121 protein-coding genes, 1 other RNA gene and 1 pseudogene are annotated in these 112,741 nt (G+C 52.7%); 99 read left to right on the top strand and 24 right to left on the bottom strand.

Annotation, left to right across the window (positions count from 1 at the left end; genetic code table 11):
• The first annotated feature begins 278 nt into the window (after nt 1–278).
• The 3 genes from NST37_RS15785 (at nt 279) to ssrS (ending at nt 2,530) form a co-directional block, all read left to right on the top strand.
• Nucleotides 279–1,217 carry a CoA transferase gene (locus NST37_RS15785; RefSeq protein ID WP_339185555.1) on the top strand — a complete coding sequence of 313 codons (939 nt, stop codon included), beginning with the start codon at nt 279–281 and terminating at the stop codon, nt 1,215–1,217.
• Nucleotides 1,218–1,473: 256 nt separating this feature from the next.
• Nucleotides 1,474–2,244, top strand: a complete 771-nt coding sequence (locus NST37_RS15780; RefSeq protein ID WP_311068362.1) for an enoyl-CoA hydratase-related protein — start codon at nt 1,474–1,476, stop codon at nt 2,242–2,244.
• A gap of 92 nt (nt 2,245–2,336) precedes the next feature.
• Nucleotides 2,337–2,530: non-coding RNA, 6S RNA (ssrS, locus tag NST37_RS15775), on the top strand.
• Nucleotides 2,531–2,639: 109 nt separating this feature from the next.
• Here the strand turns inward: ssrS and NST37_RS15770 are convergent.
• Genes NST37_RS15770 through NST37_RS15760 form a run of 3 tightly spaced genes read right to left on the bottom strand, consistent with a single transcriptional unit; the run spans nt 2,640 to nt 5,264 of the window.
• Nucleotides 2,640–3,113 (bottom strand): hypothetical protein, encoded by a 474-nt coding sequence (locus NST37_RS15770; protein ID WP_339185554.1) that lies wholly within the window; start codon nt 3,111–3,113, stop codon nt 2,640–2,642.
• A gap of 31 nt (nt 3,114–3,144) precedes the next feature.
• Entirely contained in the window at nt 3,145–3,489 is a 345-nt protein-coding gene (locus tag NST37_RS15765; RefSeq protein ID WP_003386149.1) for a DUF2512 family protein, read from the bottom strand.
• A 35-nt stretch (nt 3,490–3,524) separates the two neighbouring features.
• Nucleotides 3,525–5,264, bottom strand: coding sequence for an NFACT RNA binding domain-containing protein (locus tag NST37_RS15760; protein WP_279041955.1), 1,740 nt, complete (start codon nt 5,262–5,264; stop codon nt 3,525–3,527).
• Between the two features lie 214 nt (nt 5,265–5,478).
• Here NST37_RS15760 and NST37_RS15755 point away from each other — a divergent pair, with 214 nt between their 5' ends.
• From NST37_RS15755 to rpe, 14 genes are all read left to right on the top strand, one after another.
• Nucleotides 5,479–6,366, top strand: coding sequence for a YicC/YloC family endoribonuclease (locus NST37_RS15755; RefSeq protein ID WP_003386148.1), 888 nt, complete (start codon nt 5,479–5,481; stop codon nt 6,364–6,366).
• A gap of 25 nt (nt 6,367–6,391) precedes the next feature.
• A complete protein-coding gene (locus NST37_RS15750) occupies nt 6,392–6,652 on the top strand; it encodes a DUF370 domain-containing protein (protein ID WP_003386147.1) in 261 nt (86 codons plus the stop codon).
• A 20-nt stretch (nt 6,653–6,672) separates the two neighbouring features.
• Complete coding sequence (gmk, locus tag NST37_RS15745) at nt 6,673–7,287, top strand: guanylate kinase (RefSeq protein WP_003386146.1); 615 nt, start codon at nt 6,673–6,675, stop codon at nt 7,285–7,287.
• A 3-nt stretch (nt 7,288–7,290) separates the two neighbouring features.
• Nucleotides 7,291–7,497 carry a DNA-directed RNA polymerase subunit omega gene (gene rpoZ, locus NST37_RS15740; protein WP_003386145.1) on the top strand — a complete coding sequence of 69 codons (207 nt, stop codon included), beginning with the start codon at nt 7,291–7,293 and terminating at the stop codon, nt 7,495–7,497.
• A 94-nt stretch (nt 7,498–7,591) separates the two neighbouring features.
• A complete protein-coding gene (coaBC, locus tag NST37_RS15735; protein ID WP_003386144.1) occupies nt 7,592–8,827 on the top strand; it encodes a bifunctional phosphopantothenoylcysteine decarboxylase/phosphopantothenate--cysteine ligase CoaBC in 1,236 nt (411 codons plus the stop codon).
• Nucleotides 8,824–11,256 (top strand): primosomal protein N', encoded by a 2,433-nt coding sequence (priA, locus tag NST37_RS15730; protein ID WP_031932953.1) that lies wholly within the window; start codon nt 8,824–8,826, stop codon nt 11,254–11,256. Before coaBC ends, priA begins: the two co-directional genes overlap by 4 nt.
• Before the next feature lie 16 nt (nt 11,257–11,272).
• Nucleotides 11,273–11,749 (top strand): peptide deformylase, encoded by a 477-nt coding sequence (gene def, locus NST37_RS15725; protein WP_003386140.1) that lies wholly within the window; start codon nt 11,273–11,275, stop codon nt 11,747–11,749.
• Nucleotides 11,750–11,779: 30 nt separating this feature from the next.
• A complete protein-coding gene (gene fmt, locus NST37_RS15720) occupies nt 11,780–12,706 on the top strand; it encodes a methionyl-tRNA formyltransferase (protein WP_172921162.1) in 927 nt (308 codons plus the stop codon).
• Between the two features lie 3 nt (nt 12,707–12,709).
• Entirely contained in the window at nt 12,710–14,056 is a 1,347-nt protein-coding gene (rsmB, locus tag NST37_RS15715; protein WP_031932952.1) for a 16S rRNA (cytosine(967)-C(5))-methyltransferase RsmB, read from the top strand.
• Between the two features lie 200 nt (nt 14,057–14,256).
• Complete coding sequence (gene rlmN, locus NST37_RS15710; RefSeq protein WP_024982916.1) at nt 14,257–15,327, top strand: 23S rRNA (adenine(2503)-C(2))-methyltransferase RlmN; 1,071 nt, start codon at nt 14,257–14,259, stop codon at nt 15,325–15,327.
• Nucleotides 15,328–15,331: 4 nt separating this feature from the next.
• Complete coding sequence (locus tag NST37_RS15705) at nt 15,332–16,093, top strand: Stp1/IreP family PP2C-type Ser/Thr phosphatase (RefSeq protein ID WP_024982915.1); 762 nt, start codon at nt 15,332–15,334, stop codon at nt 16,091–16,093.
• Between the two features lie 5 nt (nt 16,094–16,098).
• Entirely contained in the window at nt 16,099–18,051 is a 1,953-nt protein-coding gene (gene pknB, locus NST37_RS15700) for a Stk1 family PASTA domain-containing Ser/Thr kinase (RefSeq protein WP_122958689.1), read from the top strand.
• An 18-nt stretch (nt 18,052–18,069) separates the two neighbouring features.
• Complete coding sequence (gene rsgA, locus NST37_RS15695; protein ID WP_003386133.1) at nt 18,070–18,960, top strand: ribosome small subunit-dependent GTPase A; 891 nt, start codon at nt 18,070–18,072, stop codon at nt 18,958–18,960.
• Entirely contained in the window at nt 18,954–19,601 is a 648-nt protein-coding gene (gene rpe / locus NST37_RS15690) for a ribulose-phosphate 3-epimerase (protein ID WP_003386132.1), read from the top strand. The genes rsgA and rpe overlap by 7 nt, the downstream gene beginning before the upstream one ends.
• 65 nt (nt 19,602–19,666) lie before the next feature.
• On the opposite strand, the gene NST37_RS15685 is transcribed toward rpe, so the two are convergent.
• Both NST37_RS15685 and NST37_RS15680 read right to left on the bottom strand, forming a co-directional pair.
• Nucleotides 19,667–20,092: an RDD family protein gene (locus tag NST37_RS15685; RefSeq protein WP_003386131.1), complete on the bottom strand. Its 426-nt coding sequence runs from the start codon at nt 20,090–20,092 to the stop codon at nt 19,667–19,669.
• Nucleotides 20,093–20,142: 50 nt separating this feature from the next.
• The gene (locus NST37_RS15680; protein ID WP_339185553.1) at nt 20,143–21,273 is read right to left on the bottom strand and encodes a M20 family metallopeptidase; all 1,131 of its coding nucleotides are present in this window, start codon (nt 21,271–21,273) and stop codon (nt 20,143–20,145) included.
• Nucleotides 21,274–21,665: 392 nt separating this feature from the next.
• On the opposite strand from NST37_RS15680, the gene NST37_RS15675 reads away from it, so the two are divergent.
• The 6 genes from NST37_RS15675 to spoVM all read left to right on the top strand — a co-directional run bounded on the left by NST37_RS15675 (nt 21,666) and on the right by spoVM (nt 25,121).
• Nucleotides 21,666–22,487, top strand: a complete 822-nt coding sequence (locus tag NST37_RS15675; protein WP_003386129.1) for a transporter substrate-binding domain-containing protein — start codon at nt 21,666–21,668, stop codon at nt 22,485–22,487.
• A 69-nt stretch (nt 22,488–22,556) separates the two neighbouring features.
• Nucleotides 22,557–23,216, top strand: a complete 660-nt coding sequence (locus NST37_RS15670) for an amino acid ABC transporter permease (protein ID WP_003386128.1) — start codon at nt 22,557–22,559, stop codon at nt 23,214–23,216.
• Complete coding sequence (locus NST37_RS15665; protein ID WP_003386127.1) at nt 23,209–23,931, top strand: amino acid ABC transporter ATP-binding protein; 723 nt, start codon at nt 23,209–23,211, stop codon at nt 23,929–23,931. Before NST37_RS15670 ends, NST37_RS15665 begins: the two co-directional genes overlap by 8 nt.
• Nucleotides 23,932–24,099: 168 nt before the next feature.
• On the top strand, nt 24,100–24,660 hold the full coding sequence (thiT, locus tag NST37_RS15660) for an energy-coupled thiamine transporter ThiT (protein WP_339185552.1): 561 nt from the start codon (nt 24,100–24,102) through the stop codon (nt 24,658–24,660).
• A 218-nt stretch (nt 24,661–24,878) separates the two neighbouring features.
• Nucleotides 24,879–25,016: a hypothetical protein gene (locus NST37_RS15655; RefSeq protein WP_171505973.1), complete on the top strand. Its 138-nt coding sequence runs from the start codon at nt 24,879–24,881 to the stop codon at nt 25,014–25,016.
• Nucleotides 25,017–25,037: 21 nt separating this feature from the next.
• Nucleotides 25,038–25,121, top strand: coding sequence for a stage V sporulation protein SpoVM (gene spoVM, locus NST37_RS15650; protein ID WP_003386125.1), 84 nt, complete (start codon nt 25,038–25,040; stop codon nt 25,119–25,121).
• Nucleotides 25,122–25,220: 99 nt separating this feature from the next.
• On the opposite strand, the gene rpmB is transcribed toward spoVM, so the two are convergent.
• Nucleotides 25,221–25,409 (bottom strand): 50S ribosomal protein L28, encoded by a 189-nt coding sequence (gene rpmB / locus NST37_RS15645; RefSeq protein ID WP_003386124.1) that lies wholly within the window; start codon nt 25,407–25,409, stop codon nt 25,221–25,223.
• A 401-nt stretch (nt 25,410–25,810) separates the two neighbouring features.
• Between rpmB and NST37_RS15640 the strand changes: the two genes are divergently transcribed.
• The 4 genes from NST37_RS15640 to NST37_RS15625 all read left to right on the top strand — a co-directional run bounded on the left by NST37_RS15640 (nt 25,811) and on the right by NST37_RS15625 (nt 29,487).
• Nucleotides 25,811–26,176: an Asp23/Gls24 family envelope stress response protein gene (locus NST37_RS15640; protein WP_003386122.1), complete on the top strand. Its 366-nt coding sequence runs from the start codon at nt 25,811–25,813 to the stop codon at nt 26,174–26,176.
• A gap of 13 nt (nt 26,177–26,189) precedes the next feature.
• Nucleotides 26,190–27,893: a DAK2 domain-containing protein gene (locus tag NST37_RS15635; protein WP_339166228.1), complete on the top strand. Its 1,704-nt coding sequence runs from the start codon at nt 26,190–26,192 to the stop codon at nt 27,891–27,893.
• Between the two features lie 50 nt (nt 27,894–27,943).
• Entirely contained in the window at nt 27,944–28,798 is an 855-nt protein-coding gene (locus NST37_RS15630; RefSeq protein ID WP_003386119.1) for a DegV family protein, read from the top strand.
• A 179-nt stretch (nt 28,799–28,977) separates the two neighbouring features.
• Nucleotides 28,978–29,487: a GNAT family N-acetyltransferase gene (locus NST37_RS15625; protein ID WP_339166225.1), complete on the top strand. Its 510-nt coding sequence runs from the start codon at nt 28,978–28,980 to the stop codon at nt 29,485–29,487.
• Between the two features lie 25 nt (nt 29,488–29,512).
• Here the strand turns inward: NST37_RS15625 and NST37_RS15620 are convergent, their stop codons facing one another.
• The 3 genes from NST37_RS15620 to NST37_RS15610 form a co-directional block, all read right to left on the bottom strand.
• Nucleotides 29,513–29,641: a hypothetical protein gene (locus NST37_RS15620; RefSeq protein ID WP_255320315.1), complete on the bottom strand. Its 129-nt coding sequence runs from the start codon at nt 29,639–29,641 to the stop codon at nt 29,513–29,515.
• A 76-nt stretch (nt 29,642–29,717) separates the two neighbouring features.
• On the bottom strand, nt 29,718–30,953 hold the full coding sequence (locus tag NST37_RS15615) for an amidohydrolase family protein (RefSeq protein ID WP_339166223.1): 1,236 nt from the start codon (nt 30,951–30,953) through the stop codon (nt 29,718–29,720).
• A 2-nt stretch (nt 30,954–30,955) separates the two neighbouring features.
• Nucleotides 30,956–32,032 carry a hypothetical protein gene (locus tag NST37_RS15610; protein WP_024982906.1) on the bottom strand — a complete coding sequence of 359 codons (1,077 nt, stop codon included), beginning with the start codon at nt 32,030–32,032 and terminating at the stop codon, nt 30,956–30,958.
• A 193-nt stretch (nt 32,033–32,225) separates the two neighbouring features.
• On the opposite strand from NST37_RS15610, the gene sdaAB reads away from it, so the two are divergent.
• The 4 genes from sdaAB to NST37_RS15590 all read left to right on the top strand — a co-directional run bounded on the left by sdaAB (nt 32,226) and on the right by NST37_RS15590 (nt 37,740).
• Nucleotides 32,226–32,891, top strand: a complete 666-nt coding sequence (gene sdaAB / locus NST37_RS15605; protein WP_003386115.1) for an L-serine ammonia-lyase, iron-sulfur-dependent subunit beta — start codon at nt 32,226–32,228, stop codon at nt 32,889–32,891.
• Between the two features lie 26 nt (nt 32,892–32,917).
• Entirely contained in the window at nt 32,918–33,805 is an 888-nt protein-coding gene (gene sdaAA, locus NST37_RS15600) for an L-serine ammonia-lyase, iron-sulfur-dependent, subunit alpha (RefSeq protein WP_122958697.1), read from the top strand.
• Complete coding sequence (recG, locus tag NST37_RS15595; protein ID WP_031932946.1) at nt 33,806–35,860, top strand: ATP-dependent DNA helicase RecG; 2,055 nt, start codon at nt 33,806–33,808, stop codon at nt 35,858–35,860. It abuts the gene before it with no gap.
• A 284-nt stretch (nt 35,861–36,144) separates the two neighbouring features.
• Nucleotides 36,145–37,740 (top strand): hypothetical protein, encoded by a 1,596-nt coding sequence (locus NST37_RS15590; protein ID WP_031932945.1) that lies wholly within the window; start codon nt 36,145–36,147, stop codon nt 37,738–37,740.
• Between the two features lie 258 nt (nt 37,741–37,998).
• Here NST37_RS15590 and NST37_RS15585 read toward each other — a convergent pair whose 3' ends face one another.
• Nucleotides 37,999–38,496, bottom strand: a complete 498-nt coding sequence (locus NST37_RS15585) for a GNAT family protein (RefSeq protein ID WP_024982903.1) — start codon at nt 38,494–38,496, stop codon at nt 37,999–38,001.
• A gap of 241 nt (nt 38,497–38,737) precedes the next feature.
• On the opposite strand from NST37_RS15585, the gene NST37_RS15580 reads away from it, so the two are divergent.
• From NST37_RS15580 to NST37_RS15515, 14 genes are all read left to right on the top strand, one after another.
• Nucleotides 38,738–39,979 carry a DNA polymerase IV gene (locus NST37_RS15580; protein WP_024982902.1) on the top strand — a complete coding sequence of 414 codons (1,242 nt, stop codon included), beginning with the start codon at nt 38,738–38,740 and terminating at the stop codon, nt 39,977–39,979.
• A complete protein-coding gene (locus NST37_RS15575) occupies nt 39,976–40,416 on the top strand; it encodes a hypothetical protein (RefSeq protein ID WP_003386107.1) in 441 nt (146 codons plus the stop codon). The genes NST37_RS15580 and NST37_RS15575 overlap by 4 nt, the downstream gene beginning before the upstream one ends.
• The gene (locus NST37_RS15570; protein WP_003386106.1) at nt 40,413–40,763 is read left to right on the top strand and encodes a YolD-like family protein; all 351 of its coding nucleotides are present in this window, start codon (nt 40,413–40,415) and stop codon (nt 40,761–40,763) included. The genes NST37_RS15575 and NST37_RS15570 overlap by 4 nt, the downstream gene beginning before the upstream one ends.
• 67 nt (nt 40,764–40,830) lie before the next feature.
• Entirely contained in the window at nt 40,831–41,616 is a 786-nt protein-coding gene (locus NST37_RS15565; protein ID WP_339185551.1) for a C39 family peptidase, read from the top strand.
• Between the two features lie 217 nt (nt 41,617–41,833).
• Nucleotides 41,834–42,118, top strand: a complete 285-nt coding sequence (locus NST37_RS15560; RefSeq protein ID WP_003386104.1) for a hypothetical protein — start codon at nt 41,834–41,836, stop codon at nt 42,116–42,118.
• A gap of 346 nt (nt 42,119–42,464) precedes the next feature.
• Nucleotides 42,465–43,193, top strand: coding sequence for an EAL domain-containing protein (locus tag NST37_RS15555; protein ID WP_003386103.1), 729 nt, complete (start codon nt 42,465–42,467; stop codon nt 43,191–43,193).
• 28 nt (nt 43,194–43,221) lie between these two features.
• On the top strand, nt 43,222–43,575 hold the full coding sequence (locus tag NST37_RS15550; RefSeq protein WP_003386102.1) for a hypothetical protein: 354 nt from the start codon (nt 43,222–43,224) through the stop codon (nt 43,573–43,575).
• Nucleotides 43,572–44,390, top strand: coding sequence for a GGDEF domain-containing protein (locus NST37_RS15545; RefSeq protein WP_003386101.1), 819 nt, complete (start codon nt 43,572–43,574; stop codon nt 44,388–44,390). The genes NST37_RS15550 and NST37_RS15545 overlap by 4 nt, the downstream gene beginning before the upstream one ends.
• Before the next feature lie 311 nt (nt 44,391–44,701).
• Nucleotides 44,702–45,778, top strand: coding sequence for a hypothetical protein (locus NST37_RS15540; protein WP_031932941.1), 1,077 nt, complete (start codon nt 44,702–44,704; stop codon nt 45,776–45,778).
• Between the two features lie 171 nt (nt 45,779–45,949).
• Complete coding sequence (locus NST37_RS15535) at nt 45,950–46,942, top strand: hypothetical protein (RefSeq protein WP_003386097.1); 993 nt, start codon at nt 45,950–45,952, stop codon at nt 46,940–46,942.
• The gene (locus NST37_RS15530; protein WP_003386095.1) at nt 46,939–47,574 is read left to right on the top strand and encodes a DUF4129 domain-containing protein; all 636 of its coding nucleotides are present in this window, start codon (nt 46,939–46,941) and stop codon (nt 47,572–47,574) included. The genes NST37_RS15535 and NST37_RS15530 overlap by 4 nt, the downstream gene beginning before the upstream one ends.
• Nucleotides 47,558–48,685 (top strand): DUF4350 domain-containing protein, encoded by a 1,128-nt coding sequence (locus NST37_RS15525; RefSeq protein WP_171505991.1) that lies wholly within the window; start codon nt 47,558–47,560, stop codon nt 48,683–48,685. Before NST37_RS15530 ends, NST37_RS15525 begins: the two co-directional genes overlap by 17 nt.
• Before the next feature lie 8 nt (nt 48,686–48,693).
• On the top strand, nt 48,694–49,614 hold the full coding sequence (locus NST37_RS15520; RefSeq protein WP_003386093.1) for a MoxR family ATPase: 921 nt from the start codon (nt 48,694–48,696) through the stop codon (nt 49,612–49,614).
• Complete coding sequence (locus tag NST37_RS15515; RefSeq protein ID WP_024982964.1) at nt 49,565–50,935, top strand: DUF58 domain-containing protein; 1,371 nt, start codon at nt 49,565–49,567, stop codon at nt 50,933–50,935. Before NST37_RS15520 ends, NST37_RS15515 begins: the two co-directional genes overlap by 50 nt.
• Here the strand turns inward: NST37_RS15515 and NST37_RS15510 are convergent.
• A complete protein-coding gene (locus tag NST37_RS15510) occupies nt 50,902–51,894 on the bottom strand; it encodes a stage II sporulation protein M (protein ID WP_031932938.1) in 993 nt (330 codons plus the stop codon). The two genes, NST37_RS15515 and NST37_RS15510, sit on opposite strands and share 34 nt — an antisense overlap.
• 64 nt (nt 51,895–51,958) lie before the next feature.
• On the opposite strand from NST37_RS15510, the gene NST37_RS15505 reads away from it, so the two are divergent.
• The 8 genes from NST37_RS15505 to NST37_RS15470 all read left to right on the top strand — a co-directional run bounded on the left by NST37_RS15505 (nt 51,959) and on the right by NST37_RS15470 (nt 60,177).
• Nucleotides 51,959–52,783, top strand: a complete 825-nt coding sequence (locus NST37_RS15505) for an RDD family protein (protein WP_003386090.1) — start codon at nt 51,959–51,961, stop codon at nt 52,781–52,783.
• Between the two features lie 103 nt (nt 52,784–52,886).
• Complete coding sequence (locus NST37_RS15500) at nt 52,887–53,399, top strand: hypothetical protein (RefSeq protein WP_003386089.1); 513 nt, start codon at nt 52,887–52,889, stop codon at nt 53,397–53,399.
• A complete protein-coding gene (locus tag NST37_RS15495; protein ID WP_122958701.1) occupies nt 53,380–54,456 on the top strand; it encodes a phosphodiester glycosidase family protein in 1,077 nt (358 codons plus the stop codon). Before NST37_RS15500 ends, NST37_RS15495 begins: the two co-directional genes overlap by 20 nt.
• 281 nt (nt 54,457–54,737) lie before the next feature.
• Entirely contained in the window at nt 54,738–56,705 is a 1,968-nt protein-coding gene (gene ggt, locus NST37_RS15490) for a gamma-glutamyltransferase (RefSeq protein WP_228006904.1), read from the top strand.
• A 132-nt stretch (nt 56,706–56,837) separates the two neighbouring features.
• A complete protein-coding gene (locus NST37_RS15485; protein ID WP_024985204.1) occupies nt 56,838–57,164 on the top strand; it encodes a helix-turn-helix domain-containing protein in 327 nt (108 codons plus the stop codon).
• Nucleotides 57,104–57,988, top strand: a complete 885-nt coding sequence (locus tag NST37_RS15480) for an IS3 family transposase (RefSeq protein WP_155808033.1) — start codon at nt 57,104–57,106, stop codon at nt 57,986–57,988. The genes NST37_RS15485 and NST37_RS15480 overlap by 61 nt, the downstream gene beginning before the upstream one ends.
• 149 nt (nt 57,989–58,137) lie before the next feature.
• On the top strand, nt 58,138–59,013 hold the full coding sequence (locus NST37_RS15475; RefSeq protein WP_024982967.1) for an NAD-dependent epimerase/dehydratase family protein: 876 nt from the start codon (nt 58,138–58,140) through the stop codon (nt 59,011–59,013).
• A 123-nt stretch (nt 59,014–59,136) separates the two neighbouring features.
• On the top strand, nt 59,137–60,177 hold the full coding sequence (locus tag NST37_RS15470; protein ID WP_024982968.1) for a M15 family metallopeptidase: 1,041 nt from the start codon (nt 59,137–59,139) through the stop codon (nt 60,175–60,177).
• A gap of 201 nt (nt 60,178–60,378) precedes the next feature.
• On the opposite strand, the gene NST37_RS15465 is transcribed toward NST37_RS15470, so the two are convergent.
• Both NST37_RS15465 and lepB (NST37_RS15460) read right to left on the bottom strand, forming a co-directional pair.
• Complete coding sequence (locus NST37_RS15465) at nt 60,379–60,714, bottom strand: hypothetical protein (RefSeq protein WP_003386081.1); 336 nt, start codon at nt 60,712–60,714, stop codon at nt 60,379–60,381.
• A gap of 79 nt (nt 60,715–60,793) precedes the next feature.
• Nucleotides 60,794–61,354, bottom strand: a complete 561-nt coding sequence (gene lepB / locus NST37_RS15460) for a signal peptidase I (RefSeq protein WP_003386080.1) — start codon at nt 61,352–61,354, stop codon at nt 60,794–60,796.
• A 411-nt stretch (nt 61,355–61,765) separates the two neighbouring features.
• Here lepB (NST37_RS15460) and NST37_RS15455 point away from each other — a divergent pair, with 411 nt between their 5' ends.
• The 3 genes from NST37_RS15455 to NST37_RS15445 all read left to right on the top strand — a co-directional run bounded on the left by NST37_RS15455 (nt 61,766) and on the right by NST37_RS15445 (nt 64,131).
• Nucleotides 61,766–62,194, top strand: coding sequence for a MarR family transcriptional regulator (locus NST37_RS15455; RefSeq protein ID WP_003386079.1), 429 nt, complete (start codon nt 61,766–61,768; stop codon nt 62,192–62,194).
• 92 nt (nt 62,195–62,286) lie between these two features.
• A complete protein-coding gene (locus NST37_RS15450; protein WP_024982970.1) occupies nt 62,287–62,832 on the top strand; it encodes a hypothetical protein in 546 nt (181 codons plus the stop codon).
• A 183-nt stretch (nt 62,833–63,015) separates the two neighbouring features.
• Nucleotides 63,016–64,131 (top strand): aminopeptidase, encoded by a 1,116-nt coding sequence (locus NST37_RS15445; protein ID WP_171506389.1) that lies wholly within the window; start codon nt 63,016–63,018, stop codon nt 64,129–64,131.
• 10 nt (nt 64,132–64,141) lie between these two features.
• Here NST37_RS15445 and NST37_RS15440 read toward each other — a convergent pair whose 3' ends face one another.
• From NST37_RS15440 to NST37_RS15425, 4 genes are all read right to left on the bottom strand, one after another.
• Nucleotides 64,142–64,462: a hypothetical protein gene (locus NST37_RS15440; RefSeq protein WP_003386074.1), complete on the bottom strand. Its 321-nt coding sequence runs from the start codon at nt 64,460–64,462 to the stop codon at nt 64,142–64,144.
• A 125-nt stretch (nt 64,463–64,587) separates the two neighbouring features.
• On the bottom strand, nt 64,588–65,097 hold the full coding sequence (locus tag NST37_RS15435; RefSeq protein ID WP_024982972.1) for an isoprenylcysteine carboxylmethyltransferase family protein: 510 nt from the start codon (nt 65,095–65,097) through the stop codon (nt 64,588–64,590).
• 4 nt (nt 65,098–65,101) lie between these two features.
• The gene (locus tag NST37_RS15430) at nt 65,102–66,196 is read right to left on the bottom strand and encodes a 3-oxoacyl-[acyl-carrier-protein] synthase III C-terminal domain-containing protein (protein WP_172921139.1); all 1,095 of its coding nucleotides are present in this window, start codon (nt 66,194–66,196) and stop codon (nt 65,102–65,104) included.
• 158 nt (nt 66,197–66,354) lie between these two features.
• Nucleotides 66,355–67,614: an MFS transporter gene (locus NST37_RS15425; RefSeq protein WP_003386071.1), complete on the bottom strand. Its 1,260-nt coding sequence runs from the start codon at nt 67,612–67,614 to the stop codon at nt 66,355–66,357.
• A gap of 223 nt (nt 67,615–67,837) precedes the next feature.
• Here NST37_RS15425 and NST37_RS15420 point away from each other — a divergent pair, with 223 nt between their 5' ends.
• The 4 genes from NST37_RS15420 to NST37_RS15405 all read left to right on the top strand — a co-directional run bounded on the left by NST37_RS15420 (nt 67,838) and on the right by NST37_RS15405 (nt 70,853).
• Nucleotides 67,838–68,269 (top strand): MarR family transcriptional regulator, encoded by a 432-nt coding sequence (locus tag NST37_RS15420; RefSeq protein ID WP_172921138.1) that lies wholly within the window; start codon nt 67,838–67,840, stop codon nt 68,267–68,269.
• A 67-nt stretch (nt 68,270–68,336) separates the two neighbouring features.
• On the top strand, nt 68,337–68,903 hold the full coding sequence (locus NST37_RS15415) for a DUF167 family protein (protein WP_024982974.1): 567 nt from the start codon (nt 68,337–68,339) through the stop codon (nt 68,901–68,903).
• Nucleotides 68,904–69,223: 320 nt separating this feature from the next.
• Nucleotides 69,224–69,841, top strand: coding sequence for a DUF47 domain-containing protein (locus NST37_RS15410; RefSeq protein WP_003386068.1), 618 nt, complete (start codon nt 69,224–69,226; stop codon nt 69,839–69,841).
• Complete coding sequence (locus tag NST37_RS15405) at nt 69,834–70,853, top strand: inorganic phosphate transporter (RefSeq protein ID WP_003386067.1); 1,020 nt, start codon at nt 69,834–69,836, stop codon at nt 70,851–70,853. The genes NST37_RS15410 and NST37_RS15405 overlap by 8 nt, the downstream gene beginning before the upstream one ends.
• 86 nt (nt 70,854–70,939) lie before the next feature.
• Here the strand turns inward: NST37_RS15405 and NST37_RS15400 are convergent, their stop codons facing one another.
• The 3 genes from NST37_RS15400 to ligD all read right to left on the bottom strand — a co-directional run bounded on the left by NST37_RS15400 (nt 70,940) and on the right by ligD (nt 73,104).
• Complete coding sequence (locus NST37_RS15400) at nt 70,940–71,179, bottom strand: hypothetical protein (protein WP_003386066.1); 240 nt, start codon at nt 71,177–71,179, stop codon at nt 70,940–70,942.
• A gap of 116 nt (nt 71,180–71,295) precedes the next feature.
• On the bottom strand, nt 71,296–72,093 hold the full coding sequence (gene lgt / locus NST37_RS15395; RefSeq protein ID WP_172921137.1) for a prolipoprotein diacylglyceryl transferase: 798 nt from the start codon (nt 72,091–72,093) through the stop codon (nt 71,296–71,298).
• Nucleotides 72,094–72,201: 108 nt separating this feature from the next.
• The gene (gene ligD, locus NST37_RS15390; RefSeq protein WP_172921136.1) at nt 72,202–73,104 is read right to left on the bottom strand and encodes a non-homologous end-joining DNA ligase; all 903 of its coding nucleotides are present in this window, start codon (nt 73,102–73,104) and stop codon (nt 72,202–72,204) included.
• A gap of 136 nt (nt 73,105–73,240) precedes the next feature.
• Between ligD and NST37_RS15385 the strand changes: the two genes are divergently transcribed.
• The 8 genes and pseudogenes from NST37_RS15385 to NST37_RS15350 all read left to right on the top strand — a co-directional run bounded on the left by NST37_RS15385 (nt 73,241) and on the right by NST37_RS15350 (nt 81,925).
• The gene (locus NST37_RS15385; protein ID WP_311068376.1) at nt 73,241–74,797 is read left to right on the top strand and encodes a spore germination protein; all 1,557 of its coding nucleotides are present in this window, start codon (nt 73,241–73,243) and stop codon (nt 74,795–74,797) included.
• Between the two features lie 40 nt (nt 74,798–74,837).
• A complete protein-coding gene (locus NST37_RS15380) occupies nt 74,838–76,010 on the top strand; it encodes a Ger(x)C family spore germination protein (protein WP_339185549.1) in 1,173 nt (390 codons plus the stop codon).
• A 1-nt stretch (nt 76,011) separates the two neighbouring features.
• Nucleotides 76,012–76,248, top strand: coding sequence for a hypothetical protein (locus NST37_RS15375; RefSeq protein ID WP_003386058.1), 237 nt, complete (start codon nt 76,012–76,014; stop codon nt 76,246–76,248).
• A 14-nt stretch (nt 76,249–76,262) separates the two neighbouring features.
• Nucleotides 76,263–77,606: an endospore germination permease gene (locus NST37_RS15370; RefSeq protein ID WP_172921134.1), complete on the top strand. Its 1,344-nt coding sequence runs from the start codon at nt 76,263–76,265 to the stop codon at nt 77,604–77,606.
• Between the two features lie 372 nt (nt 77,607–77,978).
• On the top strand, nt 77,979–79,226 hold the full coding sequence (locus NST37_RS15365) for an MFS transporter (protein WP_194247226.1): 1,248 nt from the start codon (nt 77,979–77,981) through the stop codon (nt 79,224–79,226).
• 260 nt (nt 79,227–79,486) lie between these two features.
• Nucleotides 79,487–79,759, top strand: a pseudogene (locus tag NST37_RS15360) (phenylacetate degradation protein); the annotation flags it as partial.
• A 213-nt stretch (nt 79,760–79,972) separates the two neighbouring features.
• Nucleotides 79,973–80,911 carry an RNA ligase family protein gene (locus tag NST37_RS15355; RefSeq protein ID WP_003386055.1) on the top strand — a complete coding sequence of 313 codons (939 nt, stop codon included), beginning with the start codon at nt 79,973–79,975 and terminating at the stop codon, nt 80,909–80,911.
• 135 nt (nt 80,912–81,046) lie between these two features.
• Nucleotides 81,047–81,925 (top strand): cation diffusion facilitator family transporter, encoded by an 879-nt coding sequence (locus tag NST37_RS15350; protein WP_024982980.1) that lies wholly within the window; start codon nt 81,047–81,049, stop codon nt 81,923–81,925.
• 17 nt (nt 81,926–81,942) lie between these two features.
• Here NST37_RS15350 and NST37_RS15345 read toward each other — a convergent pair whose 3' ends face one another.
• Together NST37_RS15345 and NST37_RS15340 are read right to left on the bottom strand one after the other, a co-directional pair.
• Nucleotides 81,943–82,875, bottom strand: coding sequence for a Ku protein (locus tag NST37_RS15345; RefSeq protein WP_003386053.1), 933 nt, complete (start codon nt 82,873–82,875; stop codon nt 81,943–81,945).
• A gap of 149 nt (nt 82,876–83,024) precedes the next feature.
• Nucleotides 83,025–83,168, bottom strand: coding sequence for a hypothetical protein (locus tag NST37_RS15340; protein WP_170208356.1), 144 nt, complete (start codon nt 83,166–83,168; stop codon nt 83,025–83,027).
• 401 nt (nt 83,169–83,569) lie between these two features.
• Here NST37_RS15340 and rsmD point away from each other — a divergent pair, with 401 nt between their 5' ends.
• Together rsmD and coaD are read left to right on the top strand one after the other, a co-directional pair.
• On the top strand, nt 83,570–84,211 hold the full coding sequence (gene rsmD, locus NST37_RS15335; RefSeq protein WP_031932929.1) for a 16S rRNA (guanine(966)-N(2))-methyltransferase RsmD: 642 nt from the start codon (nt 83,570–83,572) through the stop codon (nt 84,209–84,211).
• Between the two features lie 31 nt (nt 84,212–84,242).
• The gene (coaD, locus tag NST37_RS15330) at nt 84,243–84,725 is read left to right on the top strand and encodes a pantetheine-phosphate adenylyltransferase (RefSeq protein WP_003386050.1); all 483 of its coding nucleotides are present in this window, start codon (nt 84,243–84,245) and stop codon (nt 84,723–84,725) included.
• Nucleotides 84,726–84,755: 30 nt separating this feature from the next.
• Here coaD and ylbJ read toward each other — a convergent pair whose 3' ends face one another.
• The gene (gene ylbJ / locus NST37_RS15325) at nt 84,756–85,988 is read right to left on the bottom strand and encodes a sporulation integral membrane protein YlbJ (RefSeq protein WP_003386048.1); all 1,233 of its coding nucleotides are present in this window, start codon (nt 85,986–85,988) and stop codon (nt 84,756–84,758) included.
• A 126-nt stretch (nt 85,989–86,114) separates the two neighbouring features.
• Here ylbJ and NST37_RS15320 point away from each other — a divergent pair, with 126 nt between their 5' ends.
• From NST37_RS15320 to NST37_RS15180, 29 genes are all read left to right on the top strand, one after another.
• Nucleotides 86,115–86,912: a patatin-like phospholipase family protein gene (locus tag NST37_RS15320; RefSeq protein WP_003386047.1), complete on the top strand. Its 798-nt coding sequence runs from the start codon at nt 86,115–86,117 to the stop codon at nt 86,910–86,912.
• Nucleotides 86,905–87,972, top strand: a complete 1,068-nt coding sequence (locus NST37_RS15315) for a SepM family pheromone-processing serine protease (RefSeq protein ID WP_003386045.1) — start codon at nt 86,905–86,907, stop codon at nt 87,970–87,972. The genes NST37_RS15320 and NST37_RS15315 overlap by 8 nt, the downstream gene beginning before the upstream one ends.
• Before the next feature lie 84 nt (nt 87,973–88,056).
• Nucleotides 88,057–88,572, top strand: coding sequence for a YceD family protein (locus tag NST37_RS15310; protein ID WP_003386043.1), 516 nt, complete (start codon nt 88,057–88,059; stop codon nt 88,570–88,572).
• 138 nt (nt 88,573–88,710) lie between these two features.
• On the top strand, nt 88,711–88,881 hold the full coding sequence (gene rpmF, locus NST37_RS15305; protein WP_003386041.1) for a 50S ribosomal protein L32: 171 nt from the start codon (nt 88,711–88,713) through the stop codon (nt 88,879–88,881).
• Between the two features lie 218 nt (nt 88,882–89,099).
• Nucleotides 89,100–89,888, top strand: coding sequence for a DeoR/GlpR family DNA-binding transcription regulator (locus NST37_RS15300; protein ID WP_031932925.1), 789 nt, complete (start codon nt 89,100–89,102; stop codon nt 89,886–89,888).
• Nucleotides 89,889–90,230: 342 nt separating this feature from the next.
• A complete protein-coding gene (gene fapR / locus NST37_RS15295) occupies nt 90,231–90,815 on the top strand; it encodes a transcription factor FapR (RefSeq protein ID WP_024982983.1) in 585 nt (194 codons plus the stop codon).
• Nucleotides 90,716–91,843, top strand: coding sequence for a phosphate acyltransferase PlsX (gene plsX, locus NST37_RS15290; RefSeq protein ID WP_322630262.1), 1,128 nt, complete (start codon nt 90,716–90,718; stop codon nt 91,841–91,843). The genes fapR and plsX overlap by 100 nt, the downstream gene beginning before the upstream one ends.
• 6 nt (nt 91,844–91,849) lie before the next feature.
• On the top strand, nt 91,850–92,869 hold the full coding sequence (locus tag NST37_RS15285; protein ID WP_003386037.1) for a beta-ketoacyl-ACP synthase III: 1,020 nt from the start codon (nt 91,850–91,852) through the stop codon (nt 92,867–92,869).
• Nucleotides 92,869–93,816 (top strand): ACP S-malonyltransferase, encoded by a 948-nt coding sequence (fabD, locus tag NST37_RS15280; protein ID WP_003386036.1) that lies wholly within the window; start codon nt 92,869–92,871, stop codon nt 93,814–93,816. Before NST37_RS15285 ends, fabD begins: the two co-directional genes overlap by 1 nt.
• A complete protein-coding gene (fabG, locus tag NST37_RS15275) occupies nt 93,813–94,553 on the top strand; it encodes a 3-oxoacyl-[acyl-carrier-protein] reductase (RefSeq protein ID WP_003386035.1) in 741 nt (246 codons plus the stop codon). The genes fabD and fabG overlap by 4 nt, the downstream gene beginning before the upstream one ends.
• 65 nt (nt 94,554–94,618) lie before the next feature.
• Nucleotides 94,619–94,852 carry an acyl carrier protein gene (gene acpP, locus NST37_RS15270; RefSeq protein WP_003386034.1) on the top strand — a complete coding sequence of 78 codons (234 nt, stop codon included), beginning with the start codon at nt 94,619–94,621 and terminating at the stop codon, nt 94,850–94,852.
• Nucleotides 94,853–94,978: 126 nt separating this feature from the next.
• Complete coding sequence (gene fabF / locus NST37_RS15265) at nt 94,979–96,220, top strand: beta-ketoacyl-ACP synthase II (protein WP_003386033.1); 1,242 nt, start codon at nt 94,979–94,981, stop codon at nt 96,218–96,220.
• Nucleotides 96,221–96,961, top strand: coding sequence for a ribonuclease III (gene rnc, locus NST37_RS15260; RefSeq protein WP_031932924.1), 741 nt, complete (start codon nt 96,221–96,223; stop codon nt 96,959–96,961).
• A 279-nt stretch (nt 96,962–97,240) separates the two neighbouring features.
• The gene (gene smc / locus NST37_RS15255) at nt 97,241–100,810 is read left to right on the top strand and encodes a chromosome segregation protein SMC (protein WP_031932923.1); all 3,570 of its coding nucleotides are present in this window, start codon (nt 97,241–97,243) and stop codon (nt 100,808–100,810) included.
• 66 nt (nt 100,811–100,876) lie between these two features.
• Nucleotides 100,877–101,887 carry a signal recognition particle-docking protein FtsY gene (gene ftsY, locus NST37_RS15250; RefSeq protein ID WP_003386029.1) on the top strand — a complete coding sequence of 337 codons (1,011 nt, stop codon included), beginning with the start codon at nt 100,877–100,879 and terminating at the stop codon, nt 101,885–101,887.
• Nucleotides 101,888–102,042: 155 nt separating this feature from the next.
• A complete protein-coding gene (locus tag NST37_RS15245) occupies nt 102,043–102,381 on the top strand; it encodes a putative DNA-binding protein (protein WP_003386028.1) in 339 nt (112 codons plus the stop codon).
• 10 nt (nt 102,382–102,391) lie between these two features.
• Entirely contained in the window at nt 102,392–103,798 is a 1,407-nt protein-coding gene (ffh, locus tag NST37_RS15240) for a signal recognition particle protein (protein WP_003386027.1), read from the top strand.
• A gap of 108 nt (nt 103,799–103,906) precedes the next feature.
• Nucleotides 103,907–104,179 (top strand): 30S ribosomal protein S16, encoded by a 273-nt coding sequence (gene rpsP / locus NST37_RS15235; protein WP_003386026.1) that lies wholly within the window; start codon nt 103,907–103,909, stop codon nt 104,177–104,179.
• A gap of 23 nt (nt 104,180–104,202) precedes the next feature.
• Nucleotides 104,203–104,430: a KH domain-containing protein gene (locus NST37_RS15230; RefSeq protein ID WP_003386025.1), complete on the top strand. Its 228-nt coding sequence runs from the start codon at nt 104,203–104,205 to the stop codon at nt 104,428–104,430.
• Between the two features lie 68 nt (nt 104,431–104,498).
• Nucleotides 104,499–104,930, top strand: a complete 432-nt coding sequence (locus NST37_RS15225) for a YlqD family protein (protein ID WP_003386024.1) — start codon at nt 104,499–104,501, stop codon at nt 104,928–104,930.
• A 66-nt stretch (nt 104,931–104,996) separates the two neighbouring features.
• Nucleotides 104,997–105,515 carry a ribosome maturation factor RimM gene (gene rimM / locus NST37_RS15220; RefSeq protein ID WP_024982988.1) on the top strand — a complete coding sequence of 173 codons (519 nt, stop codon included), beginning with the start codon at nt 104,997–104,999 and terminating at the stop codon, nt 105,513–105,515.
• Between the two features lie 13 nt (nt 105,516–105,528).
• On the top strand, nt 105,529–106,281 hold the full coding sequence (trmD, locus tag NST37_RS15215) for a tRNA (guanosine(37)-N1)-methyltransferase TrmD (RefSeq protein ID WP_003386022.1): 753 nt from the start codon (nt 105,529–105,531) through the stop codon (nt 106,279–106,281).
• Between the two features lie 147 nt (nt 106,282–106,428).
• A complete protein-coding gene (gene rplS, locus NST37_RS15210) occupies nt 106,429–106,776 on the top strand; it encodes a 50S ribosomal protein L19 (RefSeq protein ID WP_003386021.1) in 348 nt (115 codons plus the stop codon).
• Between the two features lie 118 nt (nt 106,777–106,894).
• Nucleotides 106,895–107,452 (top strand): signal peptidase I, encoded by a 558-nt coding sequence (gene lepB / locus NST37_RS15205; protein WP_003386020.1) that lies wholly within the window; start codon nt 106,895–106,897, stop codon nt 107,450–107,452.
• A gap of 39 nt (nt 107,453–107,491) precedes the next feature.
• Entirely contained in the window at nt 107,492–108,382 is an 891-nt protein-coding gene (gene ylqF / locus NST37_RS15200; protein ID WP_339185548.1) for a ribosome biogenesis GTPase YlqF, read from the top strand.
• A gap of 80 nt (nt 108,383–108,462) precedes the next feature.
• The gene (locus NST37_RS15195; RefSeq protein ID WP_031932922.1) at nt 108,463–109,239 is read left to right on the top strand and encodes a ribonuclease HII; all 777 of its coding nucleotides are present in this window, start codon (nt 108,463–108,465) and stop codon (nt 109,237–109,239) included.
• Nucleotides 109,240–109,276: 37 nt separating this feature from the next.
• Nucleotides 109,277–110,941 (top strand): hypothetical protein, encoded by a 1,665-nt coding sequence (locus NST37_RS15190; protein WP_339185547.1) that lies wholly within the window; start codon nt 109,277–109,279, stop codon nt 110,939–110,941.
• Entirely contained in the window at nt 110,938–111,231 is a 294-nt protein-coding gene (locus tag NST37_RS15185) for an EscU/YscU/HrcU family type III secretion system export apparatus switch protein (protein WP_003386016.1), read from the top strand. Before NST37_RS15190 ends, NST37_RS15185 begins: the two co-directional genes overlap by 4 nt.
• On the top strand, nt 111,228–111,623 hold the full coding sequence (locus NST37_RS15180; protein WP_003386015.1) for a YraN family protein: 396 nt from the start codon (nt 111,228–111,230) through the stop codon (nt 111,621–111,623). Before NST37_RS15185 ends, NST37_RS15180 begins: the two co-directional genes overlap by 4 nt.
• A 285-nt stretch (nt 111,624–111,908) precedes the next feature.
• Here the strand turns inward: NST37_RS15180 and NST37_RS15175 are convergent, their stop codons facing one another.
• Nucleotides 111,909–112,724, bottom strand: a complete 816-nt coding sequence (locus NST37_RS15175; protein ID WP_339185545.1) for a hypothetical protein — start codon at nt 112,722–112,724, stop codon at nt 111,909–111,911.
• Nucleotides 112,725–112,741: the final 17 nt, after the last annotated feature.

Below are 112,741 nucleotides of genomic sequence, written 5' to 3'. Positions count from 1 at the left end.
TCTTCCTCCAGCGGTGGTTACGACAGCCGCTATTAACAGAAATAACATGCTTCCCATTTAAGCGGGAGCATGTGCTGACCGCCAGCGGTCATACCTCCAAATGTGAAAGAATGCGATCCGTCTTTCACCAAAAGCGCCGACAGAAGCTGTGTGTACACAGGTCTTCTGTCGGGCGCTTTTTTTTGTTGTCAGACTGTTTTATTTTTTGGAAAAAAGAGGATTGAAGGCATTCAAAACGAAATGAACATGGAAAGGGTTGGAAAGGAGCGGTCAAAGCCATGTTGACAGGGATTACGGTAGTCGATTTTTCGCGCCATCTTCCCGGACCGTTTTGCACCATGAGACTGGCTGACCTGGGAGCAGAAGTGATCAAGGTGGAGACGCATCCGTCCGGAGACCCTGGACGGGCAATGGGACCGAGAATCGGGGAGGCAAGAGCAATATTTCTTTCTACCAACCGAAATAAACAAAGCGTGGCACTCAATCTTCGTACGGGGAAAGGCAAAGAGCTGGCGTATGAGTTGGCCAGGCAGGCCGATGTAGTTGTCGAAAGCTTTCGGCCCGGAGTAATGAAGCTCTTGGGCCTTGACTACGAAAGACTTTCCAAAAGCCATCCCTCCATCATTTACTGCTCCCTTACCGGGTATGGACAGAGCGGCCCGATGCATCAGCTAGGCGGGCATGATCTCAACTTCCAGGCCGCAAGCGGACTCCTTGCTGCGATCCGCGGCGAGGACGGAAAACCGGTGGCTGCAGAGGTCCCGATTGCCGATTATGCGGGCGGCATGTACGCATCCGAGCAAATCTGCGCGGCATTGATCAGGCGGTACCAAACAGGCCAGGGAGCGTATCTGGACATTTCGTTGGTTGACGCATTGTCCTCCTGGATGGGCATGCACGTCCTTTGCGCCCAACATGCACGGGAAGAAGAGATGGCCCGGTTTTTTAAAGGTCGCCTTGCCTACCAGATCTTTGAAACAGCGGAAGGAAAGTACGTCGTTCTCGCGGCCCTCGAGGAAAAGTTCTGGCTCAATTTCTGCAGGGCAGTCGGCCGCGAGGATTGGGAAGACCTGTACGGGGCGGGGCTCGACGAACACCCGCATGTGTACGAAGAAATGAAAAAGCTTTTTCTATCAAGGACACAGCCCGAGTGGGGGGAACTGGGAAGCGAGGTGGACTGCTGCCTGACTCCCGTAGAGGAGATGGATACTGGATAGCGCTTTTATAAAAAACAGACAACTGACGTTTACGCTTGAAGCAGGAGAATACGGGGAGAGACTGCAGGTTCGCACCCGAGCCAGTCTTTCTGACAGGGACGAGCCGGTCCGGGACCTATCGCCTCCGCCAGGTTATGGAGCGAATACCCGCCAGGTACTGACGCAGAAGCTGGGGCTGTCGCTTGAAGAGTTGGCCCAATTGGGAAGGGACGGAGTCATTTTCGTTTGAATACTAGCATAAACGGAGGTTTTGTGAATGAATGACCAACAGACACTTCCTCTCTATACCGAGCTTCATGAGGGGGTTCTGACTATTGTGCTGAATCGTCCGCGCGTATTGAACGCGATGACGATCGAGATGTTTTCTCTCCTGAAAGATGCGATTTCCTTTGCGGCTACCAAGGAAGAAGTAAGAGTGGTGATCTTTCGGGGAGCAGGCGGAAATTTTTGTTCCGGCGCCGATTTAAGCGTGCTCAGCATGCTGAGTGAATCGGATCAAGCCCATCAGGCGCTGACCATCATCAACGACTTTCTGCTGCAATTGCATCACATGCCCAAACCTGTGATTGCTGTTGTGGAAGGCGCGGCGGTAGGAGCAGGACTAAACCTTGCTCTCCATGCGGATTTTGTCCTGGCTGCAAAGGAGGCCGTGCTTCAGGAACCGTTTGTCCATATCGGATTGACTACCGACTTTGGCGGCACGTATTTGTTGCCAAGGCTGGTCGGTATGGCCCAGGCAAAACGACTGGCTTTGCTGGGAGAAAAAATCAGCGGAAGCGAAGCCGAGAAGATAGGGTTGATCTACAAGGCAGTCGATGCAGCGGCTCTTGAACAAGAAGCAAACCAGCTTGCGAAAGTCCTGCTGCGGATGCCGAGGCTGGCGTGGGAGACCACCAAAATGGGATTGACAGCATGTCTGGAGCTCAACATGGAGGAGGCTCTAGCCTGGGAAAAACAGCAGCAGCCCAAACTGATCGCCCATCCAGAGTTTCAGACGGTCATCCGCCAGCGGCTGAAAAAAGAGTAAAGCGCCAAGAGAGTTTTTCATCAAAGAACGGGCCTTTCAGGGGAAATTATCCATTGAGAACAGGGCTAACCTATGGTAAAGTAAATAACAACAAGATCCTGCGATGTTCGTTAGGCTGTATATGTTTCTAACCTTATACGTATTTTCTGGGAGACAGAACTTCACGCGGATGTCAGGCCCACCTCCCTGTATGGGACGCATGGGAAGGCAAAAACGTGGACGGGTCGCCCACCTGTGTGAGCACAGGTTACAGAAACATTAGGTCGGACGGCAGAGCGGGGGATTTTTTTGTCCAAGCCTGGAAAGCAATTTCCATTCCTATGTGGCAAAAATTGTACATAAAAAACCTGAGGCCTTGTCGCTTCAGGTTTTTTTGTTATTCGTGATGTGGGACGCTATTGGTTTTTGGAGGAATTGGAGCCTCCTGAAAAGCTGCTGCCGCCGCCTCCGTTATTCCCGCCGGCCATGTTATGGCCTGCGCCTTGATTTTGCTGATCGCCATTGTTCACGATGGTCAGCGTCTGCTCCAGGTCCTTGCTGTCCTTTGCATCCTGGATGATTTGGTACATTTGCAGGAAGTTTGCTTTCTGGCCCTCGGGAATGCCTTTGATCCGAACAGTCAGCTCTTGGGGACCATTCTGCTGCTGATTGCCGCTGTTTCCCCCTTGGTCTTGACCGCCGCTGCTGTCGCCGGTTTGGTCCTCCAAAAAGCTGAGGAACATGGAGTCGTCCTGATCTCCGCTACCCTGCTGCTGTGATTGCTGTCCTTGTCCCTGCCCCTGTCCGCCTTGCTGCTGTCCACCTTGCTCAGGCTCGAACAGGACGCTAAATTCATTCAAGTCCGTCTGGATGATCCCGATGACGTTCATCCCGATCCTCCTTAGCTGTCAAAGTCGTGTATCAACCCGGGTGTCTGGAATGGTGGACACCGCGGTGCTGCAAGTAATTATGGTAGAAATACTCCACGATGGAGATGGCAAAAGCGGTTAAAAATATTCCCGAAAGACGGTAGGGCACTGCAAATAGGGCACAGCTCAGCCAGAGAAGGGCAAAGGCGAGCCCAAAATCGGCCGTACTGGCGAATGTGTTGTTTGTACGCGGAAGGATAAACAGATCCCCGGCCACATAAGAGATAAGACTGATGACTACGCTGGTGACGAGCGCAAATGAGAGTGACGTTCCCGACCACATTAGCCCCGGAACGGCAATAATCCCGTTTGAGAGGAGCTTTATCAAGATGCTCAAGAACGAACACCTCCTTTCATGCTCTTAGTATGATCCTAGGTAGTCTTGCTATTCGTATCGCGGAAATTCGATTTCAACCGACGCACGCTGTTCTCGTCAGGTGTGACATAAAGAGTGCGCTGCTGCTCGTAGATGACGAATCCGGGCTTGGCTCCGCTAGGTTTTTTCACATGCTTCACCAGTGTGTAATCGACCGGAACCTGACTGCCGTTTTGGGCTTTGCTGTAATAGGCGGCGAGCAGCGCTGCTTCTTTCAGTGTTTGTTCCGAGAAATCTCGCCCGCGGATCACGACGTGGGACCCGGGGATATCCTTGGTATGAAGCCATGTATCACCCGAGGACGCCAGCTTGTTGGTCAAGTATTCATTTTGCTTGTTGTTTTTGCCTACCAGGATTTCCACACCCTCTGAGGACGTATACGTATCCAGCTCGGGGCGGTGGTCTTTTTTCTTTTTGGCCTGACGCTTTTGCCTGTTGCGGATGTAGCCCTGCTCGGCCAGCTCTTCTCTGATCTCTTCCGTATCCTGTACAGTCGCATGCTCCAACTGAACGAGCAGGCCGTCGAGATAAACAATTTCTTCTTCAGCCTGCGCGATCTGTTCCGCTACAATGCCAAGACTGTTTTTGGCCTTGTTGTATCGTTTATAGTACGCCTGCAAGTTTTCCGAAGGTGTTTTTAGGGGATCGAGCGGGATGCGGACGACACCGCCATCCTCGTCGTACCAATTGACTGTTTCCAGCACGGTATCTCCGCGTTTCAGCAGATGCATATTGGCCGTGATCAATTCGCCGTAAAGGCGGTATTGCTCCGCTTCCTGGGCATCCACCAGGGTTTGCTCCAGCTTCTCGATTTTTTTGACGTTTTTGTTCCGTTCATTGGTTACGAAGCGGATCAGATCGTGAACCTTTTGCTTGACCGTATCCCGCTGTGCCTTTCCTTCAAAATAACCCTGCAGGCATTGGCTGACGGTGGGAAAGGAAGTGATGGCAGCATCTTGAAGATGTGTCAGGGAAACGACGTGAAAGTATGTTTTGTCTTTGGCCACGGCCAAATGAGGGACGTAGTCGTGTCGGGCAATGTCTTGCATCACTTGCGAAAACGCTTGCCACAATGCTTCGCGGGTCGGCAGGCCGGAGCGGTGAACGATTTCTTTTGCGAGCAGGGGACTCATCCCCGTAAATGTATCGACCAATTGCTTGTCGAAACGGCCGCCGTTCCAGTTAAACAGCGAGATAAACTCCTGCTGGGATACAAGCAGGGGATTTTTTTTGTCCTGACCGGGCGGAGCGACATACGTTTTGCCTGGAAGCACCTGCCGATACTGGCTGATGGCAAGAGTCACATGCAGCGCACTGTCCAGGATTACACCGGTCGCCGGGTCGAGCAGGATGATGTTGCTGTGTTTTCCCATGATCTCCATTACGATCCGCCTGCGCGTCGTATCGCCCAGCTCGTCGCGGGTACGGATATCCATATGGACGATCCGTTCCATATCGACCTGCTCAATCGATTCGATCAATCCGCCTTCGCAATGCTTTCGAAGGAGCATGCAAAACATCGGGGCCTCCATCGGATTGGTAAAATCCTCGGTAGTCAGATGGAGGCGGGGGTAGGTCGGGTTGGCAGAGAGCAGCAGCTTGCCCGTTTCCCCCTGCATTCGCAATTGCATGACAATATCGCTGTAATGGGGCTGGTGGATTTTGGCAATCCGCGCGCCCTCCCATCGCTTTAGTTCTTGTACAACGGCACGAGTCACAACACCGTCAAAAGCCATTTTCTTCACCTCTAGCTCTTAAAAAATACAAAATACGCTGTGAACGGTTCATGACCTCTTCTCATAAATAAGGATGATTGTCGCCTAGCGTCAGACACAGTGTAACATATTACCCCCTTTGACGGTATTGGAAGCATGGGCGGCTTTGGTTGACACTGCAAAGAGTTGTCTCCTATAATGAATTAACGATTTTACGACAGTGGAAGTGATATCCATGGTCCGAAGCATGACTGGTTATGGCCGAAAGGAAACCATGTACGGGGCTTTCAGGTTGTCCGTGGAGATGCGGGCTGTCAATCATCGTTATGCGGAAATCATCGTTCGACTGCCGAAAGCCTACGGTGTACTGGAAGATCCGGTTCGCAAGCTGGTGGCCGAATACGTCCGCCGCGGGCGAGTAGAAGTGATGATTTCGATCGATGAGGCGGCATCCAGCGAGGCAGAGTTTCAAGTAAACTGGGACGCCGCAGAAAAGTACGTCAGGGCGTTGCGTGAAATGAACGATCGGTTTTCTCTCAGCGAACCGTTGGCAGCGAAAGACTTGCTGCAGCTGCCGATGGTGATTTCCGAGAAGGAGACAGTAGCGGTAGAGCCCCAGTCGTTCTGTGAGCCGCTTCTGGAAGTGACGAGAGAAGCCGCGAAAGACCTTCTTTCGATGAAGAAAAAAGAAGGACAAAAGCTGGCGGAAGATATCAGCAGTCGGCTTGCCGACATTGTCTCCTGGACCAGAGAAATCGCCCAGAGCGCTCCTGTCGTAGTGGAGGAGTACCGAGCCCGGTTGCAGCAGCGTATCAGTGAATGGATGCAAGGCGCACCGTTTGAGCTTGACATGCAGCGGCTGGCGCAGGAGGTTGCCTTTTTCGCAGATCGAAGCGATATCAGCGAAGAGATTACCCGTCTGGAAAGTCACTGCACACAGTTTTCAGAGCTGCTGAAACAGCCGGAAGCAGTTGGACGGAAGCTCGACTTTTTGCTGCAGGAGATGAATCGGGAAGCCAATACCATAGCTTCCAAGGCCAACAACCTTTCCATTCAACGGTTGGCCATCGAGATCAAGACAGAATTGGAAAAGATGAGAGAGCAGGTTCAAAACATCGAGTAGCGATGAAGGGGTGGACGGTGCCGTCATGGCCATTAAGCTTATTAATATCGGATTTGGCAATATCGTCAACGCCAACCGTATTATTTCCATTGTCAGTCCGGAGTCCGCGCCGATCAAGCGGATCATCCAGGAAGCGCGAGACCGCAACATGCTGGTGGATGCTACATACGGCAGAAGAACAAGGGCAGTGATCATCACCGACAGTGACCATGTCATCCTGTCCGCGGTTCAGCCGGAAACGGTCGCGCAGCGGCTGACGAACAAAGACGATGAATCGGACGAATAAAGCAGGAGTTGAATGCATTCATGAGCGATAGGGGTCTCCTTCTGGTTCTCTCTGGACCGTCAGGCGTAGGGAAAGGAACGGTTTGCAAAGCCCTTCGGGAGCGCATGCCGGACCTGGTCTACTCTGTTTCTGCCACGACGCGTTCGCCGCGTGCGGGTGAAGTAGAGGGAGTGAACTACTTTTTTACGAGCAAGGAAGAATTTCGCCGGATGATCGAGCAGGACCAGCTGCTCGAATGGGCAGAGTACGTAGGAAACTACTATGGAACGCCGCGCAGGTTCGTGGAAGAGACCTTGGACAGCGGGCGTGACGTGATCCTGGAAATTGAAGTGCAGGGAGCTTTGCAGGTTAAGCAAAAGTTCCCGCAGGGGACGTTTTTGTTCCTGGCTCCGCCGGATTTGGCCGAACTGGAAAATCGGATCGTGGGCAGGGGCACGGAGTCAGAGGAAACCATCCGTCACCGCATGGAAATGGCTCGCACGGAGATCGAACTGATGGATCAGTACGACTACGTAGTAGTAAATGATCAGATTGAATGTGCCTGCGAACGTATTCAATCGATCATTACAGCCGAACATTTAAAGAAAGAACGTCAAATCCACAAGTTTCGCAAATGGTTGAAGGAGGCTGAATGAATCATGTTGTACCCCTCGATTGACAAGCTGACCGCAAAGGCTGAAAGCAAATATACGCTGGTGACGATCGCTTCCAAGCGCGCCCGCCAAATCCGCGAGAACAGCGCTGTGCAGGTGGATAAGCCAAAGTCCAAGAAGTTTGTTGGCCAAGCGCTGGAAGAGCTGATCGAAGACAAGCTGATCCACGATACGATTGATTCTCGGAAATAAGCGGACCGTTAACCGCGTACCTCGTTACGAAACAACCTCGCGCAGGTTGTTTTTTTTCGGACTGGAGATACCCACCTAGAGAGGAGAGATATGGATGCTTCCTTTGACAGGCAAACAAATCGTATTGGGTGTTTCAGGGGGAATAGCCGCTTACAAAGCTGCGGCGCTAACCAGCAAGCTGACCCAGGCTGGGGCTTTGGTGCGTGTCATCATGACCCAGAACGCCGCAAAATTTGTACAGCCGCTCACCTTTCAAGCGCTGTCCCATGGGCCGGTGTATACAGATATATTTGAGGAGCCGGAACCAAGCGTGATCAGTCATATCGATCTGGCGGACAAGGCGGATTTGGTGCTGATCGCCCCGGCTACAGCCAATGTGATCGGAAAAATGGCCAACGGGATCGCCGACGACATGCTGACAACCACTGTGCTCGCCACGAAAGCGCCGGTCATGCTGGCACCTGCGATGAATGTAAATATGTATCATCATCCGGCAGTTGCACAAAACCTGCAAAAACTGACCGATTTCGGCTATCGCTTCATCGAACCGGGCGAAGGGCTGCTTGCCTGTGGTTGGGTCGGGAAGGGCAGGCTGGCCGAGCCGGAGGAGATCGTAGAAGCGGTTATTCGCTTTTTTGCTGAGCAAACACGGGAAAAGCAGGATTTGAAAGGGAAAAGGGTGCTCGTAACCGCCGGCCCGACGCGAGAAAAGATCGATCCGGTCCGTTACATCACCAATCATGCTTCGGGCAAAATGGGCTATGCGATCGCCGAAGCCGCTCAGGCACGGGGAGCAGATGTCGTTTTGGTCAGCGGTCCGACACATTTGCCTCCGCCCGCCAGAGTAAAGCTCGTACCGGTAGAATCGGTGCAGGAAATGTACGATGCGGTCATGGCTGAACTGCCGATCAGCGACATTGTCATCAAATCAGCCGCAGTCTCCGACTATCGGCCAAAAGTGGTGCACGAGCATAAAATGAAAAAAGGAGAGGGGCCACTCGTCCTGGAGCTGGACAAGGCACCCGATATCCTCAAAGAGGTAGGGCAGAGAAAGGAAAAGCAGTTTGTCGTCGGTTTTGCCGCAGAGACGCAGGATGTGCTGCAGCATGCAAAGGGGAAACTGGACAGAAAAAATTTGGATATGATTGTAGCAAACGATGTCTCGCTGGAAGGCGCCGGAATGGGCAGCGACACCAATATCGTCACCCTGTTGACAAGGGAGGGAGAGCAGGTGGCGCTGGACAAATTGAGCAAGCGGGAAGTAGCGGATAAATTGCTTGATGCGATCTTGCTCAAGCTGGACCATCAGCCTCTGCCCGAAAAGCTATGATCGCCCGTGTCATTGTAGATGTTCCCGTAAACCGGACGAACCGGCCGTTCGATTACCGCGTTCCTGAGTGGCTCGTGCCGCTGATGAAAACGGGCAGCAGAGTCATCGTTCCATTTGGCCCCCGCAAGCTGCAGGGATATGTCATCGGCTTGGAGGAAGCGGCCGAACAGGGAGCAGCTGACAAGCTGCGGGACGTCGAACAGGTTCTCGATGATCAGCCGCCGCTCTCAGACGAGCTGATCAGACTGGGGGAATGGATGTCGAAGCAGTACCTTTGTCCATGGGTAACTGCTTTGCAGGCGATGATTCCGGCGGTATTGAAGGGGAAGTCGGAGAAATGGCTGCTCGCCTCAGACCAGTTGGAGGAAGAGATGTGCGGCCGCTCTCCGCTGCTGTGGGAGCTGTTCAGACGAAAGCAGCTGCCGCTTGCCGAGGTGGAAAAGCACTTTCCCGAAGAAGCCATGCTCGTGCCGGGGTGGATTTCGAGCGGACTTCTCTCCACAGGCTATCAAGTAACCGATCGGGTGACCCGCAAACAGCAATCGTTTGTCCGCAGTTTGCTGACTCGCGAGGAGCTTGCGGCAGCGGCCGAGAGCCTGCCGGCCCGGGCGGAGCAGATGCGGCGGGTTCTTCAGCTGTTGATCGAGCAGGAAGGCCAGTCCTTCTCCGTAAAAATGCTGCAGGAAGAGCTCGGGATTACCCGCTCTCCATTGAAAAGCCTGGAGAGCCGAGGCTGGATCGCGATCGAACAACTGGAGGTATACAGAGACCCGTATGCGCACAGGCGTTTTGCGGCAGCCCAAAAGCCCGTCTTTACCGACCAACAGGAGCATGTCCTGCAAGCCGTGCAGCTGTCGATCAAAAAAAACGAGTACGGCGCCTTTCTTTTGCATGGAGTGACCGGAAGCGGCAAAACAGAAGTGTATCTCGAAGCGATCGAAGAGACGTTGGCCAGAGGGCGGGAAGCGATTTTTCTGGTGCCGGAAATCTCGCTGACTCCGCAAATGGTGGAGAAGTTCAAGGCCCGATTCGGCAATGAAGTAGCGGTTCTGCACAGCGCCCTGTCCCAGGGAGAGCGGTATGACGAGTGGCGCAAGATCATCCGCAAAGAGGTAAGCGTCGTCGTGGGGGCCCGCTCCGCTGTTTTTGCCCCGTTCCAAAACGTCGGGCTGATCGTCATCGACGAAGAGCATGAAAGCTCGTACAAGCAGGAGGAGACACCGCGCTATCATGCGAGGGAGGTCGCTATCTGGCGGGCCAAGGAAAACAACGCCGTTCTTCTCATGGGCAGCGCGACACCTGCCCTGGAGACCTATGCGCTGGCCGAACGGGGCCGCTATACGCTGCTTTCGATGCCTGACCGCGTCGGAAACCGCCCGCTTCCCCGCGTTCACGTCGTCGATATGAGAGAAGAGCTGCGTTCCGAAAACCGCTCGATGTTCAGCCGTCAGCTGCATGAGATGATCGGAGAGCGGCTTGCGCGTCAGGAGCAGATGGTGCTGTTTTTGAACCGCAGGGGTTTTTCCACATTCGTCATGTGCCGCTCCTGCGGCTATACGCTTCGTTGTGTCCACTGCGATATTTCGCTTACCTACCATCGGACCAATCACACGGCTCGCTGCCACTACTGCGGGTATACGATCAAGCAGCCGAGCCACTGCCCGGAGTGCCAGAGCGAGCATATCCGCTTTTTTGGAACGGGAACGCAAAAGGTCGAGGAGGAGCTGGCTCGCCTGTTTCCCGGGATCCGGGTGATCCGCATGGACGTGGATACCACCTCGCGAAAAGGGGCGCATGAAGAGCTGCTCCGCAAGTTTCGCACCGGTCAGGGAGATGTGCTGCTCGGTACGCAAATGATTGCCAAAGGGCTTGATTTTCCACGCGTCACACTGGTCGGCGTCATTGCCGCTGATACGTCGCTCTTTTTACCCGATTTTCGCGCCGCCGAGAAGACCTTTCAGCTGCTTACCCAGGTAGGCGGACGCGCCGGACGCCACGAATTGGAAGGGGATGTGGTGATTCAGACCTATACCCCGGAGCATTACAGCATCATGCACGCGACAAGGCATGACTACCCTTCTTTTTATCGGGAAGAGATGCTGCAGCGCAGGCGCACTGGCTATCCGCCGTATTTCCGGCTCGTGCTGATCACGTTTTCCCATGAGGAAGTACCGGTCGTCATCAAAGCAGCACATCTGGTCGCCGATTATCTACGTCCCCGGTTGGCGGAGACGACGATTTTGCTGGGCCCTGTCGCTTCGCCCATTGCACGCGTGAAAGATAGATTTCGGTTCCAAATCATGTTAAAATATCGTGATGAATCGCGGCTGCCGGACCTTTTGGCCCAGGCGACATCCGCATTTGAAGAATGGAACAAACAGCAGAAGGTACTGATGACGATTGACGTCGATCCGTACGTACTGCTTTAGGGAGGATAAACAACAAATGGCTATTCGCACAATTGTCAAACACCCAGATCCAATCCTGCGGGAAAAAGCAATCCAGGTAAGAAATTTTAACGCCAACCTGCACAAGCTGCTCGATGATATGGCGGAAACGATGTACGATGCTGACGGAGTAGGCCTGGCGGCGCCGCAGGTAGGCATTTCCAAACGCGTCATCGTCATGGACTGCGGCGACGGTCTGATCGAAGTGGTCAATCCGGAAATTATTGACCACAAAGGAGAGCAGTTTGACTATCCGGAAGGCTGCCTCAGCATCCCGGGACTGCGCGGGGATGTCCGCCGCCACAAATGGATCAAGCTGCGCGGACAAGACCGCAACGGCAATGTCTTTGAAATGGAAGCGGACGACCTTCTGTCCCGTTGTGCCCAGCACGAGATTGACCATCTGAACGGCGTTCTGTTTATTGACGTGGCAGACCGGGTTTATACGGTAAATCCCGACGAGGAAGGGGAATAAATCGAATTGAAAGACGTGCGCATACTCTTTATGGGAACGCCCGACTTTGCCGTTCCCTGCCTGGAGGCACTGATCGCAGACGGGTATACGGTTGTTGCGGCCGTCACCCAGCCTGATCGGCCTGTCGGACGCAAACAAGTGATGACGCCGCCTCCGGTGAAGGAGGCGGCTTTGCGGCATGGCATTCCCGTGCTGCAGCCGGAGAAGATCAAAGCGCCGGAAGCGCTGGAGGAAGTGCTTTCGCTTCGCCCTGATCTGATCGTCACGGCTGCATACGGGCAAATCCTGCCCAAGCAATTGCTCGAAGCACCGGGATTTGGCTGCATAAATGTCCATGCGTCGCTGCTCCCGAAATACCGGGGCGGCGCTCCCATCCACAAGGCGATCATCGCCGGGGAAAAGGAATCGGGCGTAACGATCATGTACATGGTGGAAGCTTTGGACGCAGGCGACATGCTCTCCAAAGTCACCGTCCCCATCGAAGAGCGGGATACAGCAGGCACACTGTTTGACAAGCTGTCGGCAGAAGGCGCCAAGCTGCTGGTGAAAACACTTCCGGGACTTCTGGCCGGAGAAATCGTGCCTGAGCCGCAGGATCACGAGCAAGCGACGTTTGCTCCGACGATCAAGCGGTCCGAGGAGAAGGTCGACTGGACCAAAACAGCGGAGGAAGTGTACAACCAGGTCAGAGGATTAAACCCATGGCCAGTTGCTTTTACAACGTATCAAGGAAAAAACTGGAAAATATGGTGGGTAGAAAAGCATTCTGCGACCAGCCAAGGCGCCGAGCCGGGCACGATCATCGCCCTCGAGCAGGACGGCTTGGTAATCGCTTGCGGCAGCGGGGCGGTCAAGCTCACCGAATTGCAGCCGGAAGGGAAAAAACGGATGAGCGCTCTCGACTTTTTGCGGGGAGCGGGCGGCAGCTTGGAAATCGGCACAAAGGTAGGAGAATGACAAGTGGCAAAAAAAGGTGCGCGTGACATTGCCCTCGATGTCTTGAACCGGGTGGAAGAACATCAGTCTTACAGCAATTTGGAGCTTAAACACGTCCTGGACCGAGAGGAGTTGCGCGCTCCCGATGCCGGGCTGGTGACGGAGCTGGTGTATGGCACGATCCAGCGCCGACTGACGCTGGATACGGCGCTGGATCGTTTCATACGGGGCAAGAAGGTGCAGACATGGGTGAAGAATTTGCTTCGCCTCAGTCTATACCAGATTCGCTTTCTCGACCGGATTCCCGATCGGGCGGTCGTCCATGAAGCGGTAGAAATCGCCAAGCGGAGAGGACATCAGGGCATCGCCTCAATGGTAAACGGCGTTTTGCGCAACGCTCTTCGCAGTCCCGATCTGTGGGACAAGCTGGGCAGCGGTGATGACGCTGCACGGCTTTCGATTGAACAATCCCATCCGGAATGGCTTGTGCGCAGATGGGCGGGGCAATACGGAATAGAAGAGACGAGGCGGATTCTCGAAAGCAACAACCGCCCGCCGCGCACTTCCATTCGGGTCAATACACTGAAGTCCACGAGAGATGAGCTGCTGGGCAAGCTGAGGGAGCAGTTTTCAGCAGTCGAGCCTTCCGTCGTCAGTCCAGACGGCCTTGTCATGGAAGGCGGCCATGCAGCCGGGACAGAATGGTTCCGCCAGGGATTGTTCACTGTTCAGGACGAAAGCTCTATGCTTGTGGCCCCTGCGCTCGCTGCCGATCCGGGCATGCGGGTGCTTGACGCCTGTGCGGCGCCGGGAGGGAAAACGACCCATATCGCCGCGCTGATGCAGAACCGCGGAGAAATCATCGCAAGTGATGTGCATCCCCACAAGCGCGATCTGATTGCCCAAAATGCAAAGAGACTGGGGATCACCATTATCGAACCGATTGTTTCAGACGCCTTGCATCTAGGCGAGAAAAAACTGGGTACATTTGATCGAATCCTGCTGGATGCCCCTTGTACAGGCTTTGGCGTGATTCGGAGAAAGCCGGATCTCAAGTGGAACAAGACGCCGGATGACGTCAAAGCAATCGCGGAGCTTCAGTACAAGCTGCTGGAAAGCGTAGCTGCGCTGCTGGCTCCGGGAGGTTTGCTCGTATACAGCACGTGTACGATTGAACCGGAGGAAAATCAGCTAATCGTTCAGCGATTTGTGAAAAATCACCCGGCTTTTGAGCTTGATCGAACGCTTGCAGACGACCTGCCAGCGTCGGTTCGCGATAAAATCGACACTACTGAGGGCTTTGTTCAAGTATTGCCGCACCACTTTGAAAGTGACGGCTTTTTCATCGCCCGATTGAAACGAAAAGCGTAGCAAACAAGGGGGTGGCATGCCGTTTTCCGGATAAGCCGCTCCCTTGCCGTTTGTACTCGGATGGAATGGTTTACACTAGGAGAAGCGATGCATTTTGCGTTGTGCCACCGATTTCTTGTTTGATGCGACAGACAATGCAGGGTACAATGATAAGATGACGATTTGCACCAAGCTAATGACTTGAGGATGTGAAAAGAAGAATGCCACTGACTTCCTATACGAGCGAAAAGCCGCTCATTTACAGTTTGACACCGGACGAGATGAAAGAATGGCTCGTCGAAATCGGAGACAAGGCGTTTCGTGCCCAGCAAATTTTTGACTGGCTGTACGTCAAGCGCGTCCGTTCCTTTGAAGAGATGACCAACCTCTCCAAAGACCTTCGCCAAAAGCTGTCCGAGACTTTCCGGATCGAAGCGATGGAAGAGATCACCCACCAGACCTCTCAGGACGGAACCGTCAAGTTTTTGTTCAAGCTTGTCGACGGTCACGCCATCGAGACCGTAATCATGCGTCACAGCTACGGCAACAGTATCTGCGTGACGACCCAGGTGGGCTGCCGGATCGGCTGCACGTTCTGCGCATCCACGCTGGGCGGATTGAAGCGCAACCTGGACGCCGGCGAGATCGTCGCCCAGGTGCTGATGGCGCAGCGAAAGCTCGATGAGGAGGGCGCACGCGTCAGCCACGTCGTCGTTATGGGGATTGGCGAGCCGTTCGAAAACTTCGAGAACCTGATCGCCTTTCTGCGAATCATTAACGACAATCGCGGCCTGAACATCGGGGCCCGCCATATTACGGTATCCACAAGCGGAATCGTACCGAAAATTTACGAGTTTGCCGATCGCGGCGGACAGGTCAATCTGGCAATCTCGCTGCACGCCCCGAATACGGAGCTGCGGACCAAGCTGATGCCGATCAACCGCGGCTTCCCGTTGGAGAAGCTGCTGGAGGCATGCCGTTACTATATCGCCAAGACCGGACGACGCATCAGCTTTGAGTACGGCCTGTTCGGCGGGACAAACGATCAGCCCGAACACGCCGAGGAGTTGGCCGATCTGATCGGTGACATGCTGTGCCACGTCAATCTGATTCCGGTAAACTATGTGCCGGAGCGGGATTACGTACGGACTCCGCGAAATGAAATCTTCCAGTTCAAAAACATCCTGGAGGACAGGGGCATCAACGTCACGATCCGGCGCGAGCAGGGAAGCGATATTGCTGCTGCCTGCGGACAGTTAAGAGCCCAATATGCGAAAGAAACCGTGGGGTGATTCCATGGAAATGGCAATGAAATCTCATGTCGGCTGCGTGCGCCAGGTCAATGAGGATTTTTATGCGTGCATAGCCGATGTGAGCGGACGTGTGTTAGCAGTCGTAGCAGATGGAATGGGCGGGCATCAGGCTGGCGATGTAGCCAGCCGCCTTGCCGTTGAGCGAATAGTAAAAGAACTGCGTCATCTGGATACAGGACTGGATCGGGAGGACGAACGGGAGAAGCTGATGAACGCTCTTCTGCTCGCCAACGACGAAGTCTATCGATACGCGCAGGAGCACCCGGAATGCAATGGCATGGGCACGACCGTTGTGGCCGCTTTGCTCGGGCCGACAGGGGTCGTAACCGCCCATATCGGGGACAGCCGTCTGTACCATTTTCAAAATGAAGAGCTGGTGCAGAAGACAGAGGATCACACGCTTGTTCACGAGCTGTTGAAAAGCGGTCAGATCACTGCACAGGAAGCATCTGTTCACCCGCAGCGCAACGTGATTATGCGAGCGCTTGGTACGGAGCCTGATGTCCGCATCGACCTTGGCCAGTTTGAGTGGTCGGAGGGCGATGTCGTTCTGCTGTGCTCAGATGGTTTGACAAATAAGGTGCAGTCCGCATCTTTGATTGATTGGCTGAAAAAGCCGGTGTCCCTGCAGGATCAGGTGGACGGTTTGGTTCATCAGGCCCTGGAGGCAGGCGGCGAGGATAATATCACGTTGGTGGCCGTTCGCAATCAGGCAAAGGTTGACACCGTTCAGAAAGAGGGGTGAGCGAGATGGAAGGTCAACGACTGGGGGGACGCTACCAGCTTGAAGCCCGCGTCGGTGGAGGCGGGATGGCGATCGTGTACAGGGCCAAAGACTTGGTTTTGAATCGACCGGTAGCTGTGAAAGTGCTCCGTTCGCAATTTGGGACGGACGAAGATTTCGTCACCCGTTTCCGCAGGGAAGCTCAGGCGGTGGCAAGCCTGTCTCATCCCAATGTAGTCGGTGTCTACGATGTGGGACAGGATGGCGATACCCATTACATGGTCATGGAATACGTGGAAGGGTATACGCTGAAAGAATTGATAAATCGCAACGGGGCTATTCCGGTTGAGGATGCCGTGGAGATCGCAGCGGAAATCTGTGATGCATTGGATCATGCGCACGCCAACCAGATTATTCACCGCGACATTAAGCCGCACAACATTTTGATCGGGAAAAACGGCCGTATCAAGGTAACGGACTTCGGCATTGCGAGAGCCGTTACTTCAACGACAATCACCCATACAAATTCGGTGCTCGGTTCCGTTCATTACTTTTCGCCTGAACAAGCGCGTGGCGGTATTACGGCTGAAAAATCGGACATCTACTCGCTCGGTATTGTGCTGTATGAAATGGTGACCGGCAAGCTGCCTTTTTCCGGTGAGTCGCCGATCTCTGTCGCTCTGAAGCACCTGCAGGAGCCTCTGCCGGAGCCGCGTCAGGTTAATCCAGCCATCCCGCAAAGCGTGGAGAACGTCATTTTGAAGGCATTGGTCAAGGACCCGACCTTGCGTTACGGATCGGCTCGCGAAATGCTGGATGATTTGGAAACGTGCCTGTTGCCGGAGCGGCTGAATGAAGAAAAAATCCAGTTCCCTGTTGACGATGAAGCGACCAAAGCCTATCCCGTCATTACGCAGGAAATGCTGGAAGGACAAGGGCGGACAGGAACGCCATCGCGCCAGGAGACCGAAGAGGAGAAAGCCAAACGCCCATGGTGGATGAAAACGGCCCTGTGGACGGGAGCGGTCGGATTGTTCTTCGTTCTCGCCTTTCTGGGCTTCAATCTGGTCATGGAGCTGTTTCCTTCTGTGCCGGAAGTAGACGTGCCGCTCGTCCAGGGGAGCGAACGGACGGTTGCGGAACAGGCGATCCGGGCGGCCAAGCTCGTCCCCCACGTCGTGGAGGAAGCCAGTGATACGGTGGAGAAAGGGATGGTCATCAGCCAGGACCCGTCACCACCGATGAAGCTGAAGGAAAATGCCGTCGTTACGCTGTATGTCAGCACTGGACAAGAGGCGATCAAAATGCCGAATCTGGTCGGGACGGTTCGGACAGTCGCAGAAAATGAACTGAAGTCAAAAGGATTCAAAATAACCGACAAGACGTTCACGGAAAAAGAATCGGATGACGTCCCAGCAGGTGAGGTCATTAATCAATTCCCGCCGGCTGATCAGGAGGTCGTGCCCGGCAAGACGGAAGTCCTCGTGGAAGTGAGCAAAGGAAAGGCACAGGTAACCATGCCCGATGTTCGCGGGGAAACGCTGGAGCAAGCGCGGATAGAGCTATTCAAGCAAGGTCTTTTGATCGATGAAACAGCGATCAAAGCAGAGCCGTCATACCTGTATGGCGAGCCCAACAGAGTGATTCACACCCTGCCGTACGATCCGGGGATGAAGGTCGAGAAGGGCACAGCCATCCCGGTTACAGTCAGCAACGGGCAATACCCGGCAGACGCCAAGATCACCAGCACCCCGGTTTACGTAGAAGTGTATCCGGGTGAGGGAGAAATCCCGGTGAAAATCACTGTCAGTGACGCCAGGGGAGACAATCAGGTTGTCGTAGACGAGAAAATCACGGAAAGCAGGACCTTCGATATTCCCATTGTCCTGTCTCCGAAGAAAAAGGCAACGATCAAGGTTATCCGCGCCGGTGTGGAATTATCTAACGAAGAAATCAGTTACGACAGTATTATGTACTAAGCAGTTGGGGGGACATGAATGCCAGAAGGACGGATCGTCAAAGCGTTAAGCGGGTTCTACTATGTGGACGACGGCAACCGGGTTTACCAATGCCGGGCGCGAGGGTTGTTCAAGAAAAAAGGAGCCAAAGTAAATCCGCTGGTCGGGGATTGGGTCGTGTACGATCCGACCAGTGAGACGGAAGGATATGTCATGGAAGTGGGGGAACGGACTAGTGAGCTGGTTCGTCCTCCCATCTCCAACGTGGATCAGGCAGTCCTTGTTTTTTCCATGGTCGAGCCTGCTTTCACCTCCTTTTTGCTGGACAAGTTTCTCGTGCATACGGAGAATGCAGGCATCGATTCCGTAATCGTACTTTCCAAGGCAGACAAGGCTTCGGAAAGCGATGTGGAGGCGATCGTTCGCAAGTACGAAGCGATCGGCTACCGCGTCATCCCTACCTCGACGAAGCAGGAGCGCGGGATTGATTCGGTGCGGGAGGTGCTTCGTGATCGTATCTCTGTTTTTGCCGGTCAGTCCGGTGTGGGGAAATCGTCCCTGATCAATGCCTTGTTCCCTGGCACGAGTCTGCAGACAGGCGATATCAGCCAAAAGCTGGGGAGGGGACGCCACACAACCCGCCACGTAGAACTGATTCCGCTGGAGGGCGGCGGTTATGTAGCGGATACGCCGGGATTCAGCTCGCTTGAATTCATCGGAATCGACGAGCTCGATCTGGCTGAGGCCTTCCGTGATTTTGCCGCTCTCAGCAGCGAGTGCAAGTTCCGCGGCTGCCTTCATGTCAGCGAACCCTCCTGTGCCGTCCAAAGCGCTTTGGAGGAAGGCAAAATCGACCTGGAGCGTTACGAGCACTACAAGCAATTTCGGGAAGAACTGAAAGAATACCAACGGAGGAACAAACCATGGTAAAAATCGCCCCCTCAATCTTGTCCGCAGACTTTGCCCGTCTGGGCGAGGAAATCCGCGATGTTGAACGCGGAGGCGCGGATTGGATTCACGTAGATGTAATGGATGGACACTTTGTTCCCAACATTACGATTGGACCTTTGATTGTCGATGCGATTCGTCCGGTGACGACGCTGCCTCTGGACGTCCACTTGATGATCGAAGAGCCAGACCGCTACATCCCGCAATTCGCCAAGAGCGGAGCAGACTGGATCACTGTCCATCAGGAGGCTTGCCGTCACCTGCATCGAACGATCCATCTGATCAAGGAGCAGGGAGTAAAAGCAGGCGTTGTCCTGAATCCGGCTACACCGGTCTCGACCATTGAACCGATGCTTGGCGACCTGGACATCGTTCTGCTCATGACGGTCAACCCGGGGTTCGGCGGACAAAAGTTCATCCACAGCGTCGTGCCGAAAATCAGAGAGCTGCGCAGGATGCTGGACGAGCGCGGTTTGGGGCACGTCGAGATCGAAATTGACGGCGGGGTAAACCCCGAGACAGCCAGGCTGTGCGAAGAAGCGGGGGCGACAGTCCTCGTGGCTGGCAGCGCGGTGTTCAATCAGGCGGATCGGGCAGCGGCCATTGCTGCGATTCGCGGGTAAAAAAGTGCATGAAAAGACCGGGACATCAGCTCCCGGTCTTTTTGCATACTTGATGATAATGAGTATTATGGCTGGTTCGAAGTCACATACGTACCTGCAATCAAATCGTGAATGGCGCGTTTGTCTTCGCGAACGCCCACCATGATGGCGCTGACGATGGCCGCAATGCCAAAAGTAAGACCGTATACGAGTCCCATGCCGACAATCAGGCGAAGCAGCATCGTGCCGATGCCGACCGGGCTGCCGTCTACTTTCACAATGCGAACCCCGACGATTTTCTTCCCAACCGTATAGCCATACCAAAATACTGGCAGCAGCAGGGAGTAAAGGGTAGAGATCAGATTAGAGACGAGATTGTCCTCCAAGCCTCCTGTGATCAACCAGGTGAGAAGGATCAATGGAACACCAATAATAATTCCATCAAGCAAGTTTGCACCTAGGCGTCGCCAAAAACCGACAGGGTTAATTGGCAATGGTTTTGCTGTTTCCATGTTGTCACACTCCTATATTTTTATCCTATTATATGCACAAAAAGGAAAAATTACAAGGTTGTGAACAATCTTGCCAGGAGAGCGATTTTTTGTGGAATGCTGTCGATTTCGACGTGCTCATGGGATGCGTGGGCACCATCGCCATTCGGTCCCAGACCATCGAGTGTGGGCGTCCCGACTGAAGCGGCAAAATTTCCGTCGCTGGTGCCCCCTACGCCTGTTTCCGTCAAATCGAAGCCTTCCAAACGCGCTTGTTCGCGGGCATGGAAAAACAAATGTTCCGTCCCGGCTGTCCGCTCCATCGGCGGTTTCGGGATGCCTCCTTCGACGATCAGCTCGGCACCAGGCAGGACAGGCTGCAGCTGGTGCATCAAGCGGGTAATCCGTACCGCTTCCTCTGCTGTAGACACCCTTACATCAATGACCGCTTCTGCATAATCCGGCACGACGTTGCTCACGCTGCCCCCTTGGATGGTTCCGACGGAAAGGGTGGTACCAGCCTCGTAATTCGTCCAGGATTGAATCGTCAGCACGTGATGGGCCAATTCTTCAATCGCATTGATTCCTTTGGCATGGTCATTCCCAGCATGTGCGGCCCGGCCCTTGACCTTCAGCAAAAATTCTCCGCCGCCTTTTCGGCTTGTCTTGAGGGAACCGTCACCGGCTGCCGGTTCGATTACTAGCGCGCACCGGCTCCGTTTGGCCTCTTCCTTGATCAGCTCCTCTGAAGACAGGCTGCCTGTCTCTTCGTCCGTATTCCAGAAGAAAACGAGCTTGCGGGAGAGGGGCAGCTTTTGCTCGATGATGGCCCGCAATGCGTAGTAGCAAAAGACAATTCCCGCTTTCATATCGTATGTTCCCGGCCCGTAAACCTTGCCGTCCTCGATCCGCCACGGCTCGCGGCTCAAGCTGCCAATCTCTTTGACCGTATCGAAGTGACCGAGAACAAGAATTTGCTCCTCGCCCTCACCGTATTCCACGCGCAGCTGGTCTCCGTACTCATGTTGCGGATATGTATCCACCCGGCAGCCGAGGGCCCGGAAACGGTCGGCAATGAATGCGCCTACCCGATCTACGGCCTCCTTGTTGTGTGTAGGCGACTCCATTTCCACATAACGGCGAAGCTCCTCCAGGATGTCTGGCAGCTGATCGCGGAAGTATGCTGTCCAGTTCACAGTCATATTCCATCCTCCTGTGATTGTATGTTTGTTTTTGATCCTATTCATTATGCCAGAAAGCGCTGACGAATGATTCTTTTTTTCTGTAAATTTGTTCATTATCTATCATCTTTTTCATTTCGCTTTAAAGTGAAAGGGAGAAAAAGAGACAAGCTCGTACCGAAACAACAAGAACCAGCTGTCATGAATCGCGGATCAGAAATGATGTCCATATTTCTATGTGAATTTTATAAATATTCAGCGAAATAATTTTAGTATTGATTAAAATACTCATTTCATTGTATAAATATTAGTTGTTGGGCAAAGTTCTTTTTATTCCTTGTTACAAACAGTTTTGCACTTATGTTTTTTGTAAAACGATTCAACAGATACAAGATGACGAAGGGGGATTCATCATGAAAAAATCTGCACTCGCTTCACTTGCACTTTCTTCTCTTTTGGCTGTAGCCGTACTGGCTGGCTGCGGCACAGGAAATCAGCCGGGCACTGCACAGCAGCCTGCAGGCCAGGATTCTGCCGGACAAGCCGCAGGAGGCGGAAAGAAGCTGGTCATGGCTACATCTGCTGACTACAAACCGTATGAATTTCACGATTTGTCCAGCGGGAAGGACGAGATCGTCGGATTTGACATCGACATTGCCAAGTACATTGGAAAAGAGCTCGGCTATGAAATCGAAGTGGTCGACATGAACTTTGACGGACTGGTACCGGCGCTTCAGACCAAGCGCGCCGATTTCGTCATGGCAGGCATGACCCCAACGCCTGAGCGTCTGCAGAACGCCGACTTCTCGACGATCTACTATGATGCGAAAAATACGATTGTCGCCAAAAAGGAGAGCAATCTGACCAAGCCGGAGCAGCTTGCGGGCAAAAAGATCACCGTACAAACCGGCTCCATTCAGGAAGGTGCGGCCAAGGAACTGCAAAAGACCATCCAAGGTCTGGAGATCGTTTCGCTGAACAAAACCGGTGAGATCGTGGAAGAAGTCAAAACAGGCCGTGTGGATGCAGCGATCCTGGAGGATACTGTAGCCAAGGGTTATGTGGAAGCGAATCCGGAACTGCAGTTCACCACCATCCAAAGCGATGAGGTTAACGGCTCCGCTATCGCATTCCCGAAGGGTTCTCCGCATGTGGAAGAGTTCAACAAGGTGATCAAGACCATGCAGGAAAACGGCGAGATGGACAAGCTGATCAACAAATGGTTCGGCCAATAATCAGCTGACAGAAGGGCCTTGTTCCCGGTCTAGACAGCGCAGTTTTATTCGAAAAGGAGTCGAAAGGGCATGAGTTTGGATTTTGCACAAATTGTGCCCTATATCCCCTTTATAGTAAACGGGATAAAGGTCACATTACAGGTAACACTTCTGTCGGTCGTGTTCGGTTTTATCTGGGGCTCCTTGCTGGCACTCATCAAAATTTCCAACATTCGTCTGCTGAAAGGATTTGCGGTCGCATATACGTCTGTCTTTCGCGGCACGCCGCTCATCCTGCAGCTGACGTTCGTCTACTTTGCCACGCCGCAGATTACAGGCTACAACATTTCAGCGTTTGAAGCCGCCGTTTTGACTTTTACGCTCAACTCCGGGGCGTACATCTCCGAGACGATCCGCGGCGGAATTATGGCCGTAGACAAGGGGCAATGGGAAGCGGCCAAAGCTCTCGGCGTTCCGTACCGCAAAATGATGACGGATATCATTTTGCCGCAAGCAGTGAAAAACATCCTGCCTGCATTGGTAAACGAAACGATCGCGCTCTTGAAGGAATCGGCACTTGTATCTACGATCGGCCTTGCGGACATCATGCAGAACGCCAATATCGTCAAAGGGACGATCTTCCGCTACTTTGAGCCGTACCTTCTGGCGGGCTTGCTCTATTACGTCATGGTCATGCTGCTCACTTGGGTGGCGCGTGTGCTGGAGAGGAGGATGAGACGCAGTGATTAAGATTCAGAATGTGAGCAAGTCTTTCGGCTCGCTCGATGTTTTGCACGACATCTCCACTGAGATCGGCCGCGGTGACGTGGTGGCGATCATCGGTCCATCCGGCTCCGGCAAATCGACGCTCTTGCGCTGCATGAACCTGCTGGAGACCCCGACAAAGGGAACGATCGTCATCGACGGGCAAGCCATTACGGATCCGAAAGCGGATGTGATGCGCATTCGCCAAAAGATCGGCATGGTGTTTCAGCATTTTCACCTGTTTCCGCACATGAGCGTGCTGGACAATCTCACGTACGCTCCTGTCAAGGTCAAGGGACTCTCCAAAGCGGCGGCGGAAGCCAAGGCAAGGGAGCTGCTCGCTCGTGTCGGGCTGTCCAACAAGGCGGATGTCTTCCCGAATCGTCTTTCCGGCGGACAGAAGCAGCGGGTTGCGATCGCCCGTTCCTTGGCGATGGAACCGCAAATCATGCTGTTTGACGAGCCGACATCGGCGCTCGACCCGGAAATGGTCAAAGAGGTATTGGATGTCATGAAGGGACTTGCCGATACGGGGATGACAATGGCGATCGTGACGCACGAGATGAATTTTGCCCGCGAGGTCGCCGACCGCATCTGTTTTCTTGACGGAGGAAGATTGGTGGAGGATGCGCCGCCGAGCGAGTTCTTTTCGAATCCCAAAAGCGAGCGGGCCAAGCAGTTTTTGGAAAAAATGCTGTAACAACGAGTGGTTTTTACGCTTCGGAGCCTTGGGGCTGCGAAGCGTTTTCTTTTTTGACAGACATTCGGCCTTGGGCTAGAATCAGGTTGAGCCGAGTAATTATTGGTGTATTCTGCTATTTATATTCGGTATTGCCTTTTTACAAATGAAAAGGGAGTGTAGAAACAAATGTCTAGGCAACGATTGCTTATCTTGCTGGAAATGGCGATGATGACAGCGCTCGCTCTTGTATTCAGCGAGATCAAGGTATTTCAAATGCCGCAAGGGGGATCTGTGTCCCTCGTGATGGTGCCGATCGCGCTGCTCGCGGTGCGTCGCGGCCTTTTGCCGGGAGTGACATGCGGTATCCTGGTTGGTGTACTGCAAACCTTCTTTGGCAGCGGTTACGTTCATCCGGTCCAGCTGCTGCTCGATTATCCGGTCGCATTCGGCGCTCTGGGACTGGCAGGGCTTGTCCGCCTGTCTGCGATCGAGAAGCGTACGAACAAGGTTATGGCTCTGTGGAGCGTCCTGTTCGTCGGCGTGATCGGACGGTTTGTCTGTCACTTTCTCTCCGGGGTGATCTGGTTCGGCAAATATGCGCCAGAGGGCATGCCGGCTGCGCTGTACTCCTTCGTCTACAACATCACCTATCTGCTTCCGGAAATGATCATCACAGGGATTGTTTTGACCGTCGTCATGTCGAGTGCGCCTCAGCTTTTGTTCCCGGTGCGAAACAGACTGGCGTAACGAAGCTTTTACCAAAGAAACACGCATATTGGCGGCTGGTGCCGCATAGAGTATTCAGGCAGCGAAATGTTGCCTGAATTTTTTTTGTTTCGACAAGGTGAGACACATGTTTATCCCAGAGCGGAATAAGATGTAATATGCACGTTTCGAAAGAACGCCCGAAGGAGGTGCGGCATGAAATGGGATTGCGCTCCTTTCGCCTGCGACAGGGGGGCGCCTTGCGACGTGTTCTCGGGGTGGCATTGGCTGTCGGAGGTATTACCATTCTATTGTACTCGGCACCTCCATGGGTTTGGTATAGCCTGTTGGCGGTAGGACTCATCGGGGCCGGCTGGTATTTGTATCACAAGAAGTAATTTCGGTAAGGAGGGGTAGTCATGCGGTTTTACACCATCAAGTTGCCGAAGTTTATAGGTGGCATGATTCGCGCTGTCATCGAGGCATTTAATAAGAAGAAATGAAGGCAGCGGTCTCCTTCAGTCGAAGCAGGGGAAGCAGCAGAAAAGCAAAAAAGCACCTCGTGGGTGCTTTTTTTACTGATGTTCGGTTGAAACGCGAAACTATACGCGAGTTACCAGACCGGATTTCAGCGCTCGAGTGCTTACATAAACGCGCTTCGGTTTACCATCTACGAGAATGCGCACTTTTTGTACGTTAACACCCCATTTGCGGCGATTTGCGCGCATGGAGTGGGAGCGAGCGTTACCAGTTTTGCCAGAACGGCCAGTTACAAAGCAGCGACGTGCCATTACGATCCACCTCCCTCAGATGCATATAAACGGGATACTTTGTTTTGTTTAGATAATACAAACACTTGCTTATCTTAGCATACGCCCCTGTCAATTGCAATACTTGACATGAGGAAAAGCCATTCTCCTTCTGTTTTGGGGGTCATTCGACAAAACGCTTCATTTCTACCTATTGATAGTGTAAAATTGGGAGAAGCATGGAAATGCATTGGGTTGCTGCTTCTTCAATCGAAGAAGTTCTTTTGACAAGCGGCATTTTTTGTACACGCACTTTGCAATAGGTGAGTGGATATCGGAGCAGATCTATGCGGTATGGATGGTGGCAATGTCGTACATGCTTACTGGTACGGTTACTGTTACAATAGACGGCGATGCCGTTTGAAAAAAGGAGGAGTCCTTGCATGACAGTGGAAATGAGCACACCTCTTGGTAAAATCGATGTGACAGAAGATGTGATCGCGCGGATCGCTGGAGGCGCCGCCATGGAAGTGTTCGGCCTGGTCGGCATGGCTTCACGCAAAGCGCTCAAAGACGGAATTGCCGAGATGCTGGGCAGAGACAACCTCAGCAAAGGGGTAGTCGTCCATAACCAGAACGGTGAAGTCATTCTGGACATGCATATTATCGTCACTTACGGCGTGAAAATTTCTGAGGTTGCCGGCAATGTTCAAAGACGCGTTCGCTACACCTTGGAGCAGATGGTAGGCATTGATGTGACAGCAGTTAATATTTTTGTACAGGGAGTCCGTACAGACAGGGATACGTAAGGAGGAACATCAGTTGGTACATACGCGTCTTGACGGCGTGCTGTTTAGCCGGATGGTTTATCTGGGGGCGAGGCTCCTGTCCAGCAACGCCAAAGTGGTGGATGGATTAAACGTCTTTCCCGTTCCAGATGGTGACACGGGGACAAACATGAATTTGACGCTCACATCGGGAGCAGAGGAACTTGCACGAAAGGAATCTCCCAAGATCGGAGAGTCTGCGGCCGCTCTTGCCAGAGGTCTGCTGATGGGAGCGAGGGGGAATTCCGGCGTGATTCTCTCCCAGTTGTTTCGCGGATTCAGCAAAGCGGTAAACGGAAAAGACGAGATTAACGCCCGCCAGTTTGCCGAAGCGTTAAAGGCCGGAGTAGATTCCGCCTACCAGGCAGTGATGAAGCCGGTTGAGGGCACGATTCTCACTGTAGCCCGAGAAGCGGCCGAAACAGCTGTACGGACGGCACGCACGACAGACGATGTTCTCTTCGTCATGGAAAGAACCTATGAGCAGGCCCAGGAGACGCTGCTGCGCACACCCGACATGCTGCCCGTCCTAAAGGAAGTAGGCGTGGTGGATTCGGGCGGACAGGGACTACTCTTTGTATACGAGGGCTTCATCCGTGCGCTTCGCGGTGAAACGGCGGATCAGGTCAAGGAAGCGAAGCCATCGATTGCTTCGCTCGATATGGAAGAACTGGTTCACGAGCACCACAATGCACAAGTCCATATGAAAACAGAGGACATTCATTTTGGCTACTGTACAGAGTTTATGGTTTGGCTGACGCATAGCACGGAAGCCAACAAAAAGCCGTTTTCAGAAGCGGCATTCCGTACCCAGCTCGATCAGATGGGGGATTCTCTGTTAGTCATCTCTGACGATGATATGGTCAAAGTACATATACATGCCGAGCACCCCGGCAGCGTGCTCCAATACGCACAGCAGTTTGGCAGCCTGCATCGGATCAAGATCGAAAACATGCGGGAACAGCACGGCAACATCCTTCGCGAGGAGGAGCGGAAAGCGGCCGCACAGGTGCCTGCTGAAACTGCTCCGGCAGCAGCCGCTCAGCCCTATGGATTGATTGCTGTTGCGGCTGGTCCTGGACTGGCCGATATTTTCCGCAGCATGGGTGTTCACGTAGTCGTGGAAGGCGGCCAAACGATGAATCCGAGTACGGAAGACTTCCTTTCCGCGATTGACGGGCTGCATGCAGACGAGATTATTATTTTGCCGAACAACAGCAATATTGTGATGGCGGCGAAGCAGGCGGCCGAGCTGACGGACAAGTCCGTTACGGTTGTTCCGTCCAAGAGCATTCCGCAGGGGATGGCTGCGCTGATTGCTTTTAACGCAGGCGCGTCTCCGGAGGCCAATCAGCAGGCAATGACTGCTTCTATCGAACAAGTGAAAACAGGCATGGTAACCCATGCGGTTCGCGATACGAAAATGGGCGATGTCGAGATCAAGCAGGGAGACTTTATCGGCATTGCTGAAAAAGAGATCGTCTCATCCGGCCCGGATATGATGGCGATCGCAAAGGAACTGCTGTTCCAGCTTGTCGATGACGAGACTGGCATCGTGACGATTTTTATCGGGGAAGGCGCTGAAGAGAATCAAGCGGACGAACTCGCACAGGCGTTGGATGAAGCTTTCCCGGACGTGGACGTGGAAATCCACGAGGGCGGACAGCCGCTTTATCCGTTTATTTTCGCTGTAGAGTAGTCATAGAGGGCTGCGCTTTTGACTCGCTTCCCTGGAGAGGAGTTGTGTAGATGTCCATTGTGATCGTAACGGACAGTGCGGCTGACATCGATTCCGAGCTGCGGGAGTCGCTCGGAATCGTAGCAGTTCCGCTGAAGGTGATGTTTGGAGAAGAAACGTATTTGGACGGGGTCTCCATTACATCTGCCATGTTTTTTGAAAAATTGAAGCATACGGATGTGATGCCGACCACATCTCAACCATCCCCGCTCGACTTCGCTGAAACGTACAAACAAATTCGGGAGCAGCACGGCAAAGATGTCCAAATCATCGCCATCATGCTCTCCGGTTCGCTCTCAGGTACGTATCAGTCTGCCGTCATCGCACAATCGATGATGGAAGAACAGCTTGATATCACCGTCATTGATTCGCGTAAAGCTTCATTTGTTTACGGCATGCTCTGTGTCGAAGCGGCCAAAGCAGCGCGCGAAGGGAAGAGCAAGCAGCAGATACTCGACATGATCGATCGTTTTCTCGATGAAGTGCAGGTCTATTTCATCGTTGACACGCTGGAGTTTCTGCAAAAGGGTGGCCGCATTGGCAAGGCTTCTGCGGTCATCGGCTCCTTGCTTAACATTAAACCGATTCTGACCTTGGACCCTGCGGGGTACGTAGCTGCTTTTGACAAAGTAAGAGGGACCAAAAAAGCGATCGCCCGTGTGAAGGAAGCATTGAAGGAATACGCCTCAGACCAGCCGGTGAAGGTAGCGATGCTGCACAGCGCCGTACCTGATCAAGCGGCGGAGCATTTGGCGGCGATCAAGCAGGAGTTTCAGGTGACCGAGTCTTTCTTGCTGGAGATCGGCCCGGTAATCGGTACCCATGTAGGCCCGGGATTGCTCGGATTTGTGATGGTAAAAGAATAGACGTCCTTTTCGAAAGAAAAACCTCCTCGTGTGCTTCGAGGAGGTTTTTATACGGTCCTGTGCTCTCCCGGTACATGTTGCGGCGCTGCATGGCAGTTGCGGACCATATGCTCTGGAAAACAGGGGGACTGTCATTTACACGATGAGCATGTTTGAAAAAACAAGGAGGGTGTATTTGCATGCTGGCGACAGAGCGTCTTGTATTTCGTCCGTATACAGCAGAGGACCTGGATTTTTTGATGTCGATGACAGGTGATCCGGAGGTGATGCGGTATATCGGTCAAGGGAATGTCTGGACCAGAGAACAGACCGCCGAACGGCTGCGCATGTGGATGAACCGCTATGAAGAGGAGCAGGGGCTTGGACTGATGGTCGTGGCAAGGAAGTCTGATGGTGAACTGATTGGGTACGCAGGACTTGTTCCCCAGCTCGTCGATGAGCGCAAAGAGACAGAGGTTGGGTATTGGATCTCGAGAAGGCATTGGGGACAAGGCTATGCGTCCGAAGCTGCCCTGGCCTTGCGGAATTTCGGCCTGTCTCATCTGGGAAAAAAGCGGCTGATCTCGCTCATCCAATTTGACAATCATAGCTCAGTGAAGGTAGCGCGGAAAATAGGCATGAACTTTGAACGTGAAATCGTGTTCAACGGGAAAAGCATTGCGCTGTATTCTCTAACGCGGCAAGGCTGAAAGTGCCTAGCCTCCCCATCAGTTTCTATACCAAGTGATTCGCTTTATAAATGTCTGCCCGACGGCTCTCCATGTAGATAAACGGGTACTGCTCTTTAATCCGCTTGACTTCTGACAGATCCAGCGTGACGATTCCCAATTCTGGGTGTCTCAAGCAGACGCCACCCGAACTGTCTCTTCTGCCTGTTTCCCTTCCCATACCGGGATGAGGTTCTGCGCTACCAGCTCAATCAGCCTTCTCCGATACGATCAATTACCTTCACCCCGCGATAGTACACCTGCCTGATGTCCTCTTCGGAGGTTATCTCCAGTCCAGGCACACCTGCTGTCACCAGAAAATTCGCTTCCAGTCCCTTTCCCAAACTGCCGTAACGCTTTTCCTTCCCAAGGACCATTGCTGGATTGCGGGTGATGAGCGAGAGGATCTCGTTTTCCCCATACCCTTGCTTTTGCAAAAGCTTCATCGCAGGCTGGGCGATGGCCATCAGCGTCTCCGGCCCCTTTAATTCCCGATCCGGAAAAGAAAGCCAGGAGGCCTGCTCGTGTGGAGGCAAGTAGGCATCGGTAGAAATGGCGGTGGTCACCCCGGCCTGAACCAAGCGGCTGATTTGCTCCGGGGAATTCGGCAGTTCATGTGTGCCGCCCAGCGGAGTCGCGACTATTTTTATGTTCTTTTGGGCAGCTTCGATAATTTGCTGCTCGGTAATCCCGTGAGCGTGATGAAGCACATCCACTCCTGCAGCAAGGGCCATACGGATCGCTTCTTCGCCGCCGACATGAACGCCAATCGATTTGCCCGATCGGTGGAAAGCATCGACGACCCGGGTCAATTCGCTCTGTTCATAAATGATCTCGCCCGCCCGAGGGACCTCCTCCGGCTTGAAATTGGCCGGTGTGGCGTTGAGAAACAGATTCTCTCCCGGGTATTCGCTCTCGCCCGCCAGCACTTGTACGATCTCAGGGGCAGCTAAGCGCTCCCTCTCGACCGGATGGGGGCCGGTAGCCGCGGTAAAATGAGCAAGCTGCGAAAATCCAATCGAGATACTGGACAGAGAAAAGCAGACATCGATGGGCACAAAGGAAGCGAGACGACGATAAAAAGCGAGGTCGAAGCCGCACTTTGGATGCCCGCAAATTTGTTCCCCAAGGGCCGTAATCCCGCAGGACAGTGCCTTGAGCAGAAGCGACATGCCGGCGGCTCCATGTGTTTCTTCCGTTACCGGAAACAGTGATCCGGGAGCGAACTCCAAAAGGTGGGTATGGCAGTCCGCCAGCGAAGGGGCAATGACCCAGTCCCGGCAGTCGAGCAAAGCCACTCCATTCGCCCGATGCTCTACCCAAAGCTTCTCCCAGGGGCCAATGTCAGCGATCAGCCCGTTTTTCACAAGCATGGCTCCGTCGTTGATACTGCCTTTTTCGGTTACGGTCACCAGCTTCTTGGCCCTGATCATATACGTTCCGCTCATGTTTACACCACCCAAGGCGTCACAAAGTATCCGATCACAAAAGCAGTGACGAGCCGCATGAGCATGCCGATGACAGCGGCTGCCATCGCTTCACGCTCCGTCAAGTCGGAATGGGCCGCCCATGTCGCAGGAACCTGTCCGAAGATCACTGACAAGGGCAGTCCCGAGGAGGCGAGGACAAAGGAACCGACAGCAAGGCGCGGGTCGATGCTCGCGGCGATTTTTTGCAGCTCAGCCATCGCCAGCGTGGGACTGGCCAAAAGGGACAGCATGCCTGTCGCAGGCTCGATGCTCAAAGCGGAGAGCAGCAGGGTAAAAGCGTTCTCGATCGGTTGCCAAACGCCAATGTATTCCAACAGGCCGATGACCCCAAATACGACAGCAACCGCGGGGATAATGACCAGCAAGAGCAGTTCCGTTCCCTCTTTGGCAGCGTCAAAGACCGTTTTGAGGTAAGCGGTGCCGGGAGTAAAACGCGGAAGCTCCTCCAGCTCTACTGTCCGGGTATCCCGGTAGATTGTCTTCGACAGAAGCCAGGGAACGAGGATCAGCGGGACAAAGATCGAGAGCAGTACGACCGGAAAAACAGCGGCTCCGGTGGCGGCGAGAGCGATCAGTCCGATCATGAACGTGGCGAATGATTGCTGGGACTGAATCATCGTGGCGACAGCGATTTTCTGTTCCGCTTTTGTCGCTTTTGCCCGCATCAGGATCGGACCGGCGATCCGCCCGGCGGCATTGATATCACCGAGAATATTGTAGACACTCGGGATAATGACGGCAGGATTTATGGACAGCCATTTCATGACAGGAGCAAATACGCGGAACAGCGCATCTGTAAACCCGAGCCGTTCCAGCATCCTTCCGACGATGACGCTGACAATGACGGCAATTCCCACTTCCCCCGTGAGGAAAATGTCGACAACAATCGGAAATACTTTTTTGATAATGGCATCGAACAGGCCGGCCAGCGCATGCGGCCAGAACAACAGGGAAGCCAGAGACGACAAAACAAGGAAAATGCCGAGATATTCCACGCCTGTCCATTTTCTTCTTCCGGGGTCCTTCCGTTCGCTCATCTTGCTCGCTCCTTTCCTGGTCAAATCGCGCTTGCACAATCATGCTCCGTGCTGCAGTATATGAGCTGCCGCAGGAATGGGTGATGGCCCAGTTTCAATGAGAGGAACCTGTAGCGCTTTCAGAGGCGGTAAGATAAAATGAGAGTAAACCTTTCAAGGTGGAGAACCCCTTTGCATTCAGGAGGAGAACCGGGTGAAATATAAAAGTGTATTTGACATTATCGGTCCAGTCATGGTCGGACCTTCAAGCTCCCATACAGCCGGTGCTGCCCGGATCGGGCGGATAGCCCGCAAGCTCTTTGGCAGACAGCCGAAAAAAGCGGAGATCACGTTTTACGGTTCCTTTGCCAAAACGTATAAAGGGCATGGCTCCGATGTCGCGACAGTCGCGGGCATTCTTGATTTTGATACGTTTGATCTGCGGCTGAAGGACTCCCTGCAGATTGCCAAAGACCTGGGTATCGATATTGTGATCAACACTTCCGAAGAATTGACCGGTCACCCGAACACTTCGCGGATTCGCTTGAGCGACGATGAGAAGGATGTGGAGGTAGTCGGTGTTTCCATCGGGGGCGGCAAGATCGAGGTAACGGAGCTCAACGGCTTTGCCTTCCAGCTTGGCTTCGATACGCCGACACTGATGGTTTTGCACGAAGACCGCTTCGGAATGATCGCCGGCGTAGCCAAGGTGCTCACGCAGCATAAAATCAACGTGGGACTGATGGAAGTCTCCCGGCACGACCGCGGGTCACGCGCGCTGATGGCGATCGAGACGGATTCTGTCGTCCTGCCAGAGGTGCTGGAGGAAATCGGGAACATCCCGTATATTTTTGATGTCTCACTGCTTTCTTTACAGTAAAGCGGGAGGAGAGGAGTGAACAGGACATGTTTCGCAACGTAGCAGAATTGGTAGAACTGGCTGAGTCCCAAGGGAAAAAAATTTCGCAGGTGATGATTGAGGCGGAGATGGAGGTTTCCCAGCGGACTCGCGAGACCATTTTAACGGATATGTACACGAATCTGGACGTGATGGAAAAAGCCGTCCGGCGCGGACTGACGGAAGACATCCGTTCGCACAGCGGACTGACTGGCGGCGATGCGAAAAAACTGCAGGAGTACATGCGCACAAAGCCGTTTCTGTCTGGCCCCACCCTGCTCAATGCCGTCTCCATGTCGGTCGCTGTGAACGAAGTAAACGCGGCGATGGGCACGATTGTGGCTACGCCGACGGCAGGTGCTTGCGGAATTGTGCCAGGTACCTTGTTTGCCGTATCAGACAAGCTGAAGCCGACGCGCGAGGAGATGGTCAACTACCTCTTTACTGCCGGAGCGATTGGCTACTGCATTGCCAATAACGCGTTTATTTCCGGTGCTGCCGGCGGCTGCCAGGCGGAAGTGGGCTCGGCGACCTCGATGGCTGCCGCTGCGATTGTCGAGATGGCAGGCGGTACGCCGGAACAGTCGGCTCAGGCTGTCGCCATCGCCCTGAAGAACATGCTCGGTCTCGTTTGCGACCCCGTGGCCGGACTTGTAGAGGTTCCCTGTGTCAAACGGAACGCGATGGGGGCCGCGATCGCAACCGTAGCTGCCGATATGGCGCTTGCAGGGATCAAGAGTGTGGTGCCGACTGACGAAGTGATTGAAGCGATGTACCGGATTGGCTGCTCCATGCCGACTACCCTCAAGGAAACAGCACAGGGAGGTTTGGCCGCGACGCAGACCGGACGCCAGATCGAGGCCAAAATCTTCGGTGTGCAGCTGGAGAAAAAGTAAATGAACGAATGGTACGACGCGCCCGTCTCGCTCTTGCATGGGGTAGGCGAGGAGAGGGCCAAAGCTTTCGCAGGTTTGGGCATTGAGACTGTGGGGGAGCTGCTGGAGTATTTCCCGAGCCGCTATGAGGACTACCGCGTCCGCGATTTGACAGAGGTGAAGGACGGAGAGAGGGTAACGCTGGCAGGCACGGTCTACGGCGAACCCTCTGTTCGCTTTTACGGCAAGCGAAAATCGCGTATCTCCGTCAAGCTGGTCATGGACAGAGTGGTGGTGACGGCGGTCTGGTTCAACCAGACATTCGTGAAAAGCAGGCTCTCTCCGGGAAAAGAAATTCTCGTGACCGGAAAGTGGGACAAGCACAAGCTGCAAATCACCGTCAGTGAAATGACCGAAACCGACTCCGACCGGGCACAAAAGAGAGGGGAACTGGCACCCATTTATCCGCTCGGCGGAGATGTGACCCATACGCTTTTGCGAAAAACGATCCAGCAGGCGCTTCGCCAGTACGGCGAGCAAATCCCGGAGATTCTGCCGACCGATATCGTCAGTCGCTACCGGCTCATGCCCCGGCCTGACGCGATTCGGTCGATCCATTTTCCGCAGGATGCCGAGAACGGACGCCAGGCGCGGCGGCGGATCATGTTTGAAGAGCTTTTTTTATTCCAATTGAAAATGCAGGCGCTCCGCCGGATTGCCCGGGAGCAGACCGAAGGGACGGCTCTGCAAATTCCGATGGAGGAATTGCGCACCTTTGTGAAGTCGTTGCCGTTCCCGCTGACGGATGCACAAAAGCGGGTAATCAAGGAGATTCTCACCGATATGCGTTCGCCGTACGCAATGAACAGGCTGCTTCAAGGGGACGTCGGCTCGGGAAAAACCGTAGTCGCGGCCATCGCTTTGTTTGCGGCAGTCAAAGCGGGTTTTCAGGGCGCTTTGATGGTGCCGACAGAGATTTTGGCTGAGCAGCACGTCCAGTCGCTGACAGGGCTTCTTTCCCCGCACGGCATCCAGGTGGCGCTGCTGTCCGGCTCGCTTACAGCCAAACGGCGTCGCGAGGTGATCGGAGCCTTGCAGATGGGCTTGATTGACGTCGTTGTCGGGACTCATGCCCTGATTCAGGAGGATGTGTTTTTCTCAAAGCTCGGCCTGGTAATCACGGACGAGCAGCATCGCTTCGGGGTGGAGCAGCGGCGCATTTTGAGAAACAAAGGCCTTACTCCCGACGTGTTGTTCATGACGGCCACACCGATCCCGCGCACGCTGGCGATTTCCGCCTTCGGTGACATGGATGTCTCCACGATCGACCAGATGCCGGCGGGGCGCAAGCCGATCGAGACTACGTGGAAAAAGCATGAGCAGTTTCACCAGGTGCTGGAGCAAATGCGAGAGGAACTCGTGAAAGGCAGGCAGGCGTATGTCATCTGCCCGTTGATCGAGGAGTCGGAAAAGCTGGACGTGCAAAATGCGATTGACGTTCATGCTCAGCTCTCGCAGGTATTTCCTGAGTACGGGGTCGGTCTTATGCACGGGCGCCTGCCAGCAAAGGAAAAGGATGCGGTGATGCAGGCCTTTCTTTCCGGGGAGTATGCGGTGCTGGTTTCGACGACCGTGGTAGAGGTAGGGGTAAACGTCCCAAACGCGACATTCATGATCATTTATGATGCGGAGCGGTTTGGGCTTGCCCAACTGCATCAGCTCAGAGGCCGTGTTGGCCGCGGCTCGGAGCAATCGTACTGCGTGCTGATCGCCGATCCCAAATCGGAGATCGGAAAAGAGCGGATGCGCGTTATGTGCGAAACGACAGACGGTTTCGAACTGTCGCGCCGCGATTTGGAACTGCGCGGTCCCGGCGACTTTTTCGGGACAAAGCAAAGCGGCTTGCCTGAATTTAAGGTGGCCGATCTGATGAGCGATTTCAAGGCATTGGAAGTGGCTCGCCAGGAGACGGCTGCTTTGGTAGAGAAGGAAGAGTTTTGGAAAAACAAGGAATACGTCTGGCTTCGCAGTTATCTGAAGCGGGAAGGTGTTTTGGACGGGATCGTCTTTGATTGATCGTCGTCAGCCAAAACGTCCCGGATAGAAGGCAGCTAGACGACTGCGCCTTTTCGAGTGAATGGACTCGGAAGGGCGTTTTTTGTTGGAATGAACTTTGTTTATCGAAGGATCAAACAAGCGGGACAGCATAAGATGAGTTGTGATGCTAGATGAGTTGTGATGCTGCCAACTCAAGCCAATTCCGCTGTAATTCCCACCAGTCCCGGCCGTATGGCTGAAACGAAACACGCTTTCCTACGTCTTACAGGGAAATATTGTTAAGAAGTCAAAGGAGCGAAATCATGGTTCAGATGAAACGCTTACAGGCATTCGCGCTGCTTCTCGCAGGCACATTGCTTTTAACCGGATGTGTTCCTGCCGCAAGCACAGGCACACCGCCATCCGGCAGCGGCGGAAATCAACAGCCGGAATCACAAGCGCCACCTGGGAGTACAACTCCGGGGACAACCCCGAATTCCTCCTCCGGGCATCCGCCAACGCCTTCCTCCGCCGAGTGGAATCCAGCAGAGATTCCGTTTGACTATGCATCGATGAAAGCAGATGTTGTGATCCGACTGGATGAGGAGCCGGTACTGCAATCTCCGATCAGGACTCCGGTTGGTAGTGGACCGCAGACATTTACGTTGTTCTTTCGTCAGGCGATGGACCGAAGCAGTGTGGTAGAAGCGATTGAATCGCGGATAAAAGAGAAGGCGTCTGCCGAGGAATGGTTTATCGAGCCCGACCTGGAGTTCCGTTGGGTCCATGATAAACAGCTTCACCTCCGGGCGACACCCAGGACGAGAGTACAGCCGGAAGACGGAATAAAGGAGTATGTATTGGATGTAAAAGGCGCACGCACCGCCAGCGGCCATGTTCTGTCGGAACCCCCTGGCTTCCTGGCTGTTGTTCTTGCTCCCAACCAATTGTGGAAGGTGAGCCTGGATGGAAAGGTGCGGGAGCAGATCAGCGGGTATCCCGGCTCGTATCATAGCGACTCTTTTCTCGACCCTGAGCAGCGGTATCTGCTCTTGAGGCGGTATACGGAATATTGCGAATGCGACGCGCGGCATCCCCTCCTGTACGGGATCTATGACAGGCAGACGAACGAGCTGACTCGCTATCCAGTGGAGCTGACCACCAGTTACCGGGGGGAAGGCGCATTTGTTGCCGACCGGCGCGGCTTTTTTTATGCGGCACCGCAAGAGGGGCAAAACATGCCTGTCAGTGAAACTGCGGTTCCCGTCGAGATAGGGGAATTCGTTCACGGAGCCGACTTTAGCCATGACCGAAAAAAGCTGATCATGGCTGTTGGGCCCAAAGACCAGGAGCAAAATCTGGACCTGCTGCTGCTGAACCTGGAAACCGGAGAAAAGCAGCGGTTGACCGGTGCGCTGAAAGGCTTTGTGCCTATCGATGAAATGTACGGAGATGTCATCCCCATTTCCTTTGATGATGACGGGCGGCAGTTCACTTTTGCGATGCGGCAGAGCCGTAGTTCCTTCGACCAATTGCGTTACCGCTATGACTGGAAGACGGAAAAGGTCAGCGCGTGGAACCCGCCTGTTCCGAGAGATGCTTGGGCTGGCTATACGCAAACCGATGACGGGATGTATCAGATGTATTGGAATGCGGGGCTGTTTAAAGGAAAGGAGCACCTGATGGATTTCCAGGGAGAAGGGTTGTGGCTCCCAAACAGTCACCGGTATTTGTTTGCGAGACATAAAGAGAACGAGGAAGGGCACGCGGTCGCGATGGACATTATGGCTTTTGACGCTGACCAGCGAAAGACGGACACGTTGATCACAGACCTCTCCTTCGGAATCAGCTTTATCGGTGCAAGCGCTGACGGTCAGTGGCTGTACTTGCTGAGCAGCGGCGACCTTCAGCCGCACTGAGCAGGAAAGCCTTTCCCAGATGGAGACAGTTTGGTAGACAGCGCACCTCTTATGTGAAGACCAGCTTGAATTCTGCAAGACGAGAAAAACGGTCGGCAAGTGGAATTAGCGGATGGTGCTATATTCGCTAATTCCACCACCCGGCAAGCATTTTGCAAGCACGAGAGTCTCCACTTTCCTTTTCTTCCCGGCTTGCGTTTCCTTGCACCTTCATCTTTTGCACCATTATCTTTGCTTTTGGCGTATAACTCCGTTCAGTCAAGTTTGCGTCCAGCTTTTGTACTCGCGTGCCAGCATGGAGAGGACAATCAGCGATTCGTACCGATCGTTCGTTTTGAGACACTCCCGCAATTTTCCCTCCATGATAAAGCCTTCCGACAGGTAGAGCTGAAGCGCTCGTCGATTTTCCTCCTTGACGTCCAGCCAGAGGCGGTTGGCCCCCCACTCGTCAAAAGCCAGCCTTTTGATCTCCTGCAGCACCTTGCGCCCGTATCCTTTTCTTTTTTCGGAGATGGTAATCCGCATGAATTCGATACTCGCGTGCGGATTGGCCAGTCCGGCCAGGATCACGTATCCCACGCTGTTCCCCTTCTTCGCATCTTCTACAATCAAATGGCGGATATCCGGGTTTGCGAGAGACTGCTCATGCCGCGTGCTCTCCCACGGCAGGATGTAAGCGCGGTTTTCCTCCATCTGTTCGGTTTCGTATACATACGGTATATCTGCCAATGCAGTGGGACGCAGACGAATGTCCATCCTTTTCTCCTTTCTGCTCGTGAAGCTCCTGATCCGGCTTGCTGCTCGTTACGGGATGTCCATCCGGGCGCTCCACCGGTTCCTTCGCTTTTGATGCTTACTAATTTCTCTCCTGTCAGGCGACTTCCTTCAATTTCCAGCCCTTTTTTAAAAGTACATGGTATAAAAGCGAACATCTGTTTGCTATAATAAGAACAGAAATGAAACGGGAACATTTGTTCCTATTCAGGGGATGGTTGTAATGGCTCATGACAACAAACGGATTATTTTTCTCGCTGACATGCAGAGCTTTTATGCCAGTATCGAAAAAGCGGCTCAGCCGAAGCTGCGCGACAAACCGATCGTCGTAGCAGGCGATCCCGAACGAAGAAGCGGGGTGGTCCTCGCTGCTTGCCCGATTGCCAAGTCGTACGGCGTCACCACGGCAGAAGCCTTGTGGCAGGCTCAGCAAAAGTGCCGCCATCTGGTCGTGGTTCGCCCGAGGATGGAGACCTATATCCGTGTGGCTGTACAAATTACTCGCATATTCGAGTCGTTTACCGATCTGGTGGAGCCGTATTCCATCGACGAGCAGTTTTTGGATGTGACGGGAAGTGTCCGGCTGTTTGGAGGTCCGTGGAAAATCGCAGAGGAGATCCAGCGGCGCATCCGCTTGGAAACAGGAGTACATTCACGGGTCGGTATTGGAGAAAACAAGGTGCTGGCCAAAATGGCGTGCGACAATTTCGCCAAGAAGCGGGAGGAAGGCATTTTCTGGCTGAAGCGGGAGGAGCTTGCAGAGACGCTCTGGAAGCTGCCGATTGAAAAATTGTTTGGAGTAGGCTCGCGGATGAAACGGCATTTTCATCGCATGGGCGTATACCAGATCGGGCAGCTGGCGCAGCTCTCGCCCGCTGTGTTGACCCGGCGCTGGGGCGTCAATGGGGAGGTGCTGTGGCGTACGGCGCACGGCATGGATGACTCGCCCGTTTCGCCTCGTACGCATGATACCCAGAAGGGGATCGGTCACCACATGACGCTGCCGCGCGACTACCATACAGCTACTGACATCAAGGTGGTGCTGCTTGAGCTGTGTGAAGAGGTATGCCGCAGGGCCCGCAGCAAAGAGCTGATGGGCTGGGTGGTATCGGTTGGATGCCGGGGAGCCGACTTTGACGTGCCGACAGGATTTGGACGTCAGCTCAAGCTGCCGGAGCCGACCAATGACGCGATGACGCTTTACGAAGCTGTCTGCCGCCTGTTTGACCGGCACTGGCAGGAAACCCCTGTTCGCAGCGTCGGCGTCAGTCTGGAGCAGCTGGTGCCTGACAACGTGGTTCAGCTCAACCTCTTTACCGATACTCAGAAGCAGCGTTCACTTGCCCGAGCTGTAGACGATATCCGCAATCGCTACGGAGCGGATGCGATTTTGCGTGCCGCTTCCATGTCGGGAGCCGGGCAGGCTCGTGAGCGTGCTCGCAAGATCGGGGGGCACTATAAATGACGGAGAGGCAGGACGCCGAGGAAGAGCAAGAACTGGTCCGCTTGTACGTGTTGTTTGGCCTGTTGTTTCGGGTTGCGATGGTCGATATGGGAAAGGGGCGGACCGTTCCCTTCAAAATTTCGTACGACTGGTTTTTTCAGGAGCTGTCCCGCTGGGCAGAGCGGGAGCATCATCAGTTGCGGCGCCGGCTTCGGCAGATGGGCTGCATTTTGCTGACGGCGACCCGGCAGGATGGCACCTATGTGGTACAGTACCGACATCGCGGATATGTCAGGGAAGCGGTCTATTCCATCGAAGTGCTTCGCTCCGAGTGTCAGGAATTGGCCCGCTCCTGGATGACGGCAAGGCCGAAATCCTTTGCGGATGAACCGCGAGCAATGTTTCAGAGGCGAGAGGAAGAACAAGGCGCAGTCAGCAAAGAGGAGAGAAGGACATGAGGGAAAAGCGCGTTTCCAAACGGGATAATTTGTTTGTGGCAAGCCGTTTTGTGCTGCCGGAGCACCGTGAGATGTACATCAGGATCAAAGCGGAAGAGCTTCGTTATGTGCCGCCTGGGCTCGACGAGGAGCAGATGGCTGAAATAAGCGGGCGTATCTGGGAGGCACTGCAAACAGGTCAGGGTGTCGTGCTGACGTATTACGATGGAAAAAGTGCTTGCGGTTTGGCGGGGAAAATCGCCCACGTCGATCAGGCATTAAAAAAGATAAAGCTGCACACGGATAAGAAGACCGTCTGGATTCCCTTTTCCAGCCTGCTTGCGGTAGAGCTGGAAGCGATCTCCTGAGAGAGTCTGTACATGGACTGCACGACTCCAGGGCATCCTGTGGATAAAATCGAAGGGGATCAATTCCGTGAGACAAACGGCCATTGCCACTCTGACGGCATGGGGAGTTTTGCTGACGGGATGCGGTGCAGCAGCGCCGCAAACCGAACAATCCCAGCCTGCTCCAAGCAGCGAGCGACTAAGCAGCAAGCACCCAAGCAGCGAACAATCAGCGATTCCGGCACCGCGGCTGGCCTTGCATACAAATACAGCCAGACCCGCTCAAGCGATGCTGGATATTCCCGTTATCGCGCAAAATCCGGAATTAAAGAACGGCTGCGAGGTGACGAGCTTGGCGATGCTGCTGCAGCATGCCGGTCATTCCGTAGATAAAATGACGCTGGCCCGGCAAGTTAAAAAGGACCCGGAACGGATCGTTCAGCAAAATGGCGATATCAAAAAATGGGGGGATCCGGCTGAAGGCTTTGTCGGGGATATGACAGGCAAGAAAAAAGGCTTTGCCGTCTACAATAAACCGCTGGAGGAACTGCTTCGGCATTATATGGGGGAGCGGACGGTCAATCTGACTGGAGAAAGCTACGAGACGCTGCTGGACAGTGTAGCCGCAGGGTATCCCGTAGTCATATGGGCGACCGGAGACTTTACGCCGCCGACTGAGTGGGAGTACTGGGACAGCGACGGCAAACAGATCGTGGTTCCTTTTGACGAGCATGCCGTACTGCTGGTCGGATACGATGAGACTTACGCCTATGTCAACGATCCGCTGACAGTAAAAAAACAGCGGAGAGTAGCTCACCAGGCGCTGAAGAACAGTTGGGAAGCATTGGGAAAACAAGCGGTCACCTATCGGTAAAAATAGGGAGGACAAGGACAAACAGCGAAAAACAGCGGCCCGCGGTGAAAAGTTGTGTGCGGTGACGAGGGAAGGGTCTTAAAAACGATAAGCGGGGAAAAACCGGATTTTTTCGCAGATTATTGTTCAAAACGCATTTTGCCAGAAGGGAATGTTTCCTTGTATCGTTAGAATGTCTTAACTGATCAAACTTGATGGGAACCAAAGGGGATTGTACATGTTAGCACAAGAAATGGGTGTCATTTTCACGAAGCACGTGGGGCACATGACCGCCAAGCGCTGGACTGACTTTATCCAGCAGTTGGAGAGCAAGGGGCTGTACGTCGTGATCGAGACAGACACAAACGGGCGAGTGATGAGCCCTCTCGGCGGCCTGATGCCAATGCCATGCAAAAGTGAGACGCTCCAAATTTTCACGTCCGACGAGCTGCAGCAGCGGGGGTTGCCCGTCGGCCATCACATCGTCACAAAGAGCAAGGCAAGCGGAAACCTGACGACGTAAGACCGCAAGCCAAACAAAATCGACAAGAACGAACCTTTCTTCACCGAGAGTCGGCTGGGGAAAGGTTTTTTTGCGCTCAAAAGAAAGCGTTTACTCCATAAAAATATCCTTGCCAACAGAAAAAAATAATCAGGTAGTTCAAATTACATAAAAAAGAAAAGGAATTAGGTAAAAATTAGCGAATAATTAGGGATAATGGAGCTATTTGTCAAAAGGACTCTTTGTGAATAGTGAGTCTATTTACCTAAATAGATGATCGGGCTGGTTGTACAACCAGCTGGCGTGTCCGTTTGAAGAGGGTGCAGGGTACGATCATTTTAATCAAACATGTAAGGAAGGTAAGACGATGGAGAGCATAGCAGAATTTATTGAAAATCGACGATTCTACCACGTATTCCAGCCGATTTGTCACCTTCCGGAAAAAAAGGTTATAGGATATGAAGCGCTGATTCGCAGCGTATCCCCTATCGGCCCTGAAGCATTGTTCCAAAAGGCGACTGAACAGAATAAGTTATTTGAATTGGATACCCTGTCTATTTCACAGGCATTGACTGTTTTTTTCATGCCCCAGCAGAGGCAGGAAAAAAGAGAGTTTCTCTTTGTCAACATTTATCCGTCTACGATCGTGGAGGATCAGTTTCCGGCATTTATTGATGGCATCATGAGCAGGTTTCGTCCCAATCTGAGCAAAATTGTTCTGGAAATCAACGAATCTATCGTAGAGCGAAAAATATGGCTGAACCCGCTGTTTACGAGAAGAATCGCCATGCTTAGAAAGATCGGCTTCAAGATCGCGCTGGATGACGTCGGAGAAGGAGCGACAACCTTTCGCAAGATTGTCGAGATCTCCCCTGATTTTATTAAAATGGACAAGTTCTTTTCAGATGGCTTGGCCCATTCAGGAAAGAAACAAAAAATCGTACAGCTTTTGGTTGAGTACTGCCGGGATGAAGCTGAGCTTATTTTGGAAGGGATTGAGCGCGAGGAGGATTTTTGCTGCGCCGCGAGCCTCGGCGTAAAAACCGGTCAGGGCTACTACCTCGGGAAACCGGGACGACTGAATCGATATTCATGAAAAGTGTACATACTGGAGGAAATATGTGATGAGTGACAGAAACGTGTATTCCCGGAAAGCGACGCTTTCTCTACGAATCTCGGAATTCGAGGTTCCGCCGATGCAGGATCTCTTAATCGTAGGAAGAAAAGCCCCCATTGGGCCAGAGGCCGTCAGGCGGATGGCAGAGGCGCTTTCGCCGGAGCAATTTACTTTGGTGAAGATAGATCATCCGAGAATTGAGGCTGTCCTCATCCGAAATTCGCTGATGCAGATGCTGGATAGAGATGTGTTGATGAACATTATTCTGGAGGAAGCAGAAAACATGATCAGCGATTCGATGGTTCTTCGCTCTGAGTTGAAAATCGCTGTTTCTGTTCAGCGCGAGGTGGATCTGTCATGAAGGTCTCCGAAATCATGACTACTTCCGTTCACACCATTACGTCGGGAAGAAGTGTTTCCTATGCGGCGGAGCAAATGAATGAATGGAAGATCGGGTCGCTGATTGTAGTCGATCACGACCAGGTACAGGGAATCATCACTTCCCGGGATGTCCGATCATCCCATCCCAATCGGATCGTAGCAGATGCCATGACTCCCAATCCCGTCACGATCAGTCCCGATCACGACATTTGGGACGCCTATCGCATGCTCACGGAGAATCAGATTGAACGGATTCTCGTCATGGACAAGACAGAGATGAAGGGGCTGGTGACTCGCGAAGAAGTGATGCGAAAGCTGGCTGAGTTCATGGATTCGCATACAGGCTTGTACCGGGCTCCCTATATACAGTACATTGGAGAGGAGTTCCTCAAACAGCGTCAGCCGTTCCACCTGATTTTTGTGGACATAAACGATTTTGGTCGAATCAATAAAGAATACGGCCATCCATTTGGCGATGACGTGATTCGGACTTTATCTCAACGGCTTTCCGCGCTCGCCAAGGAGAAATACGACTATTTGTGCCGGTATGCTGGCGATGAATTTGTGCTGATATCGTTAGCGGATCAAGAGCAAGTAGAGGAATATCTCGAGGAGATCGGACGGCCAATGGTGCTTGAAGGAGTATCCATATCGGTTGCTGTCGGACATGTGGACGGATGCAAGGAGCCGGATTTTTTCAGCCATAGCTTAAAGGAGCTGCTGCGAAAGGTGAGTCTGATCTCGTCGTACAATAAACAGTTCAAGGAAGAATATGCGGCAAGTATAAACCGGTAGGGGCGGGGAGAGGAAGAGGGGATTCGATCTTTTTCAAGAAAATGGGCCTGTTTCTTTACATAGAAAACACCAATCCAAGGCAATGTTGCCTGACTTGCCAGCAACCTACGAAGGAAATTCCCGAGCCTTTTTCATATAATAGAACCATTCACGTACTATGCCTCCGGCTATTGATTCAATGGCTGGAGGATTTTTTTTGCTCGTGTGAACTCTGTATATTTACATAACTGGAAAATGGATGAAAAGTCGATTTGTTTCGCTATAATAAAAGAAAATGACCTAAGCCATATGGCCGAGGAGGATTGTAAGGTATGAAGCGCTTCAGATGGTTTCCGGGAAGCAACAAAGCCAGTTGGTCAATGTTTGTTTGGACCGCCGTGTTGGCTGTTGGACTTGGCTTCTTTTGCGTTCAACCAGCAACTGCGGAAGAAACAGCGAGTGAACTGGAGAGTCAGCTTCGTTTAACACCAGACTACAAGCAATATAATTACGAACAAGAGATTACAGCCATAGCCATGACGGAGAAAAAGGGCGATTTGGTCCAGGTCGAGATGTCCATCGACAATTACGGTGAGAAAGGAGAACGACTGGATATTCCTGTGAAAACCGAAGAGGTCGACGGCCAGTATGTCTCAAAGGGTGTCTTTTCGACGGGAAGTCGAATCACTTCTTATAAGCTCGTGTACAAAATCGTTATGGATGACGGAGAGCAAAAGTGGTTCGGACATGCGAGCAAAATGATCCAAGTTGACAATATGCCGCCCATGAATCCTTCTGTAGAGTCCATCTTTAAAATTGAGCAGAAGGAATATTATAAGGTAGGCGAGCCGATCAAGTTTACTGTCTATACACCCAATAAAGGTAAACTCGTATCCGAGCCGAAGTTTATGTTTTTCTTTAATTCTGTTGATCAATCACAGCCTGTAGAGGAATTGGAGACTGAGTTGGATCAAAAAAACAACCAGTACGTGACGACGGGGACGTTTACTCCAAAAATACCGGGAGTTTACAAGCCATTTTTCTTTGCGGGTATGGAGGACGAAGAGACAGGCGAGACAATTGAGGCAAGCGCCGTCACCGAGTTTACCGTCGAGGACCATGACAAGATACTTGTCTCTCTCAGTCCGGGCACAGCGACCATGAAAGCGGGAGACGAAATTTACCTGGTAGCCTACTACAAGATCGGCAAATGGGAGGATCATAAAATCTCCTGGAATTACAAGGCAGAGGAAATTACGCGGCAATACGACAAAAAGCGGGGAATCCAGAAGGTTGTGATCCGCTTTGTCCCCAAACGAAAAGGGACGTTTACGTTTGAAGTGAAGGTAGAACAAGAGGACGGCGAAAAGCGGGGAGCGGCGAGTGCGGTGATCCGCGTCACGGAATAGAAAAATGGAGTCGAAAAAGCACTGCACATCAAAAGGAGCAGTGCTTTCTTTTTGCAAGGGCTTCGTGTTCCGACATGTTGTGTCAAATAGAGAGGAATTTTTTCAAAAAAGAGGAAAATCGTGTATAATGGTCGGGTAATCCCAAATACAGAGATGGTGGAGGTTTCACGAATGGATCGAAAGCGGCTTGAACCCATGGGAGTGGGGGGCTTATTGGACCGGAGCTTTTCGGTGTACCGCCAACATTTTACCACGTTTTTTCTGTTGGCACTAATCCTGTTTGCTCCGCTGCTGTTGCTGCAGGAGGTACTGCTCAATGACGTAGGCAGCATGCCGCTGTTGGTATCGGACGATGATTCGAGCAGTTTTGAAGAGTTTTTGCAAAACCGTTTTATCCAATCGGATGAGGCAATGACGGACGACATCGGGAAATTGCTGGTGTATTTGCTGTTGTGGCTGCCGCTGAGTATCCTGCTGGTCTATCCGCAGCTGCAGGGAGCGACGCTGCTTGTTACTCAGGCTGCTGTGTACGGGGAATCGATCTCGCTGAAGGCTTCTTTGAAGCAATCATTTGGAAGGTTCTGGCCGATGGCAGGAAGCACGGTCGTCTATATGTTGATTGCAATTGGCATTATGCTCGCGTTTGGCGTGGCTATTTTTCTATTGTCGATGCTGGGGATTGGCATTGGCAGCTTGTTTGAGTTTGACGACCCGAATCCGGTTGTCATCGTCATCTTCGCCATCTTGGCCTATCTGCTGTTTTTGGTCCTGATGATTCTGGTTCCCGGGTATTTTCTCCTGCGCTGGGCGTTTTTTCTGCCGGTTGTCCTGGTGGAACGCGACGGGATCGGGATCGGACGGAGCTGGAGGCTGACGAAGGGGAACTTCTGGCGGTTAGTCGGGCTGTACCTGGTGCTCATGGTCATTTATTCGATTTTTTCAGGGGGCATTCAGGCCCTTCTCATGGGTATATTCGGCATATCCGTTTTGGGACAGCTGTTGATGGTTCTGTTCACATGTCTGTTGACTCCGTGGATGATGATCGTTTACTCGCTTGCCTATCTCGATCTGAAAGTACGCCACGACGGAACGGATGTCGAAGCGCTGCTTCAGGAACAGACAGAACCGGCATTTACTGCCCCGGGGGCGGAAGATAGGCCATGATCGATTCGGAAATGCTTACCCAAGACAAGGAAAGGCTTGCGGACATTCTGGCCAGAGACGAATTTGGGGAAGTAAAAAAGCAGGGGAAGAGCTGGCTGGATGCCCTCTTCGAGGAAATCCTCGATACGATTGCCCGCATGCTGCAGTCGGCTGATGTCAGTCCGGGGACGGCAAGCGTGTTGTCAAAGGTTATCGTTGCCGCGGCTGTGATTGGCGTCATCGTTTTTCTTTTGATCTGGTGGCGGAGAATGGTCCGCAGGGGCCCGGCGGAGAACCAGTTGCTCGCCCGAGAAGAACGGATCCGCACGTATGCCGATTACTTGCGCGAGGCAAAAGAACGGGGACAAAAAGAAGACTGGCGCGAAGGTGTGCGCTATTCTTTTTTGGCTCTGCTCAGTTTTATGCAGGAGCGCTCTTGGGTTCGGATTGAGAGCTGGAAGACAAATTGGGAGTACCTCGATGAATTGCAGGCAAGGCAACCCGAGTGGGAAACGTTCTTCCGCACACATGCCCGTCTTTTTGAACAGGTTTGGTATGGAAGGGCCGAGCTTGCTCCGGCTGCTTTCTGGGAATCGCTGAGCGAATTGGAGAGGAGATTGCACGGGGAGGGAAAACATGACGAACGCCGCTAAATCAAGACTGGTTCTGGGAGCGGCGATCCTGCTTTTCTTAGTGGCGGGAATCATGCTGCTCAAACCGTCGAGCCAATCGTATTCTGCCTATGTCTCCTTTTCTCCCAACCCCAATGGAACGAAGGCAGTAATGGAGCTGCTGGGACAAAAACGTGAGGCAATCAAGGAATGGAGAAAACCGACGGGATTCCTTCCGGAAGGAACAAGCCAGGCCATGCTGCTTGTAGAACCATATAGCTTGCAGGAGGAAGAACAGGAAGAGCTCCTGCAATGGGTGGAAAAAGGGAATGACTTGCTCATCTTTCAAAGGGAGCCGGAAGGATGGGAGGATGCCGACCTAAGCGTCAGTCTGGTTGGAGGCTACGAGTCGGAACAACGGCGAGTAGAAAGCTCGCTGCTGAACAATCCCGGCTTCGGACAGGCAGATACGGAGTGGAGAATCGATCCTGCGGATGGAATGGAGCCACTGCTTTCTGACCAGGAGGGGATTCTGGCGGGGCGGAGCCGGGTGGGAGAAGGGACAGTAAGCTTGTTTCTCGTCCCGGAGTGGCTCACGAACGGCAAGATAATGGAACATAACCACTTTGAATTGATCTGGCCGTACCTCCAGGGAGACTGGAGCGTTTTTTGGATAGATGAGTACCATCACGGCTATCAGCAGAGACCGGGAATCCTGGCGATCTATCCGGACTGGCTGATTGCCAGCCTGGCACAGCTCGCCATCGCTCTGCTGCTCTTTATCTGGTGGAAGGGGAAACGCTTTGGCCCCGTCTATACGCTTAGAGAATGGACAGTTCGTCGTGGAGATGAAACGCTTCTGGCGATTTCGAGCTGGTACGAACGGCGACGGCTGGCCAAGGACGCTCTGCAGATTCGGGAGGCGTACCTGCGTCAGTTGCTTGCGGACCGATGGGGATTGCACAAAGGCACGACCGATTACGAAATCGTCCGGGTAGCTGAAAGCCACTGGACAGCGCAAGAGGCCGGCAAGCTGAGCCACGCTCTCGCCCGGGTGGATGACGCAAAGAAAGACCGGCACTACACGGCGAAACGGCTGGTAGCCGACAGCCGGCTTTTAGATGATGTGACCAAGCGATTGGAAAAGGAGTGAAGCAAAACGTGCAGCAATTGCTACAGGAAATGGAGAAGCACGTATTCGGACAACGGCAAAATATCCGCCTGCTGATTACCGCCATGCTGGCTGGAGGCCATGTTCTGCTGGAGGGGGTGCCCGGCATCGGGAAAACCAAAATGGTCCGGACCCTTTCACGGCTGATTGGCGGTGAATACAGAAGGATTCAATTTACGCCTGACCTGATGCCGAGCGACATTGTCGGAAACGTCGTTTTCAATATGCAGCAAAACTCGTTCGAAACCCTTAAAGGACCGATTTTTTCCAATCTGCTGCTGGCGGACGAGATCAACCGTACCCCGCCAAAGACACAGGCAGCGCTGCTGGAAGCAATGGAAGAGCGCCAGGTGACGATACACGGGGTCACTTACGAGCTGCCGAATCCGTTTTTTGTCATGGCTACCCAAAACCCGGTTGAGTACGAGGGGACCTATGTATTGCCGGAAGCACAGTTGGACCGGTTTTTGTTCAAGCTGCAGGTAGATTATCCGTCACAGGAGCAGGAACTGGAGATATTGAAGCAGCATGTTCCGTTCTTTGCCGAAAAGAAGGAGAGCGAAACGGTCGTATGCGGAATCGAGGAGATTGTTTTGCAGCGGCAAAAGCTGGAGGACGTAGTGGTGGAGGAGCAAATTCTCGCCTACATCACGACGATCATCCGCAAGACGCGGGAGACAAAGAGACTATTGCTGGGAGCCAGTTCGCGTGCAGGCATCGCCGTACTCATGGCAAGCAAGGCATGGGCTTTGCTCGATAACCGGATGTATGTCACACCAGACGATGTCAAGGCTGTCGCCCGTCCAGCCCTCCGTCACCGGCTGATTGTGGCTCCACAAGTGGAATTGGAGGGGGGAAACAGTGACCACATCATCGACGAAACGCTCGCGGCCATTCCGGTCCCTCGTTAACAGGCTGCTGGAAAATGGCGTGCTGCCCACCAAGAGAATGATCATCCTGCTCGGGTGTGGTGCTGCAGTCGCTGCGGCAGGCTCGCTGGCCGGACTCGGTTATGCGCTTTTTTGGATGTACAACGCTTTGCTGCTGTTGGCGAGCATCGCCGACTGGTATACGATGCCCCGAGCAAAGAAGATCGCAGCGGTTCGCAGGCTGCCTGAGCAGACCGACATCGGCCAGGAACTGACGGTGTCAATCGAGCTGGAGAACCACAGCGGTCAACCGATCCTGTTCCGATTGCGAGACGATCTGCCCATCTCCTTTGACCGCCCGGAAGCGGTAGAGGGCATTCTGAAACAAAAGTATGAAACGGTATCGTACACAACGCGAGGAAACGAGCGGGGATTGTTTACGCTGTCCTATTTGTATTTGCGCTATCAGGGAAAAATCCGGCTGTGGGAAAAGCAGGCGAAAATCCCCTGTGAACAAAAGATCAAGGTGTATCCGGATCTCACCGCCGTCCGGGGCTATCTGCAGTCCCTTCAGGACAGCTTGATTGTGGACGGGAAAAAAATTCTCTTGCGTACGAGAAGCGGTACAGAATTTCATGCGATCCGCGAATATGTGCAGGATGATGATCCACGCTACATAAACTGGTCTGCCTCAGCGCGGAGCAGGCGTCTGATGACAAACCAATACCGTCCGGAACAAGGCAAAGTGCTGACGATTCTCCTGGACTGCGGGCGGATGATGGGCGTCGAGCTGGAAGGGAAGACGAAGCTGGATTTGACCATCGAATCGGCGCTCACCTTGGCTGCCGTTGCGTTGAAGCAGGGAGATCAAGTAGCGTTGCTCGCTTTTTCCCACGAAATCAAAACGTATGTGCCGCCTGGCCGCGGGCTCGCCCACCTGCATACGCTCGTCGAAGCGGTGTACGATCTGCAAAGCGATTTTGTCGAATCCAATCCTCTGCAGGCACTGGAGTACCTGCATCGGCAGCAGAAGCGGCGGAGTCTGATCGTCCTCTTCTCCGACATGGAGAATTACTTGCTGGAGGATCAATTGGGAGCATACCTGTGGAGACTGCGGCGAAGTCATTTGCTGCTGCTGCTCTCGCTGGCTGATCCGCTGCTGCATGAGTGGAGCAGGACGGAGACCAAAGACAGCCGTCTGGCGTACATCAAGGCGCTGGCGCAGCGCTTCTGGCTGGACCGCAAAGCGTTTCAACAAAAAATGATCGGCGCGGGCATCCAGGTACTGGACATTCCGGCCGATCAATTGACGCTGACTGTTGTAAACTCTTATTTGGACATCAAGTCGAGAGAAGCGCTCTGACCGCTGCTGCGGCGATGGCGGTACAATCCGTAGAGGTACCAGCCGGCCAAGGCGAGGAGCGTCAGCACGGCCACACTGTACTTCGCCTCCAAAGAGAGCGAAGACGGAGTAATGTACCCTTCGATGATCCCGGCGATGACAAACAGCGGCATCGTGCCCAGCAGCAACTGTGCGGATTCCTTCGCTGCCTGCAAAAACTGAAATTTGCGATGGTAAATGCCGGGTACAAGGAGCCGATAGCCCATGTGGAGTCCGGCTCCTCCGGCAATAAAGATGGCCGTCAGCTCGATCACGCCATGAGGCAGGATGTAAGCCCAGAAGGCATAGCTGCTGTCAGCCTGGCTGTAGACAGATGCCAACGCTCCGACCAACAGGCCGTTGAAAAGCAGCAGGTAAACGGGGAACACGCCGAGCGTAATGCCGCTGATAAAGGCCAGAAATGCCACCTTGATGTTATTCAGCATGATCGCGGTGGACATAAGCGGACTGTTGATGGCATCATGGCCTTCTCCCAGTCGGCTGGGATCGATTTGGGCAGCCATTCCCTCCGGCAGCACGTAATACAGATTCAATGGATCGACCATGACTGCTGCAAAGCCGGAAATTCCGCCAATGGCAAACAGGAGCCCGGCCAGGCCGATGAACCAGATCCGCTTGTGCACCAGCGAAAACAGATGGACCCAAAAAAAGCGGGACAGCTGCCCGAGACTGCTGGACTGCTGTTGATAAGCGATGTTGTGGGCCCGTGCTACCAGTTGGTTTAAATAGCGGGTCACCTCATCGTTTGGATGGTAGGTTCGGATATAAGCCAAATGGGCGGAAGCTTTTTTGTACAGAAGCGTCAGACGGTCTATTTCCACCGCCCCGATAGAACGGGGGCGCTTTTGAAAGTGCTCCAGCAAGCGGTCGAGCTCAGCCCAGGTTGCTTTGTGCGCCTGCCAAAATGATGTCAGATTCACGAAAAGGGCCTCCTTTCAATTTTTTCATAAAGAGTGTAGTGTACAGGAAGGGTGAAGCACCGGCATGAATGAACAACACATACCAAACCAGGCGGGACGAGAAGTTGCCATCGTCACACCGGAGCACGTCCAGCTAAGGTTTCAGACAGCCGGTCTCGGTAGCAGGGCGGCTGCTCATCTGATCGATACAGGGCTGCTTCTCTTGGTTAATATTACTGTATTTATTTTGTTTGGCATAGTTGTTTTTGGAAATGGAGAGGATATTTTCCTGGAGTCGGAGAGCTATGCGATTGCCATTATAATGATCGCGCTGTTCCTGTTCAACTTTGGCTACTTCTTTGTCTGGGAATACTTTCGAGCCGGTCAGACGCCTGGCAAAAAATGGATGAAAATCCGTGTGATTCAGGAGAATGGTCAATCACTAACGTTTTTGTCAGCGGTGATCCGCAATCTGTTTCGGATTATTGACAGCCTGCCGACCGGCTACTTGCTGGGAAGCATCGTTTCGTTTTTTCATCCGCGAGACAAGCGGATCGGCGACCTGGTGGCAGGGACGATCGTTGTGGTCGAGGAAGGCGCGGCCCGTACCCGTTTTCGCGGACGATGGGGCAGACAGGTGGAGAGATGGAAGGCGGAAGCCCCGCCGGTACTGCTCGACGAGCGGCAAAAGCGGGCCATTACACGTGAGGACTGGAACCTGCTGGCAACCTTCGTAGACAGACTTCCCTCTTTGTCTGAGGGGAAACGGATTGAACTGGCCATGCAGATTGTTCGCCGCATCTGCACGCGGATCGATTGGCCGGATGGACAGGCGGCGGAAGCGCATCCGGTCGGGTTTGTCCTGCGGCTTCATGAGCAGCTCAAGCATGAATGGATGATCGGAAGATAAAGATCAGGACGATGGTCCTGATCTTTTGCGCAAAGAGGTGTCGAAAATTGTTTTATGATATAATAAAACCTCATTCTTTGTCACACGAAAGGAGGGGGAACTGATGAGCGACAAAATTTTGTCCGCATCGTCGTCACCATCCACAACGTTACATGCTCCCGATCAAAGCAAGCAGGGAAGACGGAAGCGCAACGGTTTGTTTAAAAGCTTGTTTCAAACGCTAGCGCCCCGCTCGGAGGAGAAACGCTCAGCCGTTCCAATCGTCCTGGCTGTTGTGCTGTGGGGAGGGCTGGCTTGGGCCGGGTACGCTTTTGCCGTACATACATTGGACAAGCAGCAGCAGCTGGTCAGCCAGCAAATTCAGGCGATACAGACGCAGAACGCTCAGCAAATGAAGGCGATGGAGGAGCAGATCGCACTGGTTCAAGATGAGATGAAGCAGGTCCAAAGCGGGCTTTCCAACATCGAGGAGGAGCTGCAGCTCACTGGAGAGACGCTCGGCGGAAGCAATAAGACGAAGCAGGCCCTGCAGGATCGGATCGATCAATTGAACAAACAACTGGTCGATTTGAAAGCTTCGCTGAAAAAACTGGAGGATGCGGCTCGTGCTTGGTAAGATCCATCGCTTCTTTGCGTTTCTGCTCGCTCCAGCTGTCGGCTTTTTGCTGGCGTTCTCCCAGGCCAATCCGGTAGACAAGCTGCCTTACGAAGGGTTGGCATTATCAGCAAAGGCCGCGAACGAGCAGGTGGCCATGCTGCAGGAGCAAATGAACGAGACGAAAGATCTGCTTCGCAATACGGAACTCCTGATCGAAGACATCCGCGAGCAAGCCACCAAGGAAAAAGAAGAGTACGAGAAGCAGAACCAATCGATCCACAACCTTCTGGAGGCCAGCAAGTCGCAAACGCAAAAATCGGCGGACGTCTTGGACAAGCTCCTGGCCAACATGCTCGGCAACCCGATTGGCCAAACCTTTGGCAAAAATGCAACGGTCAAGGTCTACTCCCTGGAGGAAGCAGGCTATCGGGGGTACATGGCCAAAGTCCGCTTAAACAATCCAAATGCCCTCAAGATGGTGCTCGCGGGCGATTCGGTCAAAAGTCGCGGAGAGACGACGAGTCACGCAGCCCGACGGACTGGCGCCATACTGGCGATCAATGCAGGGGGCTTTATGAGCAAAGGCGGATATTTGACGCCGATTGGCACAACGGTCGTTGACGGCAAGATTCGCACGTTTTCCAATAATACGGATTTGAGCTTCGTCGGCTTTAACAAAAACGGGCGACTGGTGGGAGGAAAGATTTCCTCTCAGGCTGAAATTACCAAGAAGGGCATTTTGCAAGGGGCCAGCTTCCTGCCGACCCTGCTCCAAAACGGCAAGCGGATGACGATACCGAAGCAATGGGCGAATACACGTCAGCCGCGGACACTGATTGGTCACTTTGACAATGGCGACTTGCTGCTGATCGTCATCGACGGCCGGCGCAAGGGGTGGAGCAACGGCGTAACCTTGGAAGAGGCTCAGCGGAAGCTGCAGGAGTTTCACGTCGTGGATGCCTATAATCTGGACGGCGGCGGCTCCAGTGCCTTCTTCTACAACGGCAAGCTGCTGAACCGTCCATCCGGAGGCAAAGAGCGGCCGGTATCTAGCAATTTGGTCATCTTGCCGTAACAGTCATGGGAAGACAGACGAAATCCCTTTCTCGCAAGCAGGAAAAGAAGGCTTTTTCTGCAAACGAGAAAGGGTTTTTTTCGTTCTGACGTCGTTCCGGCTGTCCTCTCCGGGTGGATAAGACTTTCTCCACGTTGACTGGTCGGAATATTCAAAATTATAATGAAGCTAGGCAATACATAGACGGGAAGGAAAGGATGAGGAAGGTGAAAGCGACGACGAAGACAAAGCTTCAAGCAATCGTCTCTTCGGCAGCTTCTTTTTTGCTGCTGGCTGTCCCCATGCAAGCCAAGGTCCCGGGCATTCCCGAGGGAACGACGGGCGCGACGAAAGGAATCGTGGCGGTATCCCATCCTGCAGCCGCACAGGTGGGCAAGGATATCCTGCAGCAGGGAGGCAATGCGGTGGATGCCGCTGCCGGTATTCAACTGGCGCTAAATGTCGTCGAACCGCAAATGTCCGGCATTGGCGGCGGCGGCTTCATGATGATCTACCTGAAAAAGGAAGGAAAAATCACAGTCATAGACAGTCGGGAAATGGCGCCGAAAGCAGTTGATCCGAAGCTGTTTTTGGATAAGGACGGGAAGCCGGTACCTTTTGAAGAGCGTCATACCAACGGAAAGGCAGTGGGGGTTCCGGGTACCCTGCTTGGACTGGATACTGCTTTGAAAAAGTACGGAACAATGAAGCTGGGAGAAGTGATCGATCCAGCCATCGCGTTGGCCGAAAAAGGAGTGCCGGTGAACTGGATCACCGCCCAGCATATTGCGGACTCTGCGGAGAAGCTCCAAAAACACGGTACGGCTGGCCGGGTGTTTGTTCCGGATGGCAAGGCGCTGAAGCCGGGAGAGCTTCTGATTCAGCCGGAGCTGGCCAAAACGTTTAAGCTGATCAAGGAAAAAGGGACCGATGCACTTTACAAGGGCGGGATCGGCGAGGCTTTGGTCAAGGAGGTCCAGCGCACAGGCGGAGCCATGACGATGCAGGATCTGAAAAATTATGTGGTAAAAGAACGGGAGCCGGTGAAGGGCACTTTCCGCGGGTACGAGGTAGTCTCGATGGCTCCGCCCAGCTCTGGCGGTTTGACTCTGATCCAGATTTTGAAGCTGATGGAGGGCTTCGACAACAAGAAGGACGGCCCTCTTTCTGCCGCGTATCTCCATCGGCTGATCGAAGCGAATCATTTGGCGTATGCCGACCGGGCTGCTTATATGGCGGATGAGGACTTTTACCCGGTGCCGAAAAAGGGGTTGATCCATGATGAGTATATCAGTGAGCGGAGAAAGCTGATCAACCCGGAAAAGGCAAGCAGTGATGTGAAGGCGGGAGACCCATGGCGGTACGAGGGCAAAAAAGCGGTGAAGGCCATGTCTCAGGTCGAGGTGTCTCCGGTAAAACAGACTACGCATTTTGCGGTCATGGATAAGTGGGGCAATCTCGTTTCCTATACGACTACGATCGAGGACGTGTTTGGCAGCGGCATCATGGTCCCGGGCTACGGCTTCATGCTGAACAATGAACTGACTGACTTCGATGCTGTTCCCGGAGGGGTAAACCAGGTAGAGCCGGGGAAACGGCCTCGTTCCAGCATGACGCCGACGATTGTGCTCAAGGACGGCAAGCCGTTTATGGCGGTCGGATCGCCAGGCGGCTCGACGATCATCGCCTCCGTCTCCCAGACGATTTTGAATGTGCTGGAACACGATATGCCGATCCAGGAAGCGATCCTCTCTCCACGGATTTTCTCCAGCAGCTATCCGACGGTCAGTTGGGAGGCAGGCATTGATCAGGATGTGATCCTTCAATTGATGGGGATGGGGCATGCGTTCAAGGCACAGCCGGAAAACATCGGAAACGTGCAGGCGATCATCTACGACCTGGAAAACGGCAGGATGTACGGCGGAGCCGACAATACCCGTGAGGGAACGGTGCTGGGCGTAGACGCGGTCGCGTATACGTCTGCCGAGCCGCCCGCCCCGAAGGAATCGCCAAAAGCAGCCTTCCAGATAAAGGTAAACGGAAACCTGTATCCGTATACGGCAGATCAACTGGCTTGGTACAAAGGCGAGCCTTACGTCCAGGCCGATAAACTGCTGCTCGGCTTGCACGCAAAACCAGGTTCCTTCCAGAGCGAGCAGGCCTTCATCGACGGACGCGCTTTTCTGCCCGTCAAAAAAGTAGCAGAGGGGCTAGGATTTACGGTGACGTGGGATGCCAAGGAAAAAGTTGTCTCCTTGCAAAAGCAATAGGAGATAGAGACTGGATTCCGACAGGACCAAGCAAAATGAAAAGCCAATGGGGAGCTCTGAAGTGCACCCCTTAGAATGGACATTGGATTAAACCCCTGGTAAATCCGATGAAATTTAAGGGGTGCATTTTTTATGGTGAAAAAGGGGCAAACGTTTAGAAGTTATTCTCACGAATTAAAGGTGGAAGCCATACGACTGCATATCGAAGAAGGATGGACATACCGTCGAATCATGGAGCATCTGGGGATTCCGGACCGCCACCGGCTTAAAGTATGGATGAAAAAATATAAACAGTTAGGCGAATTTGGGTTGATGGATCAACGAGGTAGACGTGAAGAATATGTTGATCAAGATCGATATGTTAAAAAGCTAAAACGAGAGAACTCGATGCTAAAAAAGTGTTTGAAAATCTGGATGCGGGAGGTGCAGCCCATAAGTATGAGGCGATCAAGCAAGTAGCTGGTGAGTATACGACTAGTGAACTTTGCAAGCTGTTTGGAGTCTCAAGAAGTGGATACTATGCATACTTGAAACGGCAACAAGCGGACCGGGACAAGCCCGTGAAAGACCTCATCAAAGTAGTTTATAAGAAGTATGATGGTAAATATGGGTATCGACAAACCCAGCTGTTTCTCTTACGAGATCACGGGGTATGGGTCAACCATAAGAAGGTACTACGTCTGATGCAAGAAATGAAGCTCCGTTCTCGAATACGCCGCAAATATCGAGGTCACTATGCTTCAACCGAAGGTGGACGAGTCGCTGAGAATGTGATGCAGCGGAATTTCAAAGCGGATGCACCTAATCGAAAATGGGTAACCGATGTCACACAGTATCGTGTCGCGGATACGTGGCTCTACCTGTCTGCTATTAAGGATTTGTTTAATAATGAGATTGTGGCTTACCACATTGGAGTTCGCAACGACAATCAGTTGGTCCTACGGACCTTTGAGAAAGCCTTTAAAAAGACGAAAGACGTGACTGGACTGATCGTTCACAGCGATCAGGGATTCCAGTACACGTCCTACGCTTACCACGACATGTTGCCGAAGGTTGGCGCCCAAATCAGCATGTCTCGGAGAGGCAACTGTTATGATAATGCCTCGATGGAGAGCTTCTTCTCGCATCTCAAAACGGAAGGGCTCTACCCTTATGATATCCGAAGTGTGGATGAGGCACAAAGGCGAATTGAGGAATATATTCAATTCTACAACCAAAGTCGACCACAACGAAAATTAAAAAGGCTGACGCCTGTTGAATTCAGACGTCAGCTGTCGGTCTAACGGTCGGGTTTTTTCTTACTGTCCACTAAATGGGGTCTTGACCACTCCAAGACTGGGCTCCCTTTCTTCATGCAAAGAGAGCAGGGGATGCGTGCGAAATAGGAGAAGTAGTTTACCGACAACCAAAAAAAAAGAAAGAGGAGTGCGAGATGAAAAAAGTTCTGGTATTGGGTGGGACGCGATTTTTTGGAAAAAGGCTGGTAAAAGGTCTCGTTGATAGCGGTTATGACGTCACGATCGCCACCAGGGGAAGGCAAGCCGACCCGTTTGGAAACGAGATTGCCCGTATGCAGGTAGACCGGAATGATCTGGATTCCTTGAAACGCATCGGAAGCTCTGAATGGGAGCTGGTCTTTGACAGTCTCTGCTACACGGGAGCAAATGCGAGCCACATTTTGCAAGTATTGGAGGGGAAAGTAAAGAGACTCGTCGTCACTTCCTCAAGAGCTGTGTACGAACACTCTCCGCTGATCAGGAGGGAAGCTGATTTTGACCCGTATTCATATCCGATCACAGCCGGTACGAGAGAAGAGGTCTCCTATGAAGAGGGAAAACGGCAAGCGGAGGCCGCCTTGTTTCAAAAAGCCGGCTTTCCGGTGATTGCCGTCAGATTTCCCATCGTTTTGGGTGTGGAGGATTATACCAAGAGGCTGCATTTTTATGTGGACCAGATACGAGCTCAAAAAGAGATCTATGTCGGAAACCCGCATGCGAGGCAATCCTATATAGACGCGGACGAAGCGGCCCGGTTTCTGCAGTGGGCTGGCGAATCCGCTCAGGCTTGCGGGCCCTACAACGCTTGTTCTGACGACGCATGGACACTTCCCCAACTGCTCGGTGCAGTCGAAGACGCAATCGGCAAACCGGCCCGAATCTTGACCGGCGGTACGGCCGAACAGCTGTCTCCGTTTGCGATCCCGGATTCCTATGTTCTGGATACGGGCAAAGCCCGGAGGGAAGGCTATGCGTTTCGGTCGCTCTCTGATTGGCTTGTGCCTTTGATTCAGCGCTTGGCGGCAGAATAAAATGAGTCGCGGCAGCCAATTGGCCCGTTACGTTCCATTCTTTTCATACGTCTTCATACATGGTAAGGTAGTAAAGACACTGAAGACTGTATTTGTCTTGATGGAAACCAGGAGGCATAACCGATGAAAAAGCAACCAACAGTCATTCTCGCTGTCGCAGCCGCACTTTCCGGCGCGCTTCTGGGAGGATGTGAAGCTCCGGATGTCAGCACGTGGATCTCTGGATCAGGCGGACAATCGACTACGGCACCGGAAGGACAAGCGACAGGAGAAGAGACGACGATTCCAGAAGCGCCATCTATCGACTGGAATGCCATTCCTGAGACATTTGTCCTCGCTCCGGGAAGCGAGAAAGCACTGCCTCATGGAGAAGGAGTCACGTACCACATTTCTGCGCCAGACGTAGCAACGGTATCGCCGGATGGCAAGCTGGCCATTTCCGAGCACGCAGCGATCGGCTCCAAGGCAGAGGTAACCGTAGAATATCAGGGGCAAACCAAAACGGCTCAAATTACGGTGAAATCGTCGCTTGCTGAAACCATTATGATGGTAAACAGTGTTCCGACTGTAACCAATCCTACTGATCTTGCAGTTGTTGTGAACAAGCAGCGCTCGCTGCCTGTCGATTATATCCCGCCAGGATTAACGGAACCAAACGTCCCCTTCCCGTTTTCCGGCAAGGCTGAGAAAAAGCTTCTCCGCGAGCCCGCCGCTCGTGCTCTCGAATCGCTGTTTGCCGCCGCGGAGAAAGACGGAATCCAGTTGTACGGCGTGTCGGGATATCGTTCCTACCGGACGCAAAAATCGCTCTTTGACGGCTACGTAAAGACGCAGGGAGCAGAGCACGCTGCCCGTTACAGTGCCAATCCCGGCAAAAGCGAACACCAGACCGGGCTTGCCATGGACGTTTCCGGTGCCGATTCCCGGACCAGACTGGAAGAGCCGTTTGCCGATACGCCGGAAGGAAAGTGGCTCGCCGCTCACTGTGCAGAGCACGGCTTTATCATCCGCTATCCAAAGGGCAAGGAAGAGATCACGGGCTATGCGTATGAACCGTGGCATTTGCGGTATGTAGGAACGACGATGGCCAAAGAAATCATGGAAAAGGGCATCACGCTGGAGGAATACTTCCAGGATGCTGTTGCTGTGCAAAGCCAATCGTAAACAAACAGGACCAATTCGCTTCAAGGAAACCATCCGCCAGGTAGCTGCTATCTGGCGGTATTTTTTTGTCATTGCACAGAGAACTGCTCCCAAACAAAAAGACGCGGGAAGGACGGACAATCCCCCGCGTCATGCTCTTTGCATGTTTTTTGAATGGTTTCCCGGATAAATCCAGGCAGCCAGGACTCCCGGTAATAACAGCTACTGTCTTCCCGTAACTGCGGTCAAAGACGGCTGAGAGAAAGCGGTCTGCTGCTGGTACGATCTTTGAAGCAGCTCGCGTTCCATTTGATCGCAGTAAGAGATGACCTGCTGCAGCTGCCGGATAGCCGTATCATGTCCTTGCAAAGCCTGTTGAATCATCCGAACGGCCTCAAATTCACGCGCAGCAAGCTGTTGCAGAGTGGCTGCGTTTTGCTGTTCCTGTTGGAGCATTTGCCGATACGTATTGCTCGCTTGCATCGTTTGCTGAATCATTTGCTGAGCGATTTGCTTGCACTGAGCGATTTCCTGCTGAGTATGTTGCAAATTGTGCATCTTCCCAACCTCCTGATGATCGTTATGCCGTACCATCATAGGATGAGCGAAAGGAAGAGGATTCATTACTCGCTTGCAATTACTTGGGCAGACGGATGCTTCCCAGCGGCCAGTAGACAAGCTCGGCCCGTCCCACGACATGATCAAGGCTGACAGGCCCGATTGCACGGCTGTCCATGCTGTTGTTACGGTTGTCACCCATCACGAAGATATGTCCTTCCGGAACTGTGATCGGTCCAAAATCTTCCGTCAGCGTGACACCTTCAGCAGCAGCTTTTAATTTGTTGGCTGTCAGGAACGGCTCGTTGACAGGCTGGCCGTTTACGTACAATTGGTCGTTTTTCGCTTCTACCGTATCGCCGGCCAGGGCGACGACCCGCTTGATCCAATTTTCCCCCGAAGCATCCGGGTGAATGATGACGATATCACCGATTTGCGGGTTCTTCAAATAGAAGATGGCCTTGTTGACGATGACGCGTTCACGGTCGTGCAGTGTGCTTTCCATGGAGCGGCCTTGTACAACATAAGGCGCCATGACAAAGACATAGATAAAAGCGGTGAGTCCGCCAATCAAGACAAACGATTTTACCCAATCAAGCAATTCTGTTTTCCACTTGGCAGCACGTTCAATTTGTTCCATAAGCAATCTCCCATGTACAAGTTTCTCCGTCGGCATATCTTTGTATGTAGCGGGTCTTCTCACGTTTTGGGGAAAAACCGACAGATGTTCTTATTATACATGCTTTCAAAGCGAAGAAGAAGCCGGATTCATGGAAATCGGTGGGAAATGGGACTTGCCTCCTGTTCACAAATTCGTCACCATTAAACATCTTGCCATGTTTTTCATTATGAAGTAATATGACATTGCAAATTAGTTTTACAGTAAAAATATTAAATCATAAACGCATTGTCCACTCTCGTATCAACCTATTTTCAGGCGGGTACATAAATGCGCAGAAACTATCGAAATACTTGCACTATAAAACCAAACGCTATATAGTTTTATAGTAAAAGTATTTACTTTCTGAAAATGGGTGATGATGTGAGCGAAATGTCTCGCGCTGTTCAAATCGAGGAACTGGATCAAGCCTTTATCGAGATGGCCCGTTACTTTATCAGTCACTGGCTATTGGATGAAGATGAGGTTATCAGTCCAAAACAATTCATACTGCTCCGTGTCCTCTACGACAAGCAGCGCAGTACCGTCTCGGATCTCGCAACTGTGTTACGGCAATCCAACAGTGCAACGACGATTGCTTTGAATCGTCTGGTGAAAGCCGGATACGTCAACAGAATTCGCGATGAACAGGACCGGCGGGTTGTTTGGGTAACCGTATCCGATAAAGCGATCCCCTTGATCGAACGGTTGCTATGCAAGCGAAGGAACCTGATGAAGGGCTTGTTGAAGAGCTTGAGCGACGAAGAGCTTGAGCAGTTTGCAACCTATTTGCGAAAAATGAAACAAGGCCTCGAGGAATGAAGGATCGCGTTTGCCTGTTGGGCAACCGGTATCGCGTAGCATAGCGGCTAAGAGATATTTCATGGACAGCGTGAAAAGACAGGAGTGTATGAATGATGAAAAAAATGACAACTCTCATGCTCGGAACCATGGTGCTGGGCGCAACGCTGTTTACGAACGCTGCATTTGCTAAAGAAGTAGCGACTCAACCTGAAAAACCTGTATTTGGAAACGGCCAAGGCGGCTGGATTAACATGCCATTGGAAGATCAAACGATCACCATTACCAATAAAATTGACAGCAATGCTGCGGCTAAAGGCTGGGTAAATGCCCCTCTGGAAGATCAAACAATCGTAGTCAGCGACCGGGGTGCCTTCGTAGCACCAACACAAGGCTGGGTAAACATGCCGGTAGAAGACCAGTATGTCATTTTGGAGCGCGGTCAGGCGCAAAATGTTCAGCCGACAGGTTGGATTCAAATGCCGAAGGAAGACGAAACAATCGTCATCTCTCCAGTTGTTAGCCAAGAAGCTGCACGCACTGGTTGGGTAGCTGCTCCGACAGAGGACAATACCATCGTCATTTCCAGCAAAGGTGCTGACACTGGAACTCGTTCCGGCTGGGTATGGTCCGCTCCTGAATCCGATAGCGATAAATAAGGAACAGTCCAATAAATGAACGCGAAAAAGCAGTCTCTTTCCACCGGGAAGAGGCTGCTTTTTTGTTTAGGTATGTGTAATCGGTCCGAGCTGCCGGTCTTTAATAAAAAAATTTTTATTGACTTGCAAGGGTTGATTGCGAACAATAGAAGGGAGTCAGAAAATTGAAAAAGGGGTGAACGTATGAGAGATCCGCGTTTGGAGGAATTGGCGCGCAATCTTGTTTCTTATTCTGTCCGTGTTCAGCCGGGAGAAAATGTACTGATACATGCGGTAGGCCATACGCCTGAGCTGGTTCAGGCGATCATTCGGGAGGTGTATCTGGCAAAAGGAAACCCGTTTGTTCAACTGGTCGATCCGAAGATCAAACGGGAGCTCGCCAAAGAGTGTACAGAGCAACAGCTGACGCTGCTGGCGGAGCATGAGACAGCCTTGATGAAACAGATGGACTGTTATATCGGGATACGCGCAGGCGACAACATCAATGAGATGGCAGATGTGCCGGCTGATCGGATGAGTATGTACTCGCGTCTTTACGAGCTGCCTGTCATGGATGTCCGGGTGCCTGAGACAAAATGGGTGGTGTTGCGCTATCCGAATCCGTCCATGGCGCAATTGGCGAACATGAGTACCGATGCTTTCGAACAGTTTTACTTCCAGGTGTGCAACCTTGATTACAGTAAAATGAACGAAGCGATGGATAGCCTTGTTGCGTTGATGAACCGGACAGATCGCGTTCGAATCGTAGGACCAGGCACTGATTTGCGTTTTTCCATCAAGGACATCCCGGCTGTCAAATGTGCCGGATTGCGCAATATTCCCGATGGAGAAGTGTACACAGCGCCGGTACGGGATTCCGTAGAGGGAGTGATTACGCATAATGCGCCGACTCCGTACAACGGATTTACTTTCGAACAGGTCTGCCTGCATTTTGAGCAGGGCAAAATCGTGAAGGCGACAGCCAACGATACGGAGCGCTTGAACGCTATCCTGGATACAGACGAGGGTGCGCGCTATATCGGAGAGTTTGCGATCGGCGTAAATCCGCTGATCCGAAATCCGATGAAGGACATTCTGTTTGACGAAAAGATTGACGGAAGCTTCCACTTCACGCCGGGCCAGTGCTATGACGAGGCGTACAACGGAAACAAATCCTCTGTCCACTGGGACATGGTATCGATCCAACGACCGGATTGGGGCGGAGGGGAGATCTGGTTTGACGAAGTTCTGATCCGAAAGGACGGCCGGTTTGTCATTCCGGAATTAGAATGTCTCAACCCAGAAAACCTCAGCTCCTGATCGGCAACCGTTATTTTATAAAATCGCGCATGCGCTGTTCAGCAAGCACAGGGTCCATGTCAACCTGAAACAGCATATGCAGATTGCTGGTGGCAGCCACCGTTCTGCGTGTGGCGCTGTACAAGGTCGGTTTTGCCTTCTTGATCAAGGTCATGATCTCTACGACGGGCGGGATTACCTGCTTGATGCGCAGCAGCCCTTGCAAGTAACGGACTAGTTTTTGAATCGTGGCGGTTTGATCGTTATCAGGCAAGTGCTCAATCATGCTGTAAAATTCACGGATGATGATGTGTTTTACTTCATGGGGGCCTTCCATGCTGGTCGTTTTCAAAACAGGTCACCTCGTGTCAGTAATGGAAAATGGGAAGGTACTTAAAAAAATCGTACTTTCTATCTACCCGCTGATCATGTGAAATAAACATGCGGAAGAACCCGATTTGAAGCGTCGGGTTCTTTTTATCGATGCTTGTATACGGCTCGTTCTTCGGCTGGGATACGGACCCGCAGCAGCAGCCAGAGATTGCAGATGGTAAAGAACATGGCTGTAACATAGGCGGAAAAGGTCAGCGGCAGTGTGAAAAGCTCGATCGTCACGATCCAGTAGTTGGGATGCCGGATGTAACGGTAAGGGCCGCGTGTAATCGGGGGAGCGCCGGGAAGGATGATGATCCGCGTATTCCAACGTTTTCCGAGAGTCAGGATACACCAGTAGCGAAGAATCTGCGCGAATAGAAAGAGCGAAAAAGACAGGGGCCACCAAGGGGCAGGCATGCCTTTTCGCCAGATGCCCTCGGCCAGCAGCGCGGCAAAAAAACCGACATGTAGAAATACGATGTACTTGTAATGGTCAGCACCGACTTCATACCCGCCAATCGAACGCAAATACCGGGCATTTCGCGAGGCGAGCCTGAGCTCCAGAAGGCGCTGGAGGACAACAGCCATATAGACAATCAGGAAAAAGGACACGGCCTCACCTCGCTTCCAGCAGGATGAATTCCGAGCTGAAGCCGGGACCAAGGGCAGCTAGCAGGCCTTGTTCTCCCTTCGACCACGGCTTCTGCAAGCTTTTTTCCAGCACAAAGAGGACGGTAGGGGACGACATGTTTCCGTAATCCCGCAGAACCTCTTCTGAAAACCTGATCGAGTCAGCGGGGAGCTGCAATGCTTGTTGGTAGGCGTTCAGCACCTTTGCGCCGCCCGGGTGGAAAATAAAGTGCCTCAGCTTCTCCACGGTTGTGCCGAGGGGCGCAAGAAAGCTCTCCAGCTCTTCTCGCATGGATTTGTGAATCAGGGTGGGAATATCTCTGGAAAAGACAACTTTCAGTCCCGGGTCGGTCACTTCCCAGCCCATGACATCGAGCGAATCGGACCACGTCCTGGAGCGGGCAGCGCAAAAATGGAGCTGCGGCTGATCAGAGACGCCTGTATGTACCACTTCATCCCCTTCGATGAGCACAGCTGCAGCGCCGTCCCCGAACAGGCAGGTGGCGACCAGATTGCTTTTGGAAACGTCCTGGCGAATAAATGTCAGGCCGCACAACTCCACACTGAGCAACAGGACCCGGCGCTTGGGGTAGGCGTTGACATATTCGCAGGAGCGGGCGAGTCCCATCGCTCCGCCCGCACAGCCCAACCCCCACAGAGGAATGCGGGTGATGTCAGAGCGCAGTCCCAGGCGGTTCAGCAGGTGGGCATCGATACTGGGTGTGGCTATACCCGTACTGGATACGAATACAAGGCAATCAATATCGTCTATTCTGCAATTGCTGTTCTCAAGGCAGCGTTTCGCCGCCTCGGCACCGAGAGCTACAGCGTGTTGTATGTACAACCGGTTTTTTTCGGCAAAGCTGTGGTCTTGTCCGAACCATTCCAGCGGCATGCAAAAGTGCCGCTTGCGAATCCGGCTGTGGGAAAAAATGCTGATCAGCCGGTCGATGTCCGGAAAAGCATCCTGGAACAACAGGCGGGCAAAGGCCATCGAAGCCTTTTGCGTCACTTCATAAGCAGGAACAGCGGTAGCAGCAGCAGTAATCCGCGCCAGCGAGCTCACCTCCTCTAAAAGCATTTTTCCCTACCGCAAGGAATACATTCGTGACAGGAAGCAAGCAAAACAAAAACAAGCCAAAGCCTGGCAACGACCAGACATTAGCTTGTTTTGCAATCCGCAGCCAAGATTCCGCCAGCAGGTATGTTCCTATTTGTTCCAGCAACAATAATTGCGGCTCATGATGCGGACATATTCACAGAAGTTTCTGCCGGTGCGGAAGACGACTTTCTGACAGCCTTTTTCACCAAACCGTATTGAAACACTCCGGCGATCAGCAAGAGCAGACCGACGATGGAAAACCAGTACGCGCCGCCGATATTGCGAAACGCGACGGCTCCGGTGGACGGACCTATCGTACCGGTGATTCCCCAGTTCGCGCCGAAAATGGAAAAGTATCTCCCTCGGAGCTCCGCTGGTGCCAGTACGGAGATCGCCTTTTGGATCTGCGGGCCATAGAGCATCTCGCCAATCGTAAAAATGGCTTCGGCCACTACGAGCAGCCAGAATACTGGGGCCCAACCGTAACCGAATCCGACGCATCCGAGCAGCAGGTAAGCGGCGAGAATAATTCGCTCGGGCGGGAACCGATCGGCAAACCTGGCAATGGCGATTTGACAGCAGACGACCAGTACTCCATTGATTGTCATCAAGGTGGCAAATACCGTCAGGAAGTCGTCAAAGCGAGTGCGCAAGTGCTGCGGCAGGATAATTTCCACCTGCGAGTACAACAGTGAGACGGGGATTGCGGCCAATGTCATCCACAGCAGGGTGGTATGCTCCCGCAAGCGGAGCTTCGGCGCTTTTGACACGTCCTCTGGCTGCCCCCCTTTCTGTTTGCCGGATTCCCTTCTTTCCTTGGGGAGTGTCTCCGGGATTTTCCACATGATCAACAGACAATAGATCATGAGCGTCGCCGAGCAAATTCCGAAGGCGATAGCCGGGTTGATCTTGTAAAGCGTGACCCCGATAAGAGGGCCTGCGGCTGCTCCGAGGTTTAAAGCGGTATGGAGCAGGGCGAACACCTCGCTGCGCTTTTCTTCCGGGACGACGTCTGTCACCTGGGCGCTGGCAGCAGGCCAGAACAAAGCGGCTCCAATTCCATTCAGGATGGTTAGAGAAGCAAAGGCGATCAGGGATTCGGCCCAAATATAGCCCGCCATCGAAATCGACTCGATGACCAGAGCGGCCACCATCAAAGGCTTGCGTCCATAGCGGTCGGCAAGTCCACCGGCGTATACGCTGGCCACGATGCTGGTGAGAGGCTGAAGGCTTGTAACCATTGCTGCTACCAGAAGATTCCCATCCATCCGATCGTACAAATAGAAAGCGAGAAAAGGGCGAAGCATAAAACCGGCAAACGTTGTCAGGATGGTTCCGATCACGCGTATCCAAATCGTGGTATCATAGCGTGAGATGATGTTCTGCAGCCAAGCCATGCGACAAATTCCTCTCTTCCGATAAAAGGTTATTTAGTAAGACATAAGTATAAGGGAGCGTCTATTGAAAAGAAAGGAAATTGTTTCTGTTGGCAACTTTCAGAGATTTAAAAGCTATAAAAGAGCTTTGACGGATGCTTACTCCTGTGTTTCTATAGGAAGTAACTGCATTATCGCAGGAAGACCAGATCCCCCAAGGGTAGAATAAAAGGAGACAGGGTACATGACAGATCGCTTTCGAGACAGCCTCGGCCACAACCTTCATCGCGTAGGCCAACTGATCAGGGAAGAGACAGCCAAAGCGCTTGGGCCGTATGGCATAACTCCCGAGCAGTGGCAACTGTTGGTTGCGACCGCACAAACGGACGGGCTCACTCCCTCGGAATTGGGAAAGCGGACTTTGCGTGACAAGACGACGATATCGCGCATTTTGCCCGGTTTGCTGAAAAAAGGCTGGCTGAAAACGGAGCCCCATTCCCAGGACGCCCGAAGCTACATCGTAAAAATGGAGCCTGATAAAGTGAAGGTCATAGAAGAAACATTGGAGGCAGTACGGGACCATTTCACGCAAAGCGTATTTGCGCCATTTTCGAAAGCTGAACAAGACATGTTTCTAAGCATGGTGGTAAGGCTGAGGGACCACCTGGAGAAATGATGGTTGCATATGCAATATCCTTTTGTTACCCTAATGGTTGTATATACAATTAGTTGGGGTGAGAAGGATGAAATTGACCGTACGAAAGGCAGACGGACCGGGCTGGCTGATGATCGCCGAAATGGTGGAAAACGGGCTTTACAAAGTCGTCACGGAGCGTTGCGGCGAAGACCCTCCTTACGCTACAATCCTGCAGTTCTTGCACCGCCTGCCAAGGCTTCTCGACCGGATATGCGGAGTCGAGGCGCTCGAAATTCAGCCGAGCCGCGTCGTTTCTGCCAAGCGTGCAGCACGAGCGGCCAGCAGGGAGATGGAGGCGGCGAGGAGAAAGCAGTTACCCGGGAAGTCTTTTCAGATCATCAGCCAGGAGCTGGAGAAGGCGGCGGAATGGAAGCGGGAGGTCACAGAGCTGACTCTCTGGGTCAAACCGGGCAAAAAGAGAACGGCCATAACGGGGGAGACACTCAAGGGAATGCTTGTCGTCGAGGTGACAGGATCTCCAAGGGACAGCCAGACACACGATGAACTCCGTGCCTTGTTAAAGAAGAGGTTTCACGCATATGACAACGATATTGAATTGGTCGAAGGCTACGCCAGCCAGCGCAAGCTTTACCGGATCACGCACCGCCGCTGATTCCTGCTGCCGAGTCCAGGCAGCAAAGGGGGAAGTCAAAGAAAAAAACGGCATGCTGGCAGCCGGGAAATAAAAAGTGAACAACTGGCAACACTAACACTCGTACCCTAGGCGGACGGGTATTTTTTTATCCTTTCAGAAAATAAGGATCGGGGCCGTTTTAACGCATCATTTTTCATTTGTCATCTGTCTTTACAAAAACTTAACAATTTCTTAAAGAAAAAAATACACATTTGTCCTTGTTTTTAAATTTACCTTCACAAAGTTGTTCGATATAATCGGTGAGGCGTTAGTTATTCAAAGGAGTGACGACTGATCTTATGTTAAAAAGCAAAAAGCACATCTTCTTTGACTTGTTCGAGCAGCAAATTGCCAATGTCCACAAGGGAACCCATCTGTTTTATGAAATGATCGGGAACTACCAGGACTTGGAATCCAAAGTAAAAGAAATCAAGTCGGTGGAAAAAGAAGGGGACGAGATCGTTCGCCGGATTATGAATGAATTGAACTCTACCTTTATCACTCCGCTGGAGAGGGAAGATATTCACCAGTTGGCCCATACGATGGACTCAATGATCGACTACATCGACGGCGTAGCAGACCGGATGTACTTGTACCAGGTGCGCCAGCCAGATCCGCGCGTGCTTGCACAGGCCAACATTTTGGTGAAATGCTCGGCGAAGCTGATCGAATTGATCCGTACGCTGCGCAAACTGGATCATCAGGTCGTATCCAAATACGCTGCCGAAATCAAGGAATTGGAACATGAATCCGACTCCAACTACCGTAAAATGGTTTCTGATTTGCTCAACGCTCCTAACGCTGATCCGATCGAAGCGATCAAGCTCAAGGAAATTTACGACAAACTGGAAGACTGTGCCGACTTTGCCGAGGACGTATCCAACCTGGTAGAAGGGATCGTGCTGAAGAATGCCTAGTCTTTCCCCGGATATGATTATCCTGATCCTCGTTGTGATCATGGCGCTTAGCTTCGACTTTATCAATGGATTTCACGATACCGCTAACGCCATCGCGACTTCAGTGTCTACCCGAGCGTTAAGCCCGCGCACGGCTATCATTATCGCGTCGTTCTTAAATCTGATCGGGGCGCTCACGTACACAGGGGTAGCGAAAACGATCGGAGGATCGATTGCCGACCCGTTCCAGTTGGAAAACGGATTGGTCGTCGTGCTTGCTGCATTGACGTCAGCCATCCTGTGGAACCTGATCACCTGGTGGTTCGGAATTCCCAGCTCCTCCTCGCACGCGCTGATTGGCGGGATCGCTGGGGCAGTCGTAGGTGCTGCTGGCGTCGGTTCCATTAACATGGCAGGCTTTATCAGCATTGTACAAGCCTTGATTTTTTCTCCATTGATCGCATTTGTCGTCGGTTTTACCGTAATCAAGATCATTTCGGCGATCGTAGCCAATATGGCGTATCATCCGACGAACAAAGGTTTTCGGATGCTGCAGGTCGTAGCTGCCTCCTGGCAATCCTTTAGCCATGGAGCCAACGATGCGCAAAAAACGATGGGGATTATTACCTTCGCATTGATTTCCGGTGGATTTATGACGCCGGAAAACGGTGACTTCTCCATTCCTCTCTGGGTCAAAATCTCCGCTGCGGTGGCGATGGCACTAGGGACATCTGTCGGCGGCTGGCGGATTATCAAGACGATGGGCGGCAAGATCATGAAAATCAAGCCGATCAGCGGCTTCTCTGCAGACCTTTCGTCGGCGATGATCATCACCATTTTTACGGCGTTCAAGCTGCCGGTCAGTACAACGCACGTAATTACTTCCTCGATTCTTGGCGTAGGTGCCTCCCAAAAGTTTTCAGCTGTTAAATGGGGGCTTGCCGGAAGGATTTTGGTCACATGGGTAATCACGTTGCCGGCTACAGGTTTACTGGCTGCTGCCTGTTACGTGGTGTACGATGTGTTCCTGTAAAAGGAATTCGTCTATAGCGTTCATAAATAAAATGCCAGCGTCCTTTCCTGCCGTACGGGGAAGGACGCTTTTTGCTGCCAGCAAAGTTATGACGGACGCGTCAGACGCGCCCAAAAGCCTTGTTTCGGTTTGATGGTGACCATGCGTATGGATGAGATGGGAATATACGCGAGAGACCCGTCCGTCATCTCCAGAAGAATGCCGTCTTCGCTGTAATCGTAGAGCCGCCCCTCTTCAAAGGAGGATGTACCAGCGGAAATCATCGCCGGTGCGAAGTGAACCCGGACATCCCTGTCGAGGTAGTCCTCCAACATACCCTCATTCATATCAAAACACCCGCCTTGTTTTTTCCTTAGTATGCCCATCTTTTCGACAATTCAGACGCAGGTGCCCCGAAAGAAAAGCCACCGCTCGTTGGAGGGTGGCTCTGTCATTCTGTTTCTTATTCTGAAGTATTGTGGGACTGGATGGACTGTCTGCTTTTTCTCGCAAACACGATCAGCAAGATAATGCCCACCGCGATTAGAGAAAGGCTGACCAATTGGGCAACGCGCAATGTTCCGCCGATCAGGAGAGAGTCTGTACGCATGCCCTCGATAAAAAAGCGGCCGATTGAATACAGGACCAGATAGCTGAACAATACTTGTCCGTCAAAGCGTTTGAAGCGGTACAGCATTGCCATCAGGATGGCGAAGACGAGCAGGTTCCACATCGACTCGTAGAAGAACGTTGGGTGGTAATACTGCCCCCCGATGTACATCTGGTCGCGGATAAACGCAGGAAAATGAGCCATGTACTCCGCAGTTGCCGGTCCGCCGTGCGCTTCCTGGTTAATAAAGTTGCCCCAGCGGCCGATCGCTTGCCCCAGAATGACACTGGGAATCATCGCATCCCCCAGCAGCAAAAACGGCAGGTTGTGCTTGCGGACATACCAGGCACCGGCGAGAACGCCGCCGATCAAGCCGCCGTGAATCGCCAGCCCTCCTTCCCAAACGTAGAAAACGGAGAGGAGATTGTCTTTGTACTGGTCCCACTCAAAAATGACGTAGTAAGCACGAGCGCAAATGATGGCAGCGGGAATGATGAGTACGACCATGTTCAGGACGTGATCAGGATCTATGCCCGAACGCTTGGCATTGTAGCGGGCGAGATAGGTTCCCAGAAAAAACGCAAACCCCATAATGATTCCGTACCAGCGAATATTGATGGGGCCAAGTGATAATGCTATCGGATCAATCATGTTGTATTCCTCCTTGCCTCCAAACATCTCTGCACAGTATAGCACAAATCGCATGCGCAGTTCCAATTGTGCAGATGGCAACAGCAGGCAGCCTGTGGACCGCCGCACTTATGGCTTTTGTTTCAGAAAGGCCAGGATCGAATCAAGGGAAGCACGCTTCTGGTCATGGACGGCAGCGAACAAATCGCCGAACTTTTGCAACCGTTCGGGAACCGTATGGACGGTGAAATCAGTCGGGTGGATATGGGGAACCTCTTCCCAGCGAAGCGGTGTGGAAACGGTCGCTTCCTTGCGGGCCCGCGTCGAATAGGGGGCGGTCAAGGTCTTTCCCCGCCAGGGCTGCAAGTAATCGATGTAGAGCTTCGTGCCCCTGTTCTTGACCAGGCGCTCCAATGTGATCAGATCAGGCCGCTTTTCCGCCAGGTAGGTCGCCAAGAAATGCCCGACCTGTCTCGTTTGTTCAAATGTATAACGACGTTCGATCGGAATGTAAATTTGCAAGCCCGATGCGCCAGAAGTCTTGACGACAGAGGGGAGCTGCAAATCGTCCAACAGCTCCTTCAAAAGCATGGCCGTTTCGGCGACGGGAGCGAATTCCGGTGTAGACGGGTCAAGGTCGAAAACGAGCTCAGTCGGTATCTCGTCTCCCGCCAGGTGAAACGAGACGTGCCATTCCAGTGCCGCCTGATTCGCCAACCAAACAAGAGTCGCCGCATCATTTAAGAGGGGATAAGCGGTATTTTCCCATACGCTGGAAGCGATCCAGTCCGGAGCGTACTCAGGAATGTTCTTTTGATAAAAATGCTTGTCGTGGATGCCGTGGGGATAACGGATAACAGTTAAAAGGCGGTCTTTCGTATAAGCCAGAAACGGAGAGGCGACCTCCATTAAATAACCGATGTAATCCCATTTGGTGACGTTTGCTTCCGGCCAAAGCGGTTTGGTTGTATTCGTAATCGTCAATTCCTTGCCCGCAACGGCAACGGTAATGTCAGCAGCTTCAGTAGGCAAGACAAATCCCTCCCTCTGGGACTAGTGCTGCCCCTACTTTTCCCGCATTGGCCAAACATATGCAAGCGAGGCACCTGCATATTTTGGAAACCCGAGTAACATAATACGGGTAGCTTACTAACAGTTGGTGAATCGTATGAAGCATACTCGTCAGTCAAAGAAGGAACAAAATATTGCCCAGTTAAACGAAAAAAGTCTGAGCGAGCTGGAGTCTTTTCCCGTTCGTTCTTCTTTGGAAGAGAACATTGAGATTCTTGAACATCTGTTTCAGGATTGCTCGGATTTTGTTCTGCGTGAGTTTCAACTGAAAGACAGTGTTCAAGCTTGTGCGGTCTTTGTAGATGGCTTGATTGATACGCAATCCGTTAATGAAGCACTGAGGGCGCTGATGATCCTGAAGGGTGGCCGGGAGAGCATCAGGAGCATCGAGCATGAAGTTCTCCCCGTCTCGCAAATTTCCGAGGTCACCAGCTACAAGGATTTTCTGTCGGCTGTGCTTGGGGGAGATACGGGAATTCTCGTAGACGGCAACGACATTGCTCTCACGCTCGGGATTCGCGGAGCCGAAAAACGTTCCGTAAACGAACCGGAAGGGGAAGTTGTCGTACGGGGGCCGCGGGAGGGATTCATTGAAAATATCCGGACGAATACGTCCCTTCTCCGGCGGAAGCTGAAAACGCCCCGATTGAAAATGAAATCAATCGTCGTTGGCAAGGAGAGCAATACGAACCTCGTCGTTTCCTATCTGGAAGGAATAGTAGACCCTGCTTTACGGGACGAGGTTATTTCGAGAATCGAGCACATCGAGATCGACGCGGTTCTGGAATCGGGTTATATCGAAGAGATGATCCAGGATAATGCTTTGTCGCCATTTCCGCAGGTCCAATATTCGGAAAGGCCTGATACGGTTGCAGCCGCTTTGCTGGAAGGGCGGATTGCTATTTTTGTCGACGGGACACCAATGGTCCTGATCGTTCCGACTACGTTCTGGATGATGATGCAAGCCAACGAGGATTACTATGAACGCTTTCAGATGGCCACACTCGTCCGCTGGCTGCGCTATTTGTTTTTGGCTATTTCTCTTGTTACACCGGCAGGCTATGTAGCGATTTCGACCTTCCATCAGGAGATGCTCCCAACCACTTTATTGCTGAGCATCGCGGCAGCGCGGGAATCCATTCCGTTTCCGGCGATTGTCGAGGCGCTGATCATGGAGATTTCGTTCGAGGCCCTGCGCGAAGCGGGGATTCGATTGCCGAAAACAGTAGGGCAGGCAGTCAGCATTCTGGGGGCGCTTGTCGTAGGACAGGCTGCCGTCCAGGCGGGAATCGTTTCGGCACCGATGGTAATTGTCGTTTCGATCACGGGAATCGCTTCCTTCACCTTGCCGCATTACAATGCATCGATCGCTTTGCGGATGCTTCGTTTCCCATTGATGTTTGCCGCCTCCTTTTTGGGAATATACGGCATTCTGGTCGGCATTCTTCTGATTATGGGACACATGGCAAACCTTCGCTCGTTTGGGGTGCCGTACCTTTCCCCGCTGGCGCCGATGTCGATAGGCGACTTCAAGGATGTGCTGATTCGTGCTCCTTGGACAATAATGGAGAAACGCCCAAGCTTTACGGGGGTAGAGGACGAAAAACGCTTGAACACAGCCTCGATCAATAAGTCCAGACAAACGAGCGATTGAGGAGGCTAAAATAAACAGAAATAACCGGGGGAGTGGTACTGTGAAAAGGAGTTCCCGCTTCAAAATTGCTAGTATCATCGTCATCCTGATTCATTCACTGCTGCTTACCGGGTGCTGGGATCGGGTAGAAGTGAACGATCTGGCGCTCATCCTTGCTTTCGCGGTGGATAAGGAAGAGGACGGCTTGTACCGGATGTCTGTACAACTCCCCCTGGTCAGCAGTCTCGGAGGTCCTTCCGGCGGTGGTGGAGGGACCAGTGGAGACAAGAGTTATTATGTGGATTCGGCTACCGGAAAAACACTCCGGGAAGCGAACAACGTTTTGCAGTCAAGGATGAGTCGAAAGCTTTTTTACGCCCATCATCGGGTGATTGTCATTGGCGAGGAGACAGCCAAATCAGGGCTGAGAGAAATACTTGATGTCATCGCCCGTTTTCCGGAAAACCGCCTGACAGCATACATGGTCGTGGCGAAAGGGAAAGGCTTCGATCTTCTCAAAGCCCAGCCTCAGTTCGAGAGATTTTCTGCGGAAGCGATGAGAGAATTGATCAAAATGGTGGGTGTTACCGTTACGGTAAAAGACATTGCGCAGATGTTGAATACACCTGGTGTCGATGCGTATCTGCCAGTATTGGCAAGCGTTGATTCCAGACCAAAAGGGAAATCAAAGGAAATCGAGCTGATCGGTTTTTCCATGTTTCGCGATGATCGGTTCGCTCATTTTTTAACCTTGGAGCATGCCAAAGGGATTCGATGGTTCCAACCGACTTTCTATTCGTACGCTACGGATTTTGATATCCGAAAAAACAGGATCAGTGTTCAAGTAAATCAAGGTAGGATGGAAATTACACCGATCGTCCGTAATGGAAAGGTTCATTTTCAAATAAACGTCCACGCGAGAGCGGCAATCATTGAAGATCACAGCGGTACCGATTGGGGAAACTCGAAGAATTTGCGCATGCTGGAAAACAAGCTGGCTGCCAACATAAGCGAAGGCATACGAACAACCCTTCAGGAAATGGTGAAAAACCAGAGCGACATAGCGGGGTTGGGACTGGTGCTCGCAAGAAAATATCCTCAGCTATGGAAAACATCGTTTCGCGAAAACTGGGACAAGCATTTGAAAGCAGTGACATTTGAGATTCGTACCAGAGCGACTGTTCCAAACATCGGACAAACCACAGAGAACCTAACCAAGGAGGAGATGAGATAAAATGAACCTGATTTTTGCAGGGATTTTTCTCCTTTCCTTCTCTTTGATGGCAATCCGTGACATCATGTTACAGCATCACCGTTCTTCAAAAATGAGAGTGGTCATCTATCTGCTCTATATCGCAACGCTGTGCCTGTTCGTCGCTGCGTTTTACCAGGTTGATATCTTCAAGCCCTTTCAAAACACGATCAGTGCTTTCGAGTCAAGGGTTAAAGCATGGATGATGAGCCTTTACTAAGGGGGCAGGAAAATTTGCAAGTCAAACAAGTGATCAACCATCGCCAGATCGCCTGGCTGACGAGCGGTGTGATTATGACAGGGGCCGTTGTCAGCCTTCCGCAGCAACTGGCGGTCGTGGCCAAAAACGATGCCTGGCTGTCCCAATTGCTGCCTGTCATGTATACGGTTCTTGTCGCCTATGTGTTTGAAAGGCTCATTCGGGCTTATCCGGGGAAGAACATATTTGAAATCTTGATAGAGACCAGAGGGCGTGTTGCCGGCAGCCTGCTTAATGGAATACTGCTGCTTTTTTTCTTGCTCATCCTTTTGCGCGATATAAAAGGAGTCGGTCATTTTCTGCATCTCAGTTTGCTGAGCGAGACCCCGCTGGAGATTATTCTTCTCGTCTTTGTCGTGGTTCTCCAGTATTTCGGGCGGTCCAGCATGGAAGTGGCGGCTCGGGTAAATGAGATGTATTTCCCGATGTTTTTTATACTCTCTTTCTCGATGTATTTTATCTTGTCCAACGAATATGATCTTCGACGACTCGAGCCGATTATGGACAGCAAGTTTGTCGCGTTGCTGCTGAGCAATTGGATGTCAGGGGGGTTGTACGGGGATATCTTTGTTTTTGGCGCTTTTTTGCATGCCATTTCCCAATCCCGGTTGTTTTTTTCGGCGGTTAAGCACGGGGCGACGATGGCCGGCTTCGGAATAATGCTGATCCTGATTATTCAACTGGGTGTCATGGGATACCTGATCACAAGCCGCTTGAATTATCCCGTATATGTTCTCGTTGAGCAGATCCACTTGACTGACTTCCTCGACCGGTTCGAGGTGATGCTGTTCAGCATCTGGTTTCCCGCTTTCGCGATTAAAGTGGTCATCACCTACTTGACCCTACTGATCGGGATCGGGACGTTGACCAGAAGGGAGGACTATACGTATTGCAACGGGCCGTTTGGCTGGTTTGTCCTGATCCTCAGCATTACTACCTTTCAGCACATAAACGACGTGAATAACTTCATCGGCTTTGTATTGCCTGTACTTGTTCCGTTGATCCAATGGCCAATGTTGCTATTGCTGTTCTTGTCCGCACGGCAAAAGGCAGGAAAGAGAGCAGGCTCGGATCAAGGCAGCCACCCTCTCCTAAAGAAATATCGCAGATACACACGATTGTGGTGGATATGTTTTGCCATATGCACGATTTCTCTTTTGATCGGTTCATTTATAGAGCCCTTTTATGGGGGATGGGGAAGAGTTTTCGGTGCCGTTTACTTTTTTGGATTTTTGGCGGCGTTTATCTTCTCTTATTTGGAACTGCAGTCCCTGAATCATATCATGGAGCGAGCAAAATCAATCGCGAGAAGGGCTTAGAGAAACAGAGCTTGAGCTGTCGGAAAGAGCCGGTTTTCACCAGGGCAAGGGTGGAACCGGCTTTACACTTGTACGACCTTTGCAATCCTGGGATTGCTCAAAATGATTTGACTTTTCCATGAAGTGGATTTACAATCTTCGCCAATACTTGTTTGCTCGTAAGTATGCAGCCAGCCTCTTCTTGCCTGATGATCTCGCAACGGTTTGATTGCCTGATTCATGCGAAACGGGAACATGAAACCGATCAATATGCAAGGCTGCCCAAAATTTAGACTGGAAAGGTGGTTCCCGTTCGTGTCAAAAGAACCCTGTGATGCAAGCGCAAACCAAAATCAAAAATCGAGCTTCCACCATTACATTCAATCCCCGGAAATGCAGGGGAAGTTGTACAAGCGGACGTTGCTTATCGTTGTCATTTCACAAATTTTCGGAGGAGCCGGCCTTGCAGCCGGGGTAACGGTCGGAGCGCTGCTCGCCCAGGATATGCTCGGAACGGACAGCTTTGCGGGGATTCCTGCCGCGCTGCTCACCCTTGGTTCTGCAGTAGCCGCGATGCTGGTCGGGCGGCTCTCTCAGCGTTTCGGACGTCGTTTTGGACTCGCAGCAGGATTCTTGACTGGTGGCGTAGGTGCGGTTGGGGTAGTGCTTGCGGCTGTTGGTCACAATATATGGCTTCTTTTCGCTTCACTGCTGCTCTATGGTGCAGGCACGGCTTCAAACCTGCAAGCACGCTATGCAGGGACGGACTTGGCTAAGCCGCAACAGCGGGCAACAGCAGTCAGTATTGCAATGGTGTCCACTACTTTCGGTGCGGTTGCTGGTCCAAATCTGGTGGAGGTAATGGGGCGATTCGCCGCCTCGATCGGAGTTCCGGCTCTGGCAGGTCCTTTCATTCTAGGTGCCGCCGCGTTTATTCTGGCAGGGCTTGTATTTCTGACCTTCCTCCGTCCGGACCCATTCGTTGTAGCCAAGGCAATCGCTGATGCACACAAAAAGGATCAAAGCCCGGCTGCGAAAGAAAGCTCGCTCGTATCCGCAAACACCCGGGGCATTATTGTCGGGGCGACCGTCATGATTTTAACCCAAATCGTTATGGTCGCGATCATGACGATGACACCTGTTCACATGAAACACCACGGGCATGGGCTCAGTGAGGTAGGGTTGGTCATCGGCGTTCATATTGGCGCCATGTACCTGCCGTCTCTTGTGACCGGTATTCTCGTTGACAAGGTGGGACGAGTGGCGATGTCATTTGCGTCTGGGGCGATTCTGCTTGCAGCCGGGGTCCTGTCGGCTGTCGCACCTGCAGATTCCATGCTGCTGCTCACGATTGCTCTCGCTCTGCTCGGGCTTGGCTGGAACTTCGGATTGATCAGCGGCACAGCGCTTATCGTAGATGCAACCAACCCGTCTACTCGGGCAAAAACGCAAGGTACCATTGATGTCCTGGTTGCTTTGGCGGGGGCTTCGGGCGGAGCATTATCCGGCATGGTCGTAGCGTATTCCAGCTACGCGGCCCTTTCGCTTGGCGGCGGCGTTCTTTCACTGCTGCTGATACCAGTTGGCATTTGGTACCATAGCAAACATAAAGCGGCCAAATCTGAGAGCATGTCGCTATAAAGCGGAGTGGATTCATCCCCGGCTATTTCCTGCAGCTTGCGGAACATACCAGAAAAAATGGAATTGGCCGACTGGGCAAGCTGCCTTTTTTCCTCGACGCTTTGCTTTTCCCGTTAAAATGAGTTCCGCAATGATCAAAGGTACAGAGCGGCCCGTATGCCCGATCATCAGGTATTCAGGTAACAAAGTTTGAGGCCGGTTTTGCGGAAGCGGTGCCGGATGTTCAAAATCATATGGTAAATGCATAGGGAACCGTACATGGTGCAGTTATCTATGCGTTGGTTGACCACGCATTTTCGGTTGCCTGTAACGCGTACGGAAATACATCCTTGAGGCATCTCCACCACTATTCAGTTTATGGAATCAGCAAAGCCGGAGACAGAATCGTTGCCTGTGCGACGGAGGTTAAACGAAACGTTCGTACAGGATTCTATCGGATCGATAAATGTCACGAGGAAAATCTGATAGCTACGATGGAGGCAGTGTCATATCGGAAGGACCACTACTTTGTAGAACTTGATGAACAGAAATAAATAAAGGCAGTGCAAAGTCTGAGGCTATCCTTTCTGTCTTGGGCTAGCACTGCTTTTTTTCGCAGCAGCCAAAAACGAGTGATTCAAAGCTGTCTCCGTTTCTAAGAAAAGAACCGCTTTTTTGTGTTCTGCCCGCATCATGCATTTGAATGGCCGAATGTGGAGATGTTGATGGTAAGAGGTACGAATTAATCCTTTTCATGAGGTGAAAGGATGCATCCAATCATTCCGATGGAACCGATCAGCTGCGAAACAATCCCCGAAGGGCCGAACTGGATAGCCCAGGTTAAATGGGATGGGGTCCGAATTGTTACCTACTTTGACGGACAGGAAACGCGTTTGTTCAACCGGAGAAAAAATGAGCGGACAATCCAATTTCCGGAGCTTGCTGACATACAAACATACTGCAAAGCTCGCTCCGTAATCCTGGATGGAGAAGTCATCGCATTAGGGTCTGACGGAAAACCGTCATTTCATGAAGTGATGCGGCGGGATGGCATTCGGCGACCGGAAAAAGTCAGTCAGGCACAAAAGGCGGTTCCGATTACCTACATGATCTTTGATGTGATTTTCCTGGATGGCGAGTGGATTATCAATCGTTCGTTGCGTGAACGCATGAGCCTGCTGTCGGAAATCATCATGCCAAATGAGCACGTCCAGTTGGTTCCTGGCAATGACAATGGCCAGGCTTTGTATGATGTTATCCAGCAGCATGGGATGGAAGGCATAGTCATGAAAGATCTGAACAGCAAATATGTCATTGGCGGCAAAGAGAAGCAGTGGCAAAAGAAAAAATATTACCGGGACACCATCGCAGTTGTTGGGGGAGTGACACTCCGCGATAACATCGTAAATGCCCTTCTTTTGGGGTTGTATGATCAAGAGGGGCATTTATTTTACATTGGCCATGCGGGAACAGGCAGATTCACTCAAAGCGACTGGAGGGCCCTTACAGAAAGGATAGCGCCTTTGACGCAACAGAATTCACCCTTTGCCAACAAACCATCGAGAGTCAAAGGAGCTGTCTGGTTGACGCCAAAGATCACGGTGAAGGTCCAATTTGCCGAGTGGACAGAGGGATACACACTGCGACAGCCCAGTATTCAAGCGGTTGTTGATGTACCTGCTGATCACTGTGTTTTGGAGAGTTGAAAAATTGACCAAGGCCAACATAGTTTCCCCCCCTCTACGATCATGGGTCAGACTAAAACTGTTTCTGTAGACCCACACGAACCGGGTCTGATACGATGAAGATCGCTTGAAATGGATTGTATTGGAGTGGTTCGGATGGATGTTTACGCAAATTTAAAGCAGGGAGAACGCGGGGTGTGGATCAGTATCGCCGCGTACATTTTCTGTTCGATCATAAAAGTTGTCGTTGCCTTGTTTGCCGACTCGGAGGCGCTTCTGGCTGACGGATTGAACAACACGACGGATGTGATAGCATCCATTGCTGTTTTGATTGGACTTCGAATCGCCCGCAAGCCGCCGGATAAAGATCATCCCTACGGGCATTTCCGGGCAGAGACGATCTCTTCGATGGTCGCTTCCTTCATTATGTTTGCGGTCGGAATTGAAGTGTTGACGAGGGCCGTGCCATCCCTGTTCAATCCGGAGGTGCAGGCGCCCGATATGGTGGCTGCATGGGTGGCGCTGGGCTCTGCTGTGGTGATGCTGGCTGTTTACCGTTACAACATCCGTTTGGCCAAATTGATTGACAGTCAAGCTGTAGCTGCTGCTGCGCAGGACAACCGCTCCGACGCATGGGTGAGCATCGGTACTTTTGTGGGGATTGCCGGGGCCCAGTTCCAACTCCATTGGCTGGACCCGCTGGCAGCGCTTGTAGTCGGCGTGATCATCCTGAAAACTGCGTGGGAGATTTTCAGAGAAGCCGCCCACCGTCTCACCGATGGATTTGACTACGGTGAATTGGAGGTCCTGCGTAACACGATTTCACAAATACCCGGTGTCGCCGAGATCAAAGACATCAAAGCCCGATACCTGGGAAGCAGTGTAATCGTCGACGCCGTTATTCATGTCGATCCGGACCTGAATGTGTTGGAGAGCCATGTCATTACAGAAGAGATTGAGAAACACATGAAGGAAAAACACAAGATCGGGACCGTGCACATTCATATTGAGCCGGATGAACGGCTGGCCAGATAAACAAGGGCAGAGACGGGTCAGGACGTTTCTGCTTTTTTTCTGCGCAGTTTTTTTGTTGTCGTTGTCGCGGCGGTCGGCTTTTCGGGGCTTTTGCGTTCGGGCTTGATTCCAGGCTGCTTCTTGACTCCTGCTGGAGGGGCTGGCGTTGGATGCGGCTCCAATTTTGCCGGAGTGGCCTGATCTCCAGTCGCCGCCAAGCTTTCTCGGAGCGCCTGCATCAGATCGACGACGTTGGCGCGCGGCGCAGCGGGAGCCACGGCAATTTCTTTTCCTTCCTTTTTCTTTTCGATCAGCGCCTGCAGGCTGCTTCGATACTCATCTTTGTACTTGCCCGGCTCAAAAGCTGTCGTCATATTATTGATCAGCTCGGCAGCCATCCTCAGTTCATTTTCCGCCAGCGCCACATCAGCTTCTGGAAGCGCAGGCACCTGAGCTACCGGGCGCACCTCATCAGGATAAAAGATCGTTTCCATCATGATGCAGTGCTCATAGAGGCGAATGACAGCGAGACTTTCCTTGTTTCTCATGGTCACCCGGGCTATCGCGATTTTTCCCGTTTCCTTCATCGCTGCCCGCAACAGGGAGTAAGCCTTGTCCCCGGTTTCTTGTGGCGAAAGGAAGTAGCTTTTGTCAAAATAAACCGGATCAATCTCGGTCAAGTCGACAAAATCTACAATTTCGATGGCTCTGCGCGTTTCGGGAGTAATGGCTTCCAGATCCTCGTCTTGAATAATGACGTAATTTCCTTTTTCATACTCAAAACCGCGAACGATGTCTTCGGCACCCACTTCTTTTTCGCAATGCGGACACATTTTCGTATACCGGATCGGTGTATGGCATTCCTTGTGAAGCTGGCGAAAACGGACATCCCTTTCTTCAGTTGCAGTAAACATTCGCACAGGTATGTTGACCAGTCCGAAGCTGATCGACCCCTTCCAGACGGTATGCACGAAAATCCCCCTTTTTTGCTCTTGTTACGTTAGTATCCGCATGTTTTGATCGGATCGGGTAGGGAAAAGAAGGCGATTTGCGCCGTTGTGGGAGCAGCGCTTTTTTCCATAGAAAAAGCCAGCCTTCGCTTTCAGGCTGGCCTGTTTGCTTATTGTCCGTGCTTGACGATGTCCGATTGATCTGCTGCGGACTGCATGAGGCGAGCTTCTTCCTTGCCTGTTCCTGTCCGGTCAGCGCGTGACTGAGCCGCTGCAGCCTCCTGCTTTTGCTTCGATGGAAGTTTTTCAGCCATGTTTCATCCCTCCAGTACACGAAACTGGCGTTAGTGTGCCCTGCAGACAGAAAAAAAACCTCACCGCAAATGCAGTGAGGCAGCAGTCCATCTCTCCCTGTTCGGGAGCGGTGGCACGGAATGCTCCTATCAGACACGCCGTGCGCGAGTAGGAACTGCTTTTCAATTATGGGAGAGGAGAAACCGGAGGAAGAGCTTATGGGGAAACGTAAGTCTTCTCCGCGGTTGTCAGCGACACCGTTGCGTCGCTATCCATATTCTTTTCCAGTGGAGGTGCGTTTTATTCAGCATCTGCGAAAAAATTTTCCATCTGAATAATTTTACCGGCCTAGGCCGTTGTGATAGTATGAAATCATTCTCAACCAAGAGGAATAAAACCAGACTGCAAAGGTGAATGGCTTATGCGCGTAATTTCAGGTGAACACAGGGGACGAAAGCTGGTGGCGGTGCCCGGAAAAGGGACCCGTCCGACTACTGACAAGATAAAAGAGTCCATCTTCAATATGATTGGTCCTTATTTCTCGGGCGGAATTGCTCTTGATTTGTACGCAGGTACAGGCGGTTTGGGGATTGAGGCGTTAAGCCGGGGAATCGAGCGATGCGTATTTGTGGAAAGGGATCCCAAGGCCTTTTCCGTCGTCAAACAGAACGTAGCCGCCTGCCGGCTGGAGGAGAGGGCCGAGCTGTACCGTAACGATGCGGGCAGAGCATTAAAGCAGCTCTTTAAAAGGAAGATCGCCTTCGATGTTGTTTTTCTCGATCCACCTTATGCCCATCAGCATATCGCCGAGGAGATCATGCAGATGCAGGAGGGAGGACTGCTCGCGGAAGGAGCCTGGATCGTCGCCGAACACGACAGCGCCATCCGCTTGCCCGACGTGATTGGCGAATGCTGTCTTGACCGCACGTCTACATATGGTGAAACGACGATTACCATCTACCGCTTCGAACCGGGCGGCGCGACGGATCAAAAGCAGGAGCAAGAGCAAACGGACGAACTTGAACCAAAAGCTGCATCGGAAAGTGACCAGCAGCCGGAATGATTCTACAACTACGCAAAGGGGCAGGAAATCTATGAGGATTGCCGTATGTTCGGGAAGCTTCGATCCAGTAACGAACGGACACCTCGACATCATAGCGCGAGGTGCCCGGATATTCGACAAAGTAATCGTTGCTGTACTGAATAACTCGCAAAAGCAGTCGTTGTTTACCGTAGAGGAACGGGTAGAAATGCTGGAGCTGTCGACCGCACACCTGCCTAATGTCGAAGTCGATTCCTTCAGTGGACTTTTGATGGACTACATGCGCAAACAGAAGGCAAGCGTTATCCTCCGCGGTCTGCGCTCAAATGCGGATTTTGACTATGAAATGCCAATCGCGGCGGCCAACAAAACGCTTGGCGAGGATGTAGAGACGATGTTTCTTTTGACCAACCCGCAGTATGCCTACCTGAGCTCCAGCATCGTCAGGGAATTGGCCAAATACCGCGCAAGCGTTAAAGGGCTGGTGCCGCCCCCGGTAGAGGATGCGCTGGCGAAAAAATTTGCCGGCAAGTGACACCTTCTCCGTTGATTTCTTGCCTCCGGTTTATTGCGGCTTGTGGCCTTTCGTGCCGCGCAACAAAAAGCTGAGCAGCAGCAGAACACACAGGAGAGCTCCTGCTGCGAGGCCGGAATGAAGCAAGGAATCCCACCAGCTCACGACAGGCACGCCGGAGGTCGTCGGCATAAACACCGGGACGTCTCTTTCGGAAAACCAGGTAGAAGCAGCCGTTAACGGTTTCCAGCAGAAAAAGGCCAGTAAAGCGGAGAGGCCGGCGTGAATGACCCGAGCGATCAGATACGGAGCAACGCGGATGTCCGTTTCGCTGAGGATGCTTGCCACTTGAGCGTGCACGCTGAGCCCACCCCACGAAATAATGGCGCTGGCAACGACCGCTTTCCAGATCATAGGTACGGAAGAGCTGACGACGCTCACTCCTTGAGCACCCAGCGTGACCTCAAACAAACCGGCAATAATTCCGGAGGAGAAGGCCGAAGGGACGCCCAGAGGACCGAGAAACACGGCGAGCAGACTGCTTAAAAATCGGGTCAGCTCAATCGTGGCGAACAACTGAATCAGGACGGAAAAGACGATGATAAACCCGCCGATCATCAGCAAAGTATGGAGGGCTGATTGAACCGCCTCTCCCATTAGCCGCCCGAATGGCCGACGGTCCCGAATACGGGCCCGGTGCATCGCCTGCAAGGCTCGAAGCGGCAGGGGCAGGCGATTTTTTTCCAAAGGTCTGCTGGATGGGGCAAAAGGCGAGTAAAACCGGTATATCACCCCCAACAGCAAAGCGGACGCGTAATGGCTGAAGGCGAGGACAAAACCGAACTGTTCACTGTGGAAAAAGCCTATGGAGACTGCCCCGATGACAAACAGGGGGTCGCCTGTCGTCGTGAACGAGACCAGTCTTTCTCCTTCTGCCTGCGTTATGCTTCCTTGTTCCCGCAGTCTGGTTGTCAGCTTGGCTGCGACCGGATACCCGGAAGCGAATCCCATCGTAAGCACAAAGCCGCCCGTCCCCGGAACGTTAAAGAGGGGGCGCATCAAAGGCTCTAACAAAACGCCTGCGAAGTGGACGACACCTACGCCCATCAGAATTTCAGACAATACGATAAATGGCAAAGTGGATGGGAAGACAATCTCCCACCATACTTTCAAGCCCCGGATCGCCGCCTCGAAGGACGTCTGCGGATGGGAGACCAGAATGATGACCAGAGCGATCGCTGAACAAGCGTATAACAATGTGAGAATGGGAGAGCGGCGTGTCATGGCTACCTCCTGTCCTGCAGCTAGATAGTACATGTCTACGTGAGGAAGGACAAAACTATTCGCCTGCGTTGTTTGCATGAAAAGTTTGGCGATCGGCCACATACGCTTGAAAAGGGGGATGTGGACATGGAAAAGAGAAGGAAACCAAAGATAGGGCTTGCCCTGGGATCGGGGGGCGCGCGGGGATTTGCCCATATCGGCGTCCTCAAGGTATTTGAAGCCCATGGCATCAAGATCGATATGCTGGCGGGAAGCAGTATGGGCAGTCTGATTGCGGCAGTTTACGCCAACGGCATTGAGCCGCATATGATGGAAAAGCTGGCCCTCAACCTGAAGCGCAAGCATTGGCTCGATCTGACGGTACCGAGCCTTGGCTTTGTGACGGGCGAGAAAATCAAGCAATTAATTCGGTTGCTGACACACGGGAAAAGAATTGAGGAACTGCAAAGGGAGCTTGCCATCGTGGCGACAGACATCGAGACGGGAGAGCGGGTCGTGTTTCAGGAAGGCCCGGTCGATCAGGCTGTCCGTGCCAGCATCTCCATTCCGGGCATTTTTGTACCGGAGCGGGTGGACGGAAGGCTGCTGGTGGACGGCGGGGTCATCGACCGTGTCCCCATCACGGTCATCCGCGACATGGGAGCTGATCTGGTCATCGCCGTTGATGTCGCGCTGTTTGATACGCCGATGAAAGTAACGACCATTTTTGATGTCATCGCCCAGACAATCGACGTGATGGAGCGGGAGATTTTGCGCCATCGAATCCTCTCAGCCGATCTCGTAATTCGCCCCGATGTTGGACACTATAGCAGTATCGCGTATACAGGAATAGAAGAGATTATTGCGCTCGGAGAACAGGCGGCACTGGAATACGTAGACAAAATTCAGGAAATGATCGCGAACTGGGGGCAGGAGAATGAGTGAAGAAAGAATAACGACACACCGGAGTGCCAGTGGGCGAAACGGCTTTGCCCGCTGGCTGATGGTTGTAATCCCGGTTGCCCTGGGGTTGTTATTTTTTGTACCTACGCCGTATTATGTTACAAGACCTGGCTCTGCTATTGAGCTGGCCCCGATGATCGATGTCGAAGGCGGGGAAAAAGACGAGACCGGTGCCTTTATGCTGACGACCGTGCGGATGGGAGAGGCCAATCTTGCCTGGTATTTGTACGCGCAGCTCTCCCCGGATGCCGAGCTGATGGAAAAAGAGCTGGTTGTCGGCAAAGGGGAAAGCAACGAGGACTTTACCAGACGCGAGCTTGCGGTCATGGACAACTCGCAAAAAATTGCGGAGGCTGTCGCTTTCCGGATGGCGGGATACGACGTGAAGGTGGAAAATCAGGGCGTCTGGGTGATGGGCACGGTTGACAACATGCCGGCCAAAAATGTGCTGAAAATAGGGGATGTTATCACCTCAGTAGACGGGAAGAAAATGTCCCGAAAAGAGGACTTGCTCGGGTATTTGTCAGAAAAACGCAAGGGGGATTCCGTCGAGATCGAGTTTACGCGGGACGGCAAGAAGCAAAAGCAGACACTGGTTCTCGATCAATTGCCCCAATCGAAAAATGCCGGGATCGGCATCCGGCCCGAAGACAAGCAGGAAATTATCGTGCCCAATCGGGTGACGATCTCTTCCGAGGGCATTGGAGGCCCTTCCGCCGGGTTGATGATGACGCTGGAGATATATGATCAGCTCAATACGGAAATGGATCTGACCCGCGGCTATCAAATAGCAGGGACGGGGACGATTTCGCTCGACGGCACTGTGGGACGAATCGGAGGAATCAACCACAAAATTGTCGCTGCAGACAAGGCAGGAGCAGAGATCTTTTTTGCACCGCAGGATGATCAGGGACCGATCTCCAATTACGAGGAAGCGCTGGCTACGGCAAAACGAATCGGAACCTCGATGAAAGTAGTGCCAGTCCGTACAGTGGAGGATGCACTTGTTTACCTTCGTTCTCAGCCTCTGAAAAAATCTTGAGCGGACTTGCTGTCAAGGAAAAATGGTTGACAAAGAAAAACCCAGATTATATAATCATCCTTGTTGTGCATGAGGTGAAAAGCCGTGAATATTAAAATTGTAGACTTGGATCATCGCAAAGGGGAGCCGCTGCCATTTCGACTTACGTTGGATGCGGACGAGCTGAAGCGCCGTCATCACGAAATTCGCAATCTGACGCCGGTAGAAGTGTCGGGCGAAGCGACCAAGCTCGGTGACCTGTACTACGTCAATGGAAACATGAAAGCCGATGTCGATTACGTTTGCGCCAGATGTTTGAGGCCGTTTCGTCAGCATACGGAGGTTCCGTTTTCAGAAACCTTCGCCTCTGAGGAATCACTGCTCGCAGATGAGGAAGACAGTGATATCATCCCGCTCGAAGGCGATGAAATCGAACTGATTCCTTTGCTGCAAGAGGATTTTTTGTTGGACATACCCGCTTTTCCTCTCTGTGAGGATGATTGCAAGGGCTTGTGCCCGACCTGCGGCGTCAATCGGAACGAGCAAGCGTGCGGCTGCAAAAACGAGCGGATCGACCCTCGTTTGGCCGGATTGGCTGACTTTTTCAAGGACGGAAAGTAAACTTGTTTTCAAGATGTGACGACAGATCTGATGGTCTGCGCGTCTCATTTTTGAACGGATGGCAAAAAGCGTTTCGCCTATTCCATCCACCCTATAGAGCTTCTTGAGCATTTACCAGTTGAAGGAGGTGTAAGGAAGATGGCAGTACCTCAACGGAGAACTTCCAAAACCCGTAAAAGAATGCGTCGTACGCACTTCAAATTAGAGATTCCTGGCATGATCAAATGCGATAATTGTGGCGAATACAAGCTCGCGCATCGCGTTTGCCCGAGCTGCGGACACTACAAAGGTGTGAAAGTGTCGAAGTAAGAAGAGCAAGGTGAGAAATCACCTTGCTTTTTTTATTTTGTTTGGCTGTTGGAGTGGGGAGTATTGCATAGAATGAAGCTTGTATAAGTCATTGTAAGTGTTTAAAAGGAAAAATGAAATAAAACGCACCTAAATGACTTGATTTCACTTGAAATTGCTGAAAATAATGCATACAATGAAGCAAGGAACGATGCAAATCCATTACGGAGTTGACTTGTGTGTACCAGGAAGAACGATTGATGGCGATTCTTCGCTATCTGGAGCAGCATGAGCGTATCGGCGTCCAGGATATCGTAGAGCAATTCAAGGTTTCACGCGATACGGCGCGCAGAGACATCCTCAAGCTGGAGGAGCAGGGGTCAATTGTCCGCACCCGTGGAGGGGCGATCCTGCCCGGCTCAGCAAGACAAATCCGCTCCTATCAGGAACGGCTTCAGCTGGAGTCTGAGGGGAAACGGGCGATAGGCATGCTTGGAGCGCGTTTTATCCAGGACCGCGAATCGGTGATGATGGATGCCTCCACTACGGTTCGCTTCGCAGCGGAGAAGATGGAATCCAAGGATAACGTGGTCATTACGAACTCGATTGATATTGCCGCGGTTCTCGCCGACAAGGGCAATGTCTCTGTCAAGTTGCTCGGAGGCGATCTGGATCTCGAGAACCGGTATGTGTACGGTCCCCGAGCGGTGCAAATGCTCTCCGATTTTCACGTCAACAAGCTGTTCATCGGGGCTTGCGGAATCACAGTGCATGGCTTGTTCTCGTGGTCTGAGGAGGATGGCTTGATCCTCCGGGAGATGATGCGCCGCGCGGACGCGATCTACGTGCTTGCCGACCACTCCAAATTCGGCGTCCAGCTGCTGTATCGGGTAGCGGGACTGGAGCGCATCGATGTCGTCATTACGGACGAAGAACCTGCCGAAGAGATTCAGGATGCCTTGCGGGCCAACAATGTGGACTGGATTCAGGCGACCAAGCACTTGGCTAAAGAGGATGCAACCGAATAGTGAAACGGGATAAACTTTGCCGGGCCGGCGTTATGGCAACAGCGTGACGGCAGGCAAATTTATCAAAGGGGAGCTCCTGATGGTCGGGGCTCCTTTTTAGTTTTTGTATTTACATTGCTCGACCGGCGATGGAAGCCGGATTTTCTTTCAGGCGAAGGTCTTTGCTTCAAAATGGACCTTGGGGAACCATTCCCCTTCAAAAATCACAGGTCTATGGTCGTTTTTTTGCCGCAACCCCTGATCTTTACTTGTAATTGCAAGCATCCTCCCTTATACTTTGGTTGGTACCTGGTATTAAAAACAGCTCGTAAACATATGGATGCGAATAAAGACGCACTGGGGGTGTTGAGCATCGCCCGCTTGCCAAAAAAAGACCGCCAGAATCGTCTGGTGCAGTTTCTGCAGGAGAATCCTTTTGCCACTGACGAGGATCTGGCTGAGTTATTTCAGGTCAGTATTCAAACAATACGGTTAGACCGTTTGGAACTTGGAATACCGGAGCTGCGCGAGCGTATCAAGTCCGTTGCCGAAAAAAATCTCGACCCGGTAAAATCGCTTGGGATCGATGAAGTGATCGGCGACGTGGTTGACCTTCAACTGGACGTACAGGCAATCTCTGTACTTGAAATTAAAGAAGAGCATGTTTTTGCTCGGACACAAATCGCTCGAGGCCACTACATATTTGCGCAAGCCAATTCACTGGCAGTCGCTGTCATCGATGCCGATGTGGCTTTGACCGCGACTGCACGCATTCGCTTTGTCCGCCCGGTCAGACTGGGCGAAAAGCTGGTAGCCAAAGCGGTCGTACGAAATCGCGATGGCGATGAATGCAAGGTTCGCGTCGAAACAAAGGTGCAGGGAGAGCTCGTTTTTACAGCGACATTCCGAGTCGTCGGGATGTCAAATGTCAGCACGAGAAATATATGAGCAAACAAGGAGGGACACGGATGCGAATCGCATTGGATGCGATGGGAGGAGACAACGCTCCGCGAAGCGCTGTACTGGGCGCATGGGAGGCAGTCAAAGAGAATCCGGCTTTAACGGTGGTGCTGGTGGGAGACGAGGAAGCCATACGGCGTGAACTGCCTGGAGAGCTTCCGTCCGGTTTGGAAATCCACCATACGTCGGAAATCATTGAGGCTGATGATGAACCGGTGCGGGCCGTCCGGCGAAAAAAGGATTCGTCTCTCGTCGTAACGGTGCAGCTTGCCAAGGAAGGCAAGGTAGATGCTGCGATTTCGGCAGGAAATACGGGTGCGCTTATGACTGCCGGACTTCTGCTGTGCGGAAGAATGGAAGGAATCGAACGGCCTGCGCTTGCTGCCTTTATCCCCAACATCAAAGGAAGGGTCACGTTGGCGCTTGATGTTGGAGCCAATATGGACGCCAAGCCGCAGCATCTCTATCAATACGCAATCATGGGAAGCCTGTACGCGGAAAAGGTGCTTGGCTTTGAACGTCCCCGCGTGGGGCTGTTGAACGTCGGGACGGAAGAAGGCAAGGGAAACGAGCTGACAAAAGCCGTTTACGGAATGCTCGTGGATGCCGATTTGCATTTCATCGGAAATGTGGAGTCCCGCGATGTCATGCAGGGCGAGTGCGACGTGCTTGTTTCTGACGGCTTTGTTGGAAACGTGCTGTTAAAAGCAATGGAAGGCACGGCAGCGACAATCTTTTCTGTCTTGAAGCAGGAATTTACTTCCAGTTTGATTAATAAAGTAGGGGCGGCTATTCTAAAACCGGGTCTGGTCCGGTTCCGCAAACGGATGGATTACGCGGAATACGGAGGAGCACCGCTTTTGGGATTGCGGCGACCAGTCATCAAGGCGCACGGCTCGTCAGACGAACGAGCGGTCAAAAATGCGATAGCCAGTGGCGTACGTTTCGTTTCACAGGATGTGAACGGGTACATTCAGGACGCCTTGCAGAAAAATACACCGGGAGAAAGTGAGTGAGAACAGATGAAAGGAACGCGTTCGGTAGGAATTTTGGCGACAGGCTCCTATACACCTGAGAGAGTGCTGACCAACTTTGATCTGGAAAAAATGGTGGAAACCTCGGATGAATGGATCGTGAGCCGCACGGGTATCCGGGAACGCCGCATTTGCGGACCGGAGCAGGCTTCTTCCGATTTGGCCCTGGAAGCCGCGAAAAAAGCGCTGGCCAAAGCGAATATCAGTCCGGAACAGCTTGACATGATTATTGTGGCTACGGTTACGCCTGACACGATGTTCCCATCGACAGCCTGCATCTTGCAAGAAAAGCTGGGGGCGAAGAAAGCCGCGGCACTGGATGTTTCGGCTGCGTGTACCGGATTTTTGTACGGGATTGCAACGGGAAGCCAGTTCATCGCCAACGGACTGTACCGTTATATCCTCGTCGTAGGGGTGGAGACGCTCTCCAAAATCACCAACTACAAGGACCGCAATACATGCGTTTTGTTCGGAGACGGTGCAGGGGCTGCGGTACTCGGACCGGTCAAGGATGGTCTCGGGTTCCAGGCATTTGAGCTGGGGGCAGACGGATCGGGCGGCGCACTTCTGTCTCAACCGGCTGGCGGTTCCCGAATCCCGGCTTCCGCCGAATCCATTGAAAACAATCTCCACTACATTTCGATGGCTGGCGGAGAAGTGTTCAAGTTTGCGGTGCGTGTCATGAACTCCGCTACGGAAGCCGTGCTGGAAAAATCGGGTGCCTCCAAGGAAGACATCGACCTGCTGGTGCCGCATCAGGCAAACAAGCGCATCATTGACTCGGCGATTCAACGCTTCGGCCTCTCCGAAGATAAAGTGGCCATTAACCTGGACCGCTACGGAAACATGTCTTCCGCATCGATCCCTGTTGCGCTGGACGAAGCGATCCAGGAAGGGCGGCTGAAGGAAGGAGACAACGTGATTCTCGTCGGCTTTGGCGGCGGACTCACCTGGGGTGCGACCTTGCTTAAATGGTCGACCCAAGAAGCGGAAGGAGGAGAAAAGTAATGGGTAAGGTGGCATTTGTGTTCCCGGGACAGGGATCTCAATTTGTCGGAATGGGCCAGGCGCTGTCGCAACAGTCAGATGCCGCACGGCGCATTTTTGAACAAGCCGATGAAGCGCTCGGTTTTTCCCTCTCTCGTCTTTGCTTTGAAGGTCCGGAAGAAGAGCTTCGCCTGACGGCCAATACACAGCCGGCCATTTTGACGGCAAGTGTAGCCGTACTGGAGGCGCTTCGGGAAAAGAAAGCGGATATGAAGGTTGATTTTTATGCGGGCCATAGCTTGGGCGAATATTCTGCGCTGGTGGCGGCAGGAGCCCTGTCCTTCACGGACGCGGTGAAAGTCGTACGGGCACGCGGCCAGTTCATGGAGGAAGCCGTACCGGCAGGCCAGGGCGCCATGGCAGCCGTTCTCGGGATGGAGCGCGGAGCCCTGCATGCTGTTTGCGAGGAAGTCAGCGGTGCCGGGAACCCTGTCCAACTAGCCAATATGAACTGCCCTGGACAGATCGTTATTTCCGGATCGGCTGAGGGCGTAAAGCTGGCAGGCGAAAAGGCCAAAGCAGCCGGAGCCAAGCGGGTACTGCCGCTTAACGTAAGCGGACCGTTTCACTCCAGTCTGATGCAGCCTGCGGCCGATAAGCTTCAGTCTGTGCTCGCAGAAGTCAGCGTACAGGCTGCTTCTGTGCCGGTAGTGGCGAACGTCTCGGCTCGTCCTGTTTCGGATGCGGGAACCATTGTGGACAGCTTGATCCAACAGGTAGCGGCCCCTGTATTGTGGGAAGATACCATTCAATGGATGGTCGAGCAGGGGGTCACAACCTTCGTTGAGGTAGGTCCAGGAAAAGTTTTGGCAGGCTTGATCAAAAAAATCGCCCCGGCCGAGACGAAAATCGTCTCCGTACAGGATATGGAATCGCTGACGGAGCTGTTGAACGGAGGTATCCTATGATCACAGGAAAAACGGCGCTCGTTACGGGTGCTTCCCGGGGAATTGGGCGTGCGATCGCCTTGACTCTGGCTGAAGCGGGAGCCAATATCGTGGTGAACTACTCAGGCAGTGAAGCGGCTGCGGCCGAAACCGTTGCCAAGGTGAAAGAGCTGGGCCGCGACGCGATTATGGTACGGGCGAATGTAGCCGATGCCGAAGAAGTAAACAATATGTTTAAAGAGGCTTTGGATCACTTTGGAACCATTGACATCCTCGTCAACAATGCGGGAATTACCCGCGACAATTTGCTGATGCGGATGAAAGAAGAGGAATGGGACGATGTGATCGCAATCAATCTCAAAGGCGTGTTCAACTGCATCAAGGCAGCGACCCGCCCGATGATGAAGCAGCGATCCGGCCGGATTATCAACATTACGTCCGTTGTCGGTGTGATGGGCAATCCGGGCCAGGCCAACTACGTGGCCGCAAAAGCGGGCGTGATCGGACTGACGAAGACCTCTGCGCGTGAGCTTTCCTCCCGCGGTATCACGGTAAATGCGGTCGCTCCCGGTTTTATCGATACCGATATGACCGCCGCTTTGCCGGAAGACGTGAAATCGTCGATGCTGGGTCAAATCCCGTTGGGCCGTTTCGGACAGGCCGAGGACATCGCCCGCGTCGTTCTGTTCCTGGCTTCAGATGCTGCTGGCTATATGACCGGACAGACGCTTCACGTTGACGGCGGTATGTACATGTAACAAAGAGCCTGCTAGTTTTTCATAGGCTCATCCACTATAATTACGGGGAGAGGGGGTGAAGCAAAATGGCAGATACATTTGATCGTGTGAAAAAAATCATCGTAGATCGTCTGGGTGTAGATGAGTCCAAAATCACTTTGGAGGCTTCTTTCAAAGAAGATCTTGGTGCTGACTCCCTGGATGTTGTTGAACTGGTAATGGAACTGGAAGACGAATTCGATCTGGAAATTTCCGACGAAGACGCTGAAAAGATCACTACTGTTGGTGAGGTTGTTTCCTACATAACAGCTAACAAGTAGTTCCATTCAGTGGAAGTCCCGCATGGTCGGGGCTTCCCCCTTCCTTTCTCCATTTCCGATCGCAGTTCAACCCCTAAAAAGCAACAAGGAAGCGTATGGCTGACTTCATTATAGAGGTGATACCTTATGAAACGCAGAGTGGTGATTACTGGCGTTGGCGTTGTTTCGCCGCTTGGCAATGACGCGACGACATTCTGGAATAGCTTGCTGGAAGGAAAGTCGGGCATTTCACCGATTACTTCTTTCGATGCCTCTGACTACCCGACGCAAATTGCAGGGGAAGTCAAAGATTTCAATCCAGAAGACTATATGGATAAAAAAGATATTCGACGTACAGACCGATTCGTTCAGTTTGGACTGGCTGCTGCCAAGATGGCTGTGGAGGACGCCAAGCTGGAAATCACAGCTGAAAATGCCGAACGTGTTGGTGTATACATCGGATCAGGCATCGGGGGGCTCAGCACTTGGGAGGAGCAGCATCAGGTGCTGCTGGAAAAAGGGCCGCGCCGCGTCAGCCCGTTCTTTATCCCGATGCTTATCGCGAATATGGCTTCTGGAGCCGTGTCCATTCAATACGGAGCCAAAGGGCCTACTTCCAGTGCGATTACCGCATGTGCGACTGGAACGAACGCGATTGGCGACGCGCTTCGCCTGATCCAATACGATCAAGCGGATGTCATGATCACCGGGGGCGCAGAAGCGACGATCCGTCCGATGGCGTTTGCCGGCTTTTGTTCTGCCAAGGCTATGTCTACGCGAAATGACGAACCGACGAAGGCCAGCAGGCCGTTTGACCGTGACCGCGACGGATTTGTCATGGGCGAGGGTGCGGGCGTGCTTATTCTCGAAGAGCTTGAGCACGCGAAAAAACGCGGGGCTACCATTCTCGCAGAGGTGATCGGCTACGGCATGAGCGCGGACGCCCATCACATCACCGCTCCATCACCGGGAGGCGAGGGTGCTGCCCGCTGCATGAAGAACGCACTGAGAGACGCAGGTATCGAACCTTCCGAAGTGGAGTACATTAATGCACACGGTACTTCCACGGGTCAAGGGGACATTGCGGAAACGATGGCGATCAAGGAAGTGTTTGGCGAGCATGCATACAAGCTTGCAGTCAGCTCGACCAAATCGATGACGGGGCACCTGCTCGGTGCAACAGGCGGGGTAGAAGCGATTGCAACGGCGTTCGCGCTCCGTGATCAAATCTTGCCGCCGACGATTAATCTGGAGAACCCCGATCCAGAGTGCGATCTGGATTATGTACCGAATGAAGCACGCAAGGCGAAGGTGAATGTGGCCCTTTCCAATACGTTTGGATTTGGCGGTCACAACGCAACCATTATTTTAAAGCGTTACGAGGCATAAATGGTCCCTGCTCACAAAAAGAGTAGGAAGTCTTCGGGGATGGTGGTGAGGGTGATGAATTTCGCCGAGCTGCAAGAAACCATTGGCATCCGGTTTCGCGACGAGAGTGTTTTGCGGCAAGCGTTCACCCATTCTTCTTACGTCAACGAGCAACGCGGCAAGCGTATACAGGATAACGAGCGGCTGGAGTTTCTCGGCGACGCTGTCCTGGAGCTTACCGTTTCCCAGTTCCTGTATAAAACTTTTCCCAAGATGAGCGAGGGCGAAATGACCAAGCTTCGAGCAGCGATCGTCTGCGAGCCCTCACTCGTAAAGTTTGCTGAGCTGCTTCGCTTTGGTGAGCTCGTTCTCTTGGGAAAAGGGGAAGAATTGACGGGTGGCCGGCAGCGGCCCGCTCTGTTGGCAGATGTGTTTGAAGCATTTATCGGAGCGCTTTACCTGGACCAAGGTCTGGATGCGGTTTTCACCTTTATGGAAAAATACGTTTATCCGCGCGTGGATAAAGGGGAGTTTACCAACCTGACGGACTTCAAGAGCCAGCTCCAGGAATTTGTTCAGCAGGATAACCTGGGTGAAATCAACTACCGCATATTGGAAGAAAAAGGCCCTGCTCACAACCGTGAGTTTGTGTCCGAAGTGCTTTTGAACAATCGGTCGCTGGGTGTTGGCACAGGCCGTTCCAAGAAAGAAGCGGAACAACAGGCAGCCGCAAAAGCATTGATTCTACTCGGTGCCAAGTAATACGGAAAATGAGTATGAAGGAGAGTGAGGAAGCGCCTGTGCTTGTCTCGCTCTTTTTTCATATGGTTTGTAGAAGCGTACAGCAAAGGCTCCATCTGTCAGGACGGAGAAAGATACCGCTCGATTGCAGTTATATGGTACACTATAAAGGGAATGTCCTAGAAAAAATCTTGCGCTCCTGTCCCAGGCAGGAGCTTTCTTTTAGAACGCTATTCAAGTAGTGACAGTTTCTTTGTAGAGCTTCAAAACAGGAGCTTTTTTGGTAGGAGGACCATTCGTATGTATTTGAAACGCCTGGAACTGGCAGGGTTCAAATCGTTTGCAGACCGGACAGAGCTTGAATTTGTCCCTGGTGTCACCGCTGTAGTCGGACCAAACGGCAGCGGCAAAAGCAACGTCTCGGACTCGATCCGCTGGGTGCTCGGCGAACAGAGCGCCAAGTCTCTTCGCGGAGCCAAGATGGAAGACATCATTTTTGCCGGCAGCGACTCGCGAAAACCGGTAAATTATGCAGAAGTGACCTTAACGCTGGACAATACCGACAGGTCTCTCGACGTGGAGTATTCGGAAGTATCCGTGACCCGTCGGGTGTATCGTTCGGGCGATAGCGAATATTACATAAATAAACGAGCGTGCCGGCTCAAGGACATTATGGAGCTGTTCATGGATACCGGGCTCGGAAAAGAAGCATACTCGATCATCGGACAAGGAAAGATCGAGGAAATCCTCAGCACGAAATCCGAAGACCGCCGCGGCATTTTCGAAGAGGCGGCAGGGATCGTCAAATACAAGAGCCGCAAGCGGGAAGCAGAGAAAAAGCTGGATGAAACGGAACAAAATCTCGTTCGTATTCATGATATTGTCAGCGAGATAAACGAGCAGGTCGGCCCTTTGAAAGAACAGGCCGAAACCGCACGTACCTATAAGCAATTGCATCAGACACTGGTTGAGCATGAAATCTCCCTTTACGTACAGCAGATCGAAGCCGCCCATGCGAAGTGGGAGGAAGCGGGAAGACGCGTCCAGGAGCTTCAGGAAGAGCTGGCCGGACAGTCGGCGCAGGCATCCTCCAGAGAAGCCGATCTGGAGAAGGCGAAGTTTCACGTCAGCCAGATAGATGAATCGATTGAGGAGTTGCAGCAGGTTCTCTTGACCGTCAGTGAGGAGACGGAAAAAGTAGAGGGGCAGCGGGAAGTGTTGAAAGAAAGGCTGCGCAACCTGGCAGCCAATCGCTCGCAAACAATCGAGCAGCTTCACCGCATTACGGAAAAGCAGCACGCCGTGGAAGCGGAACTAGAGGGAGAGCTGGCCCGCAAGGAAGAGACAAGCAAGCGGCTCTCGGAAGCCCAAGCTGCCCTGCGCGAGGCGGAGAACCAGTTTTACGCCATGGTCCAATCGCTGACCGACGACGTAGAGCGGCTAAAGGGCGACTACTTTGAAAAAGTAAACGATCTGGCCAATTTGCGAAATGAGATTCGCCATCAGCAGCAGCTACTGCAGACAGGCCTTGCCCGTGCAGAAAGACTTTCGAGCGAGAAAGAGCGGCTTGACCAGGAGGAAGCGACCCGGATCGGAAAAATCGAAGAGCTTCGGGGGCAGCTTCGGGAGATCGAAGCGGCACTTGAGGAGACGCTGGCCCGCTACAAGGAATCACTCGAACGGATTCGCGAGGGACAAGCCCGGTTGGAGACGGCCCGGCGCGAGCTGAGGCAGGCGGAGCAGCGCAAAGAAGCGATCCGTTCCCGCTTGGATATGCTCAAGGAAATGCAGGCTGACTTTGCCGGCTTCCAGCAAGGGGTAAAGGAAATATTGAAGGCCCGGGAACGCGGATTTCAAGGTATTCACGGCGCCGTGGCGGAGCTGGTTGTCGTACCGGAGAAATACGAGACAGCGATGGAAGTGGCCCTTGGCGGAGCGCTGCAAAACGTCGTGGTGGAAAATGAGGCTGCCGGCCGGGCTGCCATCGCTTATTTGAAGCAGCACAACGCGGGACGAGCTACCTTTCTCCCGCTGGATGTCATCCGTCCGCGCAGTCTGCAGCCGGAGGACAAGCGCCTTCTCGGCAAGGAGGCGGGCGTCGTCGGCATTGCCAGCGAACTGGTTTCCTATGATGCTGCGTATCGGACCATCGTAGAGTCACTGCTGGGAAATGTGATCGTGACAGAGTCTCTTGAACAGGCGAATCGCGTAGCCCGCACGATCGGGTACCGCTACCGGGTCGTGACTTTGGAAGGGGACATCGTCAACGCCGGGGGTTCCATGACGGGTGGCGCCTTGAAGAAAAACTCGACGAACCTGCTGGGGAGAAACCGTCAGGCTGAAGAGCTGGAAGCGCAAATGACCCAGATCGACGAGGCCATTATTGGGCATACTACACTGGTGGAAAATGTAACCAAAGAGCTGCTTCAGATCGAGCAGGAGCAGGAGCAGCTGCGCAATCAGGGAGAACAGCTTCGCCTCAAGGAGCAGGAAGTGAAGGTCATCCTGCAACAGACAGAGGGAGAAGGGAAAAATCTCTCCGACCGGCTGCTCGTGGTCGATCAGGACATTGCCGGTTACGAACGGGAAATGAATGAAGCCCGCAAAAAGCTGGAGGAGCTGGAAGCAGCTCTCGCCCTGATGACGGAGGAAGAAAAAGCGCTGTCGGACCAGATTGCCGCTGCGGAAGCAAAGCGTCAGGAGCAACTGGAATCAAAAGAAGAGATGAATCAACGGATCACCAGCTTGAAGGTGCTGGATGCGCAGGTGAGCTCTGAGCATCAATCCCGCGTCGAGCAGGTAGAGAGATTGGAAGAGCAAAAGAAGACCCTGCAGCGCGAATGGGAAGAGCTGAATAAGACACTTGCTTCCTACGACGAGCTGGAGGCGACGAACGAAACAAGCAGTGCCGAGCTCGACCAGAAGATCGCCGAGCTGCGCCAGGATAAAGAGCGAGTCGCTTCGCTGATCCAGGAACGCCGTAGCGAACGCGCGACTCTGTACCATCGCCAGGAGCAGGTGGAGCTGGAGGTAAAAGAGATCCGCAAGCGGCTCAAAGCATTGGAAGACAGCCTGCATCAGGAGGAGGTCAAGGTCAACCGCTTTGACGTCGAACTGGATCACTTGTTGAACAAACTCTCCCAAGAGTACGAAATGAGCTATGATCTGGCCAAGCAAAAATATCCGCCGCGCGGCGAGATTGAAAGCGAGCAGCAAATCGTCAACCGCTTGAAGAAAGAAATTGCCGCGCTCGGTACAGTAAACCTCGGCGCGATTGAAGAATACGAACGCCTTTCGGAGCGACAGCAATTCCTCAGTGCCCAGGAAGAGGATTTGAATGAAGCCAAAGCGATGCTCTACCAGGTGATCGAAGAAATGGACCAGGAGATGTCCCGCAGGTTCAAGGAGACCTTTGACGCGATCCAGGAGCAGTTCCGGGACGTATTTGTCCAGTTGTTTGGCGGAGGCCGGGCCGATCTGGTATTATCCAATCCAGACAGTCTGCTCGATACGGGCATTGACATCGTCGCCCAGCCACCCGGCAAAAAGCTGCAAAATCTCGCCCTCCTCTCAGGGGGAGAACGCGCACTGACAGCGATGGCCCTGCTGTTTGCCATACTCAAGGTCAAGCCGGTGCCGTTCTGCGTGCTCGACGAGGTAGAGGCTGCGCTGGACGAGGCCAATGTCAACCGCTTTGCCGAATACATGCATCAATTCAGCGGTCAGACACAGTTTATTTGCGTGACTCACAGGAAAGGCACCATGGAGAGCGCCGATGTGCTGTACGGTGTCACGATGCAGGAGGGCGGCGTTTCCAAGATCGTTTCCGTCAAGCTGGAGGACACGCGCAAATATATCGAGTCGGCTTGAGAAGCCCGATAAAGCCAGTCATGTAAAGGCATGGCGCTTTTACTCAGACAGAAAAGGAAGATGAAGATGAGCTTTTTTAAACGCTTGCGGGATGCGATTGTACAAAAATCGGAAGCAGTCACGCAGAAGTTTACAGACGGATTGGCCAAGACCCGAGACCTCTTGGTGGAAAAGGTGGAGGATCTCGTCCGTCGCTACAAAAAAATCGATGAGAACTTCTTTGAAGAGCTGGAAGAAATTTTGATCACCGCCGATGTCGGGGTCAATACCGTCATGGAGCTGATCGACGAGCTCCGCTCCGAGGTTCGCAAGCAAAAGATCGAAGACGCGATGGACTTGCAGCCGATCTTGTCCGAGAAGCTGGTTGCCCTGCTGAAAAATGACGATTCCATGGACGCGGGCCTGAACATCGAGGACGGCCGCTTGAACGTCATCCTGTTTGTCGGCGTCAACGGCGTCGGAAAGACGACGACGATCGGGAAGATGGCGCATATGTTCAAGCAGCAAGGCAAAAAAGTGCTGCTGGCAGCCGGCGATACATTTCGCGCAGCCGCCATCGAACAGTTGGAAGTGTGGGGAGACCGCGTAGGCGTGGACGTGATCAAGCACCAGCAGGGAGCCGATCCCGCGGCCGTGATCTACGATGCAGTGCAGGCGGCAAAATCGCGGGGAGTGGACATCCTCCTGTGCGATACGGCGGGACGTTTGCAAAACAAAGTAAACCTGATGGAAGAGCTGAGCAAGGTCCACCGCGTCCTGCAGCGGGAATTGCCAGGAGCGCCGCATGAAGTGCTCCTCGTGCTCGATGCCACGACGGGACAAAATGCGCTCTCGCAAGCGAAAACGTTCGGAAAGTCTGCCGGCGTGACAGGGATTGTCCTCACAAAGCTGGACGGTACGGCAAAAGGCGGCATCGTCATCGCGATTCGCAACGAATTGAACATCCCGGTGAAATACGTGGGACTTGGCGAGAGGATGGACGACTTGCAGCCGTTTGACCCGGAACAGTTTGTCCACGCCTTGTTCGCCGGACTGATCGCGCAGGAGACAGAGGGCGAGCAGCAGCCGGAGGCTTGATCTTTCGCGTACAGGAACCGTAATTGTTGTTCCAAAAATCTTGTCAATAAAAAAGCTTGACAGTACATGGGGAATTAGGTAGTATAGGTATCGTGCTGTAAAGGAAAAAGTCTTTACAGGATGATTCGAGTACCTCTCAGCAAAGGATTGGTTACATGCTCGAAAAAACCAATCAAGTTAATCTCTTGTTTGACTTTTACGCACCGCTTCTCAAGGGCAAGCAGCGCGAATATCTGGAATTGTATTATCTGGACGATTTGTCGCTGGGCGAAATTGCCGAGATGCACGAGGTCAGCAGACAGGCTGTGTACGATCACATCAAGCGGGCAGAGAAACAGCTCTTCGAATACGAAGACAAGCTGCGTTTGTCGGCCCGGCATGAACAGCGGCAGGCTTTGCTGAACCGGATGGAGAGCATTGTCGAGGGACTTGCGGACAGCGGAGCGAGAGATGACTTGATGACTTTGCTCCACCAACTGTCAGAGATGGATTAGGAGGGCTCGTATGGCGTTTGAAAGCTTAGCCAGCCGGCTGCAGAGCGCATTTGACAAACTGCGCGGCAGAGGCAAGATCGACGAGGCCGTCGTCAGTGAGGCGATGCGCGAAGTCCGTCTGGCCCTGCTGGAAGCCGACGTCAACTTCAAGGTCGTAAAGGATTTCGTTGCTCGCGTAAAAGAGCGGGCAGTCGGGCAAGAGGTGCTCAAGAGCCTCACTCCCGGCCAGATGGTCATCAAGATCGTCAACGAAGAGCTGATCGAATTAATGGGCGGAAACGTCGCCCAATTGGCCGCGTCTCACCGACCGCCAACAGTCGTCATGATGGCTGGTCTGCAAGGGGCCGGTAAGACGACGACGACTGGCAAGCTGGCCAAGTACTTGCAAAAGCAAAATCGCAAACCGCTATTGGTTGCAGCCGACATTTACCGTCCGGCAGCCATCAAGCAGCTGCAGGTTTTGGGGGATCAACTGAACGTTCCCGTTTTCTCTCTGGGTGATCAGGTAAGTCCGGTCGAGATCGCCAAACAAGCGATCGACCATGCGAAAGCCAATCACCTCGACTATGTGATTATCGATACGGCGGGCAGGCTGCATATTGACGAAGCGCTGATGGAAGAGCTGAAGCAAGTGCGCGAAGTAGCCAAGCCGGACGAAATTTTGCTCGTAGTCGACGCGATGACAGGTCAAGATGCCGTCAACGTGGCAGAGAGCTTCAACAGCCAGTTGGAGCTGACGGGCGTGATTCTGACCAAGCTTGACGGCGATACGCGCGGCGGTGCAGCCTTGTCCGTAAAAGCAGTGACAGGCAAGCCGATTAAATTTGCCGCGATGGGCGAAAAGCTGGATGCTCTGGAGCCGTTTCACCCGGATCGCATGGCCTCCCGGATTCTCGGGATGGGCGATGTGCTCAGCCTGATCGAAAAGGCGCAGGAAGCCGTCGATGAAGAGAAGGCCAAAGAGATGGAACGCCAGATGCGCCAAGGGGAATTTACGTTTGACATGTTCCTCGACGCCATGCAGCAAATGCGCAACCTCGGACCTTTTGAGGACCTTCTCGGCATGATGCCGGGAATGAACAAGATGAAGGGCTCCGTAAAGGTGGATGAAAAACAGATTGCCCGTGTCGAGGCGATCGCCAAATCGATGACCAAAGAAGAGCGCTCCAACCCTGAGCTGCTCAACGCCAGCCGCCGAAAACGCATCGCGGCAGGCAGCGGGACAACGATTCAGGAAGTAAACCGGTTCATCAAGCAGTTTGACGAGATGAAAAAAATGATGAAGCAGTTTACCGGCGTCGCGGACAAGATGAAAAAGAAGGCGAAGAAAAAAGGCTTCGGACTTCCGTTCATGGGCAAAGGCGGCAATCAGGGAGGAAACAACTTCCCGTTCAATTTCAAGCCGCCATTTAAATAAGTGGGATGATCTCTTCGCCTCTTTTTGCAAAAGCAAGGGCGGCGATGGTTCAGATAAGCATTGCCAACGCATAGTTGATTGCGTTGATCCATATAGGAGGTGAACAACATGGCAGTTAAAATCCGTCTGAAGCGTATGGGTTCCAAGAAAGCTCCATTCTACCGTGTAGTTGTTGCTGACTCCCGTTCTCCGCGTGATGGCCGTTTCATCGAGGAAATCGGTTACTACAACCCGGTTGCTCAACCGGCTGTTGTGAACATTGACACTGAGAAAGCGGTGCAATGGATCCTGAACGGTGCAGCTCCGACTGATACCGTTCGCAACCTGCTCTCCAAAGCAGGCGTTATGGCGAAAGTACACGAAACGAAATACGGCAAGTAAGCCGTTCATCTGGAGGTCCGATGATGAAAGCACTGGTCGAAACGATCGCAAAGGCTCTCGTCGATCATCCTGATGAAGTTCGTGTCAATGCGGTGGAGAAAGAGCGCACGCTCGTCTACGAACTGTCGGTGCATCCCGATGATATGGGGAAGATCATCGGCAAGCAGGGGCGAATAGCGAAGGCTCTTCGCACTGTCGTGACCGCCGCATCTGTGCAAACGGACAAGCGGGTCACGGTTGAGATTGTCTAGGAAAGGCTGGGAGGTGTCCCAGTCTTTTTTCTATAGGTCCAGATGTCGACTAGTCCTTACGGGAGGAAATGGCAGACGTGCTCACGATCTTACGTACGGTCCAGGTGAAAATCGTTTTGACCGAAGCGTCTCGTGCCGCGCTAACCGAGCAGTACCAAAGGCAGCTTCGCCAACAGCAGGACGAATGGCAGCAGTGGGAGTTTCAGGCGAAAAAGCTTTTGGCTGATGCCCGCAAACGATCGGCAGACATGCTGCAGCAGGTACAGGAAAAAATTTCGCAGGAAGAGCGCCGCCGCCAGGAAAAGCAGGAGCATTTGCATGTACAGATGAGGCTGGTGGAAACCTTGCCTGCGGGTGCGGAATTGGACTATATGACGGTACAAAGCCCGGTTCAAATTGAAATTGGCGACGTTTGGGAAGAAAAAATGTCAGGAACGGTAATCCTGATAAAAGACGGTGTCGTTAACGAGATTAGAAACGGACCGCCGACTAACGGGTAAACAGCCGTGCTTCGTCACTGCTTGTACTCGAAACACAGGTTTTCGCGAACCGAAAGGAGGAACCGCATGAGTGAAAAGCGTTTCTATACCGTGGGAAAGCTGGTAAATACGCAAGGGCTGCGGGGAGAAGTCAGGGTCATTTCCACGACTGATTTCCCTGACGAGCGGTTTAAAAAAGGCAGCGAGCTGTATTTGTTCCACCCTTCCTTGGACAAGCCGATCACGCTTAAAGTAGCGACCCGCCGTTCCCACAAGGATTTTGAAATCCTTAGTTTTGAAGGGTACTCGTCTATCAACGACGTGGAGAAATACAAGGGCGGCGAACTGAAAATCCCGGACGATGCCCTGCTGGAGCTGGAGGAAGACGAATTTTACATACACCAGCTGGTAGGCTGTCTGGTGGTGACAGATACGGGAGAAGAGCTGGGAAAAATCGTCGATGTCCTCCAGCCCGGTGCCAATGACGTATGGGTCGTAAAAGGGAAGCGCGGAGAAATCCTTTTGCCGTATATTGACGATTGCATCAAGGAAGTCGATATTGCCGGCAAACGCGTTGTCTGCCACCTGATGGAAGGCTTGCTGTAGAGGAGGACAATGGGTGCGAATTGACATATTGACACTGTTTCCCGAAATGTTCGAAGGAGTCTTGGGGAGCAGCATTCTCGGCAAGGCCAAGGAAAAGGGAATCGTGGACTTTCACGTGACAAACTTTCGGGAGTTTTCCGAGAGCAAGCACGGTACCGTGGACGATACGCCATACGGCGGCGGCGGGGGCATGGTTCTCAAGCCGGAACCGTTGTTTCGGGCTGTCGAGGCAGTAACCGCTGAGGCGAAGCCTCGGGTTATCCTCATGTGTCCGCAAGGCAAGCCGTATCGACAAAAGCTGGCGGAGGAGCTGGCCCGTGAAGAGCACCTGGTGTTTATATGCGGGCACTACGAAGGCTATGACGAACGCATCCGCCAATATCTCGTGACCGATGAAATATCGATCGGCGACTACGTGCTGACAGGTGGCGAGCTGGCTGCCATGGTTGTGATCGACAGTGTCGTCCGCCTCCAACCCGGGGCTTTGGGCAATGAGAGCTCGGCTGTGGAGGATTCCTTCACCACCGGATTGCTGGAGCATCCTCACTATACGCGCCCGGCTGAGTTCCGCGGGTGGAAGGTGCCTGATATTTTGCTCTCGGGCCACCATGCCAATATTGTTCGCTGGCGGATGAAGGAATCCCTGAGGAGAACAAAAGAGCGCAGGCCCGACCTGCTGGCTGCTATGGAAATGACCGAGGACATGCAGAAGCTGCTGCGCGAGCTGGAACAAGAGGAAAAAAATTCGGGCTTGTCTAAGGAATAAACCTTGTAGTTTGCAGATCAATATGCTAATATACTTCTTGTGGCAATTTTGCCCGCTGACTAAGGCGGTCCGCTACTCGTATCCCGGTTTTCATGCCGGCTATTGATAGACGAGTAAGAACGTCTGATCGGAAGGAGGGAATTGAGGATGAACCAAGTAATTCGTGAATTGGAAAAAGAGCAACTGAAACAGGACATTCCTGCGTTCCGACCTGGTGACACTGTTCGTGTTCACGTTAAGGTTATCGAGGGTCAGCGCGAGCGTATCCAGCTGTTTGAAGGCGTTGTGATCCGCCGCCGTGGTACAGGTGTCAGCGAAACCTTCACTGTTCGTAAGATTTCTTACGGCGTAGGTGTTGAGCGTACGTTCCCGGTACACACTCCAAAGATCGACAAGATCGAGGTTGTGCGCCACGGTAAAGTTCGCCGTGCGAAACTGTACTATCTGCGCGATCGCGTTGGTAAGGCAGCCCGCATCAAGGAAATTCGTCGATAATAGCAAGTGTTCGATAGAAAAGGGGTCTGGCCTGCTAGCCGGGCCTCTTTTTCCATTGCAGAAGAATGGAGAAACCCTATTTCGGGGAACATACCGGCAGAAGCGGAGGGATCGAAATATGAGCGAAGAAGTCGCCTCCAGCCGAGCCAAAAACGAGACATGGGAATGGCTCAAGGCACTAGGCATAGCGATCATTTTGGCGTTTATCATCCGAACGTTTCTGTTCGCCCCCTTCATCGTAGACGGTGAATCGATGGAGCACACTTTACATAACAACGAAAAATTGGTGGTCAACAAAGCTATCTACTATCTCTCCGAGCCGAAGCGCGGCGATATTATCGTTTTCCACGCTGAGGAAAAACGGGATTATATCAAGCGGGTTGTCGCGGTAGCGGGAGATACGGTCGAAGCGAAAGATGACCAGTTATTGATAAACGGGAAAGTCGTAGACGAGCCCTACTTGGCCCAAAATCGCAAGGAAGCAGCGGAGAGGAAGATTCCGCTGACTGAGGATTTCGGCCCCTTCCAGATCGGCGAAGGACAAATTTTTGTGCTTGGCGATAATCGCCTGAACAGTCACGATAGCCGCGCCATCGGCCCAGTTGGGCTGGATCGCGTGGTGGGACGTGCCGAGTTTGTATTTTGGCCCTTCTCCGACATACGGGTAACCCGTTGATCGGACGAATATGTATGACAAAAAGGCAGGTGAGACGTCATGGCCATTCAGTGGTTTCCCGGACATATGGCAAAGGCCCGCAGACAGGTTACGGAGAAGCTGAAGCAGATTGACGTAGTAATCGAACTGCTTGACTCCAGGCTGCCGCTATCCAGCCGCAATCCGATGATCGACGAGATCGTGAGCGATAAACCGCGGCTGCTGCTGCTGAACAAAGCCGATTTGGCAGATGAGAAGGTAACGGAAGAGTGGGTTCGATACTTCCGGGAGCAAAACCTCCGCACCCTACCGATCGATGCACTGAGCGGGAAGGGTGTAAACAGGCTGCCCGAAGTCTGCAGGGAGCTGGCAGCGGATATGCTGGCCAAGCGAGCGGAGCGCGGCATGCAGGCCCGAGCGATCCGGATTATGATTCTCGGGATTCCAAACGTGGGGAAATCCTCGCTGATCAACCGACTGGCCAAGCGTGCCGTGGCGCAAACGGGTGACAGACCGGCTGTTACCAAGGCGCAGCAATGGGTAAAAATGGGCGACACCTTGGAGTTGCTCGATACGCCAGGAATTCTGTGGCCGAAGTTTGAGGACCAGATGGTCGGTCTTCGGCTGGCAGCGAGCGGCGCCATCAAGGATGAATTGATCGATTTTACGGAAGTGGCGCTCTTTGCGATCAGCTACATGATGCACTATTACCCGGAACGCTTGACAGAGCGGTTCAAGCTGAAGGAATTGCCCCAAGACCGGGTCACCATGCTCGAGGAAATCGGCAAAAAGCGCGGCTGCCTCATATCAGGCGGAGAAATCGACTATGACAAGGCAGCCGAATTGTTTTTGCGCGACCTGCGGTCAGGCAAATTGGGGACCGTTACGCTGGAGCGCCCCATCGATTGGGAAATGGAAGAACCGATCGGCAAGCCGCAAGCCCTCATTTAGGAGGCTTACAGATACACACCTGTCTATCCAATGGGTAGACGGGTTTTTTCGTAAATACATAGCGTAAGGTGATGGAATCAATGAATCTGGCCGAAATGTCGATAAAAGAAATACGGGATCTGCTAGAAAAAATGGACGAGGTCCCGAAAGATTTTTTACAATTGCTGAAAGAAGATAAACGAAAAGGCGTGCATGACCTTGTGCGCCAAATGGAGCAAGCCAAGGCCAGACAGGAGAAGCTTGCCTGCCAGTGGGAGGAGATGACCACGTTTGAACGGTCGCTCCGGGCTGAGGGATATGAGCATCTTCTCGGCATCGACGAAGTAGGACGAGGCCCTCTGGCGGGGCCTGTAGTGGCTGCGGCTGTCTGTTTGCCGCCAGATTTTTACCTGCCTGGTTTGAATGATTCGAAAAAGTTGCCGGCTGCGACGAGAGAAGCATTTTACGAAGTCATTGCATCCAAAGCGGTTGCGGTCGGGATTGGCATCGTATCCGCCGAACGCATCGATGAGATCAATATTTTGGAAGCGACGAAAGAAGCGATGAAGCTGGCTATCGCAGATGCTTCGATTGCCCCGGACGCTTGCCTGATCGACGCTGTTCAGTTGAAGGATCTGCCCTACAGACAATTGCCGATCATCGGCGGAGACGGCAAAAGTGTCTCCATCGCGGCGGCCTCGGTCGTCGCAAAGGTGACACGAGACCGAATCATGGCAAAATACGCAGAAATCTATCCGCAATACGGCTTTGAAAAAAACGCTGGCTACGGTACGGCGGAGCATCTGGCGGCTCTGGAGCGCTGCGGTTCGACCCCGATCCATCGGAGGACGTTTACCGGGGTAAAGGCGCAGGCCTGACGCTCCGGCACCGGGCTTGCGATATAGGAGGCATGACATGTTTTCCCCTGCGCAAATGGTACAATCACTCATGCAGCGCACCGGCGCTGCGGCTCCCAAACCGATTGAGTTTACACCTGGCCAAGTATTTACAGGAGCGGTAGTGAGGACATATCCAGAAAATATGGCATTGGTCCAGATCGGGGGGATGCAGGTCCAGGCAAAGCTGGAAGCGAATCTGGAAGCAGGCCAGCGAGCCTGGCTTCAAGTCCAGCCGACCAGCGGTGTCATCACACTGAAGGTGCTGAACTCTCCGCAGGGTGGAACGGTCGCAGATGCATCCCTCGAAGGCTTGATGAGATCTCTGGGCTTCGCGGAAACAAAAGAGAACCGAGCGATCGTCCAAGCACTGGTTTCGTCAAACCTTCCTGTAAATCGGGATGCTGTACAAAGCTATGCTGCCGTGACACAGCAGTTGGGGGCTGATCAGGGGACACTGGATGCGTTCCTGCTTGCCTTGAAGCGCAATCTACCGGTGACGCCCGACTCAATTGCAGGCTTGAAAGCATTTCTGTCAGAAAAGCCGCTCGCTCAAGTGATACAACATTTTTTGAACCAAGCCGACAGCTTTTTGCAATCTGAGGAACAAGGGGCGAATCGCTTCTCGCAAGACGGAAGCCAAGCAAGGCCTTCAGGCGGCAGTGGAGCGGGAAATGCGGCTGCCGATCTTCTGAACGCCCAGCTTCGGATGATTGTCGGACAGCTCCGCGATAAAGTCGCCAAACTGCCAGTCGCTTTGCCACATGGCGATGTGTCCGAATCACCGCAGCCAGCGTCAAATTCTGCAGCTATGGCCGGCCATGCAAAAGGAGCGGCGACTGGGCAGTTCGGCGAGCAGCAGTTGAGGACGCTGACAGAGCAGGTCTCGAGGTCTGGGAATCAGCCATTCAGCCAGCCACGAGCCGGAGGTCTGACCACTTCCGCCGACCAGCCTGCGGGCATATGGCAAGCGGAATCGATCGGTACAGGTACCGACAGAGCAGCATCCCTCCAGTCCTCGCAAACTCCGCGAAATGACCACCCGATTTTGGAGATGTTTCGTCAGTTGGGGCTTTCCCACGAGCGCGATGCGTTGGGACATGCGATGAAGGGTGCACAAGAAGCTCAGAGGCAACTGGAGTCTGTAAAGTCCCTGTTATTGCAGCTTGCCTCCAGTTCGCAAAACGGCATGCCTGCAGGTCTGCGCGATGCGGCAGACACTCTGCTGCAGCAAGTCACCGGACAGCAGCTCATGCTCGCACAGCCCTCCAATCAGCCGTTTGCACAAGTGGTCATGCAAATCCCTATCCGGACAAACGATGGCGAGGACACGGCCTATGTACAAATCGAGTCCAAGAAAAAAGGCGGAGGAGAGCTGGACCCGGAAAACTGCCGCCTGTTTTTCCATCTCGATCTAAATGCGATGGGCACGACCATGCTGGATGTCGGGATCGTCAACCGAATTGTGAATATCCAGGTGTTCAACAACAATGATTGGGTAGAACCGCTCGTCCAGAACATGCGAGAGGGTCTGGCTGACCAATTGCAAGGCATTGGCTATCAGCTCTCCTCCATGAGGGTACAGAGCATCCCGGACGCGGACGCGAAACGGACGGCCCCCCGGCTGGGCGGTAATAGTGGAAACATGCTTGCAGACTACAAGGGGGTAGATTTTCGCGTATGAGCACCCATCCCTTTGAAAGAGAAAAGCGAAAGCAAGCCGTTGCATTGCGTTATCAGGCTGGCGTGATGGAGGCGCCAACCGTTGTGGCCAAGGGCAAGGGCTACGTGGCGGAAAACCTGCTGAAGGCTGCCAAAGACAGCAATATTCCGATTCAGGAAGATCCATCACTGGTAGAAGTGCTGGGCAAACTCGATCTGAACCAGCAAATCCCTCCCGAGCTGTACCAGGTAGTAGCGGAAGTCCTCGCTTTCGTCTACCGTCTGGACAAAGGAGGGAAAAAGTTGGGGTGAATGATGCACGCCGTGAACTGGGCCATCGAGGCGAGCGCATGGCGGAAGCGTATTTGCAGCAAAAAGGGCTTCGGATCGTAGAACGGAATTACCGGACAGCGAGGGGAGAAATCGACCTGGTTGCTTGGGACGGGGATGTTCTTGTGTTCGTCGAGGTTCGTACTCGAAGCGGCCTGAGATACGGCTCTGCTTTAGAGTCAATTACATGGCAGAAGCAAAAAAAGCTGAGGGAGATGGCGCTCACGTACATGCAAGCGAAGATGATTTCGGTGAGACAGTTTCGCTTTGATGTAGTGGGGATCCAGTATCATACGGGCAAAGCGAACGATAGGGCCAATATGGACATTACGGTCCAAGCACCAGTCATTACCCATGTCGAGTATGCCTTTTAAAACCGAAAAACGGGCGCCAAATAGGCCGCCTACTGGGGATGCGTCTAAAGCAGAGGGCCGTTTGATCGCGTACTATGTACTGTACTCGACGCGATGAAACTCCTCCAAGCACCATCTCTTGACCTTCCGGCTTCGCCGGGGGGTATTTTTTTGTTCCCCTGAGCAGAGCATTCATTCCGCAACGGTCACTCCCTGTCCTTTGGAAAGGCATAATTCTGCTGTTCATAGCTTCCCAATCATTTCTCCAGTCATGGTCCTGGTAGAGAAATCACATCACGATCTGAATTACACCGGCAATTTATGCTCCGCGTAATAATTCTCGGCAATGGAGCGGCATTTGGCAAAATATTCCCCAGCGACATCCTCATCTTCGATCAAATCGGCAAGAATATCGGAAACAAAATCAAGGCAGTATGACAATGGCCAATGAAAATGACGGTTGTTCTTCATGATCTCTCCGTAATGCTTGAGGTAATTCTCCAGGAATACCGCAAAGACAAAATGATCCAGCAAATTGTTTTCCAGCAAGTATTCCCTTAACCCCATTTCTTTCACAAAGCTGTCAAACTGCCAGAGCCCCTCTTGGCCACATCCGATGCCGCCGCGAACGGCTGCGAGCTCCAAAGTTTCAGGACACCAACCGTACATTTTAATCAGTTCCTCGATATCCTGATATTCTGACACTTCGTGATCCATGTCGTGCCATTTTATGTACTCAGTGGAATAGGGGAGGTTAGCGACTGATAGCTTGGACAGATAAAAGGCTGCACTTCGTCCAGCAGGATTTTCTTCATCGAGCCAAACAGGTTTTGAGGATTTAACAAGATGTATCAATGCTTTGTGATAACGGATTGCCAAGTCCTCCAAACGAAAATCAAGAATCGCCTTTTCCCAAAACGCCGGTTCGCTGATTTCCTCCCCGGCCACGATGATTTCAAGGGAATACATATCATTTTGCGTCTTCCCGATATAGGGGATAAAGTCATGAATAAGTTTTTCAATGGCATGCGAGTATGTATCGGGAGTAGCGGTTTCTTCTATGTTCAGTGTAACAGTATGCGAACGGTATTTTTCCTCAAAAGCGAAATTGAGCGAAATCAATGGGAACAACTCCTACT

Source organism: Brevibacillus sp. FSL K6-6036, from assembly GCF_037964015.1.
Classification (GTDB): Bacteria; Bacillota; Bacilli; order Brevibacillales; family Brevibacillaceae; genus Brevibacillus; species Brevibacillus borstelensis.
This window is presented reverse-complemented; position numbering and strand designations above follow the sequence as displayed.

Excerpts from the sequence above, each read along its gene's own strand:
- NST37_RS15750 (WP_003386147.1), top strand. The coding sequence starts at position 6,392 with ATGGCCATTAAGCTTATTAATATCGGATTTGGCAATATCGTCAACGCC.
- rpmB (WP_003386124.1), bottom strand. The coding sequence starts at position 25,409 with ATGGCACGTCGCTGCTTTGTAACTGGCCGTTCTGGCAAAACTGGTAAC.
- NST37_RS15410 (WP_003386068.1), top strand. The coding sequence starts at position 69,224 with ATGTTAAAAAGCAAAAAGCACATCTTCTTTGACTTGTTCGAGCAGCAA.
- rsmD (WP_031932929.1), top strand. The coding sequence starts at position 83,570 with ATGCGCGTAATTTCAGGTGAACACAGGGGACGAAAGCTGGTGGCGGTG.
- NST37_RS15455 (WP_003386079.1), top strand. The coding sequence starts at position 61,766 with ATGTCTCGCGCTGTTCAAATCGAGGAACTGGATCAAGCCTTTATCGAG.
- ylbJ (WP_003386048.1), bottom strand. The coding sequence starts at position 85,988 with ATGACACGCCGCTCTCCCATTCTCACATTGTTATACGCTTGTTCAGCG.
- NST37_RS15560 (WP_003386104.1), top strand. The coding sequence starts at position 41,834 with ATGTTAGCACAAGAAATGGGTGTCATTTTCACGAAGCACGTGGGGCAC.
- thiT (WP_339185552.1), top strand. The coding sequence starts at position 24,100 with ATGTCTAGGCAACGATTGCTTATCTTGCTGGAAATGGCGATGATGACA.
- ggt (WP_228006904.1), top strand. The coding sequence starts at position 54,738 with ATGCAAGCCAAGGTCCCGGGCATTCCCGAGGGAACGACGGGCGCGACG.
- lepB (WP_003386020.1), top strand. The coding sequence starts at position 106,895 with ATGAGCGAAGAAGTCGCCTCCAGCCGAGCCAAAAACGAGACATGGGAA.
- NST37_RS15485 (WP_024985204.1), top strand. The coding sequence starts at position 56,838 with ATGGTGAAAAAGGGGCAAACGTTTAGAAGTTATTCTCACGAATTAAAG.
- priA (WP_031932953.1), top strand. The coding sequence starts at position 8,824 with ATGATCGCCCGTGTCATTGTAGATGTTCCCGTAAACCGGACGAACCGG.
- ftsY (WP_003386029.1), top strand. The coding sequence starts at position 100,877 with ATGAGCTTTTTTAAACGCTTGCGGGATGCGATTGTACAAAAATCGGAA.
- NST37_RS15420 (WP_172921138.1), top strand. The coding sequence starts at position 67,838 with ATGACAGATCGCTTTCGAGACAGCCTCGGCCACAACCTTCATCGCGTA.
- NST37_RS15425 (WP_003386071.1), bottom strand. The coding sequence starts at position 67,614 with ATGGCTTGGCTGCAGAACATCATCTCACGCTATGATACCACGATTTGG.
- NST37_RS15545 (WP_003386101.1), top strand. The coding sequence starts at position 43,572 with ATGAAGGTCTCCGAAATCATGACTACTTCCGTTCACACCATTACGTCG.
- NST37_RS15430 (WP_172921139.1), bottom strand. The coding sequence starts at position 66,196 with ATGCTTTTAGAGGAGGTGAGCTCGCTGGCGCGGATTACTGCTGCTGCT.
- rplS (WP_003386021.1), top strand. The coding sequence starts at position 106,429 with ATGAACCAAGTAATTCGTGAATTGGAAAAAGAGCAACTGAAACAGGAC.
- NST37_RS15355 (WP_003386055.1), top strand. The coding sequence starts at position 79,973 with ATGCATCCAATCATTCCGATGGAACCGATCAGCTGCGAAACAATCCCC.
- coaD (WP_003386050.1), top strand. The coding sequence starts at position 84,243 with ATGAGGATTGCCGTATGTTCGGGAAGCTTCGATCCAGTAACGAACGGA.
- fabF (WP_003386033.1), top strand. The coding sequence starts at position 94,979 with ATGAAACGCAGAGTGGTGATTACTGGCGTTGGCGTTGTTTCGCCGCTT.
- fabG (WP_003386035.1), top strand. The coding sequence starts at position 93,813 with ATGATCACAGGAAAAACGGCGCTCGTTACGGGTGCTTCCCGGGGAATT.
- NST37_RS15535 (WP_003386097.1), top strand. The coding sequence starts at position 45,950 with ATGGATCGAAAGCGGCTTGAACCCATGGGAGTGGGGGGCTTATTGGAC.
- lepB (WP_003386080.1), bottom strand. The coding sequence starts at position 61,354 with ATGGAACAAATTGAACGTGCTGCCAAGTGGAAAACAGAATTGCTTGAT.
- NST37_RS15625 (WP_339166225.1), top strand. The coding sequence starts at position 28,978 with ATGCTGGCGACAGAGCGTCTTGTATTTCGTCCGTATACAGCAGAGGAC.
- NST37_RS15185 (WP_003386016.1), top strand. The coding sequence starts at position 110,938 with ATGAGCACCCATCCCTTTGAAAGAGAAAAGCGAAAGCAAGCCGTTGCA.
- NST37_RS15670 (WP_003386128.1), top strand. The coding sequence starts at position 22,557 with ATGAGTTTGGATTTTGCACAAATTGTGCCCTATATCCCCTTTATAGTA.
- NST37_RS15615 (WP_339166223.1), bottom strand. The coding sequence starts at position 30,953 with ATGAGCGGAACGTATATGATCAGGGCCAAGAAGCTGGTGACCGTAACC.
- lgt (WP_172921137.1), bottom strand. The coding sequence starts at position 72,093 with ATGATTGATCCGATAGCATTATCACTTGGCCCCATCAATATTCGCTGG.
- NST37_RS15525 (WP_171505991.1), top strand. The coding sequence starts at position 47,558 with ATGACGAACGCCGCTAAATCAAGACTGGTTCTGGGAGCGGCGATCCTG.
- NST37_RS15640 (WP_003386122.1), top strand. The coding sequence starts at position 25,811 with ATGACAGTGGAAATGAGCACACCTCTTGGTAAAATCGATGTGACAGAA.
- NST37_RS15350 (WP_024982980.1), top strand. The coding sequence starts at position 81,047 with ATGGATGTTTACGCAAATTTAAAGCAGGGAGAACGCGGGGTGTGGATC.
- NST37_RS15465 (WP_003386081.1), bottom strand. The coding sequence starts at position 60,714 with ATGCACAATTTGCAACATACTCAGCAGGAAATCGCTCAGTGCAAGCAA.
- NST37_RS15580 (WP_024982902.1), top strand. The coding sequence starts at position 38,738 with ATGGCTCATGACAACAAACGGATTATTTTTCTCGCTGACATGCAGAGC.
- NST37_RS15470 (WP_024982968.1), top strand. The coding sequence starts at position 59,137 with ATGAAAAAGCAACCAACAGTCATTCTCGCTGTCGCAGCCGCACTTTCC.
- NST37_RS15550 (WP_003386102.1), top strand. The coding sequence starts at position 43,222 with ATGAGTGACAGAAACGTGTATTCCCGGAAAGCGACGCTTTCTCTACGA.
- rpoZ (WP_003386145.1), top strand. The coding sequence starts at position 7,291 with ATGTTGTACCCCTCGATTGACAAGCTGACCGCAAAGGCTGAAAGCAAA.
- NST37_RS15445 (WP_171506389.1), top strand. The coding sequence starts at position 63,016 with ATGAGAGATCCGCGTTTGGAGGAATTGGCGCGCAATCTTGTTTCTTAT.
- NST37_RS15315 (WP_003386045.1), top strand. The coding sequence starts at position 86,905 with ATGAGTGAAGAAAGAATAACGACACACCGGAGTGCCAGTGGGCGAAAC.
- NST37_RS15190 (WP_339185547.1), top strand. The coding sequence starts at position 109,277 with ATGTTTTCCCCTGCGCAAATGGTACAATCACTCATGCAGCGCACCGGC.
- NST37_RS15475 (WP_024982967.1), top strand. The coding sequence starts at position 58,138 with ATGAAAAAAGTTCTGGTATTGGGTGGGACGCGATTTTTTGGAAAAAGG.
- coaBC (WP_003386144.1), top strand. The coding sequence starts at position 7,592 with ATGCTTCCTTTGACAGGCAAACAAATCGTATTGGGTGTTTCAGGGGGA.
- NST37_RS15760 (WP_279041955.1), bottom strand. The coding sequence starts at position 5,264 with ATGGCTTTTGACGGTGTTGTGACTCGTGCCGTTGTACAAGAACTAAAG.
- NST37_RS15785 (WP_339185555.1), top strand. The coding sequence starts at position 279 with ATGTTGACAGGGATTACGGTAGTCGATTTTTCGCGCCATCTTCCCGGA.
- NST37_RS15530 (WP_003386095.1), top strand. The coding sequence starts at position 46,939 with ATGATCGATTCGGAAATGCTTACCCAAGACAAGGAAAGGCTTGCGGAC.
- acpP (WP_003386034.1), top strand. The coding sequence starts at position 94,619 with ATGGCAGATACATTTGATCGTGTGAAAAAAATCATCGTAGATCGTCTG.
- fmt (WP_172921162.1), top strand. The coding sequence starts at position 11,780 with ATGGGAACGCCCGACTTTGCCGTTCCCTGCCTGGAGGCACTGATCGCA.
- NST37_RS15675 (WP_003386129.1), top strand. The coding sequence starts at position 21,666 with ATGAAAAAATCTGCACTCGCTTCACTTGCACTTTCTTCTCTTTTGGCT.
- ffh (WP_003386027.1), top strand. The coding sequence starts at position 102,392 with ATGGCGTTTGAAAGCTTAGCCAGCCGGCTGCAGAGCGCATTTGACAAA.
- NST37_RS15495 (WP_122958701.1), top strand. The coding sequence starts at position 53,380 with ATGCGGCTCGTGCTTGGTAAGATCCATCGCTTCTTTGCGTTTCTGCTC.
- NST37_RS15540 (WP_031932941.1), top strand. The coding sequence starts at position 44,702 with ATGAAGCGCTTCAGATGGTTTCCGGGAAGCAACAAAGCCAGTTGGTCA.
- recG (WP_031932946.1), top strand. The coding sequence starts at position 33,806 with ATGAACGAATGGTACGACGCGCCCGTCTCGCTCTTGCATGGGGTAGGC.
- NST37_RS15770 (WP_339185554.1), bottom strand. The coding sequence starts at position 3,113 with ATGAACGTCATCGGGATCATCCAGACGGACTTGAATGAATTTAGCGTC.
- NST37_RS15755 (WP_003386148.1), top strand. The coding sequence starts at position 5,479 with ATGGTCCGAAGCATGACTGGTTATGGCCGAAAGGAAACCATGTACGGG.
- NST37_RS15415 (WP_024982974.1), top strand. The coding sequence starts at position 68,337 with ATGAAATTGACCGTACGAAAGGCAGACGGACCGGGCTGGCTGATGATC.
- smc (WP_031932923.1), top strand. The coding sequence starts at position 97,241 with ATGTATTTGAAACGCCTGGAACTGGCAGGGTTCAAATCGTTTGCAGAC.
- NST37_RS15320 (WP_003386047.1), top strand. The coding sequence starts at position 86,115 with ATGGAAAAGAGAAGGAAACCAAAGATAGGGCTTGCCCTGGGATCGGGG.
- rlmN (WP_024982916.1), top strand. The coding sequence starts at position 14,257 with ATGCCACTGACTTCCTATACGAGCGAAAAGCCGCTCATTTACAGTTTG.
- NST37_RS15585 (WP_024982903.1), bottom strand. The coding sequence starts at position 38,496 with ATGGACATTCGTCTGCGTCCCACTGCATTGGCAGATATACCGTATGTA.
- NST37_RS15285 (WP_003386037.1), top strand. The coding sequence starts at position 91,850 with ATGAAAGGAACGCGTTCGGTAGGAATTTTGGCGACAGGCTCCTATACA.
- NST37_RS15340 (WP_170208356.1), bottom strand. The coding sequence starts at position 83,168 with ATGGCTGAAAAACTTCCATCGAAGCAAAAGCAGGAGGCTGCAGCGGCT.
- rimM (WP_024982988.1), top strand. The coding sequence starts at position 104,997 with ATGAGTGAAAAGCGTTTCTATACCGTGGGAAAGCTGGTAAATACGCAA.
- spoVM (WP_003386125.1), top strand. The coding sequence starts at position 25,038 with ATGCGGTTTTACACCATCAAGTTGCCGAAGTTTATAGGTGGCATGATT.
- NST37_RS15375 (WP_003386058.1), top strand. The coding sequence starts at position 76,012 with ATGAACCTGATTTTTGCAGGGATTTTTCTCCTTTCCTTCTCTTTGATG.
- plsX (WP_322630262.1), top strand. The coding sequence starts at position 90,716 with ATGCAAGGTTCGCGTCGAAACAAAGGTGCAGGGAGAGCTCGTTTTTAC.
- NST37_RS15225 (WP_003386024.1), top strand. The coding sequence starts at position 104,499 with ATGGCAGACGTGCTCACGATCTTACGTACGGTCCAGGTGAAAATCGTT.
- NST37_RS15705 (WP_024982915.1), top strand. The coding sequence starts at position 15,332 with ATGGAAATGGCAATGAAATCTCATGTCGGCTGCGTGCGCCAGGTCAAT.
- pknB (WP_122958689.1), top strand. The coding sequence starts at position 16,099 with ATGGAAGGTCAACGACTGGGGGGACGCTACCAGCTTGAAGCCCGCGTC.
- ylqF (WP_339185548.1), top strand. The coding sequence starts at position 107,492 with ATGGCCATTCAGTGGTTTCCCGGACATATGGCAAAGGCCCGCAGACAG.
- NST37_RS15780 (WP_311068362.1), top strand. The coding sequence starts at position 1,474 with ATGAATGACCAACAGACACTTCCTCTCTATACCGAGCTTCATGAGGGG.
- NST37_RS15405 (WP_003386067.1), top strand. The coding sequence starts at position 69,834 with ATGCCTAGTCTTTCCCCGGATATGATTATCCTGATCCTCGTTGTGATC.
- sdaAA (WP_122958697.1), top strand. The coding sequence starts at position 32,918 with ATGTTTCGCAACGTAGCAGAATTGGTAGAACTGGCTGAGTCCCAAGGG.
- fabD (WP_003386036.1), top strand. The coding sequence starts at position 92,869 with ATGGGTAAGGTGGCATTTGTGTTCCCGGGACAGGGATCTCAATTTGTC.
- rnc (WP_031932924.1), top strand. The coding sequence starts at position 96,221 with ATGGTCCCTGCTCACAAAAAGAGTAGGAAGTCTTCGGGGATGGTGGTG.
- NST37_RS15680 (WP_339185553.1), bottom strand. The coding sequence starts at position 21,273 with ATGACTGTGAACTGGACAGCATACTTCCGCGATCAGCTGCCAGACATC.
- NST37_RS15365 (WP_194247226.1), top strand. The coding sequence starts at position 77,979 with ATGCAGGGGAAGTTGTACAAGCGGACGTTGCTTATCGTTGTCATTTCA.
- rpmF (WP_003386041.1), top strand. The coding sequence starts at position 88,711 with ATGGCAGTACCTCAACGGAGAACTTCCAAAACCCGTAAAAGAATGCGT.
- gmk (WP_003386146.1), top strand. The coding sequence starts at position 6,673 with ATGAGCGATAGGGGTCTCCTTCTGGTTCTCTCTGGACCGTCAGGCGTA.
- rpsP (WP_003386026.1), top strand. The coding sequence starts at position 103,907 with ATGGCAGTTAAAATCCGTCTGAAGCGTATGGGTTCCAAGAAAGCTCCA.
- NST37_RS15575 (WP_003386107.1), top strand. The coding sequence starts at position 39,976 with ATGACGGAGAGGCAGGACGCCGAGGAAGAGCAAGAACTGGTCCGCTTG.
- rpe (WP_003386132.1), top strand. The coding sequence starts at position 18,954 with ATGGTAAAAATCGCCCCCTCAATCTTGTCCGCAGACTTTGCCCGTCTG.
- NST37_RS15555 (WP_003386103.1), top strand. The coding sequence starts at position 42,465 with ATGGAGAGCATAGCAGAATTTATTGAAAATCGACGATTCTACCACGTA.
- NST37_RS15195 (WP_031932922.1), top strand. The coding sequence starts at position 108,463 with ATGAATCTGGCCGAAATGTCGATAAAAGAAATACGGGATCTGCTAGAA.
- NST37_RS15450 (WP_024982970.1), top strand. The coding sequence starts at position 62,287 with ATGATGAAAAAAATGACAACTCTCATGCTCGGAACCATGGTGCTGGGC.
- NST37_RS15385 (WP_311068376.1), top strand. The coding sequence starts at position 73,241 with ATGAAGCATACTCGTCAGTCAAAGAAGGAACAAAATATTGCCCAGTTA.
- rsgA (WP_003386133.1), top strand. The coding sequence starts at position 18,070 with ATGCCAGAAGGACGGATCGTCAAAGCGTTAAGCGGGTTCTACTATGTG.
- NST37_RS15570 (WP_003386106.1), top strand. The coding sequence starts at position 40,413 with ATGAGGGAAAAGCGCGTTTCCAAACGGGATAATTTGTTTGTGGCAAGC.
- NST37_RS15630 (WP_003386119.1), top strand. The coding sequence starts at position 27,944 with ATGTCCATTGTGATCGTAACGGACAGTGCGGCTGACATCGATTCCGAG.
- NST37_RS15610 (WP_024982906.1), bottom strand. The coding sequence starts at position 32,032 with ATGAGCGAACGGAAGGACCCCGGAAGAAGAAAATGGACAGGCGTGGAA.
- NST37_RS15590 (WP_031932945.1), top strand. The coding sequence starts at position 36,145 with ATGGTTCAGATGAAACGCTTACAGGCATTCGCGCTGCTTCTCGCAGGC.
- NST37_RS15245 (WP_003386028.1), top strand. The coding sequence starts at position 102,043 with ATGCTCGAAAAAACCAATCAAGTTAATCTCTTGTTTGACTTTTACGCA.
- NST37_RS15505 (WP_003386090.1), top strand. The coding sequence starts at position 51,959 with ATGAATGAACAACACATACCAAACCAGGCGGGACGAGAAGTTGCCATC.
- NST37_RS15400 (WP_003386066.1), bottom strand. The coding sequence starts at position 71,179 with ATGAATGAGGGTATGTTGGAGGACTACCTCGACAGGGATGTCCGGGTT.
- NST37_RS15230 (WP_003386025.1), top strand. The coding sequence starts at position 104,203 with ATGAAAGCACTGGTCGAAACGATCGCAAAGGCTCTCGTCGATCATCCT.
- NST37_RS15500 (WP_003386089.1), top strand. The coding sequence starts at position 52,887 with ATGAGCGACAAAATTTTGTCCGCATCGTCGTCACCATCCACAACGTTA.
- NST37_RS15685 (WP_003386131.1), bottom strand. The coding sequence starts at position 20,092 with ATGGAAACAGCAAAACCATTGCCAATTAACCCTGTCGGTTTTTGGCGA.
- def (WP_003386140.1), top strand. The coding sequence starts at position 11,273 with ATGGCTATTCGCACAATTGTCAAACACCCAGATCCAATCCTGCGGGAA.